Source organism: Pseudomonas fluorescens (assembly GCF_001307155.1).
In the GTDB taxonomy this organism is placed as follows: Bacteria; Pseudomonadota; Gammaproteobacteria; order Pseudomonadales; family Pseudomonadaceae; genus Aquipseudomonas; species Aquipseudomonas helvetica.
This window is the reverse complement of record NZ_CP012830.1, coordinates 2,774,698-2,890,040: the sequence shown is the minus strand read 5'-3', so window position 1 is coordinate 2,890,040 and position 115,343 is coordinate 2,774,698. Positions and strand designations below refer to the sequence as shown.

Below are 115,343 nucleotides of genomic sequence, written 5' to 3'. Positions count from 1 at the left end.
ATCATTTCCGAGGTGGCTTCGAAATCATCCAGTGTCAGTTGCACCAGACGTCGAGTGTTCGGGTCCATGGTGGTTTCACGCAGTTGCGGCGGGTTCATTTCACCCAGACCTTTGAATCGGGTGACCTGCGGCTTGCCGCGTTTCTTCTCGGCCACCAGGCGATCGAGAATGCCATCGCGCTCGGCTTCATCGAGGGCGTAGTAAATCTCTTTGCCGAGGTCGATACGGTACAGCGGCGGCATCGCCACATAGACGTGACCGGCGTCCACCAACGGCCGGAAATGCTGGACGAACAAGGCACACAGCAAGGTCGCGATGTGCAGGCCGTCGGAGTCGGCGTCGGCGAGGATGCAGATCTTTCCGTAGCGCAGCTGGCTCATGTCCGCAGCGCCCGGATCAACACCAATGGCCACGGCAATGTTGTGCACTTCCTGGCTGGCCAGCACTTCGCTGCCGTCGACTTCCCAAGTGTTCAGAATCTTCCCGCGCAGCGGCAGGATCGCCTGGAACTCTTTGTCCCGCGCTTGCTTGGCCGAACCGCCGGCGGAATCACCTTCCACCAGGAACAGCTCGGAACGCATTGGGTCCTGCCCGGCGCAATCGGCGAGCTTGCCCGGCAAGGCCGGTCCTTGGGTGATGCGTTTGCGCTCGACCTTTTTACTCGCCTTCAAACGGCGACCAGCGTTATTGATCGCAAGCTCGGCCAGTTGCAGGCCCAACTCGGGATTCGCGTTGAGCCACAGGCTGAAAGCGTCCTTGACCACGCCGGAAACAAACGCCGCCGCCTCGCGGGACGACAGGCGCTCTTTGGTCTGGCCGGAGAATTGCGGCTCCTGCATTTTCATCGAGAGGACGAAGGCAATGCGCTCCCAGACATCTTCCGGTGCCAGCTTCACGCCACGCGGCAGCAGGCTGCGGAACTCGCAGAACTCACGCATTGCGTCGAGCAAGCCCTGACGCAAACCGTTGACGTGAGTACCGCCCTGGGCCGTCGGGATCAGGTTGACGTAGCTTTCCTGCACGCTATCGCCACCTTCAGGCAGCCACAGCAGCGCCCAGTCGACCGCTTCTTTATTACCGGCCAGGCTGCCGCAGAAAGGCTCGTCGGGCAGACGTTCGAATTCGCTGACTGCATCGACCAGGTAGGAACGCAGACCGTCTTCGTAATGCCATTCGACTTTTTCGCCGGTGGCCTTGTCTTCAAAGCTGACCAGCAGCCCCGGGCACAACACAGCCTTGGCCTTGAGGACGTGCTTGAGACGGCTGATGGAAAATTTCGGTGAATCGAAGTATTTCGGGTCCGGCGCGAAGTACACGCTGGTCCCGGTGTTGCGCTTGCCAACGGTGCCGACCACTTCCAGGTCGGTGGCTTTGTAGCCATCGGCGAAGGTCATCTGGTACTCGTTGCCATCGCGTTTGACGCGTACCCGGACCTGAGTCGACAGGGCGTTGACCACCGAAATACCCACCCCGTGCAAACCGCCGGAGAACTGGTAGTTCTTGTTCGAGAACTTGCCGCCGGCGTGCAGCTTGGTGAGGATCAGCTCGACGCCCGAGACGCCCTCTTCGGGGTGAATGTCCACTGGCATGCCACGGCCGTCATCGCTGACTTCCAGGGAGTGGTCCGCGTGGAGAATGACCTGCACCGATGTCGCGTGCCCGGCCAAGGCTTCGTCGACACTGTTGTCGATGACTTCCTGGGCAAGGTGGTTCGGCCGACTGGTGTCGGTGTACATGCCGGGGCGTTTGCGCACCGGGTCGAGGCCCGAGAGGACTTCGATGGCGTCTGCGTTATAAGAGCTAGCGCTGGGAGTGGCCATGGGGTCTCGTCGTCAGTCGTTCATGAAAATAGGGGCGAAGGTTCACAGTGCTGTGAAATCGATCGCCTGGTACACATCTGCGCCGATGCCGGCAAAACTCAATAAGGCCGGCAGTTGCTCGGCGAATCCCTGGAAACTATGGTCGCCGCCAGCCTGGATACGCAAGGCACAGGCTCGGTAATACTGCTGGGCGAGGCGATAGTCCAGCGTTTCGTCCCCGGTTTGCAACCACACCTGAAACCGCTGCGGGTCCTGGGGCGCCGGCACTTCCAGCTCGGCCAGGGCCGTCACGTGGTCGTGGGTCAATTCCCAGGTCTCTTCGGTATACAGGTTTTTCTGCGTGCCCAGGTATCCGTCGAACATCCGGTGCGGGCTGACGGCAGGGTTGATCAACAGGGCCTTGAGGCCATGGCGCTCGGCAAGGTGAGTGGCATAGTAGCCGCCGAGGGAGCTGCCGACCAGCAGTGGCCGCCCCAGCCTGGCAATCGCCTGCTCCAGCTGACCGATGGCCTCGCGTGGATGGTGATGCAAGGCCGGCACCTGCAACTGGTCGCCCAGACCCAGACGATCCATCACGTCGACCAGCTGACAGGCCTTTTTCGACGCGGGTGCGCTGTTGAAACCGTGGATATAAAGGATCGAACCAGACATGCGAGCTCCCTGTGAGGCGGGCAAAGATGCCGCAGTTTACAGGGAGTCCACGAGATTGACTTGCTCAGGAACGAATCAGATCGTTCCGATCAGAGACAAACCCTGTGGCGAGGGAGCTTGCTCCCGCTGGGCTGCGCAGCAGCCCCAAAACATTCAATCGCGTTCAGACAGATTCACCGCACGCATCGGTTTTACGACCGCTTCGCGATCGAGCGGGAGCAAGCTCCCTCGCCACAAAGGCACCTCAGCACCTCAGTAGCCGTTCGAGCCGTAATCGACCTGGAAGTCGAAGCCGGTAACGCGTTCTACACCGGTTTCCAGCCGTCCGTCCGGCAGCAACCGCAACCAGCGATAGCCTGGTGCCAGGGTATCGACCTTGAAGTCCACACTGCCAGGCTCGAACTGGATGCACGTCGATGGCGAAGCGATCAACCGCACATCGTTGCGCAACTGATCGATTTCCTGATGCACATGCCCCCAGAGCACTGCCCGTACGTGTGGGAAGCGATCGAGCACGGCAAACAGGGCGTCCGGGTTGCGCAGGCCAATCGGTTCCATCCAGGCACAACCGATGGACACCGGATGATGGTGCAAGCACACCAGATGATGGCGCTCCGGCGCTTCGCTCAGGGCGCGCGCGAGCAATTGCAGTTGGTCATCCTGCAAATACCCTGGCACCGAGCCCGGTACTGCCGAATCCAGCAAGGTGATCCGCCAGTTACCGATGTCCACGATCGGCTCCAGCAACTGACTCTGGACCGCGGCCTGGGCCATGATCTGCGGCTCATCGTGGTTGCCGGGAATCCAGCGCGCGGGCGCATCGATCTGCCGGGTCATTTCGCGAAACTGCTGATACGACTCAAGCGTGCCATCCTGGGACACGTCGCCACTGGCGATCACCAGATCGATGCGCGGCTGTTGTGCCAGCGCCAACTCGATAACCTTTTGCAGGCTGTCGCGGGTGTTCATCCCCAGCAACGTGCCATCCGCTTCGGCGAACAGATGGCTGTCAGAGAGCTGCACCAGCAATACGGCATCGTTGGCTGTCAGAGTGGATACGCTCGGCAAGGCGTTCTCCCAAGGCGTGATCACGGATATGGATTAATGGCGCAATTATGCTGGGGGAACTTGAAAAGAGGAAACCCGTGAACCTGACGCAGTTCACAACTAGCGTACGACTTCGAACTCATGCCCGCAGGCCAGGCAATGACTCAGCCACTCGCCGAGGAACACATTGAGCTGGGCCTTTTCATCCGGCTGGTGCATCAACGCATTCGGATAAGGGTAGATGCCGCGAAAGCGCCGTGCATGTTCTGCACTGATGACTTCGGCCATGCGCGCGTCGTGGTAGACCTGCACTTCCAGTTGCGGCACCGGCAGCCATGGCAGGCTGTGCTCCTGGCGCACGCGCAGGGTCGTGGTGTACGGACATGCCTGCAACACTTCCAGCATCAGCACGCCCAGCATCTGCTCACCCTGGGTCATGGCAATGCGCCGGGCAGCCGGCTGGTTGCGCATCTCCGGTAACAGGCGCATCAGTCGGGCGTAGTTGGCCTCGCAGGCGCTTTGCAGCCCCACAAGATCGACCCGATAACGATCGCGCTGTTTGTTTACGACCATAACCCCCTCACTTCAACGCGGTTCAAAGCCAGCCATTGCAAGGCAATAATGCTCGCCGCGTTGGAAATCCGTCCATCACGTACGGCTTGCAGGGCATCTTCGAAATCCCAGACCGTCACGCGAATATCTTCTGCTTCCTCCACCAGCCCATGAATGCCGCCGGCCCCGTTACTGTCACACCGCCCCAGATACAAGTGCACGTATTCGGTACTGCCACCGGGCGACGGAAAATAATTGAGCATCGGCCACAGCGCAGTGAATACAAGCCCAGCTTCCTCCTGCGCTTCGCGGTGAGCAACTTCTTCCGGTTGTTCGTCCTTATCGATCAGACCGGCGACCAGTTCGATCAGCCACGGATTATCAGTCTTGCCCAATACACCGGCGCGAAATTGCTCGATCAATACCACCTCGTCCCGCTGCGGATCGTAAGGCAAGACACACACAGCATCATGACGAACGAACAACTCGCGGCTGATCTCGCGACTCATGCCACCGGCAAACAGCTCATGACGCAAGTGCACGCGATCAAGCTGGTAAAAACCCTTGAAGCAGTTTTCGCGGCGTACGACGTCTACGATGGTCGGGGTGGCATTGGCAAAATCAGTCATAACAATCCTCGTTTACTGTCAATCCGTCCGGAGCTCCCCCCAGGCTTCGCGCCATCCTAACGCGCCCGCACCGTTTGATGCAGCCTCTTTGCCGTCAGCGGGATAGACGGCAAGGGGTGAAAACAACTCTAATTGGCTCTAATTAGCTTAGTGGCGAACCGACCGCACCGCTGGCAGTCGAAGACCCTGAATTTTGCCTTTCTCTGATTCATGAAGGACGCCCATGTCGCTGTTGAAAATCGCCTCCGTGGCCTGTATTGCCCTCACGCTCGGCGCTTGCCAAAGCCTGTTCCAACCCAGCTATCGGGCACAGGTAACATCCACTCGCGATGCGTCCGAGCAGGTCAAGCCGGGTTGCGACGGCCCCGACTGCCCGCTGGTGAATATCGACACGGTGCATTTCCCGACCGACCCGCAACTGGACCGGATCGTCGAACAGCGCCTGCTGCAAATGACCCGCACCTCACCGGGCGCGGCGCTACCCGCCTCCCTCAACGCCTACCGCGAACAGTTCCTGCGTGAGTCCGGCGATCGCAACAGCGTCTACTTGCAAGCCAAGGTACGTGAGCAGCATGACGGACTGGTGATCATTGAAGTGTCCAGCTATCTGGACACGGGCGCGGCCAATGGCACGCCGGGACGGGGCTTTATCAACTACTCGCGCCAGCAGCAAAAAGAGCTGAGCCTGAGCGACATGCTCTTGCCGGGGCAGGAAGTAGCGTTCTGGAAGACCGCACAAGTTGCGCACAATAGCTGGCTGATCAATTCGCAACTGGATCGGGATCCGGACTTCGTCAAAAGCTGGCCGTTCCAGAAAACCCCGAACGTGGCCTTGACCAGCGCCGGGGTGGTGCTCAAGTACAACGTCGCGACCATCGCGCCCTATTCAAGTGGCCTCATCGAGATGACCATCCCCTACGCTCGCCTCAAGGGTCAGATCAAGCCTGAGCTGGTGCCGGAGCGTAGCTGAAGACCCGCCCCAGCAGCAGTTGCATCAGCCCTGCCACTACCAGCGATGGCAGGGTTGCGCCGACCTCCGGATACAGATTCGCCAGCAAGTGATAGGTGCTCACCCCGCCCAGCCAGGCGAGCAACGCCGGCCAGCGCAAGGCGGCTGACGCAATTTGAGCACTGCGCTTGCGCAGGATGAAGTGATCCACCAGCACCACGCCGAACAGCGGCGCAAACACCGAGCCGATCAACAGCAGGAAGTTCTGGTACTGGGCCAATGGCGCCAGGCACGCGATCAAGGTGCAGATCACCCCGATGGCCAAGGCCAGGTGTTCGACTTTCATGCGCAACAGAATCCCGCTGGAGACCGCCGCCGAGTGAATGTCGGCGAAAGCATTTTCCGACTCGTCAAGCAGGATCAGCAACAGCGGAATGCCCAAACCGGCACCGGCCAGCGCCAACAGCAAGGCATTGACTTCACCACTCGGGGCAAACGCCAGGGTGTAGGCAACGCCCAGGCTCATCAGCCAGAAGTTACCAATGAAGAAGCCCAGCGCCGTACCGCCGAATACGCTTTTCGCACGCTTGCCGAAACGCGAGTAGTCGGCAATCAGCGGCAGCCACGACAGTGGCATCGCGATGGCGATATCAAAACCCACGGCGAATGGCATCGAACCGTCACCGGCCTGTGCCCACAGCGCGGCCAGATCGGCCTTGGCGAAGAGGTTCCAGGTCAACCAGATGCACGCCGCCAGCAGCAACCAGATGCCCCACTTGCGCAGGATCTGACGGACAAACGTCAACGGGCCACTAACTGCAAGCAAGGTCGCTAGGGCGCCAAACGCCAGCGTCCAGAGCAATGGATTGGCCATCAGGCTAGCGTCGCTGAATGCACGGGCGCCGAGCAGGCTGGCCGCGTCGCGCATGACGATGATTTCGAACGAACCCCAACCGATCAGTTGCAGCAGGTTCAACAGCGCCGGCAGACTCGCACCGCGAGTACCGAGGCTCAGTTTGAGTGCAGCCATGGCCGACAGGCCGGTATCGCTGCCGATCACCCCGACGCACGCCAGCAGCAGAACACCGACCAGCGTGCCCAGGAAAATTGCCAGCAACGAGCCCGACAAACCCAACCCCGGCGCCAGCAAAGCCCCGGTCTGCAAGACCATCAGACCAATGCCAAGGGAGAACCACAGGGAGAACAGATCGCGGGCACCGAACACGCGCTGGGCCAGAGGCACGGCGTGGTCGGGAGAATAGGTACTGGGTTGAATACTCAAGGGGGGTTATCTCAGAGGAACATTTGTTGTTGTGGATCGTCAGATCCCCTGTGGCGAGGGGGCTTGCCCCCGTTGGACTGCGAAGCAGTCCCAAAGCTAACGACTGAGCCCTGTCAGTTAGAACTCGTCGCCGGATTTACGACCGCTTCGCGGCCGAGCGGGGGCAAGCCCCCTCGCCACAGAGTTGCCGGCGCCTCTGGAGGCGCCGGCAAAAATCAAACCTTCTTGTACAGCTGACTGCCTTCCTGCTTGAAGCGCTCAGCCTGTTCGGCCAGACCTTGGGCGACTTCGGCATCGACGGTTTCGATCCGCTGGTTGGCCGCATACTCGCGGACTTCCTGGGTGATTTTCATCGAGCAGAATTTCGGCCCGCACATCGAGCAGAAATGCGCGACCTTGGCCGAGTCTTTCGGCAGGGTTTCATCGTGGTACGAACGCGCGGTGTCCGGGTCCAGGCCCAGGTTGAACTGATCTTCCCAGCGGAATTCGAAACGCGCCTTGCTCAAGGCGTTGTCGCGGATCTGTGCGCCCGGATGTCCTTTGGCCAAGTCTGCCGCGTGGGCGGCGATCTTGTAGGTGATGATCCCGGTCTTCACGTCATCCTTGTTCGGCAGGCCCAAGTGCTCCTTCGGCGTGACGTAGCAGAGCATGGCGCAACCGAACCAGCCGATCATTGCCGCGCCGATGCCCGAGGTGATGTGGTCGTAACCCGGTGCGATGTCGGTGGTCAATGGGCCGAGGGTGTAGAACGGCGCCTCGTCGCAGCACTCGAGCTGCTTGTCCATGTTCTCCTTGATCAACTGCATCGGCACGTGGCCCGGGCCTTCGATCATGGTTTGCACGTCGTGCTTCCAGGCGATCTTGGTCAGCTCGCCGAGGGTTTCCAGCTCACCGAATTGCGCTTCGTCGTTGGCGTCGGCAATCGAGCCAGGACGCAGGCCATCGCCCAGCGAGAAGCTGACGTCGTAGGCCTTCATGATTTCGCAGATGTCTTCGAAATGAGTGTAGAGGAAGTTCTCTTTGTGGTGCGCCAGGCACCACTTGGCCATGATCGAACCGCCACGGGAAACGATCCCGGTCACGCGTTTGGCGGTCATCGGCACGTAGCGCAGCAACACGCCAGCGTGGATGGTGAAGTAGTCGACGCCCTGCTCGGCCTGCTCGATCAGCGTGTCGCGGAACAGCTCCCAGGTCAGGTCTTCGGCAGCGCCACCGACTTTTTCCAGGGCCTGATAGATCGGCACGGTACCGATCGGCACTGGCGAGTTGCGGATGATCCACTCACGGGTTTCGTGAATGTGCTTGCCGGTGGACAGGTCCATGACCGTGTCCGAGCCCCAGCGAATGCCCCAGGTCAGTTTCGCCACTTCTTCTTCGATGGACGAGCCCAGCGCGCTGTTGCCGATGTTGCCGTTGATCTTCACCAGGAAGTTACGGCCGATGATCATCGGTTCCAGTTCGGTGTGGTTGATGTTCGCCGGGATGATCGCGCGACCGCGGGCGATTTCTTCACGGACGAATTCCGGGGTGATGATTTTCGGCACGCTGGCACCGAAGCTGTGACCGGCGTGCTGCTGATCCAGCAGACCTGCGGCGCGGGCCACTTCGAGCTTCATGTTTTCGCGGATGGCGACGTATTCCATCTCGGCGGTGATGATGCCTTTGCGGGCGTAGTGCATCTGGCTGACGTTGGCACCCGGCTTGGCGCGGCGCGGGTTGTTGACGTGAGCGAAACGCAGCTTGGTCAGCTCCGGATCGGCGAGGCGTTCCTGGCCGAAGTTCGAGCTCAGGCCGGCCAGGCGCTCGGTATCACCACGGGCTTCGATCCACGGCGAACGCACGTCACCCAGGCCTTTGCGCACATCGATGATGACGTTGGGGTCGGTGTACGGACCCGAGGTGTCGTAGACCACGACCGGCGCGTTGATCTCGCCGCCGAAATCGGTGGGGGTCACGTCGAGGCTGATTTCGCGCATCGGCACGAGGATGTCCGGGCGAGAGCCCTGAACATAAATTTTTTGCGAGCGGGTAAAGGGCTGAACCGATTGCTGATCGACTTTGGCCGAGTCACTCAGATTGATCGCATTTTTTGATTTTGTAGTCATCACGGGCTCTCCAGACTTCATCCAGGCAGTGGAATTTTGTCGGAGCGAACCTGTAACGAATGGACGCAGCCCACCAGTGAAAACTCCAGCTGGATGAGTGCTGTGCTGAGTGCACGAGGGTTGTTCGATTGTCGAACAACATCCCGGACGAAGCACAAGAGGACTCGCCGGGTGACGAGAAATCTTGTTCCCTACGCAGGCTTAAACCTGATCAGGTTCAACGGGATCCGAAATTATTCGATCTCAGCCTCATAGCAAGGCACCCCGACAAGAACCCGGCCAGTCTAGACACAACTGGCAAAGAACGCCAACACCGGTGCATACAGCGTGATGAATGGCGTAATTACAGGATTGTTGCCGCAGGTTGGCGCATCTACACTCGCAGCGCCATGCTGCGCCTTGACGCTGCCGGGCGTGCGCCGTAGCCTTGGCGCTCAAATTACCACTGTAATATTCACTCTAGGGATCGCCTCATGCTGCGCAAACTCTCACTGGCTCTTGCCGTGTCTTGTGCGTCCAACGGAATGGCCTGGGCAGCAGAAGCGCCATTATCGAGCAATACCGATTTGGTCAGCGTCTACCAGGAAGCTGTCGACAACAACGCCGACCTGGCCGCCGCCCGTGCCCAATATGGCGCGCAAAAGGAAGTCGTGCCCCAGGCCCGCGCCGGCCTGCTGCCGAACCTCTCGGGTAGCGCCGAGGTTGCCGATGTCCGGACGAAAATCGACCAGCCATCGGCTATTGCCAATCGCAGTGCCCACTTCTATCAAGCAACGCTGGCCCAGCCGTTGTTCCGCGCCGATCGCTGGTTCCAGCTCCAGGCAGCCAAGGATGTCAACGAGCAAGCGGCGTTGCAACTTTCGGCGACCGAGCAGAACCTGATCCTGAAAAGCGCCGAAACCTACTTCAACGTGCTGCGCAGTCAGGACAACCTTGCCTCGACCAAGGCCGAGGAAGCCGCGTTCAAGCGCCAGCTCGATCAGTCCAATGAGCGTTTCGATGTCGGCCTCTCGGACAAGACCGACGTGCTGCAATCACAAGCCAGTTACGACACCGCGCGCGCCAACCGGATTCTCGCCCAGCGCCAGGTGGATGATGCGTTCGAAGCACTGATCACCCTGACCAACCGTCAGTACAACTCGATTCAGGGCATCGTCCACACCTTGCCCGTCCTGCCGCCAGCGCCGAACGACGCCAAGGCCTGGGTCGACACTGCCGCCAAACAGAACCTCAATCTGCTGGCCAGCAACTACGCAGTCAGCGCGGCAGAAGAAACGCTCAAGCAGCGCAAGGCCGGCCACGCACCGACCCTCGACGCCGTGGCGCAGTACAAGACCGGAGACAACGATGCGCTGGGCTTCAGCAACCCGAGCGCCTTTGGTCAACCGTACGGCGGCACCGTCTCGCAAAGCACGGTCGGCCTGCAATTGAACATTCCGATCTACAGTGGTGGGCTGACCAGCTCGCAGGTTCGCGAGTCGTACTCGCGCCTGGACCAAAACGAACAGCAACGCGAAGCACTGCGTCGGCAAGTGGTGGAAAACACCCGCAACCTGCACCGTGCGGTGAACAGCGATGTCGAGCAGGTGCAGGCACGTCGCCAGTCGATCATCTCGAACCAGAGCGCGGTGGAAGCCACGGAGATCGGTTATCAGGTAGGCACGCGCAATATCGTCGACGTACTCGACGCCCAGCGCCAGCTGTACACCTCGGTGCGCAACTACAACAACAGCCGCTACGACTACATTCTCGACAACCTGCGCCTGAAGCAGGCGGCCGGCACCCTGAGCCCAGGCGACTTGCAGGACCTGAAGCGTTATCTCAAGGCCGACTACAACCCGGACAAGGACTTCCTGCCCCCGGACCTGGCCAAGGCTGCAGCGGAACAGCTAAAAGCTAATCCCGGCCAGTAAAAACCAACCCTGTGGCGAGGGAGCTTGCTCCCGCTCGGCTGCAAAGCAGTCGTAATTCGGTGACTACCGTGTGCCTGATACACCACGGTGTCAGTTTTTCGGGCTGCTTTGCAGCCCCGCGGGAGCAAGCTCCCTCGCCACAGGTGTCAGGTTCAGAATCAGTTGATCAACCGCCCCAACCCATCCAGCAATCGCTGCAAGGCGCCCTGGTTGGCGCGCATCACGTTCAGCCCCGCCTCTGCCATCCGCTGCGCATCGCGTGGCAACTCGAATAGCCGCTGCACGGCCAGCGCCAACCCTTGGGCGTCATCCACTTCCTGTAGCGCCTTGGCGCTACGCATCAGCGTGGCGATCTCAAGGAAATTGAACAGGTGCGGCCCGCTCAACACCGGTTTGGCCAGCGCCGCCGGCTCCAGCAGGTTATGCCCGCCATTCGGCACCAGACTGCCACCGACAAACGCACTGTCGGCCAGGGCGTAGAGAAACAGCAACTCGCCCATGGTGTCGCCGAGCAGCACTGAGGTGCTGGCGCTGACCATTTCGCCGGTCGAACGACGGATCGTGTTGAAACCTTGCTGCTGGCAGAGTTCGAACACCGGATTGAAACGTTCGGGGTGACGCGGCACCAGAATCAGCAGCGCATCCGGATGGCTGGCAAGCAATTGTCGATGCGCCGCCAGCACCACTTCGTCCTCACCTTCATGGGTACTCGCGGCGATCCATACCGGACGCTCGACCGCTTGCCATTGCTGACGCAACTCGGCGGCCCGCTGCAGCAATTGTGGGTCGATGCGCAAATCAAACTTGATCGAGCCGGTCACTTCGACCGTTTCCGCGCGCGCGCCCAGTTGCCGAAAGCGCTCGGCCTCGGCTTCGGTCTGCACCGCGAACAGACTCATTTCGGCCAGCATCGGCTGCGTCAGCTTGCCGAAACGGCCATAGCCTTTGGCCGAGCGTTCCGAAAGCCGGGCATTGGCCAGCGCCACCGGGATCCCGCGTTTGGCGCACTGATGAATGTGGTTGGGCCACAACTCGGTTTCCATGATCACCGCCAGTTTCGGCTGAACCCGGTCGAGAAACCGCGCCGCCGCACAGGGCAGATCGTAAGGCAGGTAGCAGTGCTGGATGCGTGGCTCATTGGCGAACATTGCGTGAATCCGCTCGGAGCCGGTTGGGGTCATACACGTCACGGTGATCGGCAGCTGTGGATAACGTTCGAGCAACCCGCGAATCATGGGGGCCGCGGCAATGCTTTCGCCAACCGACACCGCATGTACCCAGATGCCGCCAGGTTTCATCACCGGCAAGCCGATGGAGAAGCGCTCGCCAATACGCTTGGCGTACGCCGGTGCCTTGCGCGAGCGCAGCCACAGCCGAATCGCTACCAGTGGCAGCCCCAAGTAAAACAGCGCGGTGTAGAGAGTTCTATTCATGGCGGCGGAGTTTATCGGCTTTTTTAGCCGATCGCCTGCAAGTGCACGGCAAAACGTTCCGCCAACCAACGCGCCGCCGGCCCCAGCGGTTCATCACGCCGCCAGACCAACTCCACCACCAACGCTGGCGGGGTCCATTCGCTGACCAGTTCGACCATCTGCCCCTGATACGCCGGGTACTGCACCACATGCCGCGGCAGCCAGCCCCACCCCAGGCCACGCATCAGCCACTCGGCGAGAACGTAGAAACTGTCGGCGCGCCAGACTTGCGGGCTGGCTTGTTCACTGCCGGGGTAGACGCTGGAATGCGTGGCCATCAGCAGTTGTCGATGCTGCGCCATCTGCTGGCAATTGACCTGCCCTTCTACGGCCAGCGGATGCCCGACTCCGCACACCGTGACCATCTCGACGCTGCCCAGCACCCGACGTTCCAGGGCTTCGGGAATCTGTTCGTGATAAAACAGCAAGCCCAGATCGGCCCGGCGCTCCACCAGTTTGCGCGCCACATCGCCCTGGGCGGCACTGGCCAGTTGCACTTCCAGGCTGGGAAATTGCTCGGCCAATGCTTCGAGGCTGTCGAGCACCGGCTGATAAGGCATGGCCTCATCCTGCGCCAGACGCAGCCGCGCTTCCTGACCGCGCATCAACGCCAGCGCCCGCCCATTGAGACGCTCACACTGACGCAGCACCTCTCGCGCTTCTTCGAGCAACGCGCTGCCGGCCTCGGTCAAGCGCGGCTGGCGGCCGCTACTGCGATCAAACAGGTTCAGGCCAAGGTCTGCCTCAAGCAGTGCAATCGCACTGCTGACCGCCGACTGTGCCTTGCGTTGATCGCGCGCGACCGCCGAAAACGAACGCTGCTCGGCCACGCTGACGAACAAACGCATCTGCTCCAGATTCCATAACACACTCATGGCTCAACCCATCTTCAAATCAGATAGGTAATGACTTTACCCCATCTCGAAAGCCTCTAGAATGCCGACCTCATCAAGCAGGCCAAAATACGAGGATCACACCATGAACGCTTACTACCTCCTGGCTATCGCCATCTGCGCCGAAGTGATCGCCACCGTATCGATGAAAGCGGTCAAGGGCCTGAGCACACCACTCCCTTTGCTGTTGATCATTGTCGGTTACGGCATTGCGTTCTGGATGCTGACCCTGGTGGTGCGCACCATTCCGGTTGGCGTCACCTACGCGGTATGGGCCGGCATGGGGATCGTGATGGTCAGCATCGCGGCGCTGTTTCTCTACGACCAGAAACTCGACATCCCGGCCATGCTTGGTATGGCGCTGATCGTCCTGGGCGTGGTGGTCATCCAGCTGTTCTCGAAAACTGCCGGGCATTAAAGCCAGATACCAGTCCATTGTGGCGAGGGAGCTTGCTCCCGCTGGGTCGCGAAGCGGCCCCAAAACCTGATATCGAGGCTTGGGGATAGACCGCATTGGTTCATTTGCGGCTGCTGCGCACCCGAGCGGGAGCAAGCTCCCTCGCCACAGGTTTGTGCGTGGCCTGACCAACCACCTATTGATCGCCAGCAAAACCTCTATTCGTCGAGTCTGTATACTGCGCCTCTAGTCCTGAACTCTGAGGTCGCTGCATGCCATCCGTTATTTCCACCGACGTACTGATTGTCGGCGCTGGTGTCGCCGGCCTCTGGCTGAACGCGCGCCTGCGTCGCCAGGGTTTCTCGACCGTGCTGGTGGAAAGTGCCAGTCTCGGCGGCGGGCAGAGCGTGAAGTCCCAGGGGATCATCCACGGCGGCGCCAAATACGCGCTGCATGGTGCGTTGACCGGTGCCTCCGAAGCGATTTCCGACATGCCGCGCCGTTGGCGTGCAGCCTTGGCCGGCGACGGCGAGCTGGACCTGTCCGGCGTGCGTCTGCTGTCCGAAGCCCACTATTTGTGGTCCCCCGGCACCCTCGCCGGCAACCTCACCAGTTTCTTCGCCAGCAAAGCGGTGCGCGGTCGGGTTGATCAGGTCAAAGGCGAGCAGCTGCCGCCGGCCCTGCAAGACAAGCGCTTCAAGGGCAAGGTCTATCGCCTTGCGGAACTGGTGGTCGATGTGCCAAGCCTGATCGGACGTCTGGCTGAGCTTGCCGGTGACGGTCTGCTGGCCGGGCAGAAGATCGAGCCACTGCTGAAAAACGGCGAACTGGTCGGCCTGCGCGTTGACGAGCGTGAGATCCGTGCACAGCGCATCGTTCTCAGCGCTGGCGCTGGCAACGCTGACTTGCTCACGGCGCTCGGCCTGAGCCAGCCAGCCATGCAACGTCGACCGCTGCACATGGTCATCGTCAAAGGCCCAAGCCTGAAACCGCTCTACGCCCACTGCCTGGGCGGCGGGTCGAAGCCGCGCATCACCGTCACCACCCACCCGGCCGCCGATGGTCAATGGATCTGGTACCTTGGCGGTGATATCGCCGAAGCCGAAGGCGTGGCCCGCGAACCCGCCGCGCAAATAGCCGCCGCGCAGAAAGAACTCGGCAACCTGTTGCCGTGGGTCGACCTCAGCCAGGCGCAATGGGCGACCTTGCGGGTCGAGCGCGCCGAGCCACTGCAATCGGGCCTGAGCCGACCCGACAACGCCTTCCTCGCCGAGCAGGATCGCCTGCTGGTGGGCTGGCCGACCAAACTGGCACTGGCACCGGACTTCGCTGACCGGGTAATGGCGTCGCTGCAACGCGACGGCATCCAGCCAAGCCATCCGGCGCCGTTGCCAACCCTGCCAAAACCGCCGATGGGCGTGCCTGCCTGGGAACAATTGCTGCCATGAGCCAAGCCACCCTGCACGATCTGCATCGCCCGCTGGGCAGTACTGGCCTGCTGGTTTCGCCATTGGGCCTGGGCACGGTGAAACTTGGTCGCGACCAAGGGGTGAAATACCCCAACGGCTTCCAGATCCCGGACGATGACGAAGCGCGCAGACTGCTCAAGCTGACCCGCGAGCTGGGCATCAACCTGATCGACACCGCACCCGCTTATGGCCGCAGCGAAGAACGCCTCGGCCCGCTGCTGCGCGGTCAGCGTCAGGAGTGGGTGATCGTCAGCAAGGTCGGTGAAGAATTCGCCGACGGCCTGTCGCACCACGACTTCAGTGCTGCCCACACGCGCTTTTCCATCGAGCGCAGCCTGAAACGCCTGGAAACCGACTTCATCGACCTGGTGCTGGTGCATTCGGATGGTAACGACCTGGCGATTCTCAACGACTGTGAGGTCTACCAGACCCTCGCCGAGCTCAAGCGCGAGGGCAAGATTCGCGGGTTCGGGTTTTCCGGCAAAACTGTCGATGGTGGGTTGAAGGCTCTGGAACAAGGTGATTGCGCCATGATCACCTACAATCTCAACGAGCAGGCCGAGCGGCCGGTCATCGACTACGCTGCTGCCCACGGCAAAGCCATTCTGGTGAAGAAGGCTCTGGCCAGCGGTCACGCCTGCCTCAGCCCCGGCGTAGATCCCGTACGCGCCAGCTTCGAGCTGTTGTTTGCGCAACCCGGTGTCGCCAGTGCTATTGTCGGGACCATTAATCCGCTGCACCTCGCCCACAATGTGGCGACTGTTGCTCAAGTCCTACGTAGTCGTTGAACAGCCGCCACAGCGGCCGACCCCGACGCAAGAAGGAGCCGACATGCCGCGAACGCTCATAAGAAAGAATCCCAGCAACTTCAAGACCCTGCCGTTATACGTCGAAGCGACTCCCGAAGGCCTGAGTTATCAGAGTGTCGGCAGGCCGCTGAATTTCTCCCAGACCCTGCAACGTCGGCGCCCGGTCACGGTGGCCAATCCAGAGCACTTTTCGCTGGAGCTGGCCAACCTCGGCGTCTCGGTACGGCTGACTCTGCACTGGCAGAATCGCGATTACTGGGTGCTGGTCCGCCAGCGCCGTCAGGACCGTGGCGACGTGGTGCTCAAACTGATCTCGGGTTATGTGCCGGCTCACGAGCTGAACCTGCCGTTGCACACGGCGATTCAGGAGATCGCCGAGGAATGCCTGCTGGAAACCCCCGAAGGCTGGCTTGGCGGGCGCTTCAATGACACCTGGCTGCCAGCGCCCTACGCCAGCGCGCTGCATTACCGCGAGGCGCTGCCGTTCCGCCTGACGCCGCTGTCTGGCGCCGCACGTCCGGTGCGCTGCGCCAACATGCAGTTGATCGAACGCCCACGAGCCTACGTGCATCTGCCCACGGCGTCGTTGCAGTTGATCTACGATTTGCGCCTGGACGTGCCCAAGGAGACCAAGTCCCTGAGCCTGTTTCATGTCGATGAACGCCTTGAAGGCGATCAACTTGTCGCGCGACTGGATCGCAAGCGCCCCGACCTGTACCTGATGCCGCTTGAGGATGGCCAGCCGCTGCCCGAGCTCTATACCCTGAAAAAAGATCAGCTCTACCCGGCAAGCACACGCGGACTGTATCTGGCAGAAAGTTTTGCCCAACAGGAAGGCTGGCTGGTGCGTGACGAGCGGATTCGCTGGAAGGACTGGCTCAGGCAGCAAGGCTTGAGCCAACCGGGCAAGGTATCGGGTTTCAGCCGATTGACCGGCAAGGCCAAACTACTGCTGAAGAAAATCGTGCCACGCAAGGTGGCAAGATAGGACGAGACCACATAGCTGTGGCGAGGGAGCTTGCTCCCGCTGGGCCGCGAAGCGGCCCTAAAACCCGCCATTGAGTTTCTACAGATACACCGCGTTTGCTGGTTTTACGCCTGCTGCGCAGGCGAGCGGGAGCAAGCTCCCTCGCCACAGTTTCAGGTCTTGCGGATTTTTTCGACAATTGCGGTCGTCGAGCTGTTTTCCACCAGCCCCAGCACTTTCACTGTTCCGCCATAAGCGCTGACGATGTCGGCGCCGACCACTTGGTCGATCCCGTAATCGCCGCCCTTGACCAGCACGTCCGGCTTGACCTGTGCCAGGAGGTTTTCCGGAGTGCCTTCAGAGAAGCTGATCACCCAGTCCACCGCGCCCAGACCTGCCAATACCGCCATGCGTCGGTCAACACTGTTGATCGGCCGCCCAGGACCTTTCAAGCGGCTCACCGACGCATCGTCGTTGACCGCAACGATCAAACGATCGCCCTGCGCCCGCGCCTGCTCCAGGTAGGTCACATGGCCCGCATGGAGGATGTCGAAGCAGCCATTGGTAAAGACGATCTTCTCTTTGTGTGCACGCGCATCGTCGACGGCCAGCAGCAATTGCTCCAGGCCCAGGACACCCCGTTCGGAACCTTCTTCACGCTGAATCGCGCGACGCAACTCCGGAGCACTGATCGCTGCCGTACCCAGCTTGCCGACCACAATGCCAGCAGCCAGGTTGGCCAGGGCCACCGCGTGGGGCAGTTCTTCGCCAGCAGCGATCGCCGCCGCCAGGGTAGAAATCACCGTATCACCGGCACCGGTTACGTCGAACACTTCACGGGCCCGTGCGGGCAAGTGCAGCGCCGGATGATCAGGACGCAGCAAGGTCATGCCGTGCTCGCCACGCGTGACCAGCAAGGCGCCCAGATCCAGGTCATGCATCAGCTTCGCACCCTTGCTGACCAGATCGTGCTCATCGGCACAACCGCCAACAATGGTTTCAAACTCGCTGAGGTTCGGGGTGATCAGGCTGGCACCGCGGTAAATCGAGAAATCCTTGCCTTTGGGATCCGCCAGCACCGGAATGCCACGGGCACGTGCGGCCTGGATCAACACCTGGTGGTTCTTCAGCGCACCTTTGCCGTAGTCGGACAACACCAGCACCTTGATGCCTTCGAGCAGGCCGTCGACTTCAGCCCCGAGCGCCAGCGCGTCGGTGGCAAACGGTTCTTCGAAGTCGATACGCAGCAATTGCTGGTGACGACTCATGACCCGCAGTTTGACGATGGTCGGCTGATGCGCGATGCGCTGGAACAACGCCCGTACACCGGCGCCTTTTAGGCTATTGGTCAGGCTGTCGGCGGCCTCGTCATCACCGGTCACACCGACCAGGGACGCCGGCGCGCCGAGCGCGGCAATGTTCAAGGCAACGTTGGCAGCACCGCCCGGGCGGTCTTCGATTTGCTCGACCTTGACCACCGGCACCGGCGCCTCAGGAGAAATCCGTGAGGTACCACCATGCCAGTAACGGTCGAGCATGACATCGCCGACCACCAAGACAGGGGCTTGATCGAATCGCGGCATGGACAACTTCATGGTGCAACCCACATACAAAATGAACAGGGGCGCGATATTAGCACAGGGTGAACGCTGCCTAGTTCGACAGCTTCAACAGGTGTGCATTACGCCGCTACATTGTTCATTTTTTAAGCAAAACAGCCAGGACGTGCTGCACGGCGTCGGCCAGTACAACCTCGTCGGTGTTGATTTCGCAGTCCGCCTGCCGCGGTGCTTCATAAGGGCTGTCGAGACCGGTGAAGTCCTTGATTCGCCCCTGCAGTGCAGCTTGATACAAACCCTTGGGATCGCGCCGGGCGCAGATGTCGAACGGCGTGCTGACATATACCTCAAGAAACTCGTCCGTGCGGAACAACGCTCTGGCCGATGCTCGATCAGCCTGAAACGGCGAAATCGCCGAGACAATCACAATCAACCCCGCGTCGACCATCAACCGCGCCACTTCGGCAATACGCCGGATATTTTCCTTGCGCGCTGCAGCGCCCATACCCAGGTCATTGCACAAACCGTTGCGCAGGTTGTCGCCATCCAGCACAAAGGTGTGGCGCCCCTGCTCATTGAGCTGCAACTCGAGTGCATTGGCCAAGGTCGACTTGCCAGCGCCAGACAGCCCCGTCAGCCACAGGCAACACGGTTGCTGATGCTTGAGCGCTGCTCGGGCCGAGGGCGACAACGACAATGCAAAGGGGCGAATGTTCGACGAATGTGCAGCAATCAGCGGCGACTCATTCATAACCAAGCACCTCGTAATCACGCTGATAGGCACGCCGTACCAGGCGCCGTGTGCGCACCGAGCAAAAATCGCGTACGGGCTCAGCGCGACGCTCTTGCGAGATATTCAGATGAGGCAACGATGACGTCATGCCGAGATGCTGGCAGAGCAGTTGAAAGTCGCGTTCCAGGTGTTCCTGATAGCCGACGAAATCCATCGCCATGCGCCCCATGGAGTCATTCAAAAAGTCGGTTTGCGGTGCGAAATGAAGCTGTTTACGGAGGTTATCCGGGTGCAACCAATGCCCGACGAAATCATCAAAATCCCGGTAACTGTTGACCAACAGCCGCGCCGATTCATCCCGTTGCGGCAACTGCTTGCCGCGCAAATAGGCATAGGCGGAATAAACCCGCTCCAATGGATCGCGGACAAACGCAAACTTGAAACTGCGTGCGTAGTGTTCGGGAAACTGCTGTTCGTACCAGTACAGCGGCAGGTGTCCAGGCGCCCAACCATTGAACAACGCCGAGCACACGCTGCTGCCGGCACATTTCGGAACATGGATGAACAGGCATGAACGCTGCTGAAAGTGCGCAGGAAAAACAGTATTGCCTGACATCGACTTGTTCACGGCTTGCCGGTCAACGACCGACAAACGGCCCAGCAAAAAGGTACGCTGTGTTTTGGGGAGTAGTTTCCAGAGGTGACGTTGCAACATTCCAGTCCCCGCACGAGAAGGTTGTCCTTCCCGTTTGCATTCAAAATCGAAGCAGGAACCATAACAAGCACGGCACGCAGAATTATTTAGGCTTGGTCAAGTATGTAAAGGGCTGGATACAAATCGTCGGGCGCGTTGCGCGCCCGGGAGGCTGACAGGGTGAGCGATGCTCACCCTGGCGTCGAGCTCAGGCTATGTCCGCCGGAGAGGGTTCATCCAGTCCCATGGCATGCAGACGCGAGTAGTACCCGCCTTGTGCCAGCAGTTGGGCGTGAGTACCGCGCTCGACAATTTCACCGTGGTCCATTACCAGGATCAGATCGGCCTTTTCGATAGTCGACAGACGGTGCGCGATCACCAGCGTGGTACGACCCTTCATGACCTTATCCAGCGCTGCCTGAATATGCCGCTCGGACTCGGTGTCCAGTGCCGAAGTCGCCTCATCGAGAATCAGCAACGGTGCGTTTTTCAACAAGGCGCGAGCAATGGCCAGACGCTGACGTTGACCACCGGACAGCAATACCCCGTTCTCGCCGACCTCAGTGTCCAGGCCGTTTGGCAACTGGGAGATGAAGTCCATCGCATAGGCATCTTGTGCAGCCTTCTCGATGTCTGCACGAGGAGCCCCGGCCAGATCACCGTAGGCGATGTTGTTGGCCACGGTATCGTTGAACAGGGTGACGTGTTGTGTGACCTGAGAGACATGCTTGCGCAGGTTACGCAGGCGATAGTCTTCGATCTCTACTTCATCGAGCAGTATTTGCCCCGTTTCATGATGGTAGAAACGCGGGATCAGGCTGGCCAGCGTCGACTTGCCACTTCCCGAGCGTCCAACCAGTGCGATCATCTGCCCCGGCGTCGCAGTGAAGCTGATGTTTTTCAACACCTCGCGATCAGTGCCCGGGTAAGTGAAACTCAGGTTGTGTACATCCAGGCGACCGCTGATACGCTCACGCTCGATGGTGCCAGCATCGAGCTCCGGCTCGACATCGAGCTGCTCGAAAATGCTTTCAGCACCCGCCACGCCTTTCTGAATAGTCGAGCTGACTTCGGACAGCTGACGAATAGGCTTGGGCAACAGACCCGCAGCCGTAATGTAGGCCACCAGATCACCGGCCGTCGCATCACCACGCAGAAACAGCACCAGGAACATCAATGCGGCCATGGCGCTATAAATCACCAGTTGCAGTGCAGGGGTATAGATCGCACTGGTCCTGGTCATGCGCAGTTGCTTGTCGGTATTGCTCTGACTGGCTTTGGCAAAGCGCTGTTGCTCGTAGCTTTCACCACCGAAGCTGCGCACCACGCGATAGCCCTGAATGGTTTCGGACGCGACGTGAGTCACGTCGCCCATCGCCACCTGAATCTTCTTGCTCTGCTTGCGAAATTTCTTGCTGGTATTGCCGACCATGAAGGAAATCAGCGGCAGAATCGCCAGCATCACCAAGGTGAGCTTCCAGTTCATCCACAACAGGTAGCCGAACAGAAAAACTACGGTCAGACCTTCGCGAATCACCACTTTAATGGCGTCTGTTGCAGCACCGGTCACCATGGTCACGTTGAAGGTGATACGGGAAATCAGATGCCCGGAGTTGTGGGTATCGAAATAACGGTTAGGCAACACCAGCAGCTTGTTGAACAACTCCACCCGCAAGTCATGAACCAGACCCAGGGAAACTTTGGCCAGATAGTAGTTACTCAGGAACGAACCAAGCCCTTGCCAGGCAGCGATCAAGATGATCAACAGCGGCACGGCAACCAGCAACTTCAACTCCCGTAGATACGGAGTGTGGGGAAAGAGCACTGCTTCAGGGTTGCTCAAGCCATCGACGAAATATTTGAGAATCCCGGCCAACATCGGCTGCGTGGAGGCAAATATCACAAAACCCACGATACTCAACAGGAAAATGCCAACGTAGGGTTTTACATACCCCAACAGTCGCAAATAGATTTTCAGGCTTGATTCCTGTTCCGCATTGGGCGGTGCTGCACTCATCGTAGAGCTCACTGATTAGGTTGAACGCGAAATTTTATCACAGGCTTTGTATTTGGCCTGTGTCCATACCAAAACGGTGGCGAGGCCAACCGGTAGCCAGCTGATGAACCATTCGGCTCGTGGCGATCCACTGATGCTGGCCGCATCGAATTGCATGGCCAGGAACGAGAACAGCCAGATCCCGATGACACCCTGACCATACAGCGTTTCACGGGCTCGCCATGCTTCACGCAATACCGCAAACCAGACCACACACCACAGCAAGAGCCCTGGCAGCCCCAATTCGATTGCGATATGGGTGAACAGGTTGTGCGCGTGATCAAATTCGACGCCTTCGGCAAGCACCGTGTAGCCAGATTCCAACCCCAGGCCACGCAAGGGATGTGCAGCGATCATGTTCAGACTGGCCATGAATATTTGAGGCCGGTACGAGGTACCGCGAGCCAACACCAGCGGTTCGAAAAGCCAGAACGCCAGCATCGCCAGCACCAGTGCGCCGATAGCGATGGTGCAGCTACGTCGGTTGCGGCTCCAAATGGGCATTGCCACCAGCGTCAGCAACAGCGCCAGCGCGGCACCACGACTCTGGGACAGCACGACAAAGCCTGCGAGCAAACCCAGTGCAACCAACCAGACACCTTGCAGCCAACGGGTCCGGGGCACCCAATGGATCATCCAGACCGCCGCCACGCCCAGTACGTAACCTCCCAGAATCGGGTGACCCAACTCCCCCAACCCTTCAACGCGCGCGGTCCAGGTGTTGCCGTCGATCAGATAAAACTTGATGGCCGCCAACAGTGCACTCAATGCCAGGGCCAGGCCGCCCCATTGCATGACCCGCACAACACGCTCCGGACGGGCATTGGCAAATACCGGAAAAAACAACAGGAACACCACGATGTACAATATGCGTTTGGCGCCCCGTGTCAGGTCATCATCATGAGTCCACGACACGCTGATCAACGACCACAGCACCACCCCGAGCAGCCCAAGACAAAACACCCGCTGTGCTTGCCAAAGCTCAAATAACCGAGCACGTGCCGACCAGGCAAAAAACATTGCCGGTAACCAGAGAAACACGGTCAACCCTTGCTGATAAAGCTTATTGGTCGGCGCAAAAGCAATGGCAGTCAAAAACCAGAACAATCCGGTCGTCATCCATACCTGCGCCCAACGCGTTTCCTGCATTGACCTTTCCTCGTTAAATCGTCCGATCGCCAAGCCGGCATGGTGAAAACAGCAACTTTTCGGCATCATTGATCGCCAATACGCCCGCAATTTCTACAAGGCTCTCTACATGCAATGCTTCCGGCTTCCACAAGCCGCTTTAAATCAGATGATTAAAGGCGCCAGAGTACTAGAAGCCGACAGCTTCGGCCCGAAAGTATTTCTTCTGCCGGACGGGAACATCCTCAAACTGTTTCGCCGCAAGCGGCTTCTCTCGTCGGCATTGTTTCGCCCCTATTCAAAGCGCTTCATCGACAATGCCGCCCGACTCGAAAAGCTCGGCATTCCTACCCTTCAGACACTCACACTCCATCAGCTGGATACGCCCGGCATGACGGCCGTGCTTTACCGTCCCCTGCCAGGAGAAACCCTGCGCCAGCTGGCAGACAAAAACGGCTTCGACTGGCAACAGACCCTGCCGGCGCTGACCGCATTCATCCGCGAACTCCATGCAGCCGGGGTCTACTTCCGCTCGCTGCACCTGGGCAACATCGTCGTGACTCCAGGCAACCAGTTCGGCCTGATCGACGTCGCCGACATGCGCTTCTTGCGGGGACCGCTGCCGCAGCACCTGGTCAAGCGCAACCTGCAACACTTCGCACGGTATATTGATCGAGAGAAGCTGAACGAGAGCTTTCCGATGCAGACGCTGGAGCAAATCCTACTTTGCGCATGACAACAGCTTGCGGGCAACCTGGCTGAATTCCAGCCAGGCGTCGTCCGGTGAAAGTACAGTGAATTGAGCCGCAGCGACCGATTCAGAAGCGACACCAAGCGCCTGTATTAACGCCTCGCTCCAGGCGGTCACATCCTCTGGCGTGGCGTAACGGCCCGCCCCTGCCAATTGCTCGCGAAACACTGCCAAATCGCTGGACAGCACCGGGACACCGGCCATTACCGCCTCTTGCAGGATCAAGCCAAGACCTTCCTCAAGTGACGGGATCGCGATCCAGTCGAAAGCCCGAAAAAGCGTCGCTGCATCCTCCAGGTTTCCGGGTAGTAGCACCTTGTCGCGTAACCCAAGCTGGTTGACCCGCGCCTCCAGAGCAGCCCTTGCCTGACCTTCCCCGATAATCACCAGGCGCAACTGCGGGTGCTGTGTCAGCGTCTTGGCAAAGGCTTCGATCAGGCATGCAAAGCCTTTTTTGCCAACCAGGCGCCCTACAGCCCCCACGACAGGTGTGTTGTCGACGGGCAATTGCAGCCGCGCCCGCGCCTGCTCACGAGAAAGCAACCGGGAACGAAAAGCCAGTGGATCGAGCGCACTGCGCAACGTGACGACGGGGATCTGTAAATCGGCCTCAAGTGCGCTGGCCAGGGTTTGCGAAACCGCCGCGAGGGTCAGCTGTGAAGCGGGAAGCTGTGAAAACAACTTGCGATCGGCTGCGCTGATCCGGGTCGCACCATGAAAAAGTACCACCGCACGCAACTGCGGCAGCTTCTTGAGGACCGGTAACAGGGCACGAGCCGTGCCCAAGCCGTCGAGCAACAGTACGCGCACGTCACTTTGATTCAGGGCGTAATAAAAACGCGCCTGCATCCACAGCGTCAGCAGCTTCCAGAAACGCCTGCCCTTGAGTTGATTGGAGGACAGATGCCACTCCCGCGTTTCACCGATTTCGGCGACACAGCCGCGCGCACTACCCCGCAACAGCCAGGTATTGATCGGTGTTGCGGGTTCTACCTGAGCAAGTATCTGCAGATGAACCTTGTGGACAGAGGCGTAGGCAGCCCCGCCGGACCACATGACATTAAGGATACTCATCGAGCGGAAAGCCCTTTTTCACATCGGCTGATGGCACGTTTAATTATAATGTCGAGCACTTCCAATGATTTGAAAACCCTGTCAAATGCCCAGCTTCAGGCGTAACCGCTCGATCAGACTCAATGCGGCGCGAGACCTCAAAGCCGGCTGGAGCTCTTCGACAATACGCTGACCAATACGTGCGAAGCTGAATTGACTGAGCGCCAGATCGCGTCCGTTTCGGGCAATGATCGAAGCCAATTCAGGATCGGCACGCAGCCTGGCGAGTTTTTCCTGCAGTTGCGGGATATCCCGATAGAGCACCACGTTGTGCATATCCTCCAGCCCCAGAGCCCGAGTTTCCGCATCCCCCTGATCGAAGGCCAACAACACGCAGCCACAGGCCATCGCTTCAAAGTTCTTGATCATGAATTCGCCCATGCCAACGTCGGCACTGACGAAGAAGCGGATACGGTTGAGCGTGTCGCGATATTCGTCACCGGAATGGGTACGAGTCACTACCAAGGGTTCGACACCCGCCAACTCATCGAGCAGCGCTTTGCGACCGCTGTACGCCACGCTATTGGTACTGCCGACGAAGGCCAGTTCGATATCGCGCTCACGCCCCTGATCCTGCAACAGGGTCTGGTCATAGCCCTTGGGCACGAACACCGCGTCAAAGCCTTCTTCGCGTAAACGCTTGGCGACCATGAAACCGGAACTGATCACCCGCGCCCACGGCAGGCGGCGGTAATGCGCACTGAACTTGCCGGTGTACTTGCAGGGAATGTAGTTCTGGTAGGCATCGTGTTCGAGAATCACCAGATTGGGAATCGTGCGAATGAACCCGACCTGGCGGATTTCCTGCTTGAACCGCAGGAAGAACACGATACGGTCATAGCGCGACACGTCCACTTCACGCCGAAAATAGCCACGCAGGTTGCGCTGTTCATCACTGCTCAACCAGCGCAGGTCGCATTCGCAATGAGCGGCCACACCTTCGTACAAACGGTCCAGAATGGCCCGCTGTTCTTTCTGCACCAGAAATAGAACCTTCATTGTCTTCCTTGCAGCATTGAACAGCCCGACAAAAACCTGAAACCACCCTTCTGCCCTGGCAGAAAGACTCCATGCGACAGCCATTTACAAACGCCAGAACAGCTCATGCCGACGCACAGCCTTGCGAAAAAACTCGTTCTCGCCGTAAGGCGAGCCTGAACGCCCTGCCAGCAGACGCTGCAAGCCGCGACGCATCCGACGCTTGAACGGCGCACGCGGCTGCAAGTCATGCATCATCCCCAGCGCCATAGCCTTGTCACGCTGTTGCTCGATCGACAATACCAGGCAATAGGGTTGTAGCACGTGCGCCGGATCGAACACCGGCGGTAACGCAATCCCGGCCTCGGAATCACCCATTGGCCAGCGATCATTGTCGTGCAGATGGTTCGCGTATCCGAGCAGTGTAGTCGGCTGCCACTCAAGCCCCTTCAAGGCTTCCAGCACCGCATGCTGTGCACAGATGTGATCGGGATGCGGATCCAGCGAGGAGTGCGGCAGGACGATCACTTCAGGGCGCGCCTTGAGCAGCAGTTCGCGCAGATCGGCCAGCAGGTTATTCCAGGTCGGTGCACCATCGCGGTCACCGGGCAACGCGAACGGATTGAGTTGGCGAAACAGTCGCGTGTCGTTCAGATTCGCTTCACGCGAGCCCACTGGTTGGTCCGGCGCCGCCTGCATGGCTGGCAATTGCAGGCAGAAATAGCCCAATTGCACACACTGCGATTCAGGCACGCCGGCCCAGCGCGGCACCGCAATACTGTCCCAGGCACGCAAACGGCCTTTGATGCGCGACGCCTCGACGGCGTCCAGTCCCATCTGCCGATAGTGCCCGGCTTCAATTTCGCCAGCGGTCAACGTGACAATCCAGGCCTCGTCGGCCTGGCTGTACAAACCGAAAGCGGCCAGCTCCGCATCGTCGGCGTGAGGCGCGATCACCATCACTCGCTGACGGCGGTAATCAGGTTGTTCGAACGACCAGAGCACGGGTTCGCCGAGCAATCGGCAGAAACGCCCGCGCACACGCAAATCACCCTGCGACAGAACATGCGCCTGACCACTGAGATTGAGGTAACGCAGGCCGTCTACACCACGCTCGAAGGCTTGTCGGTCTGGATTATCGCCACCCGACAACTCGACTGCAGGATCGAAAAAGCGTCCCAGCCAGGTGCTTTTTACCCGCAGTGCCAGTACCAGCGTGGTGTCGTCGGTCAGGATGACGCCGTCATCGAGCAGCAGACGCGCACCCTCCAGCCGGACCTTGGGCTGCTGCGTGTAGGGCGGGAAGCTGTACTGGTAATCGTCCTTGGGCGAGTAAAACAAATGGTCGGCAAACCACGCCTCATGGGCAACCCAGGCCAGGACCGCGAGTACCAGCGGCAGCCACCAGGTGACCAGCAGGCCAACGGCAATCAACAGCAAGACACCGATCAACAGACCGATGCGCTTGTTACGTCGATGACGCTTGAGCAGTTGCTGCTTGCGATTGAGTGGCAGGCTCATGGTCTGGCTCATACGGTGAACACCGGCACAGGGTTGCACCAGCGGTCCTTGTATTCACGATCAGCCCGCCCGAAGGAAAAGCGCAGCGGCTTATCGATTGCCCGGGCGTGCTCCCAGGCGCTTTGGGTATTGAGAAAACTCAATACACTGCCTGGGCTGAACTCACGAGTCTCGGGGTCGACGCCACCGTTGATGTACTCGACGCTGATCCACTCTGGCGCTTCAACACGGTAGACCAACTGAATCGCAATCGGCGCATCGTTGAGGAAAATCACCGAGCCGATCATCAGCTCGCGCAGCAGCTCGAGCACCTCGCCCATGCGCGGCGCACCGGTTGCCGGGAATCCCCAGCGGCGCTGGAACAGATCGCAATAAATCGCCGCCAGTTCCTGACTGGAAAAGTCGCTGACCGGTCGTATTACGCCACCGGCCTCTTCCAGCAAGCGCAGTTCACGGCGCTGGTTGTAGCGAAACTTCTTCGACAGCTCTTCAGGTGTGCGGGCCATGGCCAGTTGTTCGGCTTGCAGCTTGAGACCGGCAAAGCGACCTTCATTCAGCGCCGACAAGTAGCGCCCGCGGTGCCGCAACAGCGCTTGCGCGTCGGCCGCAGCCGGCAGGATGAATTCAGCGTTGCCGAGATCGAACAAACCTTTCTTGCCGTTACGCTTGAGCACGTCCTTGGACAATGCCAGGTCGCGGCCCCAGGTCGGGATCGCGGCTTTCAGTTCGCCACCCTGTTCCCAGGCCAGGTAACGCACCGGGATATCGGCCAACTGTGCCAGGCGTTCGACCACCAGTGGATGCGTTGCGACGCTACCGCCAAAACGCTGCCAGGCATCGCGATACGTCGTCGCATCGACAACGGACCAGCCACGTTCGCGCCAGCCTTGAAATCGGTTGAGCATCAGGCCCTCGCCGTCAGTTCAAGGACGTGCGGCAGACGCCAGAACGTCTCGTGCACGGCGCGATCCGAGAAGCGCTCGCGCAGGCGATCAAGCATCATTTCGGCGCAGACCTGGTGCTCGTGCTGATTCATCACCGCCAGATGTTGCAGGCCCAGCGCCAGGTGCTCGACATCCCCCTGCGGGAACAAAATACCGACACCTTCGACCACCTCCGCTGCCCCGCCGCACGCGGTGGCCAGTAATGGCACACCGGCGGCCATCGCTTCGAGCAGCACCATGCCGAATGGCTCGTGGTCGGAACTCAGGGCAAACACATCGAAAGCCCGAAAGTAGCGACGCGCCTCCGGCACCTGACCGAGAAACAGCACACGGTCACCAATACCGATTTCACGAGCCAGATCCTTGAGCCGCTGCTCCAGACGTCCGGAGCCAAGAATCGCCAGTTGACTGCCGACCGGCAAACGCGGCAAGGCCTGGGCAAAGCCGCGCAGCAAAGTGGCCTGGTCCTTGTCCGGGTGCAGGCGACCGACGTTGCCGATCACCCACGCATCCGGCGACAGCCCCAAGGCGTCGCGCGCCTCATCGAAGGACACCTGAGTGGCCTGCAACGCGTCGACATCGATGCGGTTGTAAAGGGTTTGAATCCGCGCCGCCGGCCACTTCGGCAGACAACGGCGCATATCGTCGCGGACCGCATCGGAAACCCCGAGCAGGCTTAGGCGCTTGCGAAAAATATGCGCGAACAGCTTGCGCGTCCGCCGCCGGTAATCGCCAAAGGCGTGGTGCACGCCGATTACCGGCAGCGGCGTTGCGAGCAAGGCGATGTAGATCGGCTTGAAACGGTGGGCGATACAAAAACTGAAATTGCGCGACTGGGCGATTTTGCGCAGATCGGCAATCGCCGAAAGCTTCAGGCCACGAATGGCCTTGGAGCTGTATTCCATGAACAACACTTCATCAGACGCACAGCCTGCCGCAACGTCAGCATCGGCAACCCCGGTGAGAAACACCGTGGTCACTCGATAACCAGACCCTGCAAACAGGCTCGCGTACTGTCGGGCGCAGTCCAGGAACGGCCCGTCATAGCCGTGACAGAACTGCAGCACATGGCGTTCAGCCGAGCGTGTCATAAGCGTCCGCGCCGTCTTTGACCACCAGAATGTCTTCCATGATCAGATACTGTAGATCGGAGCCGAAGAACATGTTCAGGGCGTCGGTCGGCGAGCAGATCATCGGCTCGCCGCGGCGGTTCAGCGAGGTGTTCAGCGACACGCCGTTACCGGTTAGCACTTCCAGCGCTTTCATCATGTCGTAGTAACGCGGGTTGTATTCGCGCTTGAGCACCTGGGCACGGGACGTACCGTCTTCATGGACGACTTCCGGCACGCGGGTTTTCCACTCTTCAGCCACTTCGAAGGTGAAGGTCATGAACGGTGCCGGGTGATCGATCTTGATCATCTGCGGCGCCACGGTGTCGAGCATCGACGGGCAGAAAGGCCTCCAGCGCTCGCGGAACTTGATCTGGTGGTTGATCCGGTCAGCCACGCCTGTGGCGCTCGGGCAACCGATGATCGAACGACCGCCCAACGCACGCGGACCGAACTCCATGCGCCCCTGGAACCAGGCCACCGGATTACCGTCGACCATGATTTTGGCGATCTTCTCCGGCATGTCATCGAGCTTGCGCCACTTGGGTGCGCTCGGGTGACGAGCACAAGCCGCGATCACGTCTTCGTTGCTGTACGACGGGCCGAGGTAAACGTGCTCCATCTTCTCGACCGGTACGCCACGGGCGTGGGACACGTAAGCCGCAGCACCCACCGCCGTGCCGGCATCGCCGGACGCAGGCTGTACGAACAACTCTTTGATGTCGTCGCGAGCGATGATTTTCTGGTTCAGCTTGACGTTCAACGCACAGCCGCCAGCAAACGCCAGCTTGCCGGTTTCCTTGAGCACGTCGCCCAGGTAGTAGTCAATCATCTGCAACGCCAGTTTCTCGAACAGCGCTTGCATGCTCGCGGCGTAGTGGATGTACGGCTCGTCAGCAATATCGCCTTCGCGTTTCGGACCGAGCCACTCGATCAGCTTCGGCGAGAAGTAGAAACCCTTGCCCTTTTCTTTGTAGCGACGCAGGCCGATGACGTTGGCGTAATCGGTGTTGATCACCAGCTCACCGTTTTCGAATGACGCCAGGCGGGAGAAATCATATTTGCTGGCGTCGCCGTACGGCGCCATGCCCATGACCTTGAACTCACCGTCGAGCATTTCAAAACCGAGAAACTCGGTGATCGCGCCGTACAGGCCACCGAGGGAATCCGGATCGAAGAATTCCTTGATCTTGTGGATCTTGCCGTTCTCGCCATAACCGAAGAAGGTCGTGGCGTACTCGCCCTTGCCGTCGATCCCGAGGATCGCGGTTTTCTCTTTGAAACCGGAGCAGTGGTAGGCACTGGAGGCGTGAGCCAGGTGATGCTCGACCGGCTGGATCTTGATTTTCTTCGGATCGAAGCCCAGTTGCTCGAGGCACCAGACAATCTTGTTGCGATAGCGCTTGTAGCGACGGTTGCCCATCAGGATCGCATCAAGTGCGCGATCCGGGGCGTACCAGTAACGCTTGGCGTAGTGCCAGCGGGCCTTGCCGAACAGGCTGATCGGGGCAAACGGGATCGCCACTACGTCAACGTCGGAAGGTTTGATGCCAGCCTGTTCCAGACAGAACTTCGCCGATTCGTAAGGCATGCGGTTCTTTGCATGTTTATCGCGTACGAAGCGCTCTTCTTCAGCAGCCGCGACCAGCTTGCCGTCGATGTACAAGGCTGCGGAAGGATCATGGCTAAGGGCGCCGGACAGGCCAAGAATCGTCAATGCCACAGGGGTCTAGCCTCTTAAGTCTGCATGCAGGCGACATGCGCCTGGAAATAATGTGTCCTCGCAAAAGGGCGAGAAACAGCTAAAGGGCGGGATTATAGCGTAAAGATGGCGGGAATGACCCAGAGGTTGTTTGACGCACAAAGTTCATATTCAACAGGACACAGCAAGCGACGACGACAAAAAGAACGATGTTTATAAAGCCTGTAGGTTTCAGGGAAGCATCCGACATGTTTTTCAGGTTGCTGGTGGGAAGCCGCATCACTAGTCTCTGGTGGTCGCTGCCAATTCAGCGACCGGGCGTCGCGGCCCGGATCAATCAAGGCGCATAGCGCCATCATTTCCTTTCAGTTGGCGCTTTTTTATCGTCTACTGCTTTGCGTTATGGCGGCTGTGCGCGGGATACCTTCGGGTATGCCGGGTTCCTTGATGCCCCGGTCCGCGAACCTGCGTACAGCTGCCACCTCCCATCGCGTCGCGGCGATCAGTGGCGGCTCCACTCATCAAGGAGCTTCACCATGCACAAAGTCACTCCAAATCCACCAGAAACCCCAAGCACTTCCCCCTACGCCTCCAACGACTCGAAAAAACTCCACGACGCCGCCGAACGGGCGCTGGATCACTACCTCAAACCACCATTCGACAAGGGCAACCTGCCCGATAAACGTCCCTCCAACATCTTCGCGGTGATCCCCGATCTGGATAATGAGACGCTGTTGGCGCACGCCTCGGAAACCCTCGCCTCGGTCAATGTGCTGGCGAGCGACCTGGCCTTCGAGCTTGAAGGCACCCGCCGACATGTAGCGCTGGCAATTCAGCAAATGATCTCGTTGGGGGAATTGTTGGTGAACCGGGCACTGGATAATTTCGATCAGCCAGAGGCGCCGTAACACGCACGGTGGGGTGGGCCGCCCGGTCCGCCCCACCGTTTTGATCTGTATATATCCGCGAACGATCAAACGAGATCTAAGCCGTACGCGCTCCAACCACTCAGGCCGGCCGGTAGGCCGCCGTGCTTTGCTGTTGATCTTGATCCGCCCGCCCCTATCGGGAGGCCGAGTGGAGGTGTTCATCAGGGGGTGGGCGCGCAGCGCCGTACGGCGCAGCCGGACACATCGAGAGGAGGTCGTCGCGAAGCAGACCGTAGGCGATGCCCCCTGATGGACACCGGAGTGAGGGGACGCCGAGCCTAGGCGAGGTGCCGTACGCTTGGGGCGAGCGTTTTTTTGCTTACTTTTTTTAGGCGCTTGTAAAAAAAGTGAGTCGCCGTCAGGCGAAACCGCAAGCGGCCGTTACCGCAGGAATGGATATGTACACCTGCAAGAGGTTGGTCGGCTGTCAGGCCGTCATCGCGAGCAAGCTCAGCTCCCACAGTAGATCTATGTACATCTGCAAGAGATGGGTCGGCTGTCAGGCCGCCATCGCGAGCAAGCTCGGCTCCCACAGTAGATCTATGTACATCTGCAAGAGATGGGTCGGCTGTCAGGCCGCCATCGCGAGCAAGCTCGGCTCCCACAGTAGATCTATGTACATCTGCGAGAGGTTGGTCGGCTGTCAGGCCGCCATCGCGAGCAAGCTCAGCGCCTACACATTCTTGGGCAAACGCTGATCAATCACCCGATACAGCGCACTGCCCTCAGGCCAGTTACGCATAAACCGCGCCCGATCCCGAGCATACGCCGGAGCAAAACTACTCAGCGAACCGTGCTGACACATCGAATCCAGATCGATCAACGACCAGCGATCCTTGTCCCAAAACAGATTATGCCCCTTGAAATCCCCATGACTGATCCGCTCGCGAATCAGCTCGGCAAACAAATGATCCAGCGCCAGCAACTCAGCTTCAGGCGCCTCACCACTCTCAACGAACGGCGCAAAGCGCTCAATAATGTCCGGCCCCGAAAGGTACTCGGTAATCAGATAAGCCCGACTGCGCAGCCAGAAAAAACGCTTCTCCAACAGCGCCAACGGCTTGGGCGTAGCGATACCGAGGAACCCCAGGCGATGCCCCTCGCGCCATGAATGCCAGGCGCGACTCGGGCGCCAGAAGCGCTTGAACCAATGGGCAACGCCCTTGATGTTGTAGCGCTTGACCAGCAGCGTGCGCCCCGCCACCTCGACCTTGCCAACACTCGCCGCACCACCGGTCTTGTACAGATGCCCCTGATCGAGCAACGCATCGGCCTGCGCCAATACCGGCAACATGGCCGCTTCTTCCTCGCGACGAATCGCGCGCAATCCGAACGCCCCGCGCTGCACACTGAACAACGTGCATTCGCGGCCGACCTTGATCAGGAAGTCTTTCAAACGCCAACTGCGGACCTTGTCGACCTGCTTCTGCAAAGCTTCCAGTGGCAAGGCATGCTCGCCGTTGCTCAACAGGTAATACACCAGCAATTCTTCGATGAACGGCTCAAGCGACTTGGGCAGTTGAGCGAAAAACACCCCGAGGTTCTCCAGGACTTTCTGTCGAGACAAAGGCTGACCAGCCTGCTCGACCCGAATACCCGCACCGTCGATCAAGTACAGCTGGCCGTCGTGGCGCAGCAGGTTGTCCAGATGCAAGTCTTCCTGCCACAAGCCCTTGCTGTGCAATTGACCAATGGCGGCCAGCGCCTCGGCCAACACCGCGGCTTGCTCGTCCGCCAGCGCCGGCAGCGCTTCGACCTGCTTCCAGGCATCGCCGAGGCTTTCAGCGCCTTCGAGGAAATCGAACAGCAGCCAGCCGCCCTCGCCATCCTTCAGGCCATCGGCCAGCAGCCTCGGTGTGGTCAGGCCTTGAGCGGCGAGCAGACGGACACCGTCCAGCTCACGCTGAAAATGCCGCGCTGCCTTGCTGCCCACCAACAGTTTGGCCAGCACCGGACGCCCGCGCCAAACAGCGGCGCCCACGTAACGCTGGCCCGGCAAAACCCGCAACACGCTGAGCAGTTGCAACTGCGCCGGGCCTGCGGCGTCCGCCAGCTCGATGCTCAATGGCAAGCCTGGCGTACGACCGGCGCTTTTCAGTTCAGACAAACGCATCAACGCGTCTCCTTGTGGCTGCGTCGAGCGATCAGGCGCTGCACCCAACGCTCGACCTGCGGGCTATTCGCCGACTGATTCAGATAAGTTGCCAGCAACAGCCGCACCTCCTCGCAGGTCCAGACCGGCGCCCGGCGTACCAACGGCTCCAGATCCTTGATCCGGTCGCGCTGACCAAACAGCAGCGGCCGGGTTTTCTCCAGATCGATCAGTTGCGCCTGATAACCATCGCCAGCAGGCCGCAAAAAAATGTGCTTGGGATAAAAGCAGCCGTGCACTTGACCCACATCGTGCAGCCGACGTGCAAGCCGCGCACAGGCACGCAGAATCCCCGCCTGCTGCGCATCACTGAGACCCGACCACTGCTCCAGCAGCGAATCCAGATCATTCCAGCCGTCCAGTGCACGCGTCAGCAGAATCGCACGAACTTCACCCTCTAGCTTGCGCTCACCAAAAAATACCGCCTGCAGCGCTGGAATTCCCAACTGTTGGTAGCGGCTGATGTTACGAAACTCACGGGCAAAACTGGGCTCGCCAAACGGCCGGAACAAGGACCGCGTCAAGTAGTTGCTCTGTCGTTTGAGGTAGTAACCATTACCCTCAAGATCCAGCCTGAAAACGCTGCTCCAACCGTCTTGTGACGTGTTCGGCTCATCCACTGCATCGAGCCGCCTGGTCCATAGGGCATCGAACCCGTCGAGGCCATGACGCTCCAGCAGTTCGCGGTCGTCAGTGGCCAGAAAATCAGTCATTCGTATCCCTTGAGAGTCTCACGCTCTTCCGGTTCCGGCGCGTGTCGAAGGCCTTGAGTCGAGACTCTTGGCGGTACAGCAGTTTCAGGCTCCATCCCCACCATCAGAGCGCATCTCCATAGCGCTGCTTGCGTTCATAAAGCTTGTTGGCCTTGCCCTCGAGCCACGCCAGCAACGACGCTTCCTCACGCAAAATCTGACGCAAGGGTTGCTGGAAGTAACCTTTGAGGAAACGCAGCTTGTCGCGACGCGTCAGGCCGATATCCAGCGCCGAGAAATACAACGCCGCCAGATCCTTGTTACGCCAGCGCCGGGTGATCGCCCGACGGGTCTGGGCACGGTGCAAATCAATCACCGAGAGCTTGAAGTCGTCGGCTGTCACCGGTTTATCAGTGTGCAGCAGAAAGTGGCAGATGTAGCAGTCGCGGTGGTTGACCCCGGCACGGTGCATCATGCCGGTCATGCGCGCCACTTCGGCGATCAGCGCACGCTTGAGTTTTGGCTCCGGCGGCTGCTTGACCCAATCGATGCTGAAGTCTTCCAGGCTGACAGTCGGCGCCAGCTCTTCGGTGACAATGAACGAGTGCTGGTCCGCCGGGTTGCTGCCGCGCTCGCCGTAAGCCACGGCGGTCATGGTCGGCACGCCGACTTCCTGCAAACGCTGGATAGCCCGCCATTCCTGGCCGGCACCGAGTACCGGCAGCTTGGCGGTGAGCAGGTTCTTGAATATTTCGCCCCAGCCAATGCCGCGGTGAATTTTCACAAAGAAGCCGTTCCCGGCCACTTCGGTGCGCAGGGTCCGGCGAGCTTCGAGCTCACGGTACACCTCGCCCTTCAGGCCTTCGACTTCGGTGAACGCATCGCGTCCGGCCCAAAGGCTCTTGAACGGTTCGGCAAGAATCAACTTCATCAGTGTTGCTCCGCCAGAATCACATCCGCCGCGTGCTGCGGCATGCTGTAGAGATCGGCCGTGTCAGCGAAGACCAAGCCATTACGGCTCCAGGCCGCACGCGCTGCGTCATCGCTCAACATGGTCGTCAGGTACTGCGTGAGTTGCGCCTGTTCGAACGGTTCGTCCAGCACCAGGCCACTGTCGGCCTCAGCGATGTAATGCGCGTAACCGCACACCGCACTGACCAGCACCGGCAAGCCCGCTACCAGCGCTTCAAGCAATACCGTCCCGGTATTTTCGTTGTACGCCGGGTGGATCAACAGGTCGGCACCGAGCAGGAAACGCGGGATATCGCTGCGGCCCTTGAGGAACTGCACGTTATCGCCGAGCCCCAACGTGGCACTCTGTAGCTGGAATACTTTGGGGTCGTCCTGGCCAATTACAAACAGCCGGGTACGTTTACGCAGTTCCGCTGGCAACGCGGCCAGCGCCTTGAGGCTGCGATCGACACCTTTGGTCTTGAACCCGGACCCGATCTGCACCAGCAACAAGTCATCGTCAGCCAGGGAAAATTCGCGACGGAATTCAGCGCGAATTTCAGCGGCATTGGCCGGCGCACGCCGGTCCAGGGCAATGCCCGGTGGCAGCAGATGGAAGCGCTCAAGCGGCGTGTCGTAATGCTTGATGAACAGCGGCTGCTGGACTTCGGAAATCATCAGGACTTCGGTTTTCGCATCCTTGGCGAACACCGCGCGCTCGTACTCGGCGAAGTGCCGGTAGCGACCCCAGCGCCGATAGAGAGCATTGCGCAGGGTCTGCGCCTTGTCCTCGAAACAACCATCCGCAGCGTAGTAGACGTCGAGCCCCGGCATTTTGTTGAAGCCGATCAGCCGGTCCACCGGACGCTTGGCCAGGTCGGCTTCCATCCAGGCACTCAGCTTTTCGTTTCGCCGATGGTTGAAGATCGCCTTGACCGGCGCCACCAGCACTTCGAAACCCGGCGGCACATCGCCTTCCCAGATCAGCGTGTAAACGCGGATCTGATGCCCGCGCTGCTGACATTCCAGGGCGATGCGCATGAAATCGCGCTGCAATCCGCCAAACGGAAAATATTTGTAAAGGACAAAAGCCAGTTGCATCAGCGCAGCTCCTCAGCCAGTAGCGGCGGCTGCAAAAGCGTGCTTAAACGGCTCGCGACACGCTCGGGGTTCAGGCGAGTGAAGCACAATGGCCACTCGCGCTTGAGATCGAATCGACGCTGATCTTCAGCGGTCGGTTGGTAAGAACATTTCTTTTGCATGCATGGCGCACACGGGAAGTCGCTCGCCAGGTGCACCTGACTTTTGCCATAGGCACCGGTCAGGCCCGGATTGGTCGGGCCGAACAACGATATCGTCGGCACGTCCAGCGCAGCGGCCAGATGACCGAGACCGGTGTCGACTGCCACGCAGGCTTGCGCACCGGCCAGCACTTTGGCGACGCCGGCCAGGTTCAATTTGGGCAGCACTTCGGCATTCCGCAGACCTTGGGCGATGCGCTCGGCCCGGGCCTTTTCGGCCGGGTTGCCCCACGGAAGTTTCACCGCCATGCCGAGGTGGCCCATGCGTTCGGCCAACTCACGCCAATAAGCTTCCGGCCAGTGCTTGGTGTCCCACGTAGTGCCGTGCAGAAACAGCACGTAAGGATTCTTGCGCGGCAGCTCGACCAACCGCTCGACGTTCAGGCCATAGTCGCCCAACCCTTGCGGCAGGTCGTAACCCAGCGCCACGGCGAACAACTGACGCAGTCGTTCCACGGCGTGTTGCCCACGGGCTACCGCCAGACGTCGGGAATAAAACCGCGCGGCAATGGGCTCACGGGCCGAGTTCTTGTCCAGCCCGGCTACCGGCGCGCGGACGTAACGGGTCAGCCAGGCGCTTTTGAGCAGGCCCTGGGCATCGATCACCAGATCGTATTTGGTCGCACGAACGTTTTGCTTGAAGCGTTTCCACTCGCCGCTTTTGAGGGTTTGCCAGAGGTTCTTGCGCCAGCGACGGATCGCCACCGGAATCACCTTGCCAACCGCCGGGTGCCAGCTCGGGATCTCGGCGAAGCCTTCTTCCACTACCCAGTCGAACTTGATGCCCGGGATCGCCCGTGCCGCGTCGGTCAACGCCGGCAACGCATGAATCACATCGCCCAGCGAGGAAGTCTTGATCAACAGTACCCGCAACTTAACGGACCTCGACCGGAGCGCCTTGCAGGCGTTCTAACGCTTCGTTCACCGGTTGCGGCGTGAGCTGGCGCAAGCAGTTGTAATGACCGAAACGGCAGGTACGATCGAAACACGGGCTGCACTCGATACCCAGGCGAACGATCTCGACCTTCTCGGCCAGCGGCGGCGTGAAGCCCGGCGACGTCGAGCCGTAGACCGCTACCAGCGGGCGGTTCAGCGCTGCCGCGACGTGCATCAGGCCGGAGTCGTTGGACACCACTGAATCGGCGCAGGACAGCAAGTCGATGGCCTCGGCCAGCGAAGTAGCGCCGCTGAGGTTCACCGACTCTTCACGCAGGCCCGGAATCAGTCGCGAGCGAATGTCTTCGCCAACCGCGTGATCGTTCTTCGAACCGAACAGCCAGACTTGCCAGCCCTCGCGGATTTTCGCTTCGGCGACCTTGGCGTAGTGCTCCGACGGCCAGCGCTTGGACTCGCCGAATTCGGCACCCGGGCACAGCGCCAGCACCGGACGATCAAGGGCCAGATCGAACTTGGCCAGCGCAGCGTCGCGGCTGCCCGGGTCGATTTGCAGGCTCGGGCGCGGATACGGCTTGGGCAACTCGGCGCCCGGCTCATAGGCGAGCGCCATGAAGCGCTCGATCATCAGCGGGTAACGCTCTTTATCGAGGGTGCGCACATCGTTGAGCAGGCCGTAACGAAACTCGCCACGCCAACCGGTGCGTTTCGGGGTGCCGGCAAAGAACGGCACCAGTGCCGATTTCAGCGAATTGGGCAGCAAAATCGCCTGATCGTACTGGCCAGCCAGGGACTTGCCGATCCGCCGCCGTGTTGCCAGCTCCAGCACGCCGTGGCCGAGCGGAAAGCTCAAGGCCTGACGCACTTCGGGCATCCGCTCAAGGATCGGCCGACTCCACTCGGGGGCCAGCACGTCGATTTCGCACTGAGGATGACGCTGTTTCAGGCACTGAAAGAGTGTCTGCGCCATCACCATGTCACCGACCCAACTGGGCCCAACGATCAGAATTTTCATAGTTATCCACAAACGAATAAGGGAGGCATAAGCCTCCCCGCCTCGATAATTACTGTGGGAGCAGGCTTGCTCCCAGCGGCGTTCCGACGATAGGGTCATCACATTCAACATTGATGTCGACTGTCATTGTGCTATCGCGAACATGCTCGCTCCCACATCAAGAGTTGTTTCGTCCATGACTTCGAGTTCAGCTTAACCCCAGCTCGCGCCAGATCCGCAACACTTCGCGTCGCTCGGCCACAAACTGGTCCCCCGGAATCACCCCGGCCTCATTCTGCAGGGCCTGGCGGTGGGCCGCCGCGCGGTAGGTTTTATAGGCCTCACGCAGCAGGCTGGCGTCTTCGGCGGGCATCAACCCGACTTCCTCCAGACCTTCCAGGATGCGGATGTTATCCGTATAGCGGAGCAGCGAAGGGTGCGTGTCAGACCACGCCAACGCGGCGTATTGCACCATAAATTCAATATCGACGATACCACCGGCGTCCTGCTTGAGGTCGAACGGCGCAGTGGCTTCGAAGGCGTTTGGCGCGGTCCCGGCAGCGGTGCCCTTGCTCCCCAGGTTGTCGCGCATCTTGGCGCGCATCTCACTGACTTCCTGACGCAGCTTGGGTAAATCGCGTGCCCGGCCCAGAACCTTCGCCCGGACTTTCTCGAAGGCCTGGCCGACATCCTGACTGCCGACCAGCACCCGCGCCCGCACCAGCGCCTGATGCTCCCAGGTCCAGGCTTCGTTTTCCTGATAGCGCTCGAACGCCCCCAACGAACTGACCAACAGCCCCGACGCGCCGGAAGGGCGCAGGCGCATATCGACTTCGTACAACTGGCCGGAGTTGGTCTGGGTGGTCAGCAAATGGATGATCCGCTGCCCCAGCCGGGTGAAGAACTGCGCGCCGTCGATCGGTTTCGCACCGTCGGTTTCCGCTTGCGGATCACCATCGTGGATGAACACCAGGTCGAGGTCCGAACCATGCCCCAGCTCCAGACCGCCGACCTTGCCGTAACCGACAATGACGAACCCCGGGTCGCACAAAGTTCCGTCGGAACGCTGCGGCGAGCCGTACTTGGCGACCGTTTGACGCCAAGCCAGGGCCAGCACTTGCTCCAGAATGGCTTCGGCGAGCCAGGTCAGGTAGTCGCTGACTTTCATCAGCGGCAGACTACCGGCGATTTCCGAGGCCGCCACCCGCAGGCGGTGCGCCAGCTTGAAGTGCCGCAAGGCTTCCATCTGTTGTTCGAGATCATCCTCGGGAATCCGCGTCAGCCGCTCGCGCAATTCGGCGGCCAGCTCCGGCGCCAACGGTGGCTTGAACAGCCGCCCCTCGTTGAGCAGTTCGTCGAGCAACAACGGAAAACGGGTGATCTGTTCGGCAATCCACGGGCTGGCCGCGCATAAGGTCATCAGCCGCCGTAGCGCACCAGGGTTCTCGGTGAGCAGTACCAGGTAAGCCGAGCGCCGAGCCACCGCTTCAACCAACGGCAACACACGTTCCAGCACCAGGTCCGGGCTGGCGTGTTCAACCGCTTGCGCCAGCAAACGCGGAATAAAGGCATCGAGCCGTTCGCGCCCCAGACGTTGCATCGCCCGCAATTGCGGACTGCTGCGCAGGCTGGCGAGCGTTTTCAGGGCCTTGGGCGCATCGACAAAACCACCCTCTTCCAACTGACGGCAAGCGGCCTCTTCATCCTGGGCTTCCTCCCAGAGCGGCAACCACTCACCGCCGACCACCACTTCGCTCTCCTCGCCGTCCTCTTCATCCGGGTCAGCGATCACTTGACGGAAGTGCCAGTCGACCCGGCCGCGCCAGTACATCAGTTGTTCATGGAACGCTGTCCAATTGGCAAAACCCAACATAAAGGCAATGCGCGCCTGATCTCGCTCATCATGCGGGAGCATTTGCGTCTGCCGGTCGGCAATCGCCTGGATCGCATGCTCGGTGTAGCGCAGGAATTCGTAACCTTCGCGCAGCTCGCTGATCACCGCCGGCGGCAGGTAACCTTGCCCTTCCAGCGTGCTGAGTACTTTTAATAGAGGACGCTGCTGCAAACTCAGGTCGCGCCCCCCGTGAATCAGCTGAAAGGCCTGCGCGATAAATTCAACCTCGCGAATGCCGCCAGAGCCGAGCTTGATGTTGTCGGCCATGCCTTTGCGCCGGACTTCCTGCTGAATCAGCTGCTTCATGGTGCGCAGCGCTTCGATGGCCGAGAAATCCAGATATCGCCGGTAAACGAATGGCCGCAGCATGTCGAGCAATTGCGCGCCCGCCGCCTGATCACCGGCCACCACCCGCGCCTTGATCATTGCGTAACGCTCCCAGTCGCGCCCCTGGTCCTGGTAGTACTGCTCCAGCGCATTGAAGCTGAGCACCAGCGCGCCGGATGAACCGTACGGCCGCAAGCGCATGTCGACACGGAAGACAAAACCGTCGACGGTCATCGGGTCCAGCGCCTTGATCAACCGCTGGCCCAGACGAATGAAAAACTCCTGGTTGTCCAGCGCACGCTTCACGCCAACCGTTTCGCCACCTTCGGGGTAGGCGAAGATCAAATCGATGTCCGACGACAGGTTGAGCTCCACTGCGCCAAGCTTGCCCATCCCGAGGATGACCATTTGCTGCGGTTCGCCGCTGCGCCGCCCGGTGGGTGTACCGAACTGCTGGCAATGGCGCTGATACAACCATTGATAAGCCTGATCGATACTCGCATCGGCCATGTCCGAGAGGTCACGGCAGGTCTGGATCAGATCGGCCTGGCGGGTCAGGTCGCGCCAGATAATCCGCACTTGCTGACGGTTGCGCTGCCGGCGTAATACGCGACCCAACTCATCGTCGGTGGTGGCCGTCTGCACCGCAGCGGCGATCTGTGCGCACAATTCACCGGAGGTGAAACTTCGGTCGAGTTCGCCGGACTGCACAAGCTCAAGCAACATCAAAGGGTCACGCAGGCTCTGCTCAATGACGAAATCGCTGGCCGCTGTCACTCGGGCAAACGCTGCCCAGCGTTCTGGCGACCAGGTCGACAGGCCATGATCATCGTCAAACAGGGCAACAGCGGCACGGAACGACTGCTCGGCGCGGCTGGCAAGCGGAAGCAGAATGGCCGGCAGTTCGGCAAGCGAAGGAAGGCTCATGGTCTATCCTTGATCGGCGTAGAAAGGGCTGTCTGTAGTGAATTCATGAAATGCACTACGCAAAGGACTGTCGAACAAAAGTTAGAAATAGCTGAAATTTCGGTTTTTTTGGCAGCCAGCATCAAACTTCCACCTATCTCGGTTAGCTAAAGACCAACAGTAACGATTATTCTCACAACGCAGCAGGAGGCCACACGCCCGTCTTCTGTAGTTTTACTACTCGTATATACATTCGAAAGGCTGAAATGGCCGACGATTTGTAGTAAAACTACACGCCGCCGAATCAACCTCCGGCATTCCAAGAATTTATAACGTCTGCCCACAAGGCCAGTCGCTAACTCAGGCAACCGATTCTGGAAGCCTTTCCGCCCTGGAGCAAGCCATGCAAGACCTCGATCCCGTCGAAACCCAGGAATGGCTGGACGCCCTGGAATCGGTTCTCGACAAAGAAGGCGAAGACCGTGCTCACTATCTGATGACCCGTATGGGCGAACTCGCAACCCGTAGCGGTTCGCAATTGCCTTACGCCATCACCACGCCATACCGCAACACCATTCCCGTTACCCACGAAGCACGCATGCCTGGCGACCTGTTCATGGAACGCCGCATTCGCTCGCTGGTACGCTGGAACGCGATGGCCATGGTGATGCGTACGAACCTGAAAGATTCTGACCTGGGCGGTCACATCTCCAGCTTCGCCTCCAGCGCAACCCTGTACGACATTGGCTTCAACTATTTCTTCCAGGCCCCGACCGACGAACACGGCGGCGACCTGATCTACTTCCAGGGCCACACCTCGCCAGGCGTTTACGCCCGTGCATTCATGGAAGGCCGCATCACCGAAGACCAGATGAACAACTTCCGCCAGGAAGTCGATGGCAACGGTCTGTCGTCCTACCCGCACCCTTGGCTGATGCCTGATTTCTGGCAGTTCCCGACGGTATCGATGGGTCTGGGCCCGATCCAGGCGATCTACCAGGCACGCTTCATGAAGTACCTGGAAGCCCGCGGCTTCATCCCTGAAGGCAAGCAAAAAGTCTGGTGCTTCCTGGGCGACGGCGAGTGCGACGAGCCGGAATCCCTGGGTGCGATCTCGCTGGCTGGCCGCGAGAAGCTCGACAACCTGATCTTCGTCATCAACTGCAACCTGCAGCGCCTCGACGGCCCGGTTCGCGGCAACGGCAAGATCATCCAGGAACTCGAAGGCGTGTTCCGCGGTGCCCAGTGGAACGTGACCAAGGTCATCTGGGGCCGTTTCTGGGACCCACTGCTGGCCAAAGACGTCGACGGTATCCTGCAACGCCGGATGGACGAAGTCATCGACGGCGAGTACCAGAACTACAAAGCCAAAGACGGCGCGTTCGTGCGTGAACACTTCTTCAACTCGCCAGAACTCAAGGCGATGGTTGCCGATCTGTCCGACGACGAGATCTGGAAGCTCAACCGTGGCGGCCACGACCCGTACAAGGTCTACGCGGCGTACCACGAAGCGGTCAACCACAAAGAACAACCGACCGTCATCCTGGCCAAGACCATCAAAGGTTATGGCACCGGTGCCGGCGAAGCGAAAAACACCGCGCACAACACCAAGAAAGTCGATGTCGACAGCCTGAAGTTGTTCCGTGACCGCTTCGACATTCCGGTCAAAGACGAAGAACTGGAAAACCTGCCATTCTTCAAACCGGAGCCAAACAGCGCCGAAGCCCGCTACCTGAGCGAGCGCCGCACTGCACTGGGCGGTTTCGTGCCACAGCGCCGCGCGCAGAGCTTCAGCGTGCCGACACCATCGCTCGATACCCTCAAGGCGATCCTCGACGGCTCGGGCGACCGTGAAATTTCCACCACCATGGCCTTCGTGCGGATCCTCGCGCAGCTGGTCAAGGACAAGGACATCGGCCCGCGCATCGTCCCGATTATCCCGGACGAAGCCCGTACCTTCGGTATGGAAGGCATGTTCCGTCAGTTGGGCATCTACTCGTCCGTCGGCCAGCTCTACGAGCCAGTCGATAAAGACCAGGTGATGTTCTACAAGGAAGACAAGAAGGGCCAGATCCTCGAAGAAGGCATCAACGAAGCGGGCGCCATGAGCTCCTTCATCGCTGCCGGTACTTCGTACTCCAGCCATAACCAGCCAATGCTGCCGTTCTACATCTTCTACTCGATGTTCGGCTTCCAGCGTATCGGCGACCTGGCCTGGGCCGCTGGCGACAGCCGTACCCGCGGTTTCCTGATCGGCGGCACCGCCGGCCGGACCACGCTGAACGGCGAAGGCCTGCAACACGAAGACGGTCACAGCCACATTCTGGCCGCTACCATCCCGAACTGCCGCACCTTTGATCCAACCTACGGCTACGAGCTGGCGGTGATCATCCAGGACGGCATGAAGAAGATGACCGAAGAGCAGCAGGACGTTTTCTACTACATCACCGTGATGAACGAGTCCTACCAGCAGCCAGCCATGCCGGCCGGCGTGGAAGAAGGCATCATCAAGGGCATGTACCTGCTCGAAGAAGACAACCGCGAAGCGGCGCACCACGTTCAGCTGATGGGCTCCGGCACCATCCTGCGTGAAGTTCGTGAAGCGGCGAAGATTCTGCGTGAAGAGTTCAACGTCGGCGCTGACGTGTGGAGCGTTACCAGCTTCAACGAACTGCGTCGTGATGGCCTGGCCGTAGAGCGCACCAATCGCCTGCACCCTGGCCAGAAGCCTAAGCGCAGCTACGTTGAAGACTGCCTGATCGGCCGTAAAGGTCCGGTCATCGCGTCGACCGACTACATGAAGCTGTTCGCCGAGCAGATCCGTCAGTGGGTTCCGTCCAAGGAATTCAAAGTGCTGGGCACCGACGGTTTCGGCCGCAGCGACAGCCGCAAGAAACTGCGTCATTTCTTCGAAGTCGACCGTCATTTCGTGGTGTTGGCAGCCCTTGAAGCGCTGGCTGACCGTGGTGACATCGAACCTAAGGTGGTGGCTGAAGCCATCGTCAAGTTCGGTATCAACCCGGAAAAACGCAACCCACTGGACTGCTGAGGAGAGACTCTGTGAGCGAACTCATTCGCGTACCTGACATCGGCAGCGGTGAAGGTGAAGTAATTGAATTGCTGGTCAAGGTCGGTGATCGCATCGAAGCTGACCAGAGCCTGCTGACACTTGAGTCGGACAAGGCGAGCATGGAGATTCCAGCCCCCAAGGCCGGCGTCATCAAGAGCCTGAAAGTGAAGCTGGGCGATCGCCTGAAAGAAGGCGACGAGCTGATGGAACTGGAAGTCGAGGGTGCCGCTGCGGCACCTGCGGCTCCGGCCGCTGCACCTGCGGCCGCTGCAGCACCTGCTGCTGCACCGGCACCGCAAGCTGCTCCAGCACCAGCCGCTGCGCCTGCTGCTGCCACTGTTCAGGACATTCACGTCCCGGACATCGGCTCGTCGGGCAAGGCCAAGATCATCGAAGTACTGGTCAAGGTTGGCGACACCGTTGAGGCTGATCAATCGCTGATCACCCTGGAGTCTGACAAGGCCAGCATGGAAATCCCTTCGCCGGCTGCCGGCGTAGTGGAAAGCATCGCGGTCAAGCTCGAAGACGAAGTCGGCACTGGCGACTTTATCCTCAAGCTGAAAGTGGCAGGCGCTGCGGCACCTGCTGCGCCAGCACCAGCTGCCGCTGCCCCGGCTCAAGCCGCTGCGCCTGCCGCTGCTGCTGCTGCACCTGTTGCAAAAACCGAGGCCGCCGCTCCGGCGCCGGTATCTGCTCCAGCGCCAAGCGGTGCCAAGGTTCACGCAGGCCCGGCGGTTCGTCAGCTGGCCCGTGAGTTCGGCGTCGAGCTGAACGCGGTGAGCCCGAGTGGCCCACACGGTCGTGTGCTCAAGGAAGACGTGCAGGTTTACGTCAAAGCCATGATGCAGAAGGCCAAAGAAGCTCCAGCCGCAGGCGCAACCGGCGGTGCCGGTATTCCGCCGATTCCGGTCGTGGACTTCAGCCGCTTCGGTGAAATCGAAGAAGTGCCGATGACCCGCCTGATGCAGGCTGGCGCCGCCAACCTGCACCGCAGCTGGCTGAACGTGCCTCACGTGACCCAGTTCGATTCGGCTGACATCACTGAGCTGGAAGCTTTCCGTGTCGCACAGAAAGCCGTGGCCGAGAAGGCTGGCGTCAAGCTGACCGTACTGCCACTGCTGCTCAAGTCCTGCGCGCACCTGCTCAAGGAGCTGCCGGACTTCAACAGCTCGCTGGCGCCAAGCGGCAAAGCGATCATCCGCAAGAAATACGTGAACATCGGCTTCGCCGTCGACACTCCTGAAGGCCTGCTGGTACCGGTCATCAAGAACGTCGACCAGAAGAGCCTGCTGCAACTGGCTGCCGAAGCCGCTTCCCTGGCTGAAAAAGCCCGGACCAAGAAGCTCTCGGCAGACGAGATGCAAGGTGCCTGCTTCACGATTTCCAGCCTCGGACACATTGGCGGCACCGGCTTCACGCCGATCGTCAACGCGCCGGAAGTGGCGATCCTCGGTGTTTCCAAGGCAACCATCCAGCCAGTCTGGGACGGTAAAGCCTTCCAGCCGAAACTGATGCTGCCACTGTCGCTGTCCTACGATCACCGTGTGATCAACGGCGCAGCTGCTGCACGCTTCACCAAGCGTCTGAGCGACCTGCTGGGCGACATCCGCACCATTCTGCTGTAAAGACCGAGCGGCCCTCCTTCACCGGAGGGCCACTCGCGCTCCACGTTTTCCGAGCGCCACGCTCGTACCTCAACCCCGCCAATTTGGCGGGGCTTTTTTTTGCCCGGAAAAACACCCGTCACTTAAGCATGCGTCAACGTTCGATCACGCGTTGTATGTATTCCTACCGCCGATAGCAGTCGAGACTACTTTCGTGGCTTATTCAGACCACAGCCAAAGTCCACTTACCTATCAATATTTATCACCTGACGAACAATAGGATAGTGCCAACAAAGCACACTGACTGCTTTCACAAAACACTGTAACTTTCACCGCTACATTTCGAACGGATTCGAAAATGTTTAAACCGACTGTCGGCCCGATTATTGGCCATACCACAACTAACCATGTGCGCATTTTTTTACGCGGCGATATAGAAAACAATGCCCCAGCCTTTGCGGGGATACGTTATCGCCGCGCCGATGATACTCACTGGCCCACCGGTCAGTTTGTTGCGTTAACAGCACTTCGCGACCTGTCCGACGTTATTGCGCTCAACAACCTCGACGCCGATACCGCCTATGAGTACCAGGCTGGCTGGTTCAGTACCATGAGCCCGGTACACACCGTGGAAACGGTGCAAGAGCTACTCCTGCAATGGCCGAAAGAGATCTACCGCTTTCGCACCGCCTCAAGCAAAACCACTGCAGCACGCGGCTATATCGTTGGCTCATGCCGCTACCTGCGCATGACAGCGGGCAAGCCGTCGGCACCCGCCAAGGGCGACCGGATTTTTGCCGCCATCGGCGCCCTGACTGAAACGGCATCGCCACCGATCAGCGCCTTGTTGATGACGGGTGACCAGGTTTATCTGGATGACCTGAACATAATCGCCCCCGACCGGGAATACACGGACATTCTCGGCAAGTATCGAGCCGCTTTTTCCCAGCCACATATAAAGAAGGTAATGGCATCCCTTGCGACTTACATGATCCTCGATGACCACGAAATAGAAGACAACTGGCCCGCCAACGAAAGCGCAGACGACAAACTTCTCTACACCAACGCAATGGCCGCGTATGAGTTATATCAGGCCAGTCATAGCCCTGTTCATGAGTTACTGCCCAACGGGCAACCCAGTCGCGAACTAAAACATTACTGGTATCAGTTTTCCGAAGGGGATATCGAATGGTTCGTGACCGACAGTCGAACCCGACGCACGCTCGCGGCCGATGACCGACGTATCCTCGATGCGGAGCAGGAACACACCTTGTTCAAATGGCTGATCAACAGCCCGGCACGGGTCAAGTTCGTGGTCACCAGCGTGATGCTCTACCCCGACCGCAAGCACTATGGCGACGACGCCTGGCAAGCCTTTCCCGAGCAGCGCCTGCGTCTGCTGGAAACCATCCGGACCCACAAGATCAAGAACGTCATCATCGTTTCCGGTGATGTTCATGGTTCGCTCACCAGCCGCCTGAGTCACAGCGAAGACCCGGACTTCGAGGTTCACACCATCGTCTCGTCGCCTCTGTGCAACAGCGCACTGCTGCCCTACGCCAAAGCCTCGACCTTCGTACTCGACCAGCCACTGGTGCGGACTGCCGCGGGCGACTATTACCACCAACTGACCAGTAACGTGGTCAGCCAGGATAACTTTGCGCACCTGGTGGTCGACGCACAGCAGATTCGCGTCGGTTATCACGACCGGGAGGGCAACCCTCTGCAATCGACAAACATTAAATTGCGTTAAGCCTGGAAAATATCGCAGCCTTCGGCAGCTCCCCCAAGGCGGCGATCTTTTCGCACTACCACATTACTTTCAGCCCCCGGCTGGAGAAAACCCCGCCCTCGCCGATACAGTCTTATAGCACTTAGCCTTCATCCTTACTTGTCAGTCAGTGCAGCATGATGCAACCTTGCCGCAGGCAACAGTAAAGAGGGCGCGAGCCCGGCGCGATCAGCATTTTCGAAGCGAGTTTCTTCCATGAAAAGCCATCCCGATGCCGCCAGCCGTATGGTGGCCGAGGTAGTGACGCAGTTGCCCGTGCCCTCGCGGCTCGGCATGCTGCGTTTCGAACGGCTGAATGAACCAAGCTGGGCGCTGCTGTTCCTTGACCCAAACTGCGAACGCCAGTTCGGTTTGCCCGCTGTCGAGCTGTGCGCTCTGGTCGGCTCACCCTATGCGAGCCTGATGGAGCCCGAAGCGCGCTATCAGTTGCACGATGCGATCCAGCAGCAATTGACCGCAAGCCCGCATTACCTGGTCCGCTACACGCTTCACACCGCCCAAGGCTCCCTCAGCCTGCTCGAATTGGGCGAAGCCTATAAACAACACAATCGCCACCTGCTACGCGGCTATCTGCTGGTGGTCGACGGTTTGTTTACCGATGATCCGCTGCTACCGGCGCTGGACCTGGAAACCCAGAACTCGCGCCTGCAGATTGCCCTGGAACTGAACCAGCGCGCCCAGCAGGAACAACTGCTGCACCTGGATCGCGTTCGCGCCCAGCAAGATCTGATCCTGCTGCTCGCCCGCCAGCGCTACAGCACCGGCAACTCCTTGCAAGAAGCCGCCGAACTGATCACCCGTAGCGCCTGCGACATCTATGAAATCGACTGCGCGAGCCTGTGGAACCTCGAAGGCCAGAAGCTGGTACCGATTTCCGCCTACCACCGCGACTCTCAAGAGCACTGGTTACCGGACGTGATTGACGCCAGCAACTTCCCGGATTACCTGGAAGCCTTGCACACCAGCCGCGCAATCGACGCCCACAATGCCATGCGCGACCCGCGCACCCGAAGCATGGCCGAGAGCCTGCGCCCGCGTGACATCAATGCCATGCTCGACGCCAGCATCCGTGTCGATGGTCAGGTAGTCGGCGTGCTGTGCCTGGAGCAAACCGGCATGACCCGCGCCTGGCAGTCGGACGAAATCGCCTTCGCCGGCGAGCTGGCCGACCAATTCGCCCAGGTCATCAACAACCACAACCGCCGCACTGCCACCAGCGCCCTGCACCTGTTCCAGCGCGCGGTCGAGCAAAGTGCCAACGCCTTTTTGCTGGTCAATTGCGACGGTGTGGTCGAGTACGTCAACCCGAGCTTCACGGCGATCACCCAGTACAGCACCGAAGAAGTCCACGGCCATCGGCTGTCGGAACTGCCGGCGCTGGAGAACCTCAGCGAATTACTGTTCGACGCGCCCTCAAGCCTGGCCAAGAGCAACAGCTGGCAGGGCGAGTTCAAGAGCCGGCGCAAAAACCTCGAACCCTACTGGGGCCAGTTGTCGATCTCCAAGGTCTACGGCGACAACCGTGAACTGACCCACTACATCGGCATCTACGAAGACATCACCCAGACCAAGCTCGCCCAGCAACGTATCGAGCGCCTGGCCTACACCGACAACCTGACCAACCTGGGCAACCGTCCGGCGTTCATCCGCAACCTCGACGAGCGTTTCGCCCGCGACAGCGACAGCCCGATCTGCCTGCTGCTGGTGGACATCGACAACTTCAAGCGGATCAATGACAGCCTCGGCCACCAGACCGGCGACAAACTGTTGATCAGCCTGGCCCGGCGACTGCGCAACAGCCTGAGCCCGAGCGGCAGCCTGGCGCGTTTCGCCAGTAACGAGTTCGCGGTGCTGCTCGACGACACCAGCCTTAAAGCCGGCCAACAGATCGCCAGCCAATTGTTGATGACGCTGGATAAACCGATGTTCGTCGACAACCAGTTGATCAGCGTCACGGGTTCCGTGGGGCTGGCTTGCGCACCGCTGCACGGCCGCGATCCGCAAACCCTGATGCGTAACGCGGGGCTCGCGCTGCACAAGGCCAAGGCCAACGGCAAACATCAGGTTCAGGTGTTTACCGAAGCGCTGAACGCCGAGGCCAGCTATAAGCTGTTTGTGGAAAACAACCTGCGCCGCGCCCTGACCCAGAACGAGCTGGACGTGTTCTACCAGCCCAAGCTGTGCCTGCGCTCCGGGCGCTTGCTGGGGATGGAAGCGTTACTGCGCTGGAACCATCCGGAAAAGGGCATGATCCGCCCGGATCAGTTCATCAGCGTCGCCGAAGAAACCGGCCTGATCATTCCCATCGGCAAATGGATTGCCCGCCAGGCATGTCGCATGAGCAAAGAGCTGACCGCCGCCGGGCTGGGTAATTTGCAGGTGGCGATCAACCTGTCGCCCAAGCAGTTTTCCGATCCGGACCTGGTGTCGTCGATTGCCAACATCCTCAAGGAAGAACAGCTGCCCGCGCGCTTGCTGGAGCTGGAACTGACCGAAGGCCTGCTGCTGGAAGCCACCGAAGATACGCACTTGCAGCTCGACCAACTCAAGCGTCTGGGCCTGACCCTGGCCATGGACGACTTCGGCACCGGTTACTCATCGCTCAGCTACCTGAAAAAATTCCCGATCGACATCATCAAGATCGATCGCAGCTTCATCCATGAAATCCCGGACAACCAGGACGACATGGAAATCACCTCGGCCGTGATCGCCATGGCCCATAATCTCAAGCTCAAAGTGGTCGCCGAAGGCATCGAAACCGCCGAACAACTGGCGTTCCTCCGTCGCCACCGTTGCGATGTCGGCCAGGGTTACCTGTTCGACCGGCCGATTCCGGGCGCCGAGCTGATCGAGAAGCTGAAACGCTATCCGCGTGGCCCAATCGCCTGACAGCGCTGTAACACTCGGGCACACTGTGGGTCTTATTGCGTATATCGCTCATCCCAACCTGACTGAGAGGACTGATCATGGTTCTGCGCTCGGAAATTCTGGTGAACAAAAACGTGCTCCCAACTAAAGAACAAGCTCTGCCTGGCCGCGAAACTCCGATAAAAGTGCCGGACGAACACTTCGTCAACGGCCATCCACTGCTGGGCCCGTTCCCGGGCAACGTGGATTTCGCGATCTTCGGCCTGGGTTGCTTCTGGGGCGCCGAGCGGCGCTTCTGGCAGCGCGAAGGTGTGTACAGCACGTCGGTGGGTTACGCCGGTGGCTTCACACCGAACCCGACCTACGAAGAAGTCTGCTCGGGCCTGACGGGCCACAGCGAAGTCGTGCTCGTGGTCTACGAGCCGGAAAAGGTCAGCTACGAACAATTGCTGGCGATGTTCTGGGAACTGCACAACCCGACGCAGGGTATGCGCCAGGGCAACGACATCGGCACTCAGTACCGCTCGGTGATCTACGCCACCAACCCAAGCCAACTGGCAGCGGCCAAGGCCAGCAAGGAAGTGTTCCAGGCTGAACTGACCAAGGCCGGCCTCGGCACCATCACCACTGAAATCGAAGAAGCCCCGACGTTTTACTACGCCGAGGCCTATCACCAGCAATACCTGGCGAAGAACCCGGAAGGGTATTGCGGGATTGGCGGCACGGGCGTGACCTGCCCGATTTGAGGGGTGAACGCAGTACCTGTAGCGAGGGAGCTTGCTCCCGCTGGGGCGCGAAGCGGCCCTGAAATCAGTGACAACGTTCTTTCAGATAGAACCTATATACCGATTTTACGACTGCTTCGCAGCCGAGCGGGAGCAAGCTCCCTCGCCACACATTACTCCGCGATCAACCAATCCATCTGCCACCCGCCCTGGGTCTGGCCGAGTTTCTTCGACAGCCACGGCAGCAACTCGCGCAACTCTTCCTCCAGCCCCCACGGCGGATTGGCAATCGCCAGCCCGGAACCATTCAGGCTGTTTGGCGTATCCAGCGGATGCACCAACAACTCCACGCGCAACAACTTCGGCGCACCGGTGCCCGCCAGGTCCTGGTAGAACCGACGCAACATGCGCTGGTCCTTCACCGGGTACCAGATCGCCGCCACGGTTTGACGCATCCGGCCAATCGCCTCTTTCAAAGACGCGGCACAACGCTGCATCTCGTCGAGTTTCTCGAACGGCGGATCAATCAGCATCAACCCACGCTTCTCCGGCACCGGCAACAAAGCCCGTGGCACGTGCCAGCCTTCGCCCAAGTGCACTTTGACCCGGCGATCGCCTTTCATGTTGTCCTTGAGCAACAGCCCGTCTTCCGGGTGCTTCTCGTTGAGCAACACCCGGTCCTGCGGACGGGTCAAACGCCGCGCCAACTCCGGCGAGCCAGGGTAGTAGCGCAACTCGCCATCCGGGTTCATCTCATGCAAGACCCGCATGTAATCGGCGGTCAGCGGCGGCAGATCCTGCTCGCCCCACAAGCGTGCGATGCCTTCCAGGTATTCACCGGTACGGCTCGCCTGATCGCCCTGCAGGTCATACAGACCAATGCCGGCGTGGGTGTCGAGATAGGCAAACGGCTGCTCCTTGCGCGACATCAAGGCGATGAGGCGGGTCAAGGTCAGGTGTTTGAACACATCGGCGTGATTGCCGGCGTGGAAGGCGTGACGATAATTCATGGCTGCTCCTGCGACGGAGGCGAAGTTTACCTTGTACTGCGCCGAACGTCAGGACCGCCTGTAGGAGCTGCCGAAGGCTGCGATCTTTTGGCGTCTGCAAGAACGCCGGATCAAAAGATCGCAGCCTGCGGCAGCTCCTACAAGTGATCTGAGCAGAACTGAAAAATATGTAGATACCCATGGCCTGCCGGCGATCGAGCGCGAAGCGGTCGTAAATCTACAATCTCATTCCGCCAAATGCTCATACACCTATTACCGTTGCAATAGTTCGGACTGATAGCGCATCAAACACTCCAAAAGCACCTGCATAAATTGACGTTGATCTTCAACATCTTCATCAAAATAAGTCGTTATTTTGGTGAAGATGGAGTCAAAGTTCTCATCGGTACCCAGGTAGTATTTCAATGTGTCGATATACCACTCTCGATCACCATCACTAAAGGAAATAAATTCCGACCTCATCAGCAAATCAAATAACTGAGCAAGCTCAACCCTATCATTCACATTCTTCGAAACTATGACTTCCTCTCTTTCAGGATCGTCAACATTATCAATATCAAAGAGGAACAGTAAGCCCCGCAAGATAGACAGTTTAGGCGCACGTTTCATAATCAAAAATCCGTATAAGAAGTTATTGGATCACCATTTCTGTTCAAAATGACTACGGCGTTAGTTTGCCTCCCGTACTCCACTCCCCCGCGCTTATAGCCTTCTCCAATCTGCTTACCCATATTCATCGGCTCTTTAGAAGCCGCCAGATCGTTACGCTTAAGTATTAGCTGTGCACGATATATTGCATTTAGCTGATCTCTATAGCTTGTAAACCTAGTCGCAGCACTTGGTATTTTTGGCAGCCCCGCCTTCCTGCCATTATCGTACGTTTCAACGATACCTGTTGTTGGATTTCTTCCCGTTATCGCCCGTTCGCGCTGAGCTTCTAATGTCGTTTGCTTACCATGCTTTTGCAAAAAGTGGGCACCTCTAATGGATCTCTCCATTTCTTCCAAGCGCCGAAAAGCAACGCCTTCTGCCAACTCATCAATCCTCTCCCGCCGCTGCTCACCCGTCAGCTTCGGCAGTGGCGGCTCACCCTCATCAACCGCCGCGCCACCCACATCATCCGGCGCCTTACAATCTGGCTTGTTCGGTGGCGGACAATTTCCGTTCAACCCCAACGGGTCAATCCACCCCGTTGGATTCGGGGTGTACTGGTAGCCGTTTAGCCCGCCCGCCAATTTGATCGGGTCGGGCGTCAGGTAGCGGCCGATGTCCGGATTGTAGTAGCGATGGCGGTTGTAGTGCAGGCCGCTTTCGGCATCGAAGTACTGCCCCTGAAAGCGCAATGGCTGCTCGAGTTGTTCTTCACCGAAGTGCTTCAGGCTGGCGAGTTTTCCGTAGGCCTTGTAGGTCGCCGACCAGACGATCTCGCCGCTGTAATCCGTCAGTTCCTGCGGGGTGCCGAGGTGGTCGAGTTGGTAGTAGAACGGACAGGCCTTGCGCGGACCGAAGCCGTCGAGCATGGCCAGGGGGCGGAAGCTGCCGGGTTCGTAGACGTAGCTGCGGTAGTGTTCTTTGCCGCGTTCGGCGACGAGGTTGTCGCCTTGCCAGAAGAACTCGGTGGTGTGGCCATCGACGGTTTTGGCGATGCGCCGACCGAAGGCGTCATAGCGGTAGCTGGCAGTTTTGCCATCCGGCAGCGTGATGCCGATCAACCGGTGCTGGCAGTCGTAGCGGTATTCGGTGACGAGTTTCTGCCCGGTGCCGCGGCGCTCAAAGATCAGGTTGCCGAAGGCGTCGTAGTCGTAATGGCGGTCGCCTTGCAGCAGCAGGCGGTTGCCTTTGATCGTCGCCAGGCCCGGGCGATCGTGCATTTGCAGGTTGCCGGCCGGGTCGTGCTCAAAGCTTTGCGCGGGTTCGCCGCGGGCATGGCGTACGCGGGTCAGGCGGTTGAGCGCGTCGTAGTAATAGCTGCGCTGACCGTGGCGACTGTCAGCGATGGCAGCCAGGTTGCCATTGACCGCATAACTGTAGTGGCGCATGTACAGCGGGCGGTCTGACTGGTTGACCGCGTGGGATTGCAACCGGCCCTGTTCGTCATGGTGGTACTGGCTAAGCAGTTGGCCTTGCTGGCGTTGTCGCTCACGCCCTGCGTTAAAGACGTGCGTGGTCAGCCGTGTGCCGTTGAGGTCGATAGCGCTGAGCGCGCCGCCCTTGGCGTGGTGATAATCGAGTGTGCTGTTGTCCGGCAAGCGCAGGCGATTGAGCTGGCCGCAGGCGTCGTAGCCATAACGCAAGGTGCCCCAACCCTGATGTTCGGTGATCAGGCGGTCCTGCTGGTCGTACTCGAACTCCAACGGGTGGTCGTGACCGTCATCGACGCTGACCAGTCGGCCGAGACCGTCGTAGCCATACTCGACGTTGACGCCATCGGGCAGCGTCTTGACCAGCAGTCGTCCTGCCGAGTCCCGCTGGTAGGTGGTGATCAGCGTTGAGCCGTCATCGCCGAACTCGGTTTTCTCCAGCAGATGGCCGTTGAGGTCGTAGGCATAGGCCGTGCGGCGGCCGTCGAAACCGGTTTCCTGTCGGATCAGGCCATTGGGTGTGTAGTCCAGCTGATACTTTTCGCCGGATTCGTTCTCGATTTCTGTCAGCAACAACAGCGCGTTGTCGTAGCGATAACGCAGTTGTGTGCCGTCGGCATTGATTCGACGGCTGACCAGGTGCAGGTCGTCGGCGTATTCATAGCGCGTGACCTGGCCCTGCTCATCGCGTTCGGCGATGATTTTTCCGTAGGCGTTGTAGCTGAAGGCGCGGCTGGCACCGCTGGGAAGTGTTGTCTGAATCAGCCTTCCGACGGCATCCCATTGGTAGTGGGTGACGGCACCGTGTTCGTCCTGCCGGGTAATCTGCCGCCCCAAAGCATCATAGGAAAACCGACGCTGGCCACCGTCTGGCAACGTTTCTTCGAGCAGTTGCCCCAAGCCGTTCCAGACGAACACATGCCGACTGGTGTCCGGATAACGGATCGACAGCAGCCGCCCCCGAGTGTCGTAGTGGTAATGCGTGACATGCCCGTCGGGATCGGTCGCTTCAGTGACGTCTCCCTGAGCATTGCGCTGATACTTCCACACGGCTTTACCGCGATACCGCGCATGCAGGAAACCGTCGCGGTATTCGTAGGCCGTCGGTTCGTCTTCTGGTGGAATCAGCGCGACAAGCCGTCCAACCTCGTCGTAACGGTACTCAGTGACGGCCCCCAGCGGATCCTGCTCGGCAATCAGCCGACCTTTGTCATCGTAGGCCTTGAGATGTTCGCCACCTTCCAGGTCGACCTTGCGCACTAGCCGCGCCCGATCGTCATGGACGTAAACCTCTTCGCTGCCATCGATATTCAGGACAGTGACACCGCCCTGGTCATCCCAGACGTACTGCGCGTCCATCTGCGAAAACGACGCCCAGTGCCGAATGCATCTGGCAGCCTTGCCGGACCTTTCCCACTCCCAGAAAAAGCTCGCGCCACCGGCCAATTGCCGCTGCAAAATGACCTGCTGATCGTCGTAGTCGTAGCGCTCGCTTTCGCCTGCGGCGTTGGTCGCTTCGATCAGTTGATCGCGTTCGTCGTAGCGATAATTGACCAGCGTCTGCTCGGTGTGCCACGCCTCGTCGAGGGTTGGAGCCGGGACAAAACGCTGGTAATCGACGGCGATCAAATGTCTGCGGTCATAGCGCAACAGCAAGGCGCGGCCCACGCCGTTATCGAGGCGCTTGATGCGTTCCTGACGGTCGCGGGTGATGCGCAATCGGTTGTTGTAAGCGTCGCTGACGGTCGTCAGCCGGCCGTTATGAAAGTGATAAAAACGCGCGTCGTCGCCGGCCTGGGCGAGGATCAGTTCCTCGGGCTCATCACCCAGATAAATCGCCGCCCGCGCGAGACTGTTATGGATCGCCGGGCGCTCGACGTTCGGTAACGGGAATGCCGTACGACGGTTTTCGTGGTCGATCCAGATGACGTTGTCGCCATCGATTTCCAGGCGGTGCGCCAGCGAATGGCTCCAGCCAAAGCCCAGTCCGCTATCGATCTCGGCGGCGCTGGTGCGATAGAGCCGGGTGAAGTCGAACGGCAGAATCCCGTCGAGCGAACCATCGACCAGGGTCAGCAGTTCTTCGCCAGTGACCATCGACACCGGGCATTTGTTGGTGGCGGTTTTATCTGCCGAATCGGCGCTGTCGCCGTTGGGGTTTTTCGCCTGCGCCGGGACGTCGACGTGAGGTTCGTGTTTATTCAGCGTGGAGTTTTTGCGGCCATTCCAGCGCAGTTGCATCCGACCTTTTTTCAGGCCCGCTACGACACCCCGTGCGGCGACTTTTTTGTAGCGGTCAACGTAGGTCATGAAGTTGTTGATGATCGTGATCATCGACCTCACGAAACCCATGGCTGCCTGAAAAATCTGCGGGCCGTACTTGGCCAGGCGCACCGTCAACCAGGCAACACCGATGCCGACCACGCTCAGCACCAAGCCAATCAGCAGGTCGATGATCAAACCAACCACCACCTTGGAAATGGCCTCGGCCGAGGTGCCGGCCAGTTGCGTCGGTGGCAACATTTCCAGCCACAGTGCTGCGGTGCGCATCAACAAACACAGCGCCGCTTCATCACTGGCCAGCAGCATGGCTTTTTCCATCAAGTCCGGAGCGCTTTCGGCCAGATCAGCCAGTTGCCGGGCGCTGTCCCCAAGCTTTTCGACAAAGGCTTCGGGATTCTTCAAGATGTCGCTCAGCTCGCCAATCCCATCCCAGACACCCTGAATCGCCGCCCAACTGCCCGCGAGCATTCCATTGCCCACCGCCGCCAGCGATGCCGACGCCGACTGCTGCGACCACTGCGGCTTGAGCCCTTCCCACTCGTTGCGCAGCCAGGTTTCCAGCTCATCGGTCAATCCGTCATAAGCATCAAAAAGCTCATCGACTTGCTCCGGTGTCACTCCGCTCTGGACATGAACGCGATAGAACTTCCCGGCGATCCCCTTAAACGTCCCTTTGCCGTTTTCATCCAGCAGGACCGGCGTCTTTTCACCGCCCTCCACGGCAATCACATCGACCTGAATATTCCCCAAGGGAACGTCGTAGACCGATTCGAACTTGCTCTCGATCTGCAACAGGCCGCCGGCCGGACACTGCGCCACACTGGAAATGAAATCGTCATCGCCGCTGCTCACCGCGGCGGTCGTGCTGCCGAACTTGATCTGCCGCTCCATGCCCATCAACGACGGCAGGTCGGCAGCGTGGCTAGCTTTGTCTGCGGCTCTGATAAACCAGCGGTTGAGTTGTTCGCGGTAGAGGCTGAGGGTGTCTTTAAAGCTGTCGAGCTCTTGCTCGATACGTGCGATCTGATCCATCAGTTCAGCTCCGCCATCAGGAACTCCACCAAGGCAGTTTTCGGTGCTTGAGGCAGGTCAGGTGCGTCAAGAAAGATCGCGACTTTGTGCCGTAAAATGCTTTCGGAAAACGCTTCGTACAGGTCCGGGCGATCGTCGCTCAGCCACGTCAGCAGGTTGTTGATTCGGGTGGCGGCAGACTGCACCGCGAGTTGTTCCAATAGCGCGCCAGGAATTTCCCACCATGGAAAAACCCTCGATGTTTTCAGTGCACAGCCACCGACTTCCAGGGCCCGCCCATTGATCAGGCAACGCCTGATCGGCGGCATCAGTTGAGCGACATCAACCTGTGCAGACTGAAGAATCGGCAGCAAATAACGTCCGTCCCAGAAACGGAAAAATACTGCGTTGCCGTTGGGTAACAGGGCTTGCGTAAGGCTGCGCAGATGGTCGACCAAAGCCTCTTGAGGAGCAGAGGACACCGCCAGCCAACCCCAGTCGCGAGACTCGGTAGTGGCGACCCACTCCAGAAACTCACTGTCCGCAGCGACGATGCCGACATAGGGCATCACCGACATCCACTCGGCGTATGCGCTGTCGGCCCAGATGGCGCTCGGTGCTTGCGTAGTGATCGAGCGTTGCCAGGCTTTAAGGGGCTCGGCAGAGCTCGCATTGCCGAACACCGCGAACAACTGCTCGGAAGGTTTCAGCGGATGGCGCTCCAGCCAGGCACGAGGTGACAAGGCATCAGGCTGCACAGACACCCTCCTTGCAGCGCTCGCATTCTTCGCAGAACGGCGCGTCGCTTTTCAGGCTCAGAATCTGTGCGGCGCTCAGCAGCGCAATTGGAGTTGCGGCGAGTTTCAATGGAACGTCCAGCGACTTCGGCGCAGCAGCAACCATCGCCACCATCGGCGCGCCACCCAGCTGAATCGGCACACTGCTGAAGATCCCGGCAGCGCTGATGTTGATCCACTGCCCACCCGCCTGAATGGTCGCGCTGGCACCACCGTCGATGACCACTTGCTGTCCGGCGCTGACATGGAATTGCTGACTGGCATTGAGCGCCTGACTGGTCACCCGAATGTGCCGGTCGCCAACCACTACCAGATGATCGTCCTGCTTCACTTCGGTTTGGCGCTGACCGTGGGTGATGCGCTGTTCGTCAGCCTTCAGTTCATGGCGATCGAGACCCGCGACCACCACACTTCGCTGGTTGCCCACTTGCGTGTGCAAGTCGTGCAATACGTGTTGTGTCCAGTCGCGCTGGGCCCGCAGATAGATTTCCTCGGCGCCCTTGCGGTCTTCAATGCGCAGTTCGTTGTAACCACCGCCACCAGGACTGCTCTGGCTGCGAAAAATGCTGCGGGTCTTGTCTGCCGGCAGATCGAGCGGCACCGAATTGGCCCCATTTGCCAAGCACGCCATGACCAAGGGTTTGTCCGGGTCGGCATCGACAAACCCCACCAACACTTCCATTCCTACCCGCGGGATCAGCGCACTGCCGTAACCGTCATGAGCCCAGCCACTGGCGACTCGCAGCCAACAACTGGAATGTTCGTTGCGCTGGCCTTCGCGGTCCCAGGCAAATTGCACCTTGACCCGCCCAAACTCGTCGCAATGGATTTCGCTATCGGTCGGCCCAGTGACGACCGCGTTCTGATAGCCCGGAACCCGCGGCTTGTTTTCGGCCAAAGGCGGACGAAACGGTACGTCCCACGGCGTCGCCAGAAAGGTATTGCGATACCCCTGAAAATCACCGCTGTCAGCGGACTCTTCCAGCACTTGCGGTTGCCGGCCGTGGTGCTGAATTTCTGTCAGTAGCCACAGGTCATTCCACTCTGTGCGCGGGTGTTCGGCGATCTTCAGAAAATGGCCGGTGAGCAACGCCGATTGATCACTGCGACCTTCGGCCTGACGGAAATCCGCGCCATGGCGCTCCAGCGCCCGTTGCGCCAGGTGTTTGCCGTGGTCGCGATCGGTGAACTGACCGGGATAGCGGTAATCCTCCAGCACCGTACGCTGCTCGCTGTCGACAGCGCTTTGCAGCAACAGGCCGGGTTTGTGGAAGTCATAGTCGCGACGGGTGACTGCGGTGGTGCGGGTTTCCAGGCGGACGTTGAAGCGCTTGATCGCAGGCTGGTCGGCGGCCATTCCGCTGCCTGGCAAGTAAAGGGTCGGCTGCGCCGGTTGGCGGAAAACTGTCTGGTCGTCACCGAACACCAGCAGATGGCCGTGCGGGCTGTGCTGGAAGTGGTAGTGAATGCCGATCTCGGCGCACAACCGCTGAATAAATTCCAGATCGCTTTCGGCGAATTGCACGCAGTACTCGCGCTTGAGGTATTGGCTGCCAAGCTGTAACTCGAATGCATCACCCAAGATGCCGTGATCCTTGAGCACCAGAGCAATGATCTCGGGAACGCTTTTATGCTGGAAGATTCTCTGGTTGATGCGTTGACCAAGATAGGCCAGGCGCGGCACCAGACTGATCTGATAACGAGTCAGGCGCGTGCCCGAATCGCCTTGGGCGATGCGATAAACCTGACCGTGAACACCAGCGCCTTGCGCGTCAAAACCGAGAAAAGCCTGACGATACAGCAGGCTCTCGAGGTCGAGGTCCGGGCGTTCACTGACCAGTTCCAGGTCGAAACGATAGGGTTGGCTGATGGCTTCCTTGCCCGTGAACTCAAGCACTTTGAGCTCATTCTGGACGCCGTCGAGGGTCAACGTGATATGCGGTTGATGGGCAGACGTGAGCATCCGATGCCTCTGAAGCAGAATGAAGGCGGGCGATTCTGCATGAGCGACAAGGGGGGGAGATCGAGGGTCAGAAAAATCAGATTTGCCCTGATTTTTTAGAGAATTTTCCTTCAGATATCGGGATGAACTACTACAGACATTCCTGTCCGACGGGCTGTGTTGAAGGTTCTGGCGCCATCGCGGGCAAGCCTTGCTCCTACAGGTACGCGTGGTATGTAGGAGCAAGGCTTGCCCGCGATGGCGTCTTCAAATCTGAACCACGGAGGAAAAAAAACGGCCCGCATCCATAAGGCTGCGAGCCGTTTTTATTCAGCGAAGGATTAGAGCATCAGCTCATCCGATCACTTGTTCAGGTGGAAATCTTTTTCCGCCGCAGCGAAACGCTGCAGCATACCGGCCGACGGCACACCCATTTTGCTGACCAGCAAAATAGCGAGGCTGGCGAAGATGAAGCCCGGGATGATTTCGTACAGCCCCAGCAGGTTGAAGTGCTTCCAGACGATCACGGTGAGTGCGCCGACCACGATGCCGGCGAGTGCGCCGTTACGGGTCATGCCTTTCCACAGTACCGAGATCAATACCACCGGACCGAACGCGGCACCGAAGCCGGCCCAAGCGTAGCTGACCAGACCCAGCACACGGTTTTCCGGGTTGGCAGCCAATGCGATGGCGATCAGTGCAACGGCCAGAACCATCGCGCGACCAACCCAGACCAGTTCAACCTGGGAAGCGTTTTTACGCAGGAAGGATTTGTAGAAGTCTTCGGTCAGGGCACTCGAGCACACCAGCAACTGGCAGCTCAGGGTACTCATCACGGCAGCCAGAATGGCCGACAGCAGCACGCCGGCGATCCACGGGTTAAACAGGATCTTGGCCAGTTCGATGAACACGCGCTCGTGGTTTTCACTTACCGGCATTGCCACGGCCGGGTTCGCCGAGAAGTAAGCGATACCAAAGAAGCCAACCGCCACGGTGCCGCCCAGGCACAGGATCATCCAGGTCATGGAGATGCGACGGGCGTTGGCAATCGACTTGACCGAATCCGCCGCCATGAAGCGCGCCAGGATGTGCGGCTGACCGAAGTAGCCCAGCCCCCAGCCCATCAGCGAAATGATGCCGATGAAGCTGGTGTTTTTCAGCATGTCGAAGTTGCCTGGATCTTGTGCTTCGATGGCCAGGAAGGTGGTGTCGATACCGCCGGTAGCCAGCAGCACGATGATCGGTGTCAGCAACAGGGCGAAGATCATCAGCGTGGCTTGCACGGTGTCAGTCCAGCTCACCGCCAGGAACCCGCCGACAAAGGTGTAGGCAATCGTCGCCGCAGCGCCGGCCCACAATGCAGTCTCGTAGGACATGCCGAAGGTGCTCTCGAACAGACGGGCACCAGCCACGATGCCGGAGGCGCAATAAATGGTGAAGAACACCAGGATCACCACAGCAGAGATGATCCGCAGCAAGCCGCTCTTGTCTTCAAAACGGCTGGAAAAGTAGTCCGGCAGCGTCAGCGCATCGCCGTTGTGCTCAGTCTGCACGCGCAGCCGGCCGGCCACGAACAGCCAGTTCAGGTACGCACCGACGATCAGGCCGATGGCGATCCAGCTTTCCGACAGACCCGACATGTAGATGGCGCCCGGCAGGCCCATCAACAACCAGCCACTCATGTCGGAGGCACCCGCGGAAAGCGCGGTCACGACGCTGCCCAGGCTGCGGCCACCCAGAATGTAGTCAGAAAGGTTGTTGGTGGAGCGATAGGCCATGAAGCCGATCAGCACCATTGCCGCGATGTAGATCACGAACGTGATCAAGGTTGGATTGCTTGCACTCATTGAGTTACGCCCTGGCTTTGTTTTTATGTAGCGGCGGTCTGCTGAACCGCCACCAAACAATGACGTTTGAGAGACGATCAGGGCATCCGCGCATTTATGACTGATGTTTCCCCAGGAAAGCCATCAGCCGATGAACCGCATCAACGGCGGTTGCACCTTGGTGCGCGAATGCTATTCAACAAAGCAAATGAGGTGCAACCAGTTTTTGGGAATAAGTTGCACCTAATACAAAATTTCTTTTAAACAGCGGTTTTTGCTCCTTTTCGGAGCAAGAACCTTCGCTAACTGCTGCAAAAAGCACCAAGCAAGAGCAGAGGCCACGAACCAGAATTTATTTCCTGACAAGCTGCCGATTATTCCGACAAAAAAAGGGTTGCACCCGGTTGCACCTCTTTCGGCGCACGGCTAATCTTGCCGCCAGCTGATGCCACGCAGTCGTGGCAAACATGAGGATAAAAATATGGCTACCACCACCCTTGGGGTCAAACTCGATGACCCGACCCGCGAGCGCCTCAAAGCTGCCGCGACCTCGATTGATCGCACGCCGCATTGGCTGATCAAACAGGCGATTTTCAATTACCTGGAAAAACTCGAGGGTGGTGCAACCCTGACCGAGCTGAGCGGCTTGACCCGCTCCGAAGCCGATGAAGGCGCCGAGGTCCACGTCGATCACGCCCATCAGTGCTTCCTCGAATTCGCTGAAAGCATCCTTCCGCAATCGGTACTGCGCGCCTCGATCACCGCCGCCTACCGTCGTCCGGAGCCGGAAGTGGTGCCGATGCTGATCGAGCAGGCGCGCCTGCCAGCCCCAATGGCCGAGGCCACCAACAAGCTTGCCGCCTCGATTGCGGAAAAACTGCGCAATCAGAAGAGCGCCGGCGGCCGTGCAGGTATTGTTCAGGGCCTGTTGCAGGAATTTTCCCTGTCATCCCAGGAAGGCGTGGCGCTGATGTGCCTGGCCGAAGCGCTGCTGCGTATCCCGGACAAAGGCACTCGCGATGCACTGATCCGCGACAAGATCAGCACCGGCAACTGGCAGCCGCACCTGGGCAATAGCCCGTCGCTGTTCGTCAACGCCGCCACCTGGGGCCTGTTGCTGACCGGCAAACTGGTCGCCACCCACAACGAAGCCGGCCTGACTTCGTCCCTGAGCCGGATCATCGGCAAAAGCGGCGAGCCGATGATTCGCAAGGGCGTCGACATGGCCATGCGCCTGATGGGCGAGCAGTTCGTCACCGGCGAAACCATCGCCGAAGCCCTGGCCAACGCCAGCAAGTTCGAAGCCAAAGGCTTCCGCTATTCCTACGACATGCTCGGTGAAGCCGCACTGACCGAACATGACGCGCAGAAATACCTCGCGTCCTACGAGCAAGCCATCCACTCGATCGGCAAGGCTTCCCACGGTCGTGGCATTTATGAAGGCCCGGGCATCTCGATCAAGCTCTCGGCCCTGCACCCGCGTTACAGCCGCGCCCAGTACGAGCGCGTGATGGACGAGCTGTACCCGCGCCTGCTGTCGCTGACCCTGTTGGCCAAGCAATATGACATCGGCCTGAACATCGACGCCGAAGAAGCCGACCGCCTCGAGCTGTCGCTGGATCTGCTCGAGCGCCTGTGCTTCGAGCCGCAACTGACCGGCTGGAACGGCATTGGTTTCGTGATCCAGGCCTACCAGAAGCGTTGCCCGTATGTGATCGACTACGTGATCGACCTGGCTCGCCGCAGCCGTCATCGCCTGATGATCCGCCTGGTGAAAGGCGCCTACTGGGACAGCGAAATCAAACGCGCCCAAGTCGAAGGCCTGGAAGGCTATCCGGTCTACACCCGCAAGGTGTACACCGACGTTTCCTACATTGCCTGCGCACGCAAACTGCTCTCGGTGCCGGAAGTCATCTACCCGCAGTTCGCCACGCATAACGCCCACACCTTGTCGGCGATTTATCACATTGCCGGTCAGAACTATTACCCCGGCCAGTACGAGTTCCAGTGCCTGCACGGCATGGGCGAACCGCTGTACGAACAGGTTGTAGGCAAGGTTTCCGAAGGCAAGCTGAACCGTCCGTGCCGCGTGTATGCACCGGTCGGCACTCACGAAACACTGCTGGCGTACCTGGTACGTCGCCTGCTGGAAAACGGCGCAAACACTTCGTTCGTCAACCGTATCGCCGACCAGTCAATCTCGATTCAGGAGCTGGTAGCCGATCCGGTGAGCAGCATCGAGCAGATGGCCACGCTGGAAGGCGGCTTCGGTCTGCCGCATCCGCGTATCCCGCTGCCGCGTGACCTCTATGGCAGCGAGCGCGCCAACTCCAGCGGCATCGACCTGGCCAACGAACATCGCCTGGCATCGCTGTCCTGCGCCCTGTTGGCCACCGCCCACAACAACTGGAAAGCCGCACCGATGCTGGGCTGCGCTGCCAGCGCCGAAACACCGGTACCGGTGTTGAACCCATCGGACCTGCGCGACGTGGTCGGTCATGTGCAAGAAGCCACCGTCACCGACGCTGACAACGCCATCCAGTGCGCACTGAACGCTGCTCCGATCTGGCAGGCCACCCCGCCCGCCGAGCGCGCCGCGATCCTCGAACGTGCCGCCGATTTGATGGAAAGCGAGATTCAACCGCTGATGGGCCTATTGGCTCGTGAAGCCGGCAAGACCTTCGCCAACGCCATTGCCGAAGTGCGTGAAGCCGTGGACTTCCTGCGCTACTACGCGGTGCAGGCACGCAACGATTTCACCAACGACGCCCACCGCCCATTGGGTCCGGTGGTGTGCATCAGCCCGTGGAACTTCCCGCTGGCGATTTTCAGCGGTCAAGTCGCCGCCGCACTGGCCGCCGGTAACCCGGTCCTGGCCAAGCCTGCGGAACAAACACCGCTGGTCGCCGCTCAAGCCGTACGCATACTGCTCGAAGCCGGGATTCCGGAGGGCGTGCTGCAACTGCTGCCAGGCCGTGGCGAAACCGTCGGTGCCCGTCTGGTCGGCGACGACCGGGTCAAAGGCGTGATGTTCACGGGTTCCACCGAAGTTGCACGCTTGCTGCAACGCAACGTCGCCGGTCGTCTGGATGCCCAGGGCCGTCCGATTCCGCTGATCGCCGAAACCGGTGGCCAGAACGCGATGATCGTCGACTCTTCGGCACTGACCGAACAAGTGGTCATTGACGTGGTGTCTTCGGCTTTTGACAGTGCTGGCCAACGCTGCTCGGCCCTGCGCGTACTGTGCTTGCAGGAAGATTCCGCCGACCGCGTGATCGAAATGCTCAAGGGCGCCATGGCTGAATGCCGCCTCGGCAACCCTGAGCGCCTGTCCGTGGACATTGGCCCAGTGATCGATGCCGAAGCGAAAGCAGGCATCGAGAAACACATCCAGGCCATGCGTGACAAAGGTCGCAACGTCTATCAGGTCGCCATCGCCGACATGGAAGAATGCAAGCGCGGCACGTTCGTCATGCCAACCCTGATCGAGCTGGAAAGCTTCGACGAGTTGCAACGGGAGATCTTCGGCCCGGTGCTGCACGTGGTGCGCTACAAGCGCAAAGACATCGATCAACTGATCGGGCAGATCAACGCTTCCGGCTACGGCCTGACACTGGGCGTGCACACCCGTATCGACGAAACCATCGCCAAGGTGATCGACAACGTCAACGCCGGTAACGTCTACGTCAACCGCAACATTGTTGGTGCCGTGGTCGGCGTGCAGCCGTTCGGTGGTGAAGGCCTGTCGGGTACTGGTCCGAAAGCCGGTGGTCCGTTGTACCTGTACCGCTTGCTGTCGACGCGTCCTACCGACGCAATCGAACAATCCTTCGCTCGCGGCGATACCCTGAGCGCGCCGGATGTGCGTCTGCGTGACGCCATGAGCAAACCGCTGACCGCCCTGAAAACCTGGGCCGACAGCCACAAGCTGACTGAACTGAGCGCGTTGTGCGCGCAGTTCGCCACACAATCGCAAAGCGGTATCACCCGTACGCTGAACGGCCCGACAGGCGAGCGCAACAGCTACGCCATCCTGCCGCGTGAACACGTGCTGTGCCTGGCGGAAGTCGAAAGCGATCTGTTGAGCCAGCTGGCTGCAGTACTGGCCGTGGGTGGCTCGGCGGTGTGGCCGGAAGGTGAACTGAGCAAAGCGTTGTTGGCTCGTCTGCCGAAAGACGTGCAAGCGCGCATCAAGCTGGTCGCCGACTGGAACAAGGACGAAGTGGTGTTCGATGCAGTCCTGCATCACGGCCACTCCGACCAGTTGCGTGCGGTCTGCCAGCAAGTGGCCAAGCGTGCCGGCGCGATCATTGGGGTTCAGGGCCTGTCGCAGGGCGAAACCAACATTGCGCTGGAACGCCTGGTGATCGAGCGTGCGCTGAGCGTCAACACCGCTGCAGCGGGCGGTAATGCCAGCTTGATGACTATCGGTTAAACCGCAATACGACCGGGTGCCTGCAATGGGCGCCCGGTTGATCTTTTGCCCCTCCATCACCCGCATCAATCATCCTGTTCAGCCCACCCTCCCCGCACCTAGACTCGGTCCATTCCAATATAGGTAGGCCGACATGTCCGAGACGTTGCTCAGTTCCCGCAATCTGGCTTTCGAGCTGTATGAAGTCCTTGATGCCGAGGGCCTGACCCTGCGCGAGCGTTTCGCCGAGCACAATCGCGAGACGTTCGACGCCGCCATTGGTACGGCGCGCAGCCTTGCCGAGAAGTTCTTTGCCCCGCACAACCGCAAGGGTGACGAGCACGAACCGTGCTACGAAGACGGCAAGGCGATCCTGATTCCGGAAGTGAAACCTGCGGTGGATGCATTCCTCGAAGCCGGCTTTCTCAACGCCGCACGCAGTTTCGAGGCCGGCGGCATGCAGTTGCCAACGCTGCTGTCGCAAGCTTGCTTCGCGCACTTCCAGTCCGCCAACGCCGCGACGACCTCCTACCCGTTCCTGACCATGGGCGCGGCCAACCTGATTGAAAGCTTCGGCACCGATGAGCAGAAACGGCGCTTCCTGCAACCGATGATCGACGGCCGCTTCTTCGGCACCATGGCCCTGACCGAACCTCACGCCGGCTCCTCGCTGTCGGACATCCGCACTCGCGCCGAACCGGCCGCCGATGGCACATACCGACTCAAGGGCAACAAGATATTCATCTCCGGCGGCGACCACCCGCTGTCGGAAAACATCGTGCACATGGTGCTGGCCAAACTGCCGGATGCACCGGCCGGGGTAAAAGGCATTTCGCTGTTTATCGTGCCTAAATTCCTGGTCAACGATGACGGCAGCCTGGGCAAGCGCAACGACGTGCTGCTGGCCGGGCTGTTTCACAAGATGGGCTGGCGCGGCACCACCTCCACCGCGCTGAATTTCGGCGATAACGGCGAGTGTGTCGGCTACCTGGTGGGCAAGCCACACCAAGGTCTGAGCTGCATGTTCCAGATGATGAACGAAGCGCGAATCGGCGTCGGCATGGGCGCGGTGATGCTCGGTTACGCCGGTTACCTGTACTCGCTGGAATATGCCCGCGAACGCCCGCAAGGTCGCCTGCCGGACAGCAAGGACCCGAACACTGCGCCGGTCCCGATCATTCAGCACGCCGACGTCAAACGCATGCTGCTGACCCAAAAGGCTTACGTCGAAGGCGCCTTCGACCTCGGTTTGTATGCCGCGCGACTGTTCGACGACACCACCACGCTGGAGACCGAAGCCGAGCGTAAACAGGCCCATGAATTGCTCGACCTGCTGACGCCGATCGTCAAATCCTGGCCATCGGAGTTCTGCTTGAAGGCCAACGAACTGGCGATCCAGATCCTCGGTGGCCACGGCTACACCCGCGAATACCCGGTAGAACAGTACTACCGCGACAACCGCCTGAACCCGATCCACGAAGGCACTCACGGCATTCAATCGCTGGACCTGCTGGGTCGCAAACTGGCGCAAAATGGTGGTGCCGGGCTCAAGCAGTTGATTCGACTGATCGCCAATACCGCCAAACGCGCCCATGCGTACGAATCATTAACGCCACTGCGTGAGCCGCTGGAAAAACTGGTGGCACGCCTGCAAACCGTGACCATCGGCCTGCTGACGGATCTGGGCCAAGGCAAGGTCAACAGCAGTCTGGCGAACTCGGCGCTGTATCTGAAAGTTTTTGGCCACACGGTGATCGGCTGGCGCTGGCTGGAACAGGCGATCCGCGCGGAAGAAGGGTTGGCCAAGGGCAATGCGGCGGACGTCGATTTCTATAAAGGCAAGCTGCAAGCAGCACGGTATTTCCTGACATGGGAAGTACCGGGTTGTCATCATGAACTGACGATTCTTGAGGCGCGGGATGATACGTGTCTGGAGATGCAGGATGAGTGGTTCTGACGTCCCCGCTAATCGTTCCCACACTCCGCGTGGTCACGCCTCTTGTGACGCTCTGCGTCACGATTGCGAAGGGACGCGGAGCGTCCCGGGCGGCATTCCCACGCAGAGCGTGGGAACGATCATTATCATCAAACCAGCTTGAACCCACCCATCTGCCGCGCCAAATCATCCGCCAACCGCTGCAACGTCTGGCAATCCTCTCGACAAGCCCTGACCTCACCCGCCGTAGCCCGCGCCAGATCGGAAATTCCCTGCACGTTGCGGTTGATCTCTTCAGTCACCGCCGACTGCTCTTCGGTGGCCGTCGCCACTTGATGGTTCATGTCGCTGATGCGCTCGACCTGTCCGGTAATCGCGGTCAACGACGCCCCGGTGCGCTGGCTCGACTCGACGCCGGTACCGGTTGCCGCTTGCCCTGAGTGCATCGACGACACGGCATTCTCTGCGCCCTGCTTGAGGCTGCCGATCATCTGCTGGATTTCATCGGTGGACGATTGCGTACGGCGTGCCAGTGTCCGCACTTCATCCGCCACCACTGCAAAGCCGCGGCCCATGTCTCCGGCCCGCGCGGCTTCTATCGCTGCGTTCAATGCGAGCAAATTGGTCTGCTCGGAGATCCCGCGAATCACCGCCAGTACCTGATCAATGGACGCAACCTGCGTCGCCAGCTCGCCGACAGCACTGGCCGCAATACCGATTTCATCGGACATGCTTTCGATATGCCGAATGGAACCGCCGACCACTTCACGCGCCTGCAACGCTTCATCGCGGGCGGTTTGTGAGGCGACCGCCGCGTTGCCGGCGTTCTGTGCAATTTCCTGCACGGTGAGGCCCATCTCGTGCACGGCAGTGGCGACCATGTCGGTCATTTCCTGCTGCCGACCGGAACGCTCGGCAGTGTTCTCCACCACTCGCGCAACCTGCCCGACAGCGGTGCGCAAACGCTCGCTGGTGGCCAGCACTTCGCCGATCATGTTGCGTTGATTTTCAAGGAACCGGTTGAAGCCGCGAGCCAGATCACCCAACTCATCAGCACGACTGGAATCTAACCTGTGGGTCAAATCGCCACCACCGCTACCAATCGCTACCAGTGCCGCTGTTACCTGACGGATTGGTCGAACCAGGCCACGAGCCAGCAACACCACCAATAACAGGCACACCAGCGCAACGCCCAGACCGATGGCGCTGGTCAGCCACATCGCCTGTCGGGCCTCGGCGTAAATTTGCGATTGCGGCACTTCGGCCACCAGCGTCCAGCCCAGATCGCGTAATGGCAGGCTCAGGGCCAGGTAGTCTTCGCCATCACGCACAAAGCCGCTGCTGGTCGGACCTTGATGGCCCATCACCGCTTGCGCAGCCGAGTCGCCGATCTGTTCGGCTAGCTGGCGTTTGTTGCTGAGCCCGGCCTCGGGATGGACCTGGATCAACCCGTCGGAACGCACCAGATAGACCTTCCCGCGCTCGCCGAAGCTGAAGTTGTGAATCAGCTCCGAGAGTTCCTTCATACTCAGGCCCAGCCCGGCAACACCCACGACTTTGCCGCCCTGCGAGACCTTGAGGTCAATGAACAAGGCCAATTCGCCGGTCGCCGTATCGTTGTCGATATTGAGGGTGCGCGGCTGGTTGCCGTCGAGGAAGGCGTAGAACCAGGCGTCTGCGGGATTGGATCGACTGAGGGTCCGATCAAGCCCTTTTTCGGTGAAGTAGTGGCCCGACGCAGTGCCAGCGATCAGCGCGGTAAAGGCTTTATGCTCGGCGCGGATACCTTCCAGGTAGCTGACGAAGCCGCTGGCCCGGTCGGCGTTTTCTCCTTCGGCCAACCACTCGCGCACCATGCTGTTGCTGGCGATGTCCTTGGCCGCGGTGAGCGGCTGGACCAGAATCCGCTCGATGTCGTTGCGCATCGCTTCGATGCTCGACGGCAGCGCTTGCTCGACCAGATAGCGCTGGGCAAGGCGGTTGACCACCAGGGTATAAATGCCGACCACGATCAGAATACTGACCAGCAGGGCGGTGCCCATACTCAGGATCAACTGCCATTGAATACTGCGTCGCCAGAACTGCATGAAGCACCCCCAAAGAGTAAGAGGCAAAACTACTGCAACAGCCGTGCCGATTGTATACAACTAAATCGACAATCTACTCTTTGGTTGTGCGCAAGCTGATCAAGCCTGATTGATCGTCTTCGAAATCACTTCAACCGTGGCGCTGACTTGCTCTTGGTAACGGTCGAGTTCCCGCTGATGACGCTTCTGCATTTCGAGCTGCTGCGAGCACAGGTTCATTGCCGTCAGCACCAGCAGTTTGTCCCCGATCAGGGTCGGGTATTTCTTTTTGGTCTCGGCCAGCACCGCTTTCAACATTAATGCGGCGTCCAGCAGGGTCTGCTCTTCCCCGGCCGGCGCCTTGATCGAATAGTCTTCCCCGAGAATCGAGACGACTTTTATCCCGTCGGCACCGTGTCTCATGCGTTCACAGGACCTGCGCTCACGCGCTCAACCAGTGCTTGAATGCGCGCGACGGTGGCGCCCTGTTTCTCTTCCTGTTCCATCAGGCTCAGTTGCAGGCTTTCGTTTTCATCCTTGGCCTGGGCCAGTTCTGCGCTCAGGGTTGCGTTCGTGCCGAGTAGCTCCTGGTTCTGTTGCACCAGGTCGCTGACCAGTTGTTCCAATTGGCTTAGGGATGCTTCCAACATTTTGATTTTCCGAGCATTTTCAAAGGGCGCGTACGATAAAGAAAAGTCACCACTGGCGCCAGGGTTATTCAGGCGTAAAGCCTTGATTTGCCTGGCGGCAACCTTGCTTGCGAGTTTTAAAGACTGCATTTGTCCGCTCTGGTTCCTGACAGCTCGTCAGTGCGACCAATCTGCGGCAAAAGCGCACAGCGGCTCAAGACTTTAGTCGTATGACCGATAAGTCATACATACCTCGTCTCAGACTCGTGCCAATGCGCGCTTTACGGTGAACACCATGTCCCTTCGCAATATGAATATCGCCCCCAGGGCGTTCGCAGGTTTCACCCTGATTGGCGCACTGATGTTGATTCTGGGTGTGTTCGCCTTGAACCAGATGAGCAAGATTCGCGCTGCCGGCGAAGACATCGTTCAGAACAGCGTGCCGAGCATCAAGGCCCTGGACGAGTTCACTCAACTCGGCCTGCGCCAGCGCACTCTGGCCTATCGCCTGCTGGTCAACCGCGAACCGGATATCCAGCAAAAAACCATGGAGTTGCTCGACACCCGCAGCCAGCAGATCCGTGCGGCGCAGACCGCCTATGAAAAACTGATCAGCAGCCCTCTGGAACGCACGACCTACGACCAGTACGTGCAATTGATGGGTCAGTACCGCCAGATTGAGGACCGGATGAAGACGCTGTCGCGTAATAACCAACTCGACGAACTGCGCACGCTTCTGAATACCGAATTGCTGACCAACTCCGATGCGATTAACACCACTCTGAACCGCCTGGTGGAGATCAACAACGATCAAGCCGCCGACTTCAACCAGAAAGCCGCCGACCAATATTCCTCCGCCTTCAATCTGGTAGTGACCCTGCTGGTGATCGCCACGGGTTTGACCCTGCTGTTTGCCTGGCTGCTGACCAACAGCATCACGCAGCCCATCGCCAAGGCACTGAGCGCCGCTGAAGAAATCGCCGAGGGCAATCTGACCCGGCCGATCATCGTCGACGGTAGCGACGAAGCTGGCCGCTTGTTGCAGGCCATGTTGAAGATGCAGGAAAAACTGCGCGACACCCTGCAGCGGATTTCGGGTTCGGCGACTCAGCTGGCCTCCGCCGCCGAGGAGCTGAACAGCGTCACCGACGAAAGCGCCCGTGGCCTGACTCAGCAGAACAACGAAATCGAGCAAGCCGCAACGGCCGTCAACGAAATGACCAGCGCCGTGGAAGAAGTTGCGCGTAACGCGGTGAGCACCTCCGAAGCCTCGAAAAACGCCACCACTTCTGCCGGTGACGGCCGTGACCTGGTGCAGGAAACCGTCAGTGCCATCGAACGCATGAGCGCCGATGTACAGAGCACTGCCACCCTGATCGGCGATCTGGCCAACGAGTCGCGTGACATCGGCAAGGTGCTGGACGTGATTCGCGGCCTGGCTGACCAGACCAACCTGCTGGCGCTGAACGCCGCCATCGAGGCTGCGCGCGCCGGTGAAGCCGGTCGCGGTTTTGCGGTGGTGGCCGACGAAGTTCGCGCCCTGGCGCATCGCACGCAGCAATCGACCAGCGAAATCGAACGCATGATCGGCAGCATCCAGAGCGGCACCGAACACGCCGTCGACTCGATGCGCAACAGCACCGAACGCGCTGAATCGACCCTGAACATCGCCCGTGGTGCAGGCCTGTCGCTGGACACCATCAACAGCGCCATCGTCGAAATCAACGAGCGCAACCTGGTGATCGCCAGCGCCGCCGAAGAGCAGGCCCAAGTGGCCCGTGAAGTCGACCGCAACCTGGTGAACATCCGCGACCTGTCGGTGCAGTCGGCCACTGGCGCCAACCAGACCAGCGCCGCCAGCAACGAGCTGTCGCGCCTGGCGCTGGACCTGAACAATATGGTTGGGCGGTTTAGCCTTTAACGGCGACTGCTATCCTGTGGCGAGGGGGCTTGCCCCCGTTGGGTCGCGCAGCGACCTCAAAGCAGCCGCTGTGGTCGTTCAGACACAACTCAAACGCAGATTTGACGCCTGCTACGCAGCCGAACGGGGGCAAGCCCCCTCGCCACAATGACCTCACTCGGCTCAGATAGGGAAACGATCAGTTCCTTCGTCAAAAGCTTTTTGACAGCATCACATTTCAACAGGTTAGAATCGCTGGCACGCAGACTGCATGGTCAGTTTGCGCCCGCCTTTAGCTTTCTGGAGTACTGCCATTGAATGCGACGACCATCAACAGCCTGTTCTTGATCGGCGCGTTGCTGGTAGGTGCGAGCATTCTGGTGAGCTCACTTTCGTCCCGCCTCGGGATCCCGATTCTGGTAATCATCCTGGCCGTGGGCATGGCTGCCGGCGTCGACGGCGGCGGCATCATCTTCGATAACTACCCCACCGCTTATCTGGTCGGCAACCTCGCGCTGGCCGTGATCCTGCTCGACGGCGGGTTGCGCACCCGGGTCGCGAGTTTCCGCGTGGCATTGTGGCCGGCGTTGTCGCTGGCCACGGTCGGGGTGCTGATCACCACCGTGCTGACCGGCATGGCCGCCGCCTGGTTGTTCAACCTGAACCTGATCCAGGGCCTGTTGATCGGTGCCATTGTCGGCTCCACCGACGCCGCGGCGGTGTTCTCGCTGCTGGGTGGCAAAGGCCTGAACGAGCGGGTGACCGCCAGCCTGGAAATCGAATCCGGCAGCAACGACCCGATGGCGGTGTTTCTCACCGTCACCCTGATCGACATGCTCGCCAGCGGCCAGACAGGTCTGCACTGGAGCCTGCTCGGGCACCTGGTCCGCGAGTTCGGCATCGGCGCAATCATCGGTCTGGGCGGCGGTTGGCTGATGCTGCAAATGGTCAATCGAATCCACCTGGCTGCCGGCTTGTACCCGATTCTGGTGATCGCTGGCGGTCTGGTGGTGTTCGCCCTGACCAACGCCTTGCACGGCAGTGGCTTTCTTGCGGTGTACCTGTGCGGCCTGGTGATCGGCAACCGTCCGGTGCGCAGCCGCCACGGCATTCTGCACATGCTCGACGGCATGGCCTGGCTGGCACAAATTGGTATGTTCCTGGTGCTGGGGCTGCTGGTGACACCTCACGACTTGCTGCCCATCGCCCTGCCCGCCCTCGGCCTGGCGCTGTGGATGATTCTGTTTGCGCGCCCGCTGTCGGTGCTGGTCGGCCTGCTGCCGTTCAAGGCTTTCCATGGGCGCGAAAAGGCCTTTATTTCCTGGGTTGGCCTGCGCGGTGCGGTACCGATCATTCTGGCGGTGTTCCCGTTGATGGCCGGGCTGCCGAATGCCCAGCTGTATTTCAACCTCGCGTTCTTCATCGTGCTGGTTTCGCTGCTGGTGCAGGGCACCAGCCTGCCGTGGGTCGCCAAGCTGCTGAAGGTGACTGTCCCGCCTGAACCCGCGCCGATCTCCCGGGCCGCCCTCGAAGTGCATGTCACCAGCGAGTGGGAGTTGTTCGTTTATCGCCTTGGCGCGGAAAAATGGTGCATCGGCGCCGCCCTTCGCGAGCTGAAAATGCCCGAAGGCACGCGTATCGCGGCGCTGTTTCGCGGCCAGCAACTGCTCCATCCGTCGGGTAGTACGGTACTCGAAGTCGGCGATTTGCTCTGCGTAATCGGCCATGAACACAACCTGCCGGCACTCGGAAAACTCTTCAGCCAGGCCCCCCAACGAGGCCTCGATTTGCGCTTTTTCGGCGACTTCGTTCTGGAAGGCGACGCCCAGCTGGGCGCGGTTTCAGCGCTGTACGGGCTGCAACTCGAAGGGGTCGATCCGGACATGCCGCTGGGTCGTTTCATCACCCAGAAAGTCGGCGGTGCCCCAGTGGTCGGCGACCAGGTGGAATGGAATAACACCATTTGGACTGTCGCAGTCATGGATGGGAACAAGATCGCCAAAGTGGGCGTCAGATTTCCCGAAGGAAGTCGCCCGGGCCCCGGATTGTTCCTCTAAACTCCTTTTTTCGTTACGTTTTCGATCGGTCTCTATGCCAACCTTGCGCACATTTTTAGCTATCGCCCTACTAGGGCTGAGTCTCTCCGTTGGCACCCTGCAAGCGGCCGAACCACCGTCCGCCGAGTCTGTCCAGAAGAGCCTGGACAAGATCGCCGAGCGCAAGCTGCCCGAGGCCGATCAAAAAGCCCTGCAACTGGTGCTGCAACAGACGCTGACCCAACTGTCCAATCGCGACGATTATGAAAAGCGCCTGGACAACCTCAAGCAGCAACTGAGCACGGCACCCAAGCAGAACATCGAAAACCAGCGTGAGCTGGAGCGCCTCAAGGCCAGCAAAGCCGTACCGGTCGAGCAACGTTACGCCAACCTGTCGGTGCCACAACTCGAACAGATGCTGACTGAACGCAGCACCCAGCAAAGCGATCTGCAAAAAGCCCTGGCCGATGCCAACAGCCTGATCATCACCGCCCAGACCCGCCCCGAGCGCGCCCAGGCCGAGATCAGCACCAGCCAGACACGCATCCTGCAAATCAACGGCATCCTCAAGCTGGGCAGAGACAACGGCAAAGCCCTGACGAATGAACAACGCGACACCCTCAACGCCGAGCTGGCCGCGCTGAATGCGCTGATCCCGCTGCGTCGTCAGGAACTGGCTGGCAACAGTCAACTGCAGGACCTGGGCAGCAGCCAACATGACTTGCTGCTGGAAAAAACCGCACGGATGGAGCGGGAGATCCAGGACCTGCAAACCCTGATCAACCAAAAGCGCCTGGCCCAGTCTCAACAGACGGTGACCCAACAATCGATCGAAGCGCAAAAGGCTGGCGGCAGCAATCTGCTGGCCACCGAAAGCGCCGCCAATCTCAAGCTCTCCGACTACCTGCTCAAAAGCACCGACCGTCTCAACGAACTGACCCAGCAGAACCTGCAGACCAAGCAACAACTCGACAGCGTGACCCAAAGCGACGCCGCGCTGGACGAGCAGATCAGCGTGCTCAAGGGCAGTCTGTTGCTGTCCAAGATCCTCTACAAACAAAAGCAGGCCTTGCCCCGCCTCAAGCTTGATCGGGACCTGGCCAATGACATCGCCGACATTCGCCTGTACCAGTTCGAGGTCAATCAACAACGCGAACTGATCAGCACGCCCGGCGCCTATGTGGATAACTTGCTGGCGAGCCAGCCGCCCGATCAGGTCACCCCGCAGCTGCGCAAGAACCTGTTGGACCTGGCTGTCACCCGCGCCGACCTGCTGGAGCGCCTGAGCCGCGAACTGAGTGCGCTGCTCAACGAATCCATCACCCTGCAACTGAACCAGAAACAGTTGCTCACTACCGCTCAGAACCTGCGCGCGACCCTCGACGAACAGATGTTCTGGATTCCCAGCAACAAGCCGCTGGATTTCGAATGGATGCGCGGCGTGCCGGACCGCCTGGAGAAACAGGTCGTCACTCTGCCGTGGGCTTCGAGCCTGAGCGAGCTGGCCGACGGCCTGACCCAGCGACCACTGCTGTTTCTGCCGCTGGTGCTGCTGATCGGCTTCCTGGTCTGGCGGCGCAAGTACCTCTATGCGCGACTGAACAAGGTGCACCAGGACATCGGTCACTTCAAACGTGACAGTCAATGGCACACACCACAGGCGATCCTGATCAACGTGCTGCTGGCAATGCCGGTGTCACTGGCCCTGGCGCTGTGCGGTTTCGCCTTGCAGATCGACGCCCGCGGGCAAAACGCCAACCTCGGCGCCGCCCTGTTGCAAATTGCCCAGGCGTGGCTGCTGTTCTATACCGCGTACCGGATACTTGCGCCGGGTGGCGTGGCAGAACTGCACTTTCGCTGGGAAAGACCGCAGGTGGAATTCCTCCGCGGCTGGATCCGTCGTCTTGGCCTGGTGGTACTGGCGCTGGTCGCCGTGGTGGCGGTGGCCGAATTACAACCGGCGGCCCTGACGGACGACGTAATCGGCATCGCCGTGGTGCTGACCTGCTACGCCTTGATGGCCTGGCTGCTCAGCCGCCTGCTGATCAACAGTCCGACCCATAACAGCGCCTCCCTGTTTCGCAAAGCTGTCGGCGTTCTATTCACTGTGCTGCCGATCGCCTTGTTTATCGCCGTGTGCTTTGGCTACTTCTACACCGCACTGAAACTCAGCGACCGGTTGATCAACACCCTGTACCTGCTGATGTTCTGGCTGATCATCGAAGCCACCTTTGTGCGCGGTCTGGCCGTCGCGGCACGGCGCCTGGCCTACCAGCGCGCCCTGACCAAACGCCAGGCCGCCAAAGAAGCCGGCGACGGTGAAGCGGTCGTCGAAGAACCGACACTGGACATCGAGAAAGTCAACGAACAGTCCCTGCGCCTGATCCGCCTTGCCTTGCTCGGCGGCTTCATCGCTGCATTGTATTGGGTCTGGAAAGACCTGATCTCGGTGTTCTCGTACCTCGACAACATCACGTTGTACGAATACACCAGCGGCGTCGGCGCCAACATGAGCATGGTGCCGATCAGCATCGGCGACATGCTCGGGGCGTTGATCATCATCGGTATTACCGTAGCCCTGGCGCGAAACCTGCCGGGGTTGCTCGAGGTGCTGGTGCTGTCCAAGCTCGATCTGGCCCAGGGCAGTGCCTACGCCACGACCACCCTGCTGACCTATGTGATTGCCGGTGTGGGTTTCGTTTCCACCCTGTCGACCCTCGGCGTGAGCTGGGACAAACTGCAATGGCTGGTGGCCGCACTCTCGGTCGGCCTGGGTTTCGGTATGCAGGAGATTTTCGCCAACTTCATCTCCGGGATCATGATCCTGTTCGAACGCCCGGTGCGGATCGGCGACACGATCACCATCGGCAACCTGTCAGGCACGGTGAGCAAAATCCGCATCCGCGCCACCACCATCACCGACTTCGACCGCAAGGACATCATTGTCCCGAACAAGACGTTCATCACCGGGCAACTGATCAACTGGTCGCTGACCGACACCGTGACCCGGGTCACCCTCAAGCTGGGCGTCGGCTACGATTCGGATCTGGAGCTGGTACGTACCCTGCTGCTCAGAGCGGCCATGGAAAACCCGCGCGTGCTGAAGGACCCTGCGCCCTCGGTGTACTTCCTGAACTTTGGTGAAAGCACCCTGGATCACGAGCTGCGTATTCACGTGCGCGACCTCGGCGACCGTAACCCGGCACTCGATGAAATCAACCGGTTCATCAACAGCGAGTTCAAGAAGCACGACATCAACATCGCTTTCCGTCAGGTGGATATCCACCTGAAAAACCTGACAGGCCAGGAACAGCTGTTGCTGACCAGCGATGCAGTCAAACCCACCAAGGCTCCAAATACAGGCAAGACCCCACCCGAGCCGCCATCGGTACAACTCGACTGACTGGACGCCACGCGCCATTCCCCAGCAGAATGCTCGGACATTCTGCTGGAGATGGCCGTTGAAAGCCCTCGACGAACTGACCTTCGACAACCGCTTCGCCCGCCTGGGCGACGCGCTCTCAACTCATGTACTGCCTGAGCCCATCGGCGAACCACGACTGGTGGTTGCCAGCCCGGCGGCCATGGCCCTGCTTGACCTCGACCCGAGTGTTGCCGAAACGCCGGTGTTCGCCGAACTGTTCGGCGGTCACAAGCTGTGGGCAGAAGCCGAGCCGCGGGCGATGGTCTATTCCGGGCACCAGTTCGGTTCCTACAACCCACAATTGGGCGATGGTCGCGGACTGCTGCTGGGCGAGGTCTACAACGAGGCCGGCGAACACTGGGACTTACACCTCAAGGGTGCCGGGCAAACGCCGTACTCGCGCATGGGCGACGGCCGGGCGGTGCTGCGTTCATCGATTCGTGAGTTCCTGGCGTCTGAAGCGTTGCACGCACTGGGCATCCCGACCACCCGCGCACTGTGCGTCATTGGTTCGAACACCCCGGTCTGGCGCGAGAAACAGGAACGCGCGGCCATGGTCCTGCGCTTGGCAGCGAGCCATGTGCGCTTCGGGCATTTCGAATATTTCTACTACACCAAGCGGCCCGAACAACAGAAAGCCCTCGGCGAACACGTATTGGCGATGCATTTTCCCGAGTGCCTGGAACAGCCGGAACCATACCTGGCGATGTTCCGCGAAGTCGTCGAGCGCAACGCCGAGCTGATCGCCAAATGGCAGGCCTATGGCTTCTGCCACGGGGTGATGAACACCGACAACATGTCGATCCTCGGCGTCACGTTCGACTTCGGTCCGTTTGCCTTCCTCGACGACTTTGACGCCAACTTCATCTGCAACCATTCCGATGATCAGGGTCGCTACTCGTTCAGCAATCAAGTGCCGATCGGCCAATGGAACCTCAGCGCACTGGCCCAGGCCCTGACACCGTTCATCAGCGTCGAAGCCCTGCGCGAAACCCTCGGCCTGTACTTCCCGCTGTATCAGGCTCATTACCTGGACCTGATGCGCCGTCGACTCGGCTTGACCACTGGCGAAGAAGGCGACCAGCAACTGGTCGAAAACCTGCTGCAACTGATGCAAAACAGCAGCGTCGACTACAGCCTGTTTTTCCGCCGTTTGGGCGATCAAGCCGCCGAGCTTGCCGTCACCCGCTTGCGCGACGACTTCGTCGACATCAAGGGCTTCGATGCCTGGGCCGAGCGCTACTGCGCACGCGTCGCCCGCGACGGCAACAGCGATCAAGCACAGCGCCGCGCCCGCATGCACGCGGTCAATCCGCTCTACATCCTGCGCAATTACCTGGCGCAGAAAGCCATCGACGCGGCAGAAAGCGGTGACTATGCCGAGGTCCGCCGCCTGCACGCGGTACTGAGCAAACCGTTCGAAGAACAGCCTGGCATGGACAGCTACGCCGAGCGCCCACCTGAGTGGGGCAAGCATCTGGAGATCAGCTGTTCGTCGTGAGGGCGATTAGATGAAAGTTTCCACCGACACACCGAAGCGCTCGGCCAACCAGCGGACTTGCCGCAGGTTGAGCTGGCGCTTGCCACTCAGGATTTCCGATACCACCGATTGCGCGCCAACACCCGGCAGCTCGCTCTGACTCAAGCCGTGTTCACGCATCATGTAGCGCAGCGAATCAACACCACTGGCCACTGGCATTGGCCGGTGCTGCTGGTCGTAGGCCTCGATCCAGTCACTGAGGATATCCACCAGACTCATCAGCGGGCTGGATTCGTCTTCACCAATCAGGTCCAGCAACTCATCAAGCGCCTTGACGAGCACATCGTAATCAGCCTCATTTTTTGGTTTGCGCAGCAACGGCGACACAAAGCGCCAGTGCTCAGCGGCTTGTTTGATCAGAACGCTCATCGACGCTCCTCCTTCCATTTACCCTTGTCATATTCACGATGGTCCAGCACCTGCTTGATATACAGCCGTTGCGCCGCGTAGTGCACAACAGCGATCAGGCGCAGCTTGTTCCCGCCAATATCGAATACATGGAAAGCCCCCACCTTATCGGTTGCAGGGAACATCGCCTTCATCGCCGCAAAGTCGCCCGGGCTGTTCCTCTTGACCTGTCGATACCATTGATCCAGCGCATTGGCTGAATGTGGCCATTGCTCCTTGGCCTCCCATATTCGTTTTTCGGTGATCACACGCATGCAACATCCTTATCGCATCTTGCTATGGAGGTTAAGCCAGGGCTATTCATATCGCAACTTGCTATACACCCGGGCAGACCAACGGTGCACTGTTCGATGCGCTCTACCAGCCTAGATACACGGCCCCCTTTGACGCTGGCGAACATGTGAGCATTCTTTTCTACCGTGTCACCCGCGATAGCTCTGAAGCCATGCACGCCAGGCAGTCACATGGCCATGATGCGCAAGAACTTGCGCAGCATGCCTGTGGATAACCAGCTTTTGATCAGGCTCGCAGCATCGCCTGTATGGCTTTCAAGGCACTGCGCAAGTTCTTGCGCGGTGGTGCGCAAGAACTTGCGCACTTTTCTTGAAAATTTATCGATGCCAGTTTGAAAAAAAGTTTCAACTTATTGATTTATATAGATTAAATTTAAGTGGCATGAAGCTTGATCACTATCAGGTGTGCATCGGGCGATTTTCCTCTCCCGGATACCTTCGATTGATCAGGCAAGGAAAGCATTCATGCCAACACCCGCATATCTGTCCCTATCAGGCGCCACGCAAGGATTCATCACTGAGGGCAACCTCACTCGAGACTCGGTAGGGAATGTCTATCAGGACGCCCATCAAGATCAGATTCTGGTTCAAGCATTCAGTCACCAGGTCATCATCCCTCGCGACCCGCAGTCCGGACAGCCAACCGGTCAACGCGTTCACAAACCCCTGATGATCACCAAAATCTTCGACAGGTCCTCACCACTGCTTTTCGCGGCCCTGACCAGCGGCGAGCAAATGACCGAATGCCACATCGAGTGGTACCGAACCTCAACTCTCGGTACTCAGGAACTCTACTTCACCACCACCCTCGAAGACGCCATCATCGTAGAGATCCAGTCGCACATGCCCAATTGCCAGGATCCTGGCAACGCGCACTTCACTCACCTGGAAGATGTGTACTTCAGCTACCGCAAAATCACATGGGAGCATGTCATCTCCAATACATCCGGTTCTGATGACTGGCGTGTTCCAATCGCAGGCTAAGGCTGCACCACCGATTCGTTGCAGCGACCAGCCTTGCTAATGGCATCCAAAAACCCAAGTGCGCAAGAAGTTGCGCACTCACCTTCTGAAGAACACCACCCCATCCTGCTCCAGGCCACGCCGCACAAGGCCTGTAGCCAAGTGCGCAAGAAGTTGCGCAGCACTGCGCAACTTCTTGCGCACATTAGCGACTATTCCTACAGGCAAACCGGACAAGCCCGACACCGATAACGCATATATCATTGATTTATATACGAAATGTACTACATGGCACGAAGCTTGATCTGTAAGGAGTACCCACCGGGCGATCTCGCCTCCCGGGCACCCTCATTTATTCAGCAAGGAGAGCATCCATGGCTACACCAGCGTATATGTCCATCACTGGCACCAAACAAGGCCTTATCACTGCCGGTGCATTCACCGCTGATTCGGTTGGCAACACCTACCAGGAAGGTCACGAAGACCAGGTCATGGTTCAGGGTTTCAACCACGAAGTGATCATCCCGCGTGACCCGCAGTCCGGCCAACCCACCGGTCAGCGCGTGCACAAGCCAGTGAAAATCACCAAGGTTTTCGACAAGTCCTCGCCACTGCTGCTGGCTGCACTGACTTCCGGCGAGCGCCTGACCGAAATCACCATCCAGTGGTACCGCACTTCGGCTGCCGGCACCCAGGAACACTACTTCACCACCAAGCTTGAAGACGCGATCATCGTCGACATCAAAGACTACATGCACAACTGCCAAGACCCGGCGAACTCGCACTTCACTCACCTGGAAGACGTAGAGTTCACCTACCGCAAAATCACCTGGACCCACGAAGTCTCCGGTACTTCGGGTTCCGATGACTGGCGTTCCCCGGTCGCTGGCTAAGTCTGGCCGACCGTTACAAAACATCGGCCAGCGCTGCTGGTCGATGTTGTTTGTGCCACCCAAGAATTCTTGCCTTCGTTGATCGCCCACTCAGGGCTTGATGGATGCTGCAGCACTGCACGAGGAACATCGGATGTTCGCGCCGGCCAACCAGACTCACTTCGCCCTGACCGTAGAAGGTCTGGCGAACGATCTCCAGGTACTTGCCCTCACTGGTCGAGAAGCCATCAGTCAGCCATTTCAGTTCGACGTCGAACTGGTCAGCGAAAACCCGTCCCTGGACCTCGAAAGCCTGCTGCACAAACCGGCGTTTTTGCAGCTCGCGCAAAACGGCACCGGCATTCACGGGCAGATCTATCGCGTCGCCCAAGGCGATACCGGTAAACGCCTGACCCGCTACTCGGTGACCCTGCGTCCGCAACTGTCTTACCTTGCGCACCGCATCAACCAACGCATCTTCCAGAACCTCAGTGTGCCGAAAATCATCGGCCAGGTCCTCGAAGAGCACGGCATCCAAAGCAATGCCTACGAATTCAAAGTCGGGGCGATTTATCCCGAACGCGTGTACTGCGTTCAGTACGATGAATCGGACCTGCATTTCATCCAGCGCCTGTGCGAGGAAGAAGGTATCCATTTCCACTTCCAGCACAGCGCCACCGCCCACAAGTTGGTATTCGGCGATGACCAGACGGTGTTCCCGAAACTCGCGCCGGTGGCCTACCAGCAAGACTCCGGTATGCTCGCCAACGACCCGGTGATCAAGCGCTTCGACCTGCGCCTGGAAACCCGCACCAGCCGTACCACCCGTCGCGACTACGACTTCGAGAAACCGCGCATCACCCTCGAAAGCGAGGCCCGTGGCGACGCTAAACCGGACCTCGAAGACTACGACTATCCAGGCCGCTTTATCGACCGCGAACGCGGCAAACACCTGGCCAAGCGCTCCCTTGAACGGCACCGTAGCGACTACCAACTGGCCGAAGGCAAAAGCGATCAGCCGCTGCTCGTCAGCGGGTATTTCCTGGCCTTGAGTCAGCACCCTAAGCCTAAGTGGAACGACCTGTGGCTGCTCACTGAAATCCTTCACGAAGGCAAGCAACCGCAAGTGCTCGAAGAGTCGGTGACCAGCAACACCACCGATCTCAAGGACGACTTCCACCAGGGTTACCGCAACCGCTTTCAGGCCACGCCGTGGGACGTGCCCAACCGCCCGCCGCTGGTGCACCCGAAGCCGCGCATTCTCGGTAGCCAGAGCGCGGTGGTTACCGGCCCCAAAGGTGAAGAGATCCACTGCGACCAATACCGTCGGGTGAAAGTGCAATTTCACTGGGACCGCATCGGTACGGCCGACGACAAGACCAGCTGCTGGCTGCGCGTCTCGTCCGCCTGGGCCGGCGCCCACTACGGCGGCATCGCCATCCCGCGGATCGGCATGGAAGTGCTGGTCACTTTCCTCGAAGGCGACCCCGACCAGCCGCTGATCAGCGGCTGCCTGTACCACAAGGAAAACGTCGTCCCCTACGACCTGCCAGCGAACAAAACCCGCAGTACTTTCAAGAGCCTCAGCTCACCCGGTGGCGGTGGCTACAACGAGCTGCGCATCGAAGACAAGAAAGGCCAGGAACAGATCTTCCTGCACGCCCAGCGCGACTGGGATGAAAACATCGAGCACGACCAGAAGATCCGCGTCGGCAACGAACGCCACGACACCGTCGAGGCCAACAGCTATAGCGAGTTCAAGGCCGAAGAACACCACACCGTCCACAAAGACCGCAAAGTCGAAACCCGCGCCAATGACCACCTGACCGTCGGCGTGAACCAGCACATCAAAATCGGCACCGGCCAGTTCATCGAAGCCGGTCAGGAAATCCACCTCAGCAGCGGCCTGAAAGTGGTGCTCGAAGCCGGCAGCGAACTGACCCTCAAGGGCGGCGGCAGCTTCATCAAAATCGACGCCGGCGGCGTGACCCTCAGCGGGCCGGCGATCAATATGAACAGCGGCGGCAGTCCGGGCAGTGGGACGGGAGCTGCGCCGATATTGCCGGGGCCGTTGAAGCAGGCGGATGCGGACAAGGCTGGGCAGTTGCTGGTGCCGGCGCAACGGCAGGCGCTGATGCGCGGTACCCCACGCTGTGAGATCTGTGAGCAAGCGGCCAAGGAGCCAGCGGCGAAGGAGAACGCTACGTGAACAATGTTTCCCAGGCCAATTTCTTGCTGATTGATGGTGTATTACGGCCCGACGCGATTACCCATCTCTACCAGCGCAGTGAACCGTTGGAGATTGAGCCGCTGTACATCGGAACGCGATGGCAAGAGCTGCATGACCTGGGTCCGATATTGGTATCGCTTCGAGGCTCATCCCACTTGATCAGCGAGACGCTCCAAAACGCTATTCAACCGGCAGACGCCAGCCTTTTGTACAGTCTCGCGCCGATGAATATCGTAGCGGGCCATTTGCGGCGCTTCATTGCTCCGCCGGATGTACTTGGCAGCAACGCTCTGCTGCGTTTTGCCGACCCATTGGTGGCACGTTATTGGTTAGGTAGCTATCAAGGTGCGCACTTGGATGCAATGCTTGGCCCGATAGAAGCCTGGCACGTGCCCGAAAACCAGCACTCCTGGGAGCTTGCGGGGTCATCCGAATGGCGAAGCATTTTTCGTGCAGCATCTCCCCCTGAGTGGGTTGATGCCTACGCTCAATTGGGAGAAATACAGCTGAGTGCGCTGGACCAGGCTGCCCGTTGGCGCTTCATGGAACGGCTAAACCAGAGTTTCGAGCGGCGCCATCCTCAGCTCCTGGCACAACTGGATACCAGTACCCGGACTCAGTGGTTCAATAAGCGGTTGGATGAAGCCGATGCCTGGGGGCTGTCGAGCGAACGCAGCCTCGCGATCTGGGTCGAATACACTTTGCGTTGGGGCGAAGGATTTACGCTACACCCCAACACCCCCTACCAGCACTGGTTGGCCCGTACACCCAAGGCGCTGAAGCTTTCACCCGAGTTGCGTATCCAGCAGATGGATGACGATTGCCTGGACGTCGAAGTGATCAAGGAAGTGTGATGACTCAGCCCGCAACAGAAGCCCAACTGAAACAGGCTAGACGTAACCAAGAGTTTACCAACACCCCCATGGGGAAAGGCCAATGTCCACTGATGCAGGGGGAAGTGGCTATATTTCCGGTGCGTTATGCTTTGGACGAGTCCCCGATAAAAAAGGGCAGCAGCCAAGGGCCACATCCACTGCCAAAAAACTGGTCAAGCAAACCGCCAGAGCTGAAAACACGCAGTTATACCCTGCGCCAATTGCGCGACGGTTGGCTCTATGTGTGGAACAGTATCGACAAGACCTTTCATGAGTACCAGATAAAAGCCGAACAGTTCACTCGTCACAAATGGACCGACAGCCAGCTGAACAAGGACGTGCGCAACAACCCGGGCGAGACGCACCCGTACCTGCTCTATCCGCGACGTAGCCAATTGCGTATCGCTTACTCGCCTGTGCAATGGACCTGGCGCATGTGCGAGTTGATGCGCAACAGTGCCACCGAACAAACCCAATGGATGCGTAAGATTGATCTGCCAGCGTTTTGCGGCAGCGGGAAAGTCGCCCACGGTGACGCGATCACAGAGCTTGGTAAAAGTGTCGCGGATATTCTGGTTTCGGGCAAAAAAGCCTCGACCTTCACCAGCACCCTTTTGCCGACCAAAGCAACAGACGCTGGCGCTCCGTTCAAGCCGGCCTTTGAAGAAGCCCTGGTACGCGGCAAAGTTCCAGCACAGGATACTGCCCTCTTCGTCGCTTTGGATGATCCACTGGCGATGGTCGATGACCTGAACATGAACCTGATCGGTCGGCTCATGGAACAAAGTCAATTCGAAGCCCTGCATCAACACAAACTGCAAAGTGCGTTTGCCGTGCAGAATTTGTGTGGGTTCGATGCCGATCCTTTTATTCCGCCCTCGATCAAAGACCCGATTCAGCGGCAAGCCTATACCGATGACCTGTACACACTTCTGAAAACCAATGATGAAGTCGAACGGGGCAAAGACCTGGTACCTGCCGATCAAGCCGGAATGGTGGAGATGGGAGCCACATCGACAGTCGCTGCCGCCGAAACCCCATTCAAGGCTAAATGGGGGCAACTGCCCGATCAAAACAAATGGAAAAAAGCCCTTGAAGAATGGAACGCCAAACGTTTTTGGCGCGAGGACGTGCGCTTTGACGAAGTACAGAAGTACCTGAGCCAGACCACCACCGAGGCACAACGGCTCCACGACCATTGTCAACGCAGCGAGCGTGATCTGATCACCTGGCTCGACCAACTCAGCCCCAGCGCTGAGGCGGTCTACCACGATACCTGCAATGAAGACCAAGCCAGTCTGCTTCTGGAGACCGCCCACGCTATTTACACGGCACTGGGCAATGGGGAGAACGGGCAAAAGTGGTTGTGCAAACAGGCCAGGCAACCGAGCACACTGTTCAGCTTGGCGCTGTTCAACTTCAACCCGGAAGTCGCCACTTTGATAAAGAAGGTGACGCACAACTTCAGCACTACCGGCAAGCTTGATGACCAGGGCAGTGAAGGCGACGGCAGCTCACCCGCGTTGGCTCCGACCTCCTCGGGCGATGCCACGAACATTGGCACCCGCACCGGTGAAATCAAAGCGATCTTCGACCTGGAGGTCGTCAAGAACAGTAAGTTATACAAGGCCATGAGCAGTGCCGCCAAGCAAGCCATGACCACCCTGGTCAAGGTCGCCAACAACCAGGCCAGGGACGCCTGGCATGGGCTGAGCACTCTGCTGTTACCGGCGATGAAACAACAAGCGGCGCTGACCCTCGCCGCGCCCCAGGTGTTGATTTCCACCGAAATTTCCAGCGCCACCCAACTGACCTTCAACCCGACCTACCAGCGCGACTACCAGGCCTGGCTGCTGGAGGTCGTAACCGTGAAGAATAAAATAACGGGCGACAAAGGAGTGTTGCGCCGTCCCGGTGCGGCTTACGATCAACGCTCAGCGCGCCTCTCTCTGCAATCCCATGAAGAGCATTTGAAAAACCTGCTCTTGAAACGTCCCAATCAGATCGTCGCCAAAGCGTCTGGCAGCACTCGTCTGCGTATCGGCATACCGCAAATCAACAGTTGGCTCGCCGACCTGGGACAAACCGAGGTGATGGCGCAACTGAAAATTGCAGGCACCCAGGAGTATCTGACACGCACCCAAGCCTGGATGGGCCAGAACCTGGGCAATGCCCTGCCCGCCCTGGTGGTCGGTTTGAACCTGTGGAATGTCTATAGCAGCGCCAAACAAGCGCAAAACGACGGTAAGTTTTCTGCCGATGAATGGCGCACTGTGGGTGCTAACGCCGCCTACGCTGCCAATGCTATCGCGGCGCTGTGGGTCGGGCCGGCGTGGAGTCGTGCGGGAGAGATGTCTACGCAGCTAGGTAGGAGGACACTAACCCTTGCGCAAGCAGGATACACCGAATGGTCTGACGCTATTGCTGCGAGAAAGACTGGCGAATCAGCAATTGCTCACGAGTTTGCAGCGGCTTCGAAAGGCCTGATTTGGCGCACAGTGACGTGGGCGGCATTGGGAGTCATGGCGACCGGGCTTGAGGCTTGGCAGCTGTCCAATGACATCGATGGTGCCACCAGTGAGGAAGAGAAAAACGCACTTAAATGGAAGTTTCGTATTGTCGCAGGGATGTCTATTGTTGCCACGGGCCAACTAGTTGGCGCAGGCCTCGGCTCTTGGTTTAGCTTTGCCTGGGTAATGTCCACTCCGGTGACGATCATGGTGGCGGTCCTCGGGGTTGCCTATTTGATGATCACCATGGCCGCCAACCGCTACAAGCGCGAGGGCCTGCGGCTGTGGCTGTACCGTTGCAGCTGGGGACGCGGGGCAACACCTGAATGGCTAGGTGATGAGGGCCATCCAAAACAGATGCAGGCCCTGCTGGAGAGCCTGCAACGACCAAGCGTCGTGGGCAGAGCCTTGTATTACGGCGGCGGCAGTACCCCGAGAAAATGCTTGGGCTTCTGGGTGCAGGTCCAAGTGCCTAACGGGTTGGCGGGCAAAGAAGTGACCTTGCAACCGGCGATGATCGAAAAGAACTATTTTTCTAAAGATGAACTGCAAACCACAAAAAGCAGCTTTTACGGCCAGTTCCTCAACGGAAACTGGGTAGACCCAAAGCTGCTCGGACAGTTGCCCAACGGCGCCGGCAGTAAAACCAGCCCGGCTGACTTCAGTTACACCAGCACCGAACAGCACCGTCTTTGGCAAGTGTGGATCGACACCTCGACAGACAGTCCGATCCTTGAGTTGGAGGTCAAGTATCCGGCCGGAGTGCTTCAGCGCACTGACGGACGCGGCTATATGTTTCGATTGGCGCTTGAGTGGGCTGCGAGTGAAGCTGACCGAGCCAACAATGCCTTTAGCGGTGAGCTAAAGGACGACATCGTACTGGCCCAAAAAAGCACCCAGCTGTTGAAGCTGGCCGTCCCGAACTGAATGGATCAATGAGCCCTACAATGTTCAATTTTGACAAAGCACTTGATCTACCGCCGCAACTCCAATGGAAGTATGCCGACGAACCAGAACTGTTGGGATGGACGATTCGGGCGCGCAATTACAACACCTTCGTGGCCAATTGCATGTTTGCATTTATGTCAATTGTAATAATGGGGGGGACGTATGCCGTATATTCAGTTGCGCCTCCTGGTGAGAGTTACCTTTCTCGCATATCGGCTAGTGTGGTTTTTTATCTGTCAATGTCATTTACGATTTCGTGCATGACCCACCAGCGAATGAATTTCGCCTATCGCTTTACTCAATCCGGAGTGGAGTGCTGCGAGTGGAAAGATTTCCCTAAATGGGCATTGACGTTTTTGAAGTGGCTTGCCGGGATTACGGCGATTATTTTCGTCTTCCTGGCAACCATTGATCCAGCATTCCTTATTGGTGCACTGATAGGTCCGGGAGGGATAGGCTTGATGTATCTCTCGATGGCGAACTCGAGGAGCTACCAAAAAATGCAGACCCAATACCATCATCTGACATACGAATGGAAGGATTTCACACAGCTGGCCATTGCAACCAATAGAGACGTTGTGGACTTAAAGTACACCATGTATGACAATGGAATTGTCACTTGGAGTCAGAATATTTTTTGCAAGCGCAAGCAAAAAGAAAACGTAGCCAAACTGATCGAACCTTATTTATCTCCGGGTGTACCGTTTATCAAAGCCAAAGTTAATGTACCACTTAGCACTGACTAACGTTTGGTATGTGTGGTGCATACAACCACTTTTATTACCGACAACCGCCTCGCGCAAATAATCCCCTTTTCTGCTTTTCTGACCTTGAAGCAGGCCGTCCCTAACTGAATGAATCAATGAGCCCTACGATGTTCAATTTTGACAAAGCACTTGAGCTGCCGTCGCAACTCCAATGGAAGTATGCCGACGAACCAGAACTGTTGGGATGGACGATTCGGGCACGCAATTACAATACGTTTGTGGCTAACGCAATGTTTTGGTTCTGCTTCACCGCAACAACAGCTGGCTCAATCCTACTATACCGAAGCATGGACAATGATCCCGTTTTTAGCGGAATATTGACTCTACTATTTTTCATTACCGTAAATATTGCCTTAACATCAATCACCCACCAGCGAATGAATTTCGCCTATCGCTTTACTCAGTCCGGAGTGGAGTATTGCAAGTGGAAAGATTTCCCCAAATGGGCATTGACGTTTCTAAAATGGTTTGCCGGTATAACGGCGATTATTTTTATCTTCCTGGCGACCATTGATCCGGCATTCCTGATCGGCGTGCTGATAGGCCCGGGAGGGATGGGCTTGATGTATCTCTCGATGGCGAACTCAAAAAGCTACCAGGAAATGCAAACTGAATACCATCACTATGCATTCAAGTGGGCAGAACTCACACAGCTCGCCATTGCTACCAATAGAGAAGTAGTCGATTTAAAATACAGCATCACCCTAGAGGGGAAAGACTATATAACCAACTGGAGCCTTAATGTTTTTTGCAAGCGCAAGCAAAAAGGAAACGTAGCCAAACTGATCAAACCTTATTTATCTCCGGGTGTACCGTTTATCAAAGCCAAAGTTAATGTACCACTTAGCACTGACTAACGTTTGGTATGTGTGGTGCATACAACCACTTTTGCTACCGCCAACCGCCTCGCGCAAATCACCTCAAGAAAGGGGCGCCACGGATTTATTTTCGGGACACCCAACTAAAATAAATCCAATTAAAATAAATCCGCCCCCCTTTCCGTGAAAAACAACCATAGATGCTTCTGGCGCCTCTATTTTTATTAAAAACTTAAGCGACTTAAACCCCATAGGTGCTACATTATGGAGTTAAAAAACTTTTTTCGACCCACCACATTGGTCACCAGATGGACATTAAACACGTTCTACTCATCATTTTAATCATTTTTTCAACATCAGCGCCTGCCCAAAATATCGGGTTTGGATTCATTAAAAATGATCCGGACAGGAAGACCTATTTATATACCACTCAGGAAATTGCAATCGGCGAAGCCATTTCAGTCCAGTTCCCTAAAACCAACGGAACCGCTGCCTGCTGCAAGTTAACAAAGTCAAATGGAGAAAAACGGCAACCGGGCGATGTAATCGACCTGCTCAACGAGTCCGACATGCACGTCTACGGGCTCGACATTCAATATAAAGAACCTTTTATCGGCATAGCTGTAGTTGGCAAAAACGCAAATGAAAATGGCGCCACAGCGGTTGAGGTTAAGGGTCAACGTACAATAATCAGCACCTGTTTAAGCCAAGAAGGCATCCATCTTTTCTCAAGAAAAAATGGAATATTGAACGGTCACTTATACTTAAATCTTGGATACGGCATAGAGCCAAATTCTAATTCTTGCGAAACGGAAAAGCACAGCTCCGTACCGACCGACGTATCCAGCTACATCGAAAGTAGAGATAACTGTGACTCTCTACGCGGCGACATCCCTGAGCCGGACCCCGCCGACCCGGGCAACCTCAACCGTGTCATCAGCGATATCAACAAATACTGCAAGGGCACAGACCAAAAGCTGAAGCAGTTGAAAGAGCAATATTCCGGCAACGAAAGCATTATGAAATTGCTCTCTACTTATGAAGAGAACATTGAAGCTGACATGAGTTTTTAGATTCACTCATCAGGGACAAGAAAGGGCCACGGATTTATTTTCGGGACACCCCCCAAAAAGAAACCGTCCTAGGACATTTCCCGCACGCTGTAGCGCCTTGGATGAACTTGTCCCAAATCGACCACGCGGATAGTCTTCACAAGTCGCCACAAACTCAGCGGCCAGTTTTGACAGACTGAACAGTATCAAGGCATGCAAATGCCGCTATGCGGCTCCATAGCTCAGGGAGCTTCACCATGAAAAAGATCGCCCTCAAACCACTGAGCCTCACCGTCACCGATCCCCTCGACAGCCCAAACCCGACCCAACGTCCCAGCCCCATCTTCACCGTTACCCCCAACATCGACACCGAAACCCTGCTAATCCACGCCAGCGAAATCCTGGCCTCGCTGAACGCGATGACCACCGACCTGGCCTTTGAGCTTGAAGGCGCGCACCGCAACGTGGCGCTGGGCATTCAACAGATGATCGTGTTGGGCGAGTTGCTGGTGAACAGAGCGCTGGAGAACCTCGACCTGCCCGATTCGGCGGGCAGCCGGCTCAATCCGTCCGCCGTCCATTGACGGGCCGCGCTGTTTTATCGAATGGAGAGTTCCCCAAGTCTCGATAGATACCTATCACCGGCCTGGACTGCAACGTCCCTTCCCCGCTGATCGACACCGAAGCCCCGCTCGACGTGCTGCGCGAAACAGTGGCCTTCCGCATCCGCAGCGCCACCCAACTGCTGGAAACATTCGCCCTGGCGATGGCTGCGACATACTGAACGTCATCGGGCGACCTTGGGGTCGCCCATTTTTTGCTCTTACCTGCACACCTTGATAATCCACGGCCTCGGCTCCAGATTGGTTGCATTGCCCACTTTCCGGAGCCCTTTCATGTCTGAACCCCTGTTGATCCCCTGCCCCCACTGCAACGGCCTCAACCGCATCCCCGCCGAACGCCTGGGCGATCATCCCAAGTGCGGGCGCTGCAAAGCCGAAGTCCTGCTGAACAAACCCTTCGAGCTGACGCAAGGCGATTACGCCAGTCAGATCAAGGGTGATCTGCCGTTGCTGGTGGATGTGTGGGCGGATTGGTGTGGGCCGTGCAAGTCGTTTGCGCCGGTGTTCGAGCAGGCGGCGGGGCAGTTGGCGGGCAAGTGTCGGTTGGCCAAGCTGGACAGTGAGGCGAATCAGCAGTTGTCGGCGCAGTTGGGGATTCGTTCGATTCCGAGTTTGATTCTGTTCAAGAACGGTCGGGAGGTGGCGCGTCAGAGCGGGGCGTTTCCGTTGCCGCAGTTGATGAGCTGGTTGCGTAGTCAGGGAGTTTGATGACCTGAAGTAGAAAGCTCAGCTCAGAACTTTGTGGCGAGGGGGCTTGCCCCCGCTCGGCTGCGAAGCAGTCGTAACGTCGACGATTGAGACTTAATAGACAAACCGCAATGTCAGATTTTAGGGCCGCTTCGCGGCCCAGCGGGAGCAAGCTCCCTCGCCACAGGGGACCGCGTTCAGTGGGCGGCTGTCAGGTGTTTTCCAGCAGGTTGTGCAGTTCGACGAACTGTTGGGTCAGTTTGTGCCGGGGGTCGAGGTGGATCAGTGGCATGTTGGCCTGGTGGGATTCGCGCATGCGCACCGAGCTGCCCAGGTATACCGGTAGCACCGGCAGGCCTTCGGCGATCAGTTCGTCGAGCATCTGCTGCGGCAGGCTCGCGCGGGCCTGGAACTGGTTGACCACGATGCCTTCGACTTGCAGCTCTTCGTTGTGGTCTTCCTTCAACTCTTCGATTTCCGCCAGCAGGCCGTACAGCGCCTGACGGGAGAAGCTGTCGCAGTCGAAGGGAATCAGCACGCGATCGGCGGCGATCAACGCAGACACCGCGTAGAAGTTCAACGCTGGCGGGGTGTCGAGGTAGATCCGGTCGTAGTCTTCGGCCAGTTCGTCGAGCAGTTTGCGCAGCTTGTTGATCTTGTGTTTGGCCTCGAGCTTGGGCTGCAAGTCGGCCAGCTCGGCGGTGGCAGTGACCACATGCAGGTTGTCGAACGGGGTTTCGTAGATATCGACCTGGTTTTTCTTCGAGAACGGCCCGGATGACAAGGTCTGTTTGAAGAAGTCGGCGATGCCCATCGGGATGTCGTTGCCGGTCAAGCCCGTCAGGTACTGAGTGGAGTTGGCCTGGGCATCGAGATCCACCAGCAGCGTGCGATAGCCTTCGCTGGCGCTGACCGCCGCCAGATTGCAGGCAATACTGGATTTGCCCACGCCACCTTTCTGATTGAACACCACACGCCGCATGTCAAAACCTCCGTGTATCAAAGAATGACCGAGTGTAGTTGCCGACACCGCAGCTTCGCTACCTCGTTGGCAGTCAGACTGCACGGTCAGCTGCAATCTCGGCAAAAAAACGACCGACTTCGCCCTTTGAGTGATGAATCAACTGACAGACACGTCTGTAAAAAACCGAATAATGGCAAAACGACAGCTTTTTCGCGGATAAACGGCATGGCACACCGAACAAAATGGGGCCAGTATTTGCTGAAAGCCCGCCGCACCGGGATAATGCGCGCCACTCGGCGGTAGCGTCATGCCGGGTCAGTCGCCGGTCAATCGACTCACCGCGTCAAGGAAGCCCGCAGGGGCGGGATGAATTTTCAGTGATCAAATTCAATATCGCCCAATGGCGCGCTTGGGCCCCTGGGCTCGAAAGCGTGGACGATTGGCAAGCCTGGAGCCGACAACCGGTCGTGCTCGAGAACAGCGATGCCGCCCCCGACGTATCGTTTTTGCCGGCCATGCAGCGTCGGCGACTCAGCCGTCTGGCGCGGATGGCCTTTAGTGTCGGCTGGCCGTTGGCCGAGGGTCACGAACAGCTACCGTTGGTCTTCATTTCTCGTCACGGCGAAACTCCGCGCACCTTCGAGATTCTCAACGACCTGGCCGCCGATCAGCCGCTGTCGCCGACTCAGTTCAGTCTGTCGGTGCACAACGCCGTCATCGGCCTGTGGTCGATCATGCGCGGCGAAACCAGCGAGATGACAGCCCTCGCGGCGGCCGGCGATGGCCTTGAACACGGCATGCTAGAGGCCGCCGCGTTGCTTGAGGAAGGCGCGCCGGCGGTATTGCTGGTGATCACCGAAGAGCAACCGCCGCAAGCCTACTCGACCTGGATCGACGATGTGCCGTTCCCGTATGCGGTCGGCCTGTTGATCACACCCGGAAATCAGTGGCAGCTGTCTCTGAACAGCACCTCGGATACGTTGTCCAAACCCCATTGGCCCCATGCGCTGAATCTGTTGAGTACCCTGCTCGGCCAGCAGACCACCTGCCAACATGCCTGGAAAAATCGTGTATGGACCTGGCAACGCAACCAGTAACCGATAAAAACCGCGACGCCTATTACTGGCGCCTGCTGGCCACTGCCTTGAGTTTCACCCTCTTCGGGTTGGGCGGGCTGTGCCTGCGGCTGGTGATTCTCCCGGTGCTCGGCTGCCTGCCGGGCGATGCCCAGGCCCATCGACAACGAACGCGGCATATTGTCAGCCGGATATTCCGCTCCTTTGTCCGGTTCATGGCCCGCACAGGCGTGCTGACCTACGACATCCAGGGTGCGGAAAAACTCGGCCGTCCGGGACAGATGATCATTGCCAATCATCCCTCGTTGATCGATGTCGTGTTCCTGATCGGCCTGGTGCCCCATGCCAACTGCGTGGTCAAGAAAAGCCTCTGGGAAAATCCTTTCACTCGCGGCCCGCTACGCCGCACCGGGTACATCAGCAACGACGGCAGCATGGACATGCTCGACGCTGCTGCCGACGCGCTGAAAAGCGACCAGACCCTGATCATCTTTCCCGAAGGCACCCGCACCCAACCCGGCCAACCGCCGGCCTTTCATCGGGGCGCGGCAGCAATCGCCCTGCGCGGTGCGAGAATCGTCACCCCGGTGGTCATCAAGGTCAGCCCCACGACCCTGACCAAGGCCGAGCCTTGGTATCGGATCCCCAAACGTCGCGTGCACTTCAGTTTCCGTGTCGGGGCCGATATAGACCCACAGGCCTTCGCAGCGCTGGGCCCTGCACCTCAGGCCTCGCGCAAGCTCAACGATTATTTTCACCATTACTTTATTAAGGAGCTCGCCGAAGATGAGCGATCTGAAGCTTGAGATAAAACTGTTGATCATTGACGCCCTTGGCCTCGAAGACATCGGCGTGCAGGACATCGGCGACGAGCAGACGCTATTCGGCGAAGGCCTGGGCCTGGACTCGGTCGACGCGCTGGAGCTCGGCCTGGCGATCCAGAAAAAGTACGGCATCAAAATCGACGCCGATGCCAATGACACCCGTGGTCACTTCACCAACGTGGCGAGCCTTGCGGCGTTCGTCACTGCAAAACAGGCAGCTTGAGACCGGACCATGCAAACTCGTGACGACATCTTCAACACCCTGCGTGATGCCCTGGTCGAACTCTTTGAGCTGGAACCCGAACGCGTGACCCTGGACGCCAACCTGTATCAGGACCTGGAAATCGACAGCATTGATGCCGTCGACCTGATCGATCACATCAAACGCCAGACCGGCAAGAAAATCGCCGCCGAAGAGTTCAAGTCGGTGCGTACCGTCGGCGACGTGGTCGAGGCGGTCTACCGTCTGGTTCAACCGGCCGCATGAGCCGACTGATCGGCCTCGGCCTGCTGCTGGCGGGCCTGCTGTACCCCTTTGCGGTGTATTTCGGCATGGAACATTTTGCCCCGTGGCAGTTCGGTCTGTTGCTGGGCGGATTGTGGCTGGCCCGTGCGCTGCTGGGCGAGCGACGCCCCGGCAGCGTCTGGATGGCGGTGGTTGCCATTGCTTTTTGCCTGCTGCTGGCGCTGTTCGACAGCCCTGTGTTGCTGCGCTGGTACCCGGTGCTGATGAGCGGTTTCATGCTGGCGTTGTTTGGCCTGAGCCTGAAGTTCGGGCAACCGATGATCGAGCGGCTGGCGCGTTTGCGCGAACCGCATCTGCCGGACAAGGCCATTGTTTATACCCGCCAGGTGACGATCGCCTGGAGCGTGTTTTTCCTCTGTAACGGTTTGCTCGCCGCCGCCCTGACCCTTTGGGCGCCGCTGAGTTGGTGGATGTTGTACACCGGCCTGATCTCCTACGGGTTAATGGGTTTGCTGTTTGCCATTGAATGGCTCATACGACAACGGGTACGAGGCCACCCATGAATTGGATAAAACTTGAGCAACTGTTGCTCAAGGCACTACCTGCGCGCGCCGTCACGGCGCATCCGGCGCTCAATCACGCCGACCTGTGCGAGCAGGCCCTGCGCCTCGCCGCTGGCCTGCAAGCACAAGGTGTGACGCGTATTGCCGTGCACCTGGAAGATGCTGCGCAACTGGCGATTGCCCTGCTCGGCGCCTGGCGTGCCGGGGTCAGCGTGCTGCTGCCTGCCGATCTGCAACCCCAAACCCGTCTGCGCTGGTCGACGGCGGTCGATCTGTGGCTGACCGATCTGGCAGACGACGCACAGCTGACTGACTTCCAGCAGGCGCCGCTGGCTGCCGCCGAACTGGATCTCGATCACTGCCACCTGAGCCTGTGCACATCCGGCTCCAGCGGCGAACCCAAGCGCATCGAGAAAACCCTGCGGCAACTGGCCAATGAAGTTCAGGCGCTGGAGCACTTGTGGGGCGCGGACCTGGGCAACGCCTGCATCATCGGCAGCGTCGGCACCCAGCACATCTATGGATTGCTGTTTCGGGTGCTGTGGCCGCTGTGCGCCGGGCGTCCGTTCGTACGCCGGCAATTGGCGTTCCCGGAAGACCTGCAGCGCACCAGTCGCGAACATCCAGCCTTCGCCTGGGTTGCCAGCCCGGCGCTGCTCAAGCGCATGGGCGACAACCTCGATTGGCCGGCCTTGAGCGCAGTCCGCCGAGTGTTTTCTTCCGGTGGCGCGTTGCCGGCCGAGGCGGCGCAACGCTTGCACGCACGCCTGCAACAATGGCCGACGGAGATTCTCGGCAGCTCGGAAACCGGTGGCATTGCCTGGCGTCAGGGCGACGATCTCTGGCAACCCTTTGCCGATGTCGTGCTGAGTCAGGACAGTGACGGGGCCCTGCTCATCGCCTCGCCGTACTTGCCGGTCGACCACGTTGAACATACCGCCGACGCCGCGCACATCGCCGCCGACGGTCGTTTCGAACTGCTTGGACGGCTGGACCGGATCGTCAAGCTGGAAGAAAAACGTATCTCGCTGCCGATGCTGGAACAGGCGCTGATGGCTCACGACTGGGTCGCCGAAGCGCGCCTCGGCGTGGTTCAGGAGAACCGGGCCTCGCTGGGAGCCTTGCTGGTGCTGAGCGAACAGGGTCTGCACGCGTTGCGCAACCAAGGCCGGCGTACCCTGACCCAGGAACTGCGTCAGCACTTGAGTCAACATTGCGAAACCCTGGCCCTGCCGCGCCGCTGGCGCTTGTTGCGTCAACTGCCGCTGAACGCCCAGGGCAAACTGCCGCAAGCCGACGTTGAAGCCCTGCTGCTGGCGCCCCGTCCAAAGGCGCCGCATGTATTGGAACAGGTCGAAGCCGATGGCGAGTGGAGCCTGCAACTGGCGGTGCCGCCGGACCTTGCCTACTTCAGCGGCCACTTCCCGCAAACGCCTGTATTGCCGGGCGTGGTGCAAGTCGAATGGGCGCTGAACCTGGGTCGGCAGCTGATGGAGCTGCCGATAAAGTTTGCCGGCATGGAAGTGCTGAAGTTCCAGCAACTGGTGCGCCCCGGCGATGAAATCCAGCTGCATCTGCGCTTCGACCCATTGCGCAGCAAATTGTATTTCGCCTATCGCAATGAGACGGCTACCTGCTCCAGTGGACGAATTTTACTGGAGGCCGCAGATGTCTAAAGTTATGCATCTGTGGCGAGGGAGCTTGCTCCCGCGGGTCGGTCCGCGCTCGGGCGCAACAGCCCCAAAACCCTCCAATGCGGCCTGCCAGGTTTCGTCCGCAGGATTGATTGCGAGCGCTTCGCACTCGAACGGGAGCAAGCTCCCTCGCCACAATGAATCCGAGCAAGGGACAACACATGCATAACCCCTGCGCCGTGATCCCGGTCTACAACCACGAAGCCGCCGTCACCAACGTGGTCGACGCGCTGCTCGCCAACCATCTGCCGTGCATTCTGGTGGATGACGCCAGCAGTCCGGCCTGTGCCGCGGTACTGGAGCAACTGGCCCGGCGCGACCAGGTTTTCCTGATCAAACTCGCCGTCAATCAGGGCAAGGGCGGCGCGGTCATGAGCGGGTTTCGCGAAGCTTCGCGCCTGGGCTTCAGCCACGCCTTGCAGGTGGACGCCGATGGTCAGCACGACTTGAGTGACGTTCGGACCTTCATCGAGCAGTCACGCGCCCATCCCGACGCACTGATCTGCGGCTACCCGCTGTACGACGCCAGTGTGCCGAAGGGCCGTTTGTATGCCCGCTACCTGACGCACGTGATGGTCTGGATCAACACCCTTTCGTTGCAGATTCGCGACTCCATGTGCGGTTTTCGCCTCTACCCGTTGCCTCCGACGCTGGCGCTGATCAACTCGGTGAAGATCGGCAATCGCATGGACTTCGACACTGACATCATCGTGCGCCTGGCCTGGCGCAATCTGCCGATGCGCTGGCTGCACACCAAGGTTCACTACCCCCTGGATGGCGTCTCGCATTTTCGTCTGTTTCGCGACAATGTGCTGATTACGAGCATGCACACCCGCCTGTTCTTCGGCATGCTGTTACGGGCGCCGGTCATTCTTTGGCGACGGTGGCGAACATGAGCATCAATGCAGACAACGAGCACTGGGCCGATCACAAGGAACGCGGCAGTTTCTGGCTGATGAAATTCACCGCACTCTGCGCAAAAGTGCTCGGGCGTCGGCTGTTGAGCCCGCTGCTGTACGGCATCGTCTTGTACTTTTTCCTGTTCGGTCGCAGCGCCCGCCACAGCGCCTGGCAATACCAGCAGCACCTGGCCGACTGGAGCGGCCGCAGCGAATTGCGCCCGTCTCATTGGCGGGTGTTTGGCCAGTTCATGGCCTTCGCCGACTCCATGCTCGACAAGCTCGACGTGTGGAACGGCAAGTTGAGCATCGAACAGATCGAAATCATCGACCCGGCGCTGTTGCGCAATCAATTGCGCGGCTCACGCGGGCAGATGCTGGTGGGCGCTCACCTGGGCAATCTCGAAGTCTGCCGGGCCCTCGCCGAACTCGGTGAAAGGGTCACCATGAACGTGCTGGTGCACACCAAGCACGCCGAGCGTTTCAATCGCCTGCTGGGCGAAGCCGGCGCGACCAATCTGCGGCTGATCCAGGTCAGCGAACTGGACCCGGTGATCATGCTGCAACTGAGCCAGCGCCTGGAACGCGGCGAGTGGCTGGCGATTGCCGGCGACCGCGTACCGCTGCACGGCGGACGCAGCGTGACGGTGGACTTCCTCGGTCATCCGGCCGCGTTCCCCCAAGGTCCGTGGCTGCTGGCCGGCCTGTTGAAGTGCCCGGTCAATTTTCTGATGTGCCTGAAGAAACCAGCCGGTGACTATCGACTGATCATCGAGCCCTTCACCGATGCGGTGGTATGGAAGCGCAGCGACCGCGAGCAAGTGATTCACCACTGGGCCACGCGCTATGCCGAACGCCTCGGCCAGTGCTGCCTTGAAGCGCCCCAACAATGGTTCAACTTTTACCCATTCTGGAAGACCGATGACGACGCATCTGCTTGAGCCGGTAACCTTCGGCGAACTCCCTTTGCGCATCGAAGACGTGCTGGCCCTGGCCAACCGTCAGGCGCCCGTGCAACTGCAAAACGACAGCGAATACCGTGAACGCATCGCCAAGGGCGCGCGGTTTCTCGATTCGTTGCTGGACAAGGAAGGCGTGATCTACGGCGTGACCACCGGTTACGGCGATTCCTGCGTGGTCGCGGTGCCGCTGCATCATGTCGAAGCGCTGCCGCGTCATCTGTACACCTTTCACGGTTGCGGCCTGGGTAAACTGCTCGACGCCCAGGCGACCCGCGCGGTGCTTGCGGCGCGTTTGCAGTCGCTGTGCCACGGCGTGTCCGGGGTTCGCATCGAGCTGCTGGAGCGCCTGCACGCCTTCCTCGAACACGACATTCTGCCGCTGATCCCGGAAGAGGGTTCGGTGGGCGCCAGCGGCGATTTGACACCGCTGTCATACGTCGCCGCGACCTTGTCCGGCGAGCGCGAAGTGCTGTTCAAGGGCGAGCGCCGGCAGGCTGCCGACGTCCATCGCGAACTCGGCTGGGAGCCGCTGGTACTGCGGCCCAAGGAAGCACTGGCGCTGATGAACGGCACGGCGGTAATGACCGGCCTCGCCTGCCTGGCTTACGCCCGTGCCGACTACCTGCTGCAACTGGCGACGCGCATCACTGCGCTGAACGTGGTTGCCCTGCAAGGTAACCCGGAGCACTTCGACGAGCGCCTGTTCGCCACCAAGCCGCACCCGGGCCAGATGCAAGTGGCCGCGTGGTTGCGCAAGGATCTGGCAATCGACGCCCCGACCGCGCCGCTGCATCGTCTGCAAGACCGCTATTCGCTGCGTTGCGCGCCGCATGTGCTCGGCGTGTTGGCCGACAGCCTGAACTGGCTGCGTTCGTTCATCGAGATCGAACTCAACAGCGCCAACGACAACCCGATCATCGACGCCGAAGCCGAACGCGTGCTGCACGGCGGGCACTTCTACGGCGGGCACATTGCCTTCGCCATGGACAGCCTGAAAAACCTCGTCGCCAACGTTGCCGACCTGCTCGACCGTCAGCTCGCGCTGCTGGTGGACGAACGCTACAACCACGGTTTGCCGAGCAACCTGTCGGGCGCCAGCGCCGAGCGCGCGATGCTCAACCACGGCTTTAAAGCGGTGCAGATCGGCACCAGCGCCTGGACCGCCGAAGCGTTGAAAAACACCATGCCGGCGAGCGTGTTCTCACGCTCCACCGAATGCCATAACCAGGACAAAGTCAGCATGGGCACCATCGCTGCCCGCGATGCGATCCGCGTGCTGGAGCTGACCGAACAGGTTGCCGCCGCGACGCTGTTGGCGGCCAATCAAGGGGTCTGGTTGCGCAGCCAGGCAGAAGACGCCCGGCCATTGCCGCCGGCGCTGGCGGCGATGCACGCAGAGCTCGCCAAGGATTTTGCGCCGGTCATTGAAGACCGCGCCCTGGAAGGTGAATTGCGCCTGTGTCTGCAACGCATCGCCGAACAACACTGGAGGCTGCATGCGTAGCAAGGGAGTGCTTCACGCCGATACGCAAATCCTCGTGCCGTTCTTCGACGTCGATTCGATGAACGTGGTCTGGCACGGCCATTACGTGAAGTACCTGGAAGTCGCCCGCTGCGCCCTGCTCGACCAGCTCGGCCACAACTACACCGCCATGCAGGAATCCGGCTACGCGTGGCCGGTGATCGACCTGCAACTGCGTTATGTGCGCGGCGCGGTGTTCGGCCAGACGCTCAACGTGCGCGCCAGTCTGGTGGAATGGGAAAATCGCCTGAAGATCAGCTACCTGATCAGCGACCTCGCCACCGGTGAACGCCTGACCCGCGCCAGCTCGGTGCAGGTTGCCGTGCACGTCGCCAGCCGCGAGATGCAACTGGCGTCGCCCAAGGTGTTTACCGATGCGGTCGAGAGGATGTTGCCATGACCTTTAGCACCAATCGACTTGATGACTGCCCTGTGGCGAGGGAGCTTGCTCCCGCTCGGGCGCGCAGCACCCGTAAATCTGACGACTCGATCCCCCCGATGAAATGCCGTCGTCTGGGTTGGGGATTGCTGCGCACTCCAGCGGGAGCAAGCGCCCTCGCCACACGCTGCGGCTACAAGGTTGTGGTGATACTGATAGCGCTGCTTGGTTTTTCATCGCTGGCTAACGCCTTCGACCTGCAACAGCTGAGCGATCAACTGGCCAAACCCAGCGTGATCCACGGCAGTTTCATTCAGGAAAAACACCTGCGTGCCCTGCCGCAACCACTGACCAGCAAGGGCTCGTTCGTACTGGCCAAGGATCACGGTTTGCTGTGGCTGCTCAAGACGCCGCTGCAACAGGATTACCGGATCAGCACCAAGGGCATCGCGCGGCGTGACAGCAGTGGCTGGCAAATGCTGCCGGGCAAAAGTGCCGGCGCCGAGCAGAACCGCATCTTCCTCGCAGTGCTGCAAGGTGACAGCAGCGGGCTGCAACGGGATTTCGAGTTGTCGTTGAGCGGCGAAGCACAGCACTGGAAGCTCACGCTGACTCCGCGTTCGATGCTGCTCAAGCAAGTGTTCAATCAGATCAACATCGACGGAGGTGAACTGGTGCAGCGCATCGAGTTGCTGGAAACCCAGGGCGACAGCACCGTTTTGCGCATGCAGGACACCACCAGCGCCACCCCATTGAGCGATGCGGAGCAACATGACTTTGCCGAGTGAACGGAGGCTTCCACGGCTATTTCTGACCCTGCTGCTGGCGGTGCTCGCACTCGCCGGTTGGCAATGGCACGACGGCGCACCGCTGTCGGCCAACCTGATGGATCTGGTACCGGGCACCGCGCCGGATGCGCTGGAGCTCAAGGCCGAACAGCGCATGCAAGAACCGCTGAACCGCGAAATGCTGGTGCTGGTCGGCCACACTAATCGCGAGCAAGCAATCGCTATGACGCAGAAGCTCGGCGAACAATGGCTGGCCAGTGGACTGTTCGAGAAAGTCCAATGGAACCTGCAAGCCGACTTGCCTGCGTTGCGCGCACAGCTGTTGCAAGGTCGGTTGGCGATGCTCTCGGCAGCCGATCGGCAACAACTGATCGAACAACCGCAAGCGTTCATCCAGCAGCGCGTACAAGCGCTGTTCGACCCCTTTACCGGTTTCAGCCTGGTGCCGAGCCAGGACGACTGGCTGGGCCTGACCGGACGCATTCAAAACAGCCAGCCGCAGCATGGTTCAGTGCAACTGGACATTGGCAGCGGCACATTGGTCGCTGATGCTGACGGCAAAAGCTGGGTCATGCTGCGAGCCCGCACCAGCGGTAACGCGTTCGACATGCAGCTGCCGCTGAAGGTCGCCGAGCTGCTCAAGCACAGCCGCGAAGAAGCGGCGCAGGCCGACGTGCAACTACTCGCCGCCAGTGGCCTGCTGTACGCCGCCAACGGTCAGCAGCAAGCGACCCGCGAAATTACCTGGGTCGGCGGTGGTGCAACCGTCGGCATCCTGTTGCTGCTGTTGCTGGCGTTCCGCAGATTTCGCGTGCTGCTGGCCTTTATCCCCGTGTTGGTCGGCATGCTGTTTGGCGCGGTGGCCTGCGTCGCGCTGTTCGGCCATATGCACGTGATGACCCTGGTGCTCGGATCGAGCCTGATCGGCGTCGCCGTCGATTACCCGCTGCATTACCTGTCCAAGAGCTGGAGCCTGAAACCCTGGCACAGCTGGCCCGCACTTCGCCTGACCTTGCCGGGGCTGACCCTGAGCCTGGCCACCAGCTGCATCGGTTATCTGGCACTGGCCTGGACACCGTTCCCGGCGCTGACCCAGATTGCCGTGTTCTCTGCCGCCGGTCTGCTTGGCGCCTACCTGTCGGCGGTGTGCTTGTTGCCGGCGCTGCTCAAGGGCACGGACCTGCGACCCGCGCAGTGGCCGCTGCGGGTGGCCGAGTTCTTGGTGAACGTGCGTGCAGCGCTGCTCAAACGCGTACGCAGTTCGGTCCTGCTGGTGTTGGTCCTGGCCTTCTGTGCGGGCGGCCTGTGGCACCTGACCACGAAAAACGACATCCGTCAGTGGGTCAGTGCACCGCCGCAATTGATGAATGAAGCGCAGACCATTGCGCGGATCACCGGCTATCAACCCACCAGCCAGTTCTTCCTGGTGCGCGCGGCCAACCAGCAGCAATTGCTCGAGCGCCAGAAAGCCCTCAGCGACCGCCTGGATCAGTTGGTCAATCTGGACAAGCTCAAAGGCTACCTGGCGCTGAGCCAACTGGTCAGCCTGCCTTCCGAGCAGCAACAGGTTCGCGAAGCGCTGAATAAACTCCCGGCATTCTGGCAGCCGTTGCTCGACCTCGGCATCCCGGCCACCGCACTGCAAACCGAACTGACGCAGTTGCAGGCCTTGCCGGTCGAAGACATCGACGCAGCGCTGGTCGGGCCCTTGGCCGAGCCGTGGCGCCCGCTGTGGCTGGGCGCCTCGGATGGCGGCGTGGCGGCGATGGTCAGCCTGCAAGGCTTGAACGATACCGCGCTGCTGCGGGTGCAAGCGCTGGACTTGCCGGGTGTGCAGTTGGTGGATCGTCTGGACGACCTGAACAAGGTCTTCGCCGCCACCCAGATCAGCGCGGCTGAACTGAAACTGATGTCCTGCGCATTGATCGTGTTGCTGCTGATTCTGCCCTTCGGTTTTGGCGGCGCTCTGCGGCTCGTCGCGCTGCCATTACTGGCGGCCCTGTGCAGCCTGGCCAGCCTCGGTTGGCTGGGGCAGCCGCTGACGCTGTTCAGCGTGTTCGGGTTGCTGCTGGTGACAGCGATCAGTGTCGATTACGCGATCCTCATGCGCGAGCAGATCGGCGGGGCCGCCGTGAGCCTGTTGGGCACGCTGCTGGCGGCGGCGACCACGTGGCTGTCGTTTGGTCTGCTGGCGATTTCCAGCACCCCGGCGGTGAGCAACTTCGGTCTTTCGGTGAGCCTCGGCCTGGCCTTCAGCTTCATTCTCGCGCCGTGGGCCAAACCTTCGGCGCATGCCGCGCCCGTCGTAGAGCCGGCAGCATGATGACCATGCTGTTCTGGCTGCTGGCCTTGGCGCTGTTCGCGGTGGCGACGCGTGTCGGGCGTCATTTTGGCTTGATCCCGATTGTCAGCCAGTTGCTGCTGGCGACCTTCGGCCTGCCGCTGCTGATGTATTTCTGGATTGAACCGTACTGGCAGTTGAGCGGCGCCGAACTGGTCTCGCCGGGCTGGCTGAAAAACCTCTACAGCCTGAGTTTCGCGCTGTTACTGGGGCATATCCTCAGCGACGTGATCGACCTGAAGCTGGACCGTCAGAGCCTGAAAATCGCCTTGCCGAGTTTCGGCATTCCGTTCGCCTGTGGTCTGGCGACGGCCATTTGGTTGCTGCCGGATCAGCCATGGTTGAGCTCGCTGGCGGTCGGCCTGTTGTTCGCGATTACGGCAATTCCGGTGTTGTATCTGTACCTGCGGCACATCAACTATCCACCGGCCGCGACCCGCCGACTGGTGCAAACCGCCATCCTCATCGACCTGACTTGCTGGAGCCTGTTCGCCTTCGCCCAAGGCAGCCTGCACCTGAGCAGCCTATTGCTGCCGCTGGCTGGCGCCTGCCTGCCGTTGCTGCTGCGTGTGCTCGGGTTGCGTCAGCCGCTGCTGCACAGCCTGGGCTTCTTTGCGCTGCTGGTGGTGGCGGAACACTTCAAACTCAATGCGCTGATTTTCGGCATCGGTTATCTGTTGTGCATGGCTGCACTCAAACTACCGCTGGTGCTACCGTTATCGGCAGCCTGGATGAGTCGCTTGCAGAACGGCATCGCAATCCCGCTGATCCTGACCTTCGGCATTGTGCAGATCAACGTGCACAGCGCCATGGACAGCCTCAGCTGGATGCAGCTCGGTGCGCTGCTGGTGTTTCCTATCGCCAGCAAACTGCTGGGTAACTGGCTCGGCCTCGGTTGGGCCGGAACATCGTTTGTCGGCGCCAACCGTTGGCGCGAAAGTCTGCTGTTGAACATTCGCGGCTTGAGCGAGATCGTCTTTCTCAATCTGCTGCTGCAACAACAGCTGATCAGTCCCGCGCTGTATTTCGCGCTGATGCTGATGGGTTTGATCGCAACACTGCTGCCGGCACTCGCCGGCGTGCACCGAATCCCCTCACCGCTCGCCGCCCCGGCCAGGAGCTCCAGTGCCAACAGTTGATACGGAACGTCGCCAGGTCATCGTTATCGGTGCCGGCCCATCGGGCGCCATCGCCGCTGCGCTGCTCAAGCGTAACGGCCATGACGTGCTGATCATTGAACGTCAGCACTTTCCGCGGTTTTCGATCGGCGAAAGCCTGCTCTCGCACTGCCTGGATTTCGTCGAAGAAGCCGGCATGCTCGAAGCGGTACAAGCCGCCGGCTTCCAGTTGAAAAACGGCGCAGCGTTCGCCTGGGGCGAGCGCTACAGCACGTTCGATTTCGGCGACACCTTCAGTAACGGCAAGCCGACCACCTTTCAGGTCCAGCGCGCTGATTTCGACAAACTGCTGGCCGATCAGGCAGCGCTGCAAGGGGTGGAAATCCGTTACGGCGAGACGATCATCAGTGCCAACTTCGAGCGGGCGAAACCCCAGCTCAGCGCTCGCCGTGAAGACGGCAGCGAATACCGCCTGGAAGCCGATTTCGTGCTCGATGCCAGCGGCTACGGCCGCGTCTTGCCGCGCCTGCTCGACCTTGAAGCACCGTCGAACTTCCCCCTGCGCCAGGCCGTGTTCACCCACATCGAAGACCACATCGACGGCCCGCACTTCGACCGTGAAAAGATCCTCATCACCACCCACCCGACCCAGCGCGACATCTGGTTCTGGACCATCCCGTTCAGCCAGGGTCGCTGCTCGGTGGGCGTGGTTGCTGCTGCCGAACACTTCGACGGCCGCGGCGACGATCTCGACGAATGCCTGCGAGGCTTCATCGCCGAAACCCCGAGCTTGGCCAAGGTGCTGAAAAACGCCCATTGGGACACGCCCGCGCGGACCATCGGCGGCTACTCGGCCAACGTCAAAACCTTGCACGGCCCGGGCTTCGCCTTGCTCGGCAACGCCGCAGAGTTCCTCGATCCGGTGTTTTCCTCCGGCGTGACCATCGCCATGCGTTCGGCGAGCATGGCCGCCGGCGTTCTGCATCGCCAACTGCAAGGCGAAAGCGTGGACTGGCAACGCGAGTTTGCCGTGCCACTGAAGCGCGGTGTCGACACCTTCCGCTGCTACGTCGAAGGTTGGTATGCCGGGACCTTCCAGGATGTGATCTACCACCCTGGCAGCGCTCCGGAGATCCGCCGCATGATCAGCGCGATCCTCGCCGGTTACGCCTGGGACGAACGCAATCCGTTCGTCAGCGAACCCAAGCGCCGGTTGCGCATGCTCTCGGAGATTTGTGCGAGTGATGCAACGTGAGTGACACCGAACAACAGTACCTCAGCGACAGTTACGTCGAAGAAACCCGTTTCGGGTTCTGGTTCCTGCGCAGCTTCACCTGGCAGCACCACGTGCTGCGGGTAGCAATCAACGATCTGCGCAGCTTGTTCAGCGAAGCACTGCCCAGCCATCCGGTGCTGCTGGATGCCGGTTGCGGTCAGGGCAAGTCGTTCCAGTACCTGCAGCAGGTGTTTGCCCCGCAACGGCTGATCGGCCTCGACGCCGATCCGCACAGCCTGATGCTCAGCGGCGAAGAGGCGCAGCGCCAGAACATCGATGTCGAACTGATCGGCAGCGATTGCGCGACCCTCAAGCTGCCGGACGCCAGCGTCGATTTGCTGTTCTGCCACCAGACCTTCCACCACCTGGTGGAACAGGAGCAAGCCCTCGCCGAGTTCTATCGGGTACTCAAGCCGGGCGGCTATCTGATGTTTGCCGAGTCCACCGAAGCCTACATCGACACCTGGGTGATCCGCTGGTTGTTCCGCCACCCGATGCACGTGCAAAAGAGCGCCGACGGCTATTTGCAGATGATTCGCCAGCAGGGTTTTGAGTTCGGTCCGCAAAACGTGTCCTACCCTTATCTGTGGTGGAGTCGCGCGAAGGACTTCGGCCTGCTCGAACGCTTTGGATTGCGCCGCCCAAAACCGCTTGGTCAACGGGAAGAAACCCTGGTCAACGTGGTTGCCCGTAAACCGCTCGAAGGTAAGCGCTAATGATTCGCCTCCTGCTCGTGTGCTGTGCCTTGCTGCTGAGCGCTTGCGCCAGCCAGCCGCCGCTGCCCGAGCGCAACCCGACACTGACCTTACCGCTGCAATTGCATGTCGAGCGGCAACGGGCCGATCAGCGCCAGGACTGGTTGCTGGTGATCCAGCGCGAAGGTGCCGGCATTCGCTGGTCGCTGATGGACCCACTGGGCATTCCGGTGGCTCGCCAGCGCCTGATCGACAACCAGTGGCAGGCCGACGGCTTGCTGCCGCCCAACCCGGAAGCGCGCCAGTTGTTTGCAGCGTTGTTGTTCGCCCTGACACCGGAGGCCGAGTTGCTCAATAATTATCCTGCCGCCCGGCATCACGCGGCTTTACGCTCGCTGACGCCACACTGGCAGGTGCTGTATCGAACCCCGTCGGACTTCGTGCTGACGCTGCCCGAACAGCTGAACTATCACGTTACCCCGCTGACCGCCGAGACTGCACCATGACGGCCTACCTGAACGCCCTCGGGCTGATCTGCAGCCTGGGCCGCAACAAACACGAAGTCGCCCGCAAGCTGTTTGCCGGCGACTGCTCGGGAATCCGTGTCGAGGCCGGCTGGGTGCCTGAACGTTCGCTGCCGGTGGCGGCGGTACACGGTGAGTTGCCCGCGATCCCGGCTGCACTGAAGCAGCACAACACCCGCAACAATCAGTTGCTGCTGGACGCCGCGCTGCAAATCCGCGAAGACATCGAACAGGCCATTCAGACCTATGGCCGTGGACGCATCGGCATCGTCCTGGGCACTAGCACCTCGGGCATCGACGAAGCCAGTCGCGGGATTGCCCAGTACATCCGCGACGGTCAGTTCCCGCCAGAATACGACTACCAACAACAGGAGCTTGGCGCCCCGGCGAACTTCCTCGCCGACTGGCTGCAACTGAGCGGCCCGGCCTATGTGATTTCTACGGCCTGCACCTCCAGCGCCCGCGCATTGATGAGTGCTCAGCGACTGCTCGACATGGGCATGTGTGATGCGGTGCTGTGTGGCGGCGTCGACAGTCTGTGCAAACTGACCCTCAACGGTTTTTCGGCGCTGGATGCGGTGTCCGAGCAGCGCTGCAATCCGTTCTCGGTCAATCGCAACGGCATCAACATCGGTGAAGCGGCGGTACTTTTCTTGATGAGCAAACACCTCGGCAGCAGCCAACCGATTGCCCTGCTGGGCAGCGGCGCCAGCTCCGACGCGCACCATATTTCCGCCCCGGAACCGAGCGGGCGCGGTGCCCTGCAAGCGATGAACAAGGCCCTGCGCAGCGCCGGTTTAGCGCCTGAGCGGATCAACTACCTGAATCTGCACGGCACCGCCACCCAACACAACGACGCCATGGAAAGCCTGGCCGTCAACAGCCTGTTCCCGGCAGGCGTGCCCTGCTCGTCAACCAAGCCCATGACCGGCCACACCCTCGGCGCGGCCGGGGCGCTGGAAGCGGCGTTCTGCTGGCTGAGCCTGAGCCGCGACAACACCCGACACGCGCTGCCACCACAGGTCTGGGACGGCCAGCCCGACCCGCAACTGCCAGCGCTGAGTTTTGTGACCGCTGCTGATCGCCTGGAACAACGCACTGCACGTTGCCTGATGAGTAACTCCTTTGCCTTTGGTGGCAACAACGTCAGCCTGATTATCGGAGACGCCCAATGATTGATTGGCCTCTCGCCGAACTGCTGCCCCACGCGGGTGACATGATCCTTATCGATCACGTGCTGTCGTTCGACGAAGAACAGATTCACACCCGCCTCACCGTCAAACCCGGCGGCCTGTTCAACCAGCCCGACGGCAGTTTGCCAGCCTGGGTCGGCATCGAGCTGATGGCGCAAAGCGTGGCAGCGTACGCCGGCTGTCGTGCACGCGAGCGAGGCAATCCGGTCGAGCTTGGATTCCTGCTCGGCACGCGTAAATTTGAATGTAATGTGGAACACTTCCCGCTCGGCAGCGAACTGACGATCCACGCCCTGCGCTCGCTCGAAGACGACAACGGCATGGGCGTTTTCGAATGCCACCTGACGGCACCCGGCATTCATGCCACGGCCCGTCTGAATGTGTTCTGCCCACCTCAGTCGGCTCACTACCTACATGAATCCCACTCTTCTTCTAGCACTACTGGAGTCCAGTCTTGACTGAATCCGTACTGGTCACCGGTTCCAGCCGTGGCATCGGCCGCGCCATCGCACTACGCCTGGCCCAGGCCGGCTTTGATCTGGTGCTGCATTGCCGTAGCGGTCGCAGCGACGCCGAAGCCGTGCAGGCCGAAATCGAAGCATTGGGCCGCCGCGCGCGCATCCTGCAATTCGACGTGTCGGATCGTGCCAGCTGCAAGGCCCATCTCGAAGCCGACGTGGAAACCCACGGCGCCTATTACGGCGTGGTGCTCAACGCCGGCCTGACCCGCGACGGCGCCTTCCCGGCCCTGAGCGAGGACGACTGGGACGTGGTGATGCGCACCAACCTCGACGGTTTTTATAACGTGTTGCACCCGGTGATGATGCCGATGATTCGCCGTCGCGCCGCCGGGCGGATCGTGTGCATCACCTCGGTTTCCGGGTTGATCGGCAACCGTGGGCAGGTCAACTACAGCGCCTCCAAGGCCGGCTTGATCGGCGCCGCCAAGGCCCTGGCGATCGAACTGGGCAAACGCAAGATCACCGTCAACTGCGTTGCGCCAGGGTTGATCGACACCGCGATGCTCGACGAAAACGTCCCCGTTGAAGAACTGCTGAAAATGATTCCCGCACAACGCATGGGCACCCCTGAAGAGGTGGCCGGCGCGGTGAATTTCCTGATGTCCGCCGAAGCGGGCTATATCACCCGGCAGGTGCTGGCCGTCAACGGAGGCCTGTGCTGATGAAACGCGTCGTCGTCACCGGCATGGCCGGTATCACCTCGTTGGGCAGCGACTGGGAGACCATTCGCGCTAACTTCAAGGCCAATCGCAGTGGCATCCGCCGCATGGACGAGTGGGATCGTTTCATCGAACTGAACACGCGCCTGGCCGGCCCCATCGATGATTTCACCGTCCCGAGCCACTGGACCCGCAAGCAATTGCGCAGCATGGGCCGGGTTTCCCGGCTGGCGGTCGGCGCGGCAGAACAGGCGCTGGCCGACGCCGGCCTGCTCGGTGACGAGTCGATCAAGGACGGCCGCATGGGCGTGTCCTGCGGCTCATCCACCGGCAGCACCGAGGAGATAAAAGCCTTCGGCAAGATGCTGCTCAATTCGGTGGCTGAAGGGCTGAACGCCAACTCTTACGTGCGGATGATGCCGCACACCACGGCGGCCAATATCAGCATTTTCTTTGGCCTCACCGGGCGCTTGATCCCGACCTCCAGCGCCTGCACCAGTGGCAGCCAGGGCATCGGTTATGCCTACGAGGCGATCAAGTTCGGCCGCCTGCCGCTGATGCTCGCCGGCGGCGCCGAAGAGCTGTGCCCGACCGAAGCCATGGTGTTCGACGCGCTCTACGCCACCAGCCTGAAAAACGACGCCCCGAAAACCAGCCCACGGCCTTACGACAGTGCACGCGATGGCCTGGTGATCGGTGAAGGCGGCGGCATGCTGGTACTCGAAGAACTCGAACACGCGCTGGCCCGCGGTGCGCACATTTACGCCGAAATCGTTGGTTTTGGCAGCAACGCCGACGGCCAGCACGCCACCCGCCCAGAGCAAACCACCATGCGCCGGGCCATGGAGCTGGCACTGGAAGACGCAGGCCTGGAGCCATCGGCCATCGGCTACGTGAACGGCCACGGCACCGCCACCGAGCAAGGCGACATCGCGGAAACCCTGGCCACCAACAGCCTGTTCGGCAGCCACATGCCAATCAGCTCGCAGAAGAGTTTTCTCGGTCACACCCTTGGCGCCTGCGGTGCACTGGAGTCCTGGTTCAGCATAGAAATGATGAACAGCGACGAGTACGTGCACACCTTCAACCTCGACGACATCGATCCACGCTGCGGCGAACTGGACTACCTGTGCGGCGAGTTCCGTGAGATGAGCTGCCAGTACGTGATGAACAACAACTTCGCTTTTGGTGGGGTGAATACGTCGCTGATCTTTCGGCGCTGGTCGTAAGCGCCACATCAAGATCAAAAGATCGTCGCCTGCGGCGGCTCCTACAAAGAACGGCATAGACGCTATCGCAGGCTGCGATCTTTTGGGGCCGCCAACGCTCGACTGACATGTCAGCCTGTCATCGCCCTGTGCCGACTACGTCACCTCAACCTTACGCGTCAGCAACTCGACAAACGCCTTGGCCATCGGCGACTTCTGGTCCTTGCGCTGCACCAGCCACACCGCCGACATCGCCAGCGGGTCGAGCAAGGGCCGATAGACCACGCCGTCGATGCGCATCCGCTGATACGACGCCGGCAACACCGACACCCCGAGTCCTGCCGCCACCAGGCCGATAATGGTCATGGCCTCACCGGCTTCCTGGGTGAAGTGCGGGCTGAAACCCGCGTCACGCGCCAGGTTCAGCAGTTGCGCGTATAGACCACTGCCGTAGCTGCGCGGGAAGAACACGAAAGGCTCGTGGGCCAGTGCAGACAGAAACAGCCCTTCCTCGCTGCCGACCACCAGCGGGTCCTTGGAGCTGAGCACGGCCACCAAGGGTTCACGCGTCAACTCGACCACCTCCAGCGAATCCGGCAGCGGCAATGGCCGCATGATCCCGACCTGAATCGACTCGTCCACCAGCGCCTCGGCAACCTGGGTGCTGCTCATCTCTCGCAGGTTCAGATGCACGGCCGGGAAGCGCTGGCGAAACGCGAAGATCGCCTGCGGGATCGTCGAGTTGAACGGCGCCGATGAGGTGAAGCCGATCTTCAGTTCCCCCAGCTCGCCAAGTTGGGCTCGACGGGCGACGTCGGCAGCCTTGTCGACCTGGGCCAGCACCAGCCGAGCCTCTTCGAGGAACAGCCGACCGGCTTCACTGAGCTCGACCCGACGATTGGTACGCTCGAATAAACGTGCGCCGACTTCCTGTTCCAGCACCTGAATCTGCTGGCTCAACGGCGGCTGAGAGATGCCCAGCACCTGTGCGGCGCGGCCAAAATGCAGTTCTTCGGCGACGGCGATGAAGTAGCGCAAATGGCGCAATTCCATGAAAACTCCATTAGGTCGTTAAACCTATCAAACAGGTCGAACAATATATTGGATAGAAACATTAGCCAGCTATATGATTTTTCCATTGCCTGCCTGGCCGTGCTCTCCCGAGGTCCCCCGTGAAAACTGCTGTCGCCCCGCTCGCCCATGAATTGCCGCCTACTGCGCTGGACGATGTGGTCGCCCAACTGAATGATGTGTACATCGAAAAAGGCACGCCGATGTTCATGCGTACGGTGCTGGCGCTGTTCTCCGGCGGCTTTGCGACCTTCGCCCTGCTCTACTGCGTGCAGCCGATGATGCCGCTGTTTTCCCGAGAGTTTTCGATCAACGCG

Annotated in this window: 91 protein-coding genes, 3 pseudogenes and 1 riboswitch (2 of these 95 only partly in view); of the genes and pseudogenes, 52 read left to right on the top strand and 42 right to left on the bottom strand. The window is 59.6% G+C overall.

Features of this window, described 5'->3' with window-relative positions:
• From parE to AO353_RS13025, 5 genes are all read right to left on the bottom strand, one after another.
• Positions 1-1,820: the 5' portion of a DNA topoisomerase IV subunit B gene (gene parE / locus AO353_RS13045; protein WP_054595333.1), read on the bottom strand. The gene continues 85 nt to the left of window position 1, outside the view; the window shows 1,820 of its 1,905 coding nt (coding positions 1-1,820); it begins with the start codon at positions 1,818-1,820; the stop codon falls past the left edge of the window.
• A 42-nt stretch (positions 1,821-1,862) separates the two neighbouring features.
• Entirely contained in the window at positions 1,863-2,471 is a 609-nt protein-coding gene (locus tag AO353_RS13040) for a YqiA/YcfP family alpha/beta fold hydrolase (RefSeq protein ID WP_054595332.1), read from the bottom strand.
• Between the two features lie 252 nt (positions 2,472-2,723).
• A complete protein-coding gene (gene cpdA, locus AO353_RS13035) occupies positions 2,724-3,539 on the bottom strand; it encodes a 3',5'-cyclic-AMP phosphodiesterase (protein ID WP_054595331.1) in 816 nt (271 codons plus the stop codon).
• A gap of 99 nt (positions 3,540-3,638) precedes the next feature.
• Complete coding sequence (locus AO353_RS13030; RefSeq protein ID WP_019691483.1) at positions 3,639-4,091, bottom strand: DUF1249 domain-containing protein; 453 nt, start codon at positions 4,089-4,091, stop codon at positions 3,639-3,641.
• Positions 4,082-4,699: an NUDIX domain-containing protein gene (locus AO353_RS13025; protein ID WP_054595330.1), complete on the bottom strand. Its 618-nt coding sequence runs from the start codon at positions 4,697-4,699 to the stop codon at positions 4,082-4,084. The genes AO353_RS13030 and AO353_RS13025 overlap by 10 nt, the downstream gene beginning before the upstream one ends.
• A 223-nt stretch (positions 4,700-4,922) precedes the next feature.
• Between AO353_RS13025 and AO353_RS13020 the strand changes: the two genes are divergently transcribed.
• Positions 4,923-5,669 (top strand): RsiV family protein, encoded by a 747-nt coding sequence (locus AO353_RS13020; protein WP_054595329.1) that lies wholly within the window; start codon positions 4,923-4,925, stop codon positions 5,667-5,669.
• Here the strand turns inward: AO353_RS13020 and cytX are convergent.
• Both cytX and thiC read right to left on the bottom strand, forming a co-directional pair.
• Entirely contained in the window at positions 5,638-6,930 is a 1,293-nt protein-coding gene (gene cytX / locus AO353_RS13015) for a putative hydroxymethylpyrimidine transporter CytX (protein ID WP_054595328.1), read from the bottom strand. The genes AO353_RS13020 and cytX overlap by 32 nt on opposite strands.
• Before the next feature lie 215 nt (positions 6,931-7,145).
• Positions 7,146-9,035: a phosphomethylpyrimidine synthase ThiC gene (thiC, locus tag AO353_RS13010; RefSeq protein WP_054595327.1), complete on the bottom strand. Its 1,890-nt coding sequence runs from the start codon at positions 9,033-9,035 to the stop codon at positions 7,146-7,148.
• Positions 9,036-9,206: 171 nt separating this feature from the next.
• Positions 9,207-9,312, bottom strand: a riboswitch (TPP riboswitch).
• Positions 9,313-9,508: 196 nt separating this feature from the next.
• Between thiC and AO353_RS13005 the strand changes: the two genes are divergently transcribed.
• The gene (locus tag AO353_RS13005) at positions 9,509-10,948 is read left to right on the top strand and encodes a TolC family outer membrane protein (protein ID WP_054595326.1); all 1,440 of its coding nucleotides are present in this window, start codon (positions 9,509-9,511) and stop codon (positions 10,946-10,948) included.
• A gap of 158 nt (positions 10,949-11,106) precedes the next feature.
• Here the strand turns inward: AO353_RS13005 and waaA are convergent, their stop codons facing one another.
• The gene (waaA, locus tag AO353_RS13000) at positions 11,107-12,381 is read right to left on the bottom strand and encodes a lipid IV(A) 3-deoxy-D-manno-octulosonic acid transferase (RefSeq protein ID WP_054595325.1); all 1,275 of its coding nucleotides are present in this window, start codon (positions 12,379-12,381) and stop codon (positions 11,107-11,109) included.
• A 23-nt stretch (positions 12,382-12,404) separates the two neighbouring features.
• Positions 12,405-13,295, bottom strand: a complete 891-nt coding sequence (locus AO353_RS12995) for a LysR family transcriptional regulator (RefSeq protein ID WP_054595324.1) — start codon at positions 13,293-13,295, stop codon at positions 12,405-12,407.
• A gap of 103 nt (positions 13,296-13,398) precedes the next feature.
• On the opposite strand from AO353_RS12995, the gene AO353_RS12990 reads away from it, so the two are divergent.
• The 4 genes from AO353_RS12990 (at position 13,399) to AO353_RS12975 (ending at position 16,976) form a co-directional block, all read left to right on the top strand.
• Positions 13,399-13,731, top strand: a complete 333-nt coding sequence (locus AO353_RS12990) for a DMT family transporter (RefSeq protein ID WP_019691475.1) — start codon at positions 13,399-13,401, stop codon at positions 13,729-13,731.
• Between the two features lie 251 nt (positions 13,732-13,982).
• Entirely contained in the window at positions 13,983-15,158 is a 1,176-nt protein-coding gene (locus AO353_RS12985) for an NAD(P)/FAD-dependent oxidoreductase (protein WP_054595323.1), read from the top strand.
• A complete protein-coding gene (locus AO353_RS12980; protein WP_054595322.1) occupies positions 15,155-15,967 on the top strand; it encodes an aldo/keto reductase in 813 nt (270 codons plus the stop codon). The genes AO353_RS12985 and AO353_RS12980 overlap by 4 nt, the downstream gene beginning before the upstream one ends.
• A 43-nt stretch (positions 15,968-16,010) precedes the next feature.
• Positions 16,011-16,976: a hypothetical protein gene (locus AO353_RS12975; protein ID WP_054595321.1), complete on the top strand. Its 966-nt coding sequence runs from the start codon at positions 16,011-16,013 to the stop codon at positions 16,974-16,976.
• 152 nt (positions 16,977-17,128) lie between these two features.
• Here the strand turns inward: AO353_RS12975 and hldE are convergent, their stop codons facing one another.
• The 5 genes from hldE to AO353_RS12950 all read right to left on the bottom strand — a co-directional run bounded on the left by hldE (position 17,129) and on the right by AO353_RS12950 (position 23,146).
• Positions 17,129-18,550, bottom strand: a complete 1,422-nt coding sequence (hldE, locus tag AO353_RS12970) for a bifunctional D-glycero-beta-D-manno-heptose-7-phosphate kinase/D-glycero-beta-D-manno-heptose 1-phosphate adenylyltransferase HldE (RefSeq protein ID WP_054595320.1) — start codon at positions 18,548-18,550, stop codon at positions 17,129-17,131.
• Between the two features lie 103 nt (positions 18,551-18,653).
• The gene (gene cysC, locus AO353_RS12965; protein ID WP_054595319.1) at positions 18,654-19,265 is read right to left on the bottom strand and encodes an adenylyl-sulfate kinase; all 612 of its coding nucleotides are present in this window, start codon (positions 19,263-19,265) and stop codon (positions 18,654-18,656) included.
• Positions 19,258-19,962: a sulfotransferase family 2 domain-containing protein gene (locus AO353_RS12960; RefSeq protein WP_054595318.1), complete on the bottom strand. Its 705-nt coding sequence runs from the start codon at positions 19,960-19,962 to the stop codon at positions 19,258-19,260. Before AO353_RS12960 ends, cysC begins: the two co-directional genes overlap by 8 nt.
• Before the next feature lie 187 nt (positions 19,963-20,149).
• On the bottom strand, positions 20,150-21,958 hold the full coding sequence (gene msbA / locus AO353_RS12955) for a lipid A export permease/ATP-binding protein MsbA (RefSeq protein WP_054595317.1): 1,809 nt from the start codon (positions 21,956-21,958) through the stop codon (positions 20,150-20,152).
• Positions 21,959-21,973: 15 nt separating this feature from the next.
• Complete coding sequence (locus tag AO353_RS12950) at positions 21,974-23,146, bottom strand: O-antigen ligase family protein (protein ID WP_054595316.1); 1,173 nt, start codon at positions 23,144-23,146, stop codon at positions 21,974-21,976.
• A 109-nt stretch (positions 23,147-23,255) separates the two neighbouring features.
• On the opposite strand from AO353_RS12950, the gene AO353_RS12945 reads away from it, so the two are divergent.
• Positions 23,256-23,861: a toluene tolerance protein gene (locus AO353_RS12945; protein WP_054595315.1), complete on the top strand. Its 606-nt coding sequence runs from the start codon at positions 23,256-23,258 to the stop codon at positions 23,859-23,861.
• On the opposite strand, the gene AO353_RS12940 is transcribed toward AO353_RS12945, so the two are convergent.
• From AO353_RS12940 to AO353_RS12915, 6 genes are all read right to left on the bottom strand, one after another.
• Positions 23,847-24,950 carry a glycosyltransferase gene (locus AO353_RS12940; protein ID WP_054595314.1) on the bottom strand — a complete coding sequence of 368 codons (1,104 nt, stop codon included), beginning with the start codon at positions 24,948-24,950 and terminating at the stop codon, positions 23,847-23,849. The genes AO353_RS12945 and AO353_RS12940 overlap by 15 nt on opposite strands.
• A gap of 81 nt (positions 24,951-25,031) precedes the next feature.
• Positions 25,032-25,988 carry a glycosyltransferase family protein gene (locus AO353_RS12935; RefSeq protein WP_054595313.1) on the bottom strand — a complete coding sequence of 319 codons (957 nt, stop codon included), beginning with the start codon at positions 25,986-25,988 and terminating at the stop codon, positions 25,032-25,034.
• Between the two features lie 84 nt (positions 25,989-26,072).
• On the bottom strand, positions 26,073-27,500 hold the full coding sequence (locus tag AO353_RS12930; RefSeq protein ID WP_081013728.1) for a PIG-L deacetylase family protein: 1,428 nt from the start codon (positions 27,498-27,500) through the stop codon (positions 26,073-26,075).
• Entirely contained in the window at positions 27,497-28,393 is an 897-nt protein-coding gene (locus AO353_RS12925; protein WP_054595312.1) for an antimicrobial resistance protein Mig-14, read from the bottom strand. The genes AO353_RS12930 and AO353_RS12925 overlap by 4 nt, the downstream gene beginning before the upstream one ends.
• A complete protein-coding gene (locus AO353_RS12920; RefSeq protein WP_054595311.1) occupies positions 28,393-29,523 on the bottom strand; it encodes a glycosyltransferase in 1,131 nt (376 codons plus the stop codon). Before AO353_RS12920 ends, AO353_RS12925 begins: the two co-directional genes overlap by 1 nt.
• A complete protein-coding gene (locus AO353_RS12915) occupies positions 29,507-31,264 on the bottom strand; it encodes a carbamoyltransferase (protein ID WP_054595310.1) in 1,758 nt (585 codons plus the stop codon). The genes AO353_RS12920 and AO353_RS12915 overlap by 17 nt, the downstream gene beginning before the upstream one ends.
• Before the next feature lie 515 nt (positions 31,265-31,779).
• Between AO353_RS12915 and AO353_RS12910 the strand changes: the two genes are divergently transcribed.
• A complete protein-coding gene (locus AO353_RS12910) occupies positions 31,780-32,151 on the top strand; it encodes a DUF6124 family protein (protein WP_054595309.1) in 372 nt (123 codons plus the stop codon).
• A 694-nt stretch (positions 32,152-32,845) separates the two neighbouring features.
• On the opposite strand, the gene AO353_RS12900 is transcribed toward AO353_RS12910, so the two are convergent.
• From AO353_RS12900 to glnE, 7 genes are all read right to left on the bottom strand, one after another.
• Positions 32,846-34,285 carry a lipopolysaccharide kinase InaA family protein gene (locus AO353_RS12900; protein WP_054595307.1) on the bottom strand — a complete coding sequence of 480 codons (1,440 nt, stop codon included), beginning with the start codon at positions 34,283-34,285 and terminating at the stop codon, positions 32,846-32,848.
• Entirely contained in the window at positions 34,285-35,037 is a 753-nt protein-coding gene (locus AO353_RS12895; RefSeq protein ID WP_054595306.1) for a lipopolysaccharide kinase InaA family protein, read from the bottom strand. Before AO353_RS12895 ends, AO353_RS12900 begins: the two co-directional genes overlap by 1 nt.
• A 103-nt stretch (positions 35,038-35,140) precedes the next feature.
• Positions 35,141-35,947, bottom strand: coding sequence for a lipopolysaccharide core heptose(I) kinase RfaP (gene rfaP, locus AO353_RS12890; protein WP_054595305.1), 807 nt, complete (start codon positions 35,945-35,947; stop codon positions 35,141-35,143).
• Positions 35,947-37,068, bottom strand: a complete 1,122-nt coding sequence (locus tag AO353_RS12885; protein ID WP_054595304.1) for a glycosyltransferase family 4 protein — start codon at positions 37,066-37,068, stop codon at positions 35,947-35,949. The genes rfaP and AO353_RS12885 overlap by 1 nt, the downstream gene beginning before the upstream one ends.
• Complete coding sequence (waaC, locus tag AO353_RS12880; protein ID WP_054595303.1) at positions 37,068-38,141, bottom strand: lipopolysaccharide heptosyltransferase I; 1,074 nt, start codon at positions 38,139-38,141, stop codon at positions 37,068-37,070. The genes AO353_RS12885 and waaC overlap by 1 nt, the downstream gene beginning before the upstream one ends.
• Position 38,142: 1 nt before the next feature.
• Positions 38,143-39,177 carry a lipopolysaccharide heptosyltransferase II gene (gene waaF / locus AO353_RS12875; RefSeq protein WP_054595302.1) on the bottom strand — a complete coding sequence of 345 codons (1,035 nt, stop codon included), beginning with the start codon at positions 39,175-39,177 and terminating at the stop codon, positions 38,143-38,145.
• 187 nt (positions 39,178-39,364) lie between these two features.
• Positions 39,365-42,304: a bifunctional [glutamate--ammonia ligase]-adenylyl-L-tyrosine phosphorylase/[glutamate--ammonia-ligase] adenylyltransferase gene (gene glnE / locus AO353_RS12870; protein ID WP_054595301.1), complete on the bottom strand. Its 2,940-nt coding sequence runs from the start codon at positions 42,302-42,304 to the stop codon at positions 39,365-39,367.
• Positions 42,305-42,686: 382 nt separating this feature from the next.
• Here glnE and aceE point away from each other — a divergent pair, with 382 nt between their 5' ends.
• The 5 genes from aceE (at position 42,687) to msrA (ending at position 52,363) form a co-directional block, all read left to right on the top strand.
• Entirely contained in the window at positions 42,687-45,332 is a 2,646-nt protein-coding gene (aceE, locus tag AO353_RS12865) for a pyruvate dehydrogenase (acetyl-transferring), homodimeric type (RefSeq protein ID WP_054595300.1), read from the top strand.
• Positions 45,333-45,343: 11 nt separating this feature from the next.
• Positions 45,344-46,978 carry a dihydrolipoyllysine-residue acetyltransferase gene (aceF, locus tag AO353_RS12860; RefSeq protein WP_054595299.1) on the top strand — a complete coding sequence of 545 codons (1,635 nt, stop codon included), beginning with the start codon at positions 45,344-45,346 and terminating at the stop codon, positions 46,976-46,978.
• Between the two features lie 337 nt (positions 46,979-47,315).
• Positions 47,316-48,710, top strand: coding sequence for an alkaline phosphatase D family protein (locus tag AO353_RS12855; RefSeq protein WP_054595298.1), 1,395 nt, complete (start codon positions 47,316-47,318; stop codon positions 48,708-48,710).
• Between the two features lie 234 nt (positions 48,711-48,944).
• Positions 48,945-51,638, top strand: coding sequence for a GGDEF and EAL domain-containing protein (locus AO353_RS12850; protein ID WP_054595297.1), 2,694 nt, complete (start codon positions 48,945-48,947; stop codon positions 51,636-51,638).
• A gap of 77 nt (positions 51,639-51,715) precedes the next feature.
• Positions 51,716-52,363 (top strand): peptide-methionine (S)-S-oxide reductase MsrA, encoded by a 648-nt coding sequence (gene msrA / locus AO353_RS12845; RefSeq protein ID WP_054595296.1) that lies wholly within the window; start codon positions 51,716-51,718, stop codon positions 52,361-52,363.
• Between the two features lie 152 nt (positions 52,364-52,515).
• On the opposite strand, the gene AO353_RS12840 is transcribed toward msrA, so the two are convergent.
• The 6 genes from AO353_RS12840 to putP all read right to left on the bottom strand — a co-directional run bounded on the left by AO353_RS12840 (position 52,516) and on the right by putP (position 63,313).
• Positions 52,516-53,352: a 23S rRNA (adenine(2030)-N(6))-methyltransferase RlmJ gene (locus AO353_RS12840; protein WP_054595295.1), complete on the bottom strand. Its 837-nt coding sequence runs from the start codon at positions 53,350-53,352 to the stop codon at positions 52,516-52,518.
• Positions 53,353-53,604: 252 nt separating this feature from the next.
• On the bottom strand, positions 53,605-53,961 hold the full coding sequence (locus AO353_RS12835) for a hypothetical protein (protein WP_054595294.1): 357 nt from the start codon (positions 53,959-53,961) through the stop codon (positions 53,605-53,607).
• A 2-nt stretch (positions 53,962-53,963) separates the two neighbouring features.
• The gene (locus tag AO353_RS12830; protein ID WP_054595293.1) at positions 53,964-58,748 is read right to left on the bottom strand and encodes an RHS repeat-associated core domain-containing protein; all 4,785 of its coding nucleotides are present in this window, start codon (positions 58,746-58,748) and stop codon (positions 53,964-53,966) included.
• Positions 58,748-59,485 carry a DUF4123 domain-containing protein gene (locus AO353_RS12825; RefSeq protein ID WP_054595292.1) on the bottom strand — a complete coding sequence of 246 codons (738 nt, stop codon included), beginning with the start codon at positions 59,483-59,485 and terminating at the stop codon, positions 58,748-58,750. Before AO353_RS12825 ends, AO353_RS12830 begins: the two co-directional genes overlap by 1 nt.
• Positions 59,475-61,487, bottom strand: coding sequence for a type VI secretion system tip protein VgrG (locus tag AO353_RS12820; protein WP_054595291.1), 2,013 nt, complete (start codon positions 61,485-61,487; stop codon positions 59,475-59,477). Before AO353_RS12820 ends, AO353_RS12825 begins: the two co-directional genes overlap by 11 nt.
• 341 nt (positions 61,488-61,828) lie before the next feature.
• The gene (gene putP / locus AO353_RS12815) at positions 61,829-63,313 is read right to left on the bottom strand and encodes a sodium/proline symporter PutP (RefSeq protein WP_054595290.1); all 1,485 of its coding nucleotides are present in this window, start codon (positions 63,311-63,313) and stop codon (positions 61,829-61,831) included.
• A 460-nt stretch (positions 63,314-63,773) separates the two neighbouring features.
• Here putP and putA point away from each other — a divergent pair, with 460 nt between their 5' ends.
• Complete coding sequence (gene putA / locus AO353_RS12810; protein WP_054595289.1) at positions 63,774-67,727, top strand: trifunctional transcriptional regulator/proline dehydrogenase/L-glutamate gamma-semialdehyde dehydrogenase; 3,954 nt, start codon at positions 63,774-63,776, stop codon at positions 67,725-67,727.
• 133 nt (positions 67,728-67,860) lie between these two features.
• Entirely contained in the window at positions 67,861-69,663 is a 1,803-nt protein-coding gene (locus AO353_RS12805; RefSeq protein WP_054595288.1) for an acyl-CoA dehydrogenase, read from the top strand.
• Positions 69,664-69,791: 128 nt separating this feature from the next.
• Here AO353_RS12805 and AO353_RS32130 read toward each other — a convergent pair whose 3' ends face one another.
• The 4 genes and pseudogenes from AO353_RS32130 to AO353_RS12790 all read right to left on the bottom strand — a co-directional run bounded on the left by AO353_RS32130 (position 69,792) and on the right by AO353_RS12790 (position 72,358).
• The gene (locus AO353_RS32130) at positions 69,792-70,523 is read right to left on the bottom strand and encodes a methyl-accepting chemotaxis protein (protein WP_371917728.1); all 732 of its coding nucleotides are present in this window, start codon (positions 70,521-70,523) and stop codon (positions 69,792-69,794) included.
• 135 nt (positions 70,524-70,658) lie between these two features.
• Positions 70,659-71,684 (bottom strand): annotated as a pseudogene (locus tag AO353_RS32125) (cache domain-containing protein); the annotation flags it as partial.
• Positions 71,685-71,828: 144 nt separating this feature from the next.
• Positions 71,829-72,131, bottom strand: a complete 303-nt coding sequence (locus tag AO353_RS12795; protein ID WP_054595286.1) for a cell division protein ZapA — start codon at positions 72,129-72,131, stop codon at positions 71,829-71,831.
• Positions 72,128-72,358, bottom strand: coding sequence for a hypothetical protein (locus AO353_RS12790; protein ID WP_019691434.1), 231 nt, complete (start codon positions 72,356-72,358; stop codon positions 72,128-72,130). The genes AO353_RS12795 and AO353_RS12790 overlap by 4 nt, the downstream gene beginning before the upstream one ends.
• A 274-nt stretch (positions 72,359-72,632) precedes the next feature.
• On the opposite strand from AO353_RS12790, the pseudogene AO353_RS32120 reads away from it, so the two are divergent.
• From AO353_RS32120 to selO, 5 genes and pseudogenes are all read left to right on the top strand, one after another.
• Positions 72,633-73,355 (top strand): annotated as a pseudogene (locus AO353_RS32120) (MCP four helix bundle domain-containing protein); the annotation flags it as partial.
• Positions 73,356-73,385: 30 nt separating this feature from the next.
• Positions 73,386-74,258: a methyl-accepting chemotaxis protein gene (locus AO353_RS32115; RefSeq protein ID WP_371917727.1), complete on the top strand. Its 873-nt coding sequence runs from the start codon at positions 73,386-73,388 to the stop codon at positions 74,256-74,258.
• A 293-nt stretch (positions 74,259-74,551) separates the two neighbouring features.
• The gene (locus AO353_RS12780) at positions 74,552-76,294 is read left to right on the top strand and encodes a potassium/proton antiporter (protein WP_054595284.1); all 1,743 of its coding nucleotides are present in this window, start codon (positions 74,552-74,554) and stop codon (positions 76,292-76,294) included.
• A gap of 34 nt (positions 76,295-76,328) precedes the next feature.
• On the top strand, positions 76,329-79,676 hold the full coding sequence (mscK, locus tag AO353_RS12775) for a mechanosensitive channel MscK (RefSeq protein ID WP_054595283.1): 3,348 nt from the start codon (positions 76,329-76,331) through the stop codon (positions 79,674-79,676).
• A gap of 58 nt (positions 79,677-79,734) precedes the next feature.
• Positions 79,735-81,198: a protein adenylyltransferase SelO gene (selO, locus tag AO353_RS12770; RefSeq protein WP_054595282.1), complete on the top strand. Its 1,464-nt coding sequence runs from the start codon at positions 79,735-79,737 to the stop codon at positions 81,196-81,198.
• A 6-nt stretch (positions 81,199-81,204) separates the two neighbouring features.
• Here the strand turns inward: selO and AO353_RS12765 are convergent, their stop codons facing one another.
• From AO353_RS12765 to AO353_RS31860, 3 genes are all read right to left on the bottom strand, one after another.
• Positions 81,205-81,606 (bottom strand): helix-turn-helix domain-containing protein, encoded by a 402-nt coding sequence (locus AO353_RS12765; protein ID WP_054595281.1) that lies wholly within the window; start codon positions 81,604-81,606, stop codon positions 81,205-81,207.
• Positions 81,603-81,899 carry a type II toxin-antitoxin system HigB family toxin gene (locus AO353_RS12760; RefSeq protein ID WP_054595280.1) on the bottom strand — a complete coding sequence of 99 codons (297 nt, stop codon included), beginning with the start codon at positions 81,897-81,899 and terminating at the stop codon, positions 81,603-81,605. Before AO353_RS12760 ends, AO353_RS12765 begins: the two co-directional genes overlap by 4 nt.
• A 206-nt stretch (positions 81,900-82,105) precedes the next feature.
• Positions 82,106-82,231, bottom strand: a complete 126-nt coding sequence (locus tag AO353_RS31860) for a hypothetical protein (protein ID WP_256583849.1) — start codon at positions 82,229-82,231, stop codon at positions 82,106-82,108.
• 172 nt (positions 82,232-82,403) lie between these two features.
• On the opposite strand from AO353_RS31860, the gene AO353_RS12755 reads away from it, so the two are divergent.
• The 11 genes and pseudogenes from AO353_RS12755 to trxC all read left to right on the top strand — a co-directional run bounded on the left by AO353_RS12755 (position 82,404) and on the right by trxC (position 94,304).
• Positions 82,404-82,922, top strand: coding sequence for an Hcp family type VI secretion system effector (locus AO353_RS12755; protein ID WP_054595279.1), 519 nt, complete (start codon positions 82,404-82,406; stop codon positions 82,920-82,922).
• Positions 82,923-83,275: 353 nt separating this feature from the next.
• Complete coding sequence (locus AO353_RS12750; protein ID WP_054595278.1) at positions 83,276-83,794, top strand: Hcp family type VI secretion system effector; 519 nt, start codon at positions 83,276-83,278, stop codon at positions 83,792-83,794.
• A 133-nt stretch (positions 83,795-83,927) separates the two neighbouring features.
• Complete coding sequence (gene tssI, locus AO353_RS12745) at positions 83,928-85,982, top strand: type VI secretion system tip protein TssI/VgrG (RefSeq protein WP_054595277.1); 2,055 nt, start codon at positions 83,928-83,930, stop codon at positions 85,980-85,982.
• The gene (locus tag AO353_RS12740) at positions 85,979-86,857 is read left to right on the top strand and encodes a DUF4123 domain-containing protein (RefSeq protein ID WP_054595276.1); all 879 of its coding nucleotides are present in this window, start codon (positions 85,979-85,981) and stop codon (positions 86,855-86,857) included. The genes tssI and AO353_RS12740 overlap by 4 nt, the downstream gene beginning before the upstream one ends.
• 131 nt (positions 86,858-86,988) lie before the next feature.
• A complete protein-coding gene (locus AO353_RS12735) occupies positions 86,989-90,315 on the top strand; it encodes a T6SS effector BTH_I2691 family protein (protein WP_237142981.1) in 3,327 nt (1,108 codons plus the stop codon).
• Between the two features lie 20 nt (positions 90,316-90,335).
• Positions 90,336-91,082 carry a hypothetical protein gene (locus tag AO353_RS12730; protein ID WP_054595274.1) on the top strand — a complete coding sequence of 249 codons (747 nt, stop codon included), beginning with the start codon at positions 90,336-90,338 and terminating at the stop codon, positions 91,080-91,082.
• A 128-nt stretch (positions 91,083-91,210) separates the two neighbouring features.
• The gene (locus AO353_RS12725) at positions 91,211-91,960 is read left to right on the top strand and encodes a hypothetical protein (protein WP_054595273.1); all 750 of its coding nucleotides are present in this window, start codon (positions 91,211-91,213) and stop codon (positions 91,958-91,960) included.
• Positions 91,961-92,229: 269 nt separating this feature from the next.
• The gene (locus AO353_RS31540) at positions 92,230-92,994 is read left to right on the top strand and encodes a hypothetical protein (RefSeq protein ID WP_102667216.1); all 765 of its coding nucleotides are present in this window, start codon (positions 92,230-92,232) and stop codon (positions 92,992-92,994) included.
• Between the two features lie 236 nt (positions 92,995-93,230).
• The gene (locus tag AO353_RS12715) at positions 93,231-93,557 is read left to right on the top strand and encodes a DUF6124 family protein (protein WP_054595272.1); all 327 of its coding nucleotides are present in this window, start codon (positions 93,231-93,233) and stop codon (positions 93,555-93,557) included.
• A gap of 47 nt (positions 93,558-93,604) precedes the next feature.
• Positions 93,605-93,813: pseudogene (locus AO353_RS32110) on the top strand (hypothetical protein).
• 56 nt (positions 93,814-93,869) lie between these two features.
• Positions 93,870-94,304 carry a thioredoxin TrxC gene (gene trxC, locus AO353_RS12710; protein ID WP_054595271.1) on the top strand — a complete coding sequence of 145 codons (435 nt, stop codon included), beginning with the start codon at positions 93,870-93,872 and terminating at the stop codon, positions 94,302-94,304.
• Between the two features lie 190 nt (positions 94,305-94,494).
• Here trxC and AO353_RS12705 read toward each other — a convergent pair whose 3' ends face one another.
• Positions 94,495-95,265 carry a ParA family protein gene (locus tag AO353_RS12705; protein WP_054595270.1) on the bottom strand — a complete coding sequence of 257 codons (771 nt, stop codon included), beginning with the start codon at positions 95,263-95,265 and terminating at the stop codon, positions 94,495-94,497.
• A 359-nt stretch (positions 95,266-95,624) separates the two neighbouring features.
• Here AO353_RS12705 and AO353_RS12700 point away from each other — a divergent pair, with 359 nt between their 5' ends.
• From AO353_RS12700 to AO353_RS12605, 20 genes are all read left to right on the top strand, one after another.
• Complete coding sequence (locus tag AO353_RS12700) at positions 95,625-96,344, top strand: beta-ketoacyl synthase chain length factor (protein ID WP_054595269.1); 720 nt, start codon at positions 95,625-95,627, stop codon at positions 96,342-96,344.
• A complete protein-coding gene (locus AO353_RS12695; RefSeq protein ID WP_054595268.1) occupies positions 96,320-97,129 on the top strand; it encodes a lysophospholipid acyltransferase family protein in 810 nt (269 codons plus the stop codon). Before AO353_RS12700 ends, AO353_RS12695 begins: the two co-directional genes overlap by 25 nt.
• A complete protein-coding gene (locus AO353_RS12690; RefSeq protein WP_054595267.1) occupies positions 97,110-97,370 on the top strand; it encodes a phosphopantetheine-binding protein in 261 nt (86 codons plus the stop codon). The genes AO353_RS12695 and AO353_RS12690 overlap by 20 nt, the downstream gene beginning before the upstream one ends.
• Before the next feature lie 9 nt (positions 97,371-97,379).
• Positions 97,380-97,634: an acyl carrier protein gene (locus AO353_RS12685; RefSeq protein ID WP_054595266.1), complete on the top strand. Its 255-nt coding sequence runs from the start codon at positions 97,380-97,382 to the stop codon at positions 97,632-97,634.
• Entirely contained in the window at positions 97,631-98,176 is a 546-nt protein-coding gene (locus AO353_RS12680) for a hypothetical protein (protein ID WP_054595265.1), read from the top strand. The genes AO353_RS12685 and AO353_RS12680 overlap by 4 nt, the downstream gene beginning before the upstream one ends.
• Positions 98,173-99,852 carry an acyl-CoA synthetase family protein gene (locus tag AO353_RS12675; protein ID WP_054595264.1) on the top strand — a complete coding sequence of 560 codons (1,680 nt, stop codon included), beginning with the start codon at positions 98,173-98,175 and terminating at the stop codon, positions 99,850-99,852. Before AO353_RS12680 ends, AO353_RS12675 begins: the two co-directional genes overlap by 4 nt.
• A gap of 179 nt (positions 99,853-100,031) precedes the next feature.
• Positions 100,032-100,766, top strand: coding sequence for a glycosyltransferase family 2 protein (locus AO353_RS12670; protein ID WP_054595263.1), 735 nt, complete (start codon positions 100,032-100,034; stop codon positions 100,764-100,766).
• Complete coding sequence (locus AO353_RS12665; protein ID WP_054595262.1) at positions 100,763-101,710, top strand: glycosyl transferase; 948 nt, start codon at positions 100,763-100,765, stop codon at positions 101,708-101,710. The genes AO353_RS12670 and AO353_RS12665 overlap by 4 nt, the downstream gene beginning before the upstream one ends.
• Positions 101,691-103,235, top strand: a complete 1,545-nt coding sequence (locus AO353_RS12660; RefSeq protein ID WP_054595261.1) for an HAL/PAL/TAL family ammonia-lyase — start codon at positions 101,691-101,693, stop codon at positions 103,233-103,235. Before AO353_RS12665 ends, AO353_RS12660 begins: the two co-directional genes overlap by 20 nt.
• Positions 103,228-103,653 (top strand): acyl-CoA thioesterase, encoded by a 426-nt coding sequence (locus AO353_RS12655; protein WP_019691416.1) that lies wholly within the window; start codon positions 103,228-103,230, stop codon positions 103,651-103,653. Before AO353_RS12660 ends, AO353_RS12655 begins: the two co-directional genes overlap by 8 nt.
• Positions 103,654-103,751: 98 nt before the next feature.
• Positions 103,752-104,420: an outer membrane lipoprotein carrier protein LolA gene (locus AO353_RS12650; RefSeq protein ID WP_258535941.1), complete on the top strand. Its 669-nt coding sequence runs from the start codon at positions 103,752-103,754 to the stop codon at positions 104,418-104,420.
• Positions 104,404-106,743 (top strand): MMPL family transporter, encoded by a 2,340-nt coding sequence (locus AO353_RS12645; protein WP_054595260.1) that lies wholly within the window; start codon positions 104,404-104,406, stop codon positions 106,741-106,743. Before AO353_RS12650 ends, AO353_RS12645 begins: the two co-directional genes overlap by 17 nt.
• Positions 106,740-107,900, top strand: coding sequence for a hypothetical protein (locus AO353_RS12640; RefSeq protein ID WP_054595259.1), 1,161 nt, complete (start codon positions 106,740-106,742; stop codon positions 107,898-107,900). Before AO353_RS12645 ends, AO353_RS12640 begins: the two co-directional genes overlap by 4 nt.
• A complete protein-coding gene (locus AO353_RS12635; RefSeq protein WP_054595258.1) occupies positions 107,887-109,134 on the top strand; it encodes an NAD(P)/FAD-dependent oxidoreductase in 1,248 nt (415 codons plus the stop codon). The genes AO353_RS12640 and AO353_RS12635 overlap by 14 nt, the downstream gene beginning before the upstream one ends.
• On the top strand, positions 109,131-109,871 hold the full coding sequence (locus AO353_RS12630) for a class I SAM-dependent methyltransferase (protein ID WP_054595257.1): 741 nt from the start codon (positions 109,131-109,133) through the stop codon (positions 109,869-109,871). The genes AO353_RS12635 and AO353_RS12630 overlap by 4 nt, the downstream gene beginning before the upstream one ends.
• Positions 109,871-110,356, top strand: a complete 486-nt coding sequence (locus AO353_RS12625; protein ID WP_054595256.1) for a DUF3261 domain-containing protein — start codon at positions 109,871-109,873, stop codon at positions 110,354-110,356. Before AO353_RS12630 ends, AO353_RS12625 begins: the two co-directional genes overlap by 1 nt.
• Positions 110,353-111,549 (top strand): beta-ketoacyl-[acyl-carrier-protein] synthase family protein, encoded by a 1,197-nt coding sequence (locus tag AO353_RS12620; protein ID WP_054595255.1) that lies wholly within the window; start codon positions 110,353-110,355, stop codon positions 111,547-111,549. Before AO353_RS12625 ends, AO353_RS12620 begins: the two co-directional genes overlap by 4 nt.
• Positions 111,546-112,025: a hotdog family protein gene (locus tag AO353_RS12615; RefSeq protein ID WP_054595254.1), complete on the top strand. Its 480-nt coding sequence runs from the start codon at positions 111,546-111,548 to the stop codon at positions 112,023-112,025. Before AO353_RS12620 ends, AO353_RS12615 begins: the two co-directional genes overlap by 4 nt.
• Positions 112,022-112,750, top strand: a complete 729-nt coding sequence (fabG, locus tag AO353_RS12610; RefSeq protein WP_054595253.1) for a 3-oxoacyl-ACP reductase FabG — start codon at positions 112,022-112,024, stop codon at positions 112,748-112,750. The genes AO353_RS12615 and fabG overlap by 4 nt, the downstream gene beginning before the upstream one ends.
• A complete protein-coding gene (locus AO353_RS12605; RefSeq protein ID WP_054595252.1) occupies positions 112,750-113,976 on the top strand; it encodes a beta-ketoacyl-ACP synthase in 1,227 nt (408 codons plus the stop codon). Before fabG ends, AO353_RS12605 begins: the two co-directional genes overlap by 1 nt.
• 135 nt (positions 113,977-114,111) lie before the next feature.
• Here the strand turns inward: AO353_RS12605 and AO353_RS12600 are convergent, their stop codons facing one another.
• A complete protein-coding gene (locus tag AO353_RS12600) occupies positions 114,112-115,008 on the bottom strand; it encodes a LysR family transcriptional regulator (RefSeq protein WP_054595251.1) in 897 nt (298 codons plus the stop codon).
• Between the two features lie 119 nt (positions 115,009-115,127).
• Here AO353_RS12600 and AO353_RS12595 point away from each other — a divergent pair, with 119 nt between their 5' ends.
• Positions 115,128-115,343, top strand: partial view of an MFS transporter gene (locus AO353_RS12595; protein ID WP_054595250.1) — the beginning only. The gene runs 1,062 nt beyond the window's last position; 216 of the gene's 1,278 nt are visible here — the first part of the coding sequence; the start codon lies at positions 115,128-115,130; its stop codon lies beyond the right edge, outside the window.

Bases quoted from the DNA above. Each gene is read 5' to 3' on its own strand.
- AO353_RS12625 (WP_054595256.1), top strand. From the start codon at position 109,871: ATGATTCGCCTCCTGCTCGTGTGCTGTGCCTTGCTGCTGAGCGCTTGC.
- tssI (WP_054595277.1), top strand. From the start codon at position 83,928: ATGTTCGCGCCGGCCAACCAGACTCACTTCGCCCTGACCGTAGAAGGT.
- AO353_RS12960 (WP_054595318.1), bottom strand. From the start codon at position 19,962: ATGTTGCAACGTCACCTCTGGAAACTACTCCCCAAAACACAGCGTACC.
- AO353_RS12725 (WP_054595273.1), top strand. From the start codon at position 91,211: ATGTTCAATTTTGACAAAGCACTTGAGCTGCCGTCGCAACTCCAATGG.
- AO353_RS12900 (WP_054595307.1), bottom strand. From the start codon at position 34,285: ATGCGTTTGTCTGAACTGAAAAGCGCCGGTCGTACGCCAGGCTTGCCA.
- AO353_RS12920 (WP_054595311.1), bottom strand. From the start codon at position 29,523: ATGACACGCTCGGCTGAACGCCATGTGCTGCAGTTCTGTCACGGCTAT.
- hldE (WP_054595320.1), bottom strand. From the start codon at position 18,550: ATGAAGTTGTCCATGCCGCGATTCGATCAAGCCCCTGTCTTGGTGGTC.
- AO353_RS12995 (WP_054595324.1), bottom strand. From the start codon at position 13,295: ATGAGTGTGTTATGGAATCTGGAGCAGATGCGTTTGTTCGTCAGCGTG.
- AO353_RS12645 (WP_054595260.1), top strand. From the start codon at position 104,404: ATGACTTTGCCGAGTGAACGGAGGCTTCCACGGCTATTTCTGACCCTG.
- AO353_RS12830 (WP_054595293.1), bottom strand. From the start codon at position 58,748: ATGGATCAGATCGCACGTATCGAGCAAGAGCTCGACAGCTTTAAAGAC.
- waaA (WP_054595325.1), bottom strand. From the start codon at position 12,381: ATGAATAGAACTCTCTACACCGCGCTGTTTTACTTGGGGCTGCCACTG.
- AO353_RS12765 (WP_054595281.1), bottom strand. From the start codon at position 81,606: ATGAGCGTTCTGATCAAACAAGCCGCTGAGCACTGGCGCTTTGTGTCG.
- AO353_RS12950 (WP_054595316.1), bottom strand. From the start codon at position 23,146: ATGCAGGAAACGCGTTGGGCGCAGGTATGGATGACGACCGGATTGTTC.
- rfaP (WP_054595305.1), bottom strand. From the start codon at position 35,947: ATGAAGTTGATTCTTGCCGAACCGTTCAAGAGCCTTTGGGCCGGACGC.
- AO353_RS12675 (WP_054595264.1), top strand. From the start codon at position 98,173: ATGAATTGGATAAAACTTGAGCAACTGTTGCTCAAGGCACTACCTGCG.
- AO353_RS12685 (WP_054595266.1), top strand. From the start codon at position 97,380: ATGCAAACTCGTGACGACATCTTCAACACCCTGCGTGATGCCCTGGTC.
- AO353_RS12935 (WP_054595313.1), bottom strand. From the start codon at position 25,988: ATGAAGGTTCTATTTCTGGTGCAGAAAGAACAGCGGGCCATTCTGGAC.
- AO353_RS31540 (WP_102667216.1), top strand. From the start codon at position 92,230: ATGGACATTAAACACGTTCTACTCATCATTTTAATCATTTTTTCAACA.
- AO353_RS12835 (WP_054595294.1), bottom strand. From the start codon at position 53,961: ATGAAACGTGCGCCTAAACTGTCTATCTTGCGGGGCTTACTGTTCCTC.
- AO353_RS12925 (WP_054595312.1), bottom strand. From the start codon at position 28,393: ATGCTCAACCGATTTCAAGGCTGGCGCGAACGTGGCTGGTCCGTTGTC.
- msbA (WP_054595317.1), bottom strand. From the start codon at position 21,958: ATGAGTGCAGCACCGCCCAATGCGGAACAGGAATCAAGCCTGAAAATC.
- msrA (WP_054595296.1), top strand. From the start codon at position 51,716: ATGGTTCTGCGCTCGGAAATTCTGGTGAACAAAAACGTGCTCCCAACT.
- AO353_RS12640 (WP_054595259.1), top strand. From the start codon at position 106,740: ATGATGACCATGCTGTTCTGGCTGCTGGCCTTGGCGCTGTTCGCGGTG.
- AO353_RS12910 (WP_054595309.1), top strand. From the start codon at position 31,780: ATGCACAAAGTCACTCCAAATCCACCAGAAACCCCAAGCACTTCCCCC.
- AO353_RS12795 (WP_054595286.1), bottom strand. From the start codon at position 72,131: ATGAGACACGGTGCCGACGGGATAAAAGTCGTCTCGATTCTCGGGGAA.
- AO353_RS12750 (WP_054595278.1), top strand. From the start codon at position 83,276: ATGGCTACACCAGCGTATATGTCCATCACTGGCACCAAACAAGGCCTT.
- AO353_RS12975 (WP_054595321.1), top strand. From the start codon at position 16,011: ATGCCGCGAACGCTCATAAGAAAGAATCCCAGCAACTTCAAGACCCTG.
- AO353_RS12615 (WP_054595254.1), top strand. From the start codon at position 111,546: ATGATTGATTGGCCTCTCGCCGAACTGCTGCCCCACGCGGGTGACATG.
- AO353_RS12840 (WP_054595295.1), bottom strand. From the start codon at position 53,352: ATGAATTATCGTCACGCCTTCCACGCCGGCAATCACGCCGATGTGTTC.
- AO353_RS12985 (WP_054595323.1), top strand. From the start codon at position 13,983: ATGCCATCCGTTATTTCCACCGACGTACTGATTGTCGGCGCTGGTGTC.
- AO353_RS12600 (WP_054595251.1), bottom strand. From the start codon at position 115,008: ATGGAATTGCGCCATTTGCGCTACTTCATCGCCGTCGCCGAAGAACTG.
- AO353_RS12730 (WP_054595274.1), top strand. From the start codon at position 90,336: ATGTTCAATTTTGACAAAGCACTTGATCTACCGCCGCAACTCCAATGG.
- AO353_RS12790 (WP_019691434.1), bottom strand. From the start codon at position 72,358: ATGTTGGAAGCATCCCTAAGCCAATTGGAACAACTGGTCAGCGACCTG.
- AO353_RS12755 (WP_054595279.1), top strand. From the start codon at position 82,404: ATGCCAACACCCGCATATCTGTCCCTATCAGGCGCCACGCAAGGATTC.
- glnE (WP_054595301.1), bottom strand. From the start codon at position 42,304: ATGAGCCTTCCTTCGCTTGCCGAACTGCCGGCCATTCTGCTTCCGCTT.
- AO353_RS12670 (WP_054595263.1), top strand. From the start codon at position 100,032: ATGCATAACCCCTGCGCCGTGATCCCGGTCTACAACCACGAAGCCGCC.
- AO353_RS13040 (WP_054595332.1), bottom strand. From the start codon at position 2,471: ATGTCTGGTTCGATCCTTTATATCCACGGTTTCAACAGCGCACCCGCG.
- AO353_RS13020 (WP_054595329.1), top strand. From the start codon at position 4,923: ATGTCGCTGTTGAAAATCGCCTCCGTGGCCTGTATTGCCCTCACGCTC.
- AO353_RS13005 (WP_054595326.1), top strand. From the start codon at position 9,509: ATGCTGCGCAAACTCTCACTGGCTCTTGCCGTGTCTTGTGCGTCCAAC.
- AO353_RS12760 (WP_054595280.1), bottom strand. From the start codon at position 81,899: ATGCGTGTGATCACCGAAAAACGAATATGGGAGGCCAAGGAGCAATGG.
- thiC (WP_054595327.1), bottom strand. From the start codon at position 9,035: ATGACTACAAAATCAAAAAATGCGATCAATCTGAGTGACTCGGCCAAA.
- AO353_RS32115 (WP_371917727.1), top strand. From the start codon at position 73,386: ATGTTGAAGATGCAGGAAAAACTGCGCGACACCCTGCAGCGGATTTCG.
- AO353_RS12705 (WP_054595270.1), bottom strand. From the start codon at position 95,265: ATGCGGCGTGTGGTGTTCAATCAGAAAGGTGGCGTGGGCAAATCCAGT.
- AO353_RS12805 (WP_054595288.1), top strand. From the start codon at position 67,861: ATGTCCGAGACGTTGCTCAGTTCCCGCAATCTGGCTTTCGAGCTGTAT.
- AO353_RS13025 (WP_054595330.1), bottom strand. From the start codon at position 4,699: ATGACTGATTTTGCCAATGCCACCCCGACCATCGTAGACGTCGTACGC.
- AO353_RS32130 (WP_371917728.1), bottom strand. From the start codon at position 70,523: ATGGTCGCCACTGCCGTGCACGAGATGGGCCTCACCGTGCAGGAAATT.
- waaF (WP_054595302.1), bottom strand. From the start codon at position 39,177: ATGAAAATTCTGATCGTTGGGCCCAGTTGGGTCGGTGACATGGTGATG.
- AO353_RS13030 (WP_019691483.1), bottom strand. From the start codon at position 4,091: ATGGTCGTAAACAAACAGCGCGATCGTTATCGGGTCGATCTTGTGGGG.
- AO353_RS12650 (WP_258535941.1), top strand. From the start codon at position 103,752: ATGAAATGCCGTCGTCTGGGTTGGGGATTGCTGCGCACTCCAGCGGGA.
- AO353_RS12715 (WP_054595272.1), top strand. From the start codon at position 93,231: ATGAAAAAGATCGCCCTCAAACCACTGAGCCTCACCGTCACCGATCCC.
- AO353_RS12655 (WP_019691416.1), top strand. From the start codon at position 103,228: ATGCGTAGCAAGGGAGTGCTTCACGCCGATACGCAAATCCTCGTGCCG.
- AO353_RS12820 (WP_054595291.1), bottom strand. From the start codon at position 61,487: ATGCTCACGTCTGCCCATCAACCGCATATCACGTTGACCCTCGACGGC.
- putP (WP_054595290.1), bottom strand. From the start codon at position 63,313: ATGAGTGCAAGCAATCCAACCTTGATCACGTTCGTGATCTACATCGCG.
- aceE (WP_054595300.1), top strand. From the start codon at position 42,687: ATGCAAGACCTCGATCCCGTCGAAACCCAGGAATGGCTGGACGCCCTG.
- AO353_RS12690 (WP_054595267.1), top strand. From the start codon at position 97,110: ATGAGCGATCTGAAGCTTGAGATAAAACTGTTGATCATTGACGCCCTT.
- trxC (WP_054595271.1), top strand. From the start codon at position 93,870: ATGTCTGAACCCCTGTTGATCCCCTGCCCCCACTGCAACGGCCTCAAC.
- AO353_RS12850 (WP_054595297.1), top strand. From the start codon at position 48,945: ATGAAAAGCCATCCCGATGCCGCCAGCCGTATGGTGGCCGAGGTAGTG.
- putA (WP_054595289.1), top strand. From the start codon at position 63,774: ATGGCTACCACCACCCTTGGGGTCAAACTCGATGACCCGACCCGCGAG.
- AO353_RS12945 (WP_054595315.1), top strand. From the start codon at position 23,256: ATGCAATGCTTCCGGCTTCCACAAGCCGCTTTAAATCAGATGATTAAA.
- AO353_RS12990 (WP_019691475.1), top strand. From the start codon at position 13,399: ATGAACGCTTACTACCTCCTGGCTATCGCCATCTGCGCCGAAGTGATC.
- AO353_RS12620 (WP_054595255.1), top strand. From the start codon at position 110,353: ATGACGGCCTACCTGAACGCCCTCGGGCTGATCTGCAGCCTGGGCCGC.
- AO353_RS12885 (WP_054595304.1), bottom strand. From the start codon at position 37,068: ATGCAACTGGCTTTTGTCCTTTACAAATATTTTCCGTTTGGCGGATTG.
- AO353_RS12660 (WP_054595261.1), top strand. From the start codon at position 101,691: ATGACGACGCATCTGCTTGAGCCGGTAACCTTCGGCGAACTCCCTTTG.
- cysC (WP_054595319.1), bottom strand. From the start codon at position 19,265: ATGAATGAGTCGCCGCTGATTGCTGCACATTCGTCGAACATTCGCCCC.
- AO353_RS12695 (WP_054595268.1), top strand. From the start codon at position 96,320: ATGGACCTGGCAACGCAACCAGTAACCGATAAAAACCGCGACGCCTAT.
- AO353_RS12680 (WP_054595265.1), top strand. From the start codon at position 97,631: ATGAGCCGACTGATCGGCCTCGGCCTGCTGCTGGCGGGCCTGCTGTAC.
- AO353_RS12895 (WP_054595306.1), bottom strand. From the start codon at position 35,037: ATGACTGATTTTCTGGCCACTGACGACCGCGAACTGCTGGAGCGTCAT.
- AO353_RS12605 (WP_054595252.1), top strand. From the start codon at position 112,750: ATGAAACGCGTCGTCGTCACCGGCATGGCCGGTATCACCTCGTTGGGC.
- AO353_RS12855 (WP_054595298.1), top strand. From the start codon at position 47,316: ATGTTTAAACCGACTGTCGGCCCGATTATTGGCCATACCACAACTAAC.
- AO353_RS12980 (WP_054595322.1), top strand. From the start codon at position 15,155: ATGAGCCAAGCCACCCTGCACGATCTGCATCGCCCGCTGGGCAGTACT.
- AO353_RS12665 (WP_054595262.1), top strand. From the start codon at position 100,763: ATGAGCATCAATGCAGACAACGAGCACTGGGCCGATCACAAGGAACGC.
- AO353_RS12940 (WP_054595314.1), bottom strand. From the start codon at position 24,950: ATGAGTATCCTTAATGTCATGTGGTCCGGCGGGGCTGCCTACGCCTCT.
- mscK (WP_054595283.1), top strand. From the start codon at position 76,329: ATGCCAACCTTGCGCACATTTTTAGCTATCGCCCTACTAGGGCTGAGT.
- AO353_RS12930 (WP_081013728.1), bottom strand. From the start codon at position 27,500: ATGAGCCAGACCATGAGCCTGCCACTCAATCGCAAGCAGCAACTGCTC.